General features: G+C 63.3%; 93 protein-coding genes, 1 tRNA gene and 1 pseudogene (2 of these 95 cut by a window edge). 51 read left to right on the top strand and 44 right to left on the bottom strand.

All coding sequences use genetic code 11. The features are described 5' to 3' along the window. The 4 genes in view from AC1DV8_RS01915 to AC1DV8_RS01900 are tightly spaced (at most 7 nt apart) and all read right to left on the bottom strand, a layout consistent with a single transcriptional unit that may run on beyond the window. Positions 1–926: the 5' portion of an ABC transporter permease gene (locus AC1DV8_RS01915; protein WP_477156269.1), read on the bottom strand. The gene continues 13 nt to the left of window position 1, outside the view; the window shows 926 of its 939 coding nt (coding positions 1–926); its start codon is at positions 924–926; the stop codon falls past the left edge of the window. Position 927: 1 nt separating this feature from the next. Then, positions 928–2,007: an ABC transporter permease gene (locus tag AC1DV8_RS01910; RefSeq protein WP_477156268.1), complete on the bottom strand. Its 1,080-nt coding sequence runs from the start codon at positions 2,005–2,007 to the stop codon at positions 928–930. Continuing rightward, positions 2,004–3,530, bottom strand: a complete 1,527-nt coding sequence (locus AC1DV8_RS01905) for an ABC transporter ATP-binding protein (RefSeq protein WP_477156267.1) — start codon at positions 3,528–3,530, stop codon at positions 2,004–2,006. Before AC1DV8_RS01905 ends, AC1DV8_RS01910 begins: the two co-directional genes overlap by 4 nt. 7 nt (positions 3,531–3,537) lie before the next feature. After that, positions 3,538–4,527, bottom strand: a complete 990-nt coding sequence (locus AC1DV8_RS01900) for a BMP family protein (RefSeq protein ID WP_477156266.1) — start codon at positions 4,525–4,527, stop codon at positions 3,538–3,540. 677 nt (positions 4,528–5,204) lie between these two features. Here AC1DV8_RS01900 and AC1DV8_RS01895 point away from each other — a divergent pair. The 3 genes from AC1DV8_RS01895 (at position 5,205) to AC1DV8_RS01885 (ending at position 8,697) form a co-directional block, all read left to right on the top strand. Further along, positions 5,205–6,104 carry a hypothetical protein gene (locus AC1DV8_RS01895; RefSeq protein WP_477156265.1) on the top strand — a complete coding sequence of 300 codons (900 nt, stop codon included), beginning with the start codon at positions 5,205–5,207 and terminating at the stop codon, positions 6,102–6,104. 176 nt (positions 6,105–6,280) lie between these two features. Continuing rightward, entirely contained in the window at positions 6,281–7,507 is a 1,227-nt protein-coding gene (locus tag AC1DV8_RS01890) for a hypothetical protein (protein ID WP_477156264.1), read from the top strand. Then, positions 7,504–8,697, top strand: coding sequence for a hypothetical protein (locus AC1DV8_RS01885; RefSeq protein ID WP_477156263.1), 1,194 nt, complete (start codon positions 7,504–7,506; stop codon positions 8,695–8,697). The genes AC1DV8_RS01890 and AC1DV8_RS01885 overlap by 4 nt, the downstream gene beginning before the upstream one ends. A gap of 78 nt (positions 8,698–8,775) precedes the next feature. Here the strand turns inward: AC1DV8_RS01885 and AC1DV8_RS01880 are convergent, their stop codons facing one another. After that, the gene (locus AC1DV8_RS01880) at positions 8,776–9,375 is read right to left on the bottom strand and encodes a hypothetical protein (RefSeq protein WP_477156262.1); all 600 of its coding nucleotides are present in this window, start codon (positions 9,373–9,375) and stop codon (positions 8,776–8,778) included. Between the two features lie 649 nt (positions 9,376–10,024). On the opposite strand from AC1DV8_RS01880, the gene AC1DV8_RS01875 reads away from it, so the two are divergent. The 4 genes from AC1DV8_RS01875 to AC1DV8_RS01860 all read left to right on the top strand — a co-directional run bounded on the left by AC1DV8_RS01875 (position 10,025) and on the right by AC1DV8_RS01860 (position 26,644). Next, positions 10,025–18,853 (top strand): hypothetical protein, encoded by an 8,829-nt coding sequence (locus tag AC1DV8_RS01875; protein ID WP_477156261.1) that lies wholly within the window; start codon positions 10,025–10,027, stop codon positions 18,851–18,853. Next, entirely contained in the window at positions 18,850–24,402 is a 5,553-nt protein-coding gene (locus AC1DV8_RS01870) for a hypothetical protein (RefSeq protein ID WP_477156260.1), read from the top strand. The genes AC1DV8_RS01875 and AC1DV8_RS01870 overlap by 4 nt, the downstream gene beginning before the upstream one ends. Then, entirely contained in the window at positions 24,399–25,169 is a 771-nt protein-coding gene (locus AC1DV8_RS01865; protein ID WP_477156259.1) for a hypothetical protein, read from the top strand. Before AC1DV8_RS01870 ends, AC1DV8_RS01865 begins: the two co-directional genes overlap by 4 nt. Before the next feature lie 308 nt (positions 25,170–25,477). Further along, on the top strand, positions 25,478–26,644 hold the full coding sequence (locus tag AC1DV8_RS01860; RefSeq protein WP_477156258.1) for a M20 aminoacylase family protein: 1,167 nt from the start codon (positions 25,478–25,480) through the stop codon (positions 26,642–26,644). 223 nt (positions 26,645–26,867) lie between these two features. Here AC1DV8_RS01860 and AC1DV8_RS01855 read toward each other — a convergent pair whose 3' ends face one another. Next, positions 26,868–28,712, bottom strand: a complete 1,845-nt coding sequence (locus tag AC1DV8_RS01855) for an ATP-dependent nuclease (RefSeq protein ID WP_477156257.1) — start codon at positions 28,710–28,712, stop codon at positions 26,868–26,870. A 457-nt stretch (positions 28,713–29,169) separates the two neighbouring features. On the opposite strand from AC1DV8_RS01855, the gene AC1DV8_RS01850 reads away from it, so the two are divergent. From AC1DV8_RS01850 to AC1DV8_RS01830, 5 genes are read left to right on the top strand one after another with little or no spacing between them, the layout of a single operon-like run. Then, the gene (locus AC1DV8_RS01850) at positions 29,170–32,004 is read left to right on the top strand and encodes a Z1 domain-containing protein (protein ID WP_477156256.1); all 2,835 of its coding nucleotides are present in this window, start codon (positions 29,170–29,172) and stop codon (positions 32,002–32,004) included. Then, positions 32,001–33,008, top strand: a complete 1,008-nt coding sequence (locus tag AC1DV8_RS01845) for a PD-(D/E)XK motif protein (RefSeq protein WP_477156255.1) — start codon at positions 32,001–32,003, stop codon at positions 33,006–33,008. The genes AC1DV8_RS01850 and AC1DV8_RS01845 overlap by 4 nt, the downstream gene beginning before the upstream one ends. Beyond that, positions 33,005–34,810, top strand: a complete 1,806-nt coding sequence (locus tag AC1DV8_RS01840; RefSeq protein WP_477156254.1) for a hypothetical protein — start codon at positions 33,005–33,007, stop codon at positions 34,808–34,810. The genes AC1DV8_RS01845 and AC1DV8_RS01840 overlap by 4 nt, the downstream gene beginning before the upstream one ends. Then, a complete protein-coding gene (locus AC1DV8_RS01835; protein WP_477156253.1) occupies positions 34,807–35,706 on the top strand; it encodes a hypothetical protein in 900 nt (299 codons plus the stop codon). Before AC1DV8_RS01840 ends, AC1DV8_RS01835 begins: the two co-directional genes overlap by 4 nt. Then, positions 35,706–36,461 (top strand): DUF6339 family protein, encoded by a 756-nt coding sequence (locus tag AC1DV8_RS01830; RefSeq protein WP_477156252.1) that lies wholly within the window; start codon positions 35,706–35,708, stop codon positions 36,459–36,461. The genes AC1DV8_RS01835 and AC1DV8_RS01830 overlap by 1 nt, the downstream gene beginning before the upstream one ends. Here the strand turns inward: AC1DV8_RS01830 and AC1DV8_RS01825 are convergent. Both AC1DV8_RS01825 and AC1DV8_RS01820 read right to left on the bottom strand, forming a co-directional pair. Further along, positions 36,427–36,903, bottom strand: a complete 477-nt coding sequence (locus AC1DV8_RS01825; RefSeq protein WP_477156251.1) for a very short patch repair endonuclease — start codon at positions 36,901–36,903, stop codon at positions 36,427–36,429. The two genes, AC1DV8_RS01830 and AC1DV8_RS01825, sit on opposite strands and share 35 nt — an antisense overlap. Next, on the bottom strand, positions 36,896–38,662 hold the full coding sequence (locus tag AC1DV8_RS01820; protein ID WP_477156250.1) for a DNA cytosine methyltransferase: 1,767 nt from the start codon (positions 38,660–38,662) through the stop codon (positions 36,896–36,898). Before AC1DV8_RS01820 ends, AC1DV8_RS01825 begins: the two co-directional genes overlap by 8 nt. A gap of 100 nt (positions 38,663–38,762) precedes the next feature. On the opposite strand from AC1DV8_RS01820, the gene AC1DV8_RS01815 reads away from it, so the two are divergent. Together AC1DV8_RS01815 and AC1DV8_RS01810 are read left to right on the top strand one after the other, a co-directional pair. Next, positions 38,763–39,749 carry an HNH endonuclease gene (locus tag AC1DV8_RS01815; RefSeq protein ID WP_477156249.1) on the top strand — a complete coding sequence of 329 codons (987 nt, stop codon included), beginning with the start codon at positions 38,763–38,765 and terminating at the stop codon, positions 39,747–39,749. Between the two features lie 185 nt (positions 39,750–39,934). Then, positions 39,935–40,132: a hypothetical protein gene (locus tag AC1DV8_RS01810; protein WP_477156248.1), complete on the top strand. Its 198-nt coding sequence runs from the start codon at positions 39,935–39,937 to the stop codon at positions 40,130–40,132. A gap of 54 nt (positions 40,133–40,186) precedes the next feature. On the opposite strand, the gene AC1DV8_RS01805 is transcribed toward AC1DV8_RS01810, so the two are convergent. Together AC1DV8_RS01805 and AC1DV8_RS01800 are read right to left on the bottom strand one after the other, a co-directional pair. Continuing rightward, positions 40,187–40,546 carry a hypothetical protein gene (locus AC1DV8_RS01805; protein WP_477156247.1) on the bottom strand — a complete coding sequence of 120 codons (360 nt, stop codon included), beginning with the start codon at positions 40,544–40,546 and terminating at the stop codon, positions 40,187–40,189. 74 nt (positions 40,547–40,620) lie between these two features. Next, positions 40,621–41,091 (bottom strand): hypothetical protein, encoded by a 471-nt coding sequence (locus tag AC1DV8_RS01800; RefSeq protein ID WP_477156246.1) that lies wholly within the window; start codon positions 41,089–41,091, stop codon positions 40,621–40,623. Between the two features lie 103 nt (positions 41,092–41,194). Here AC1DV8_RS01800 and AC1DV8_RS01795 point away from each other — a divergent pair, with 103 nt between their 5' ends. The 3 genes from AC1DV8_RS01795 (at position 41,195) to AC1DV8_RS01785 (ending at position 42,603) form a co-directional block, all read left to right on the top strand. Continuing rightward, complete coding sequence (locus tag AC1DV8_RS01795; RefSeq protein ID WP_477156245.1) at positions 41,195–41,521, top strand: helix-turn-helix domain-containing protein; 327 nt, start codon at positions 41,195–41,197, stop codon at positions 41,519–41,521. A 5-nt stretch (positions 41,522–41,526) separates the two neighbouring features. Beyond that, entirely contained in the window at positions 41,527–42,312 is a 786-nt protein-coding gene (locus AC1DV8_RS01790) for a DUF429 domain-containing protein (protein WP_477156244.1), read from the top strand. A 63-nt stretch (positions 42,313–42,375) separates the two neighbouring features. After that, a complete protein-coding gene (locus tag AC1DV8_RS01785) occupies positions 42,376–42,603 on the top strand; it encodes a hypothetical protein (RefSeq protein WP_477156243.1) in 228 nt (75 codons plus the stop codon). A 111-nt stretch (positions 42,604–42,714) separates the two neighbouring features. Here AC1DV8_RS01785 and AC1DV8_RS01780 read toward each other — a convergent pair. From AC1DV8_RS01780 to AC1DV8_RS01760, 5 genes and pseudogenes are all read right to left on the bottom strand, one after another. Next, a pseudogene (locus AC1DV8_RS01780) lies at positions 42,715–42,873 on the bottom strand (HNH endonuclease); the annotation flags it as partial. A 569-nt stretch (positions 42,874–43,442) separates the two neighbouring features. Beyond that, positions 43,443–43,961 (bottom strand): hypothetical protein, encoded by a 519-nt coding sequence (locus AC1DV8_RS01775; protein ID WP_477156242.1) that lies wholly within the window; start codon positions 43,959–43,961, stop codon positions 43,443–43,445. Between the two features lie 329 nt (positions 43,962–44,290). Beyond that, positions 44,291–46,174 carry an AAA family ATPase gene (locus AC1DV8_RS01770; protein WP_477156241.1) on the bottom strand — a complete coding sequence of 628 codons (1,884 nt, stop codon included), beginning with the start codon at positions 46,172–46,174 and terminating at the stop codon, positions 44,291–44,293. Then, entirely contained in the window at positions 46,171–46,725 is a 555-nt protein-coding gene (locus tag AC1DV8_RS01765) for a hypothetical protein (RefSeq protein ID WP_477156240.1), read from the bottom strand. The genes AC1DV8_RS01770 and AC1DV8_RS01765 overlap by 4 nt, the downstream gene beginning before the upstream one ends. Continuing rightward, entirely contained in the window at positions 46,722–46,952 is a 231-nt protein-coding gene (locus AC1DV8_RS01760; RefSeq protein ID WP_477156239.1) for a hypothetical protein, read from the bottom strand. The genes AC1DV8_RS01765 and AC1DV8_RS01760 overlap by 4 nt, the downstream gene beginning before the upstream one ends. A gap of 800 nt (positions 46,953–47,752) precedes the next feature. On the opposite strand from AC1DV8_RS01760, the gene AC1DV8_RS01755 reads away from it, so the two are divergent. Continuing rightward, positions 47,753–48,016 carry a DUF3489 domain-containing protein gene (locus AC1DV8_RS01755; RefSeq protein ID WP_477156238.1) on the top strand — a complete coding sequence of 88 codons (264 nt, stop codon included), beginning with the start codon at positions 47,753–47,755 and terminating at the stop codon, positions 48,014–48,016. A 107-nt stretch (positions 48,017–48,123) separates the two neighbouring features. Further along, positions 48,124–48,771 (top strand): SH3 domain-containing protein, encoded by a 648-nt coding sequence (locus tag AC1DV8_RS01750; RefSeq protein WP_477156237.1) that lies wholly within the window; start codon positions 48,124–48,126, stop codon positions 48,769–48,771. Between the two features lie 339 nt (positions 48,772–49,110). On the opposite strand, the gene AC1DV8_RS01745 is transcribed toward AC1DV8_RS01750, so the two are convergent. Continuing rightward, positions 49,111–50,184 carry a PAN domain-containing protein gene (locus AC1DV8_RS01745; RefSeq protein ID WP_477156236.1) on the bottom strand — a complete coding sequence of 358 codons (1,074 nt, stop codon included), beginning with the start codon at positions 50,182–50,184 and terminating at the stop codon, positions 49,111–49,113. Between the two features lie 203 nt (positions 50,185–50,387). Further along, complete coding sequence (locus tag AC1DV8_RS01740) at positions 50,388–51,311, bottom strand: HNH endonuclease (protein ID WP_477156235.1); 924 nt, start codon at positions 51,309–51,311, stop codon at positions 50,388–50,390. A gap of 278 nt (positions 51,312–51,589) precedes the next feature. Here AC1DV8_RS01740 and AC1DV8_RS01735 point away from each other — a divergent pair, with 278 nt between their 5' ends. Together AC1DV8_RS01735 and AC1DV8_RS01730 are read left to right on the top strand one after the other, a co-directional pair. After that, on the top strand, positions 51,590–53,071 hold the full coding sequence (locus AC1DV8_RS01735) for a hypothetical protein (RefSeq protein ID WP_477156234.1): 1,482 nt from the start codon (positions 51,590–51,592) through the stop codon (positions 53,069–53,071). 30 nt (positions 53,072–53,101) lie between these two features. Further along, entirely contained in the window at positions 53,102–53,308 is a 207-nt protein-coding gene (locus tag AC1DV8_RS01730) for a hypothetical protein (protein WP_477156233.1), read from the top strand. Here the strand turns inward: AC1DV8_RS01730 and AC1DV8_RS01725 are convergent. Continuing rightward, a complete protein-coding gene (locus tag AC1DV8_RS01725) occupies positions 53,305–53,658 on the bottom strand; it encodes a helix-turn-helix domain-containing protein (RefSeq protein ID WP_477156232.1) in 354 nt (117 codons plus the stop codon). The genes AC1DV8_RS01730 and AC1DV8_RS01725 overlap by 4 nt on opposite strands. A 99-nt stretch (positions 53,659–53,757) precedes the next feature. Here AC1DV8_RS01725 and AC1DV8_RS01720 point away from each other — a divergent pair, with 99 nt between their 5' ends. Genes AC1DV8_RS01720 through AC1DV8_RS01695 form a run of 6 tightly spaced genes read left to right on the top strand, consistent with a single transcriptional unit; the run spans position 53,758 to position 60,695 of the window. Continuing rightward, positions 53,758–54,045 (top strand): multiubiquitin domain-containing protein, encoded by a 288-nt coding sequence (locus AC1DV8_RS01720; RefSeq protein ID WP_477156231.1) that lies wholly within the window; start codon positions 53,758–53,760, stop codon positions 54,043–54,045. Positions 54,046–54,057: 12 nt separating this feature from the next. Next, entirely contained in the window at positions 54,058–54,444 is a 387-nt protein-coding gene (locus AC1DV8_RS01715; protein WP_477156230.1) for a hypothetical protein, read from the top strand. Continuing rightward, positions 54,441–55,811, top strand: a complete 1,371-nt coding sequence (locus AC1DV8_RS01710) for a HesA/MoeB/ThiF family protein (RefSeq protein ID WP_477156229.1) — start codon at positions 54,441–54,443, stop codon at positions 55,809–55,811. The genes AC1DV8_RS01715 and AC1DV8_RS01710 overlap by 4 nt, the downstream gene beginning before the upstream one ends. A 56-nt stretch (positions 55,812–55,867) precedes the next feature. Next, on the top strand, positions 55,868–58,990 hold the full coding sequence (locus AC1DV8_RS01705) for a hypothetical protein (RefSeq protein WP_477156228.1): 3,123 nt from the start codon (positions 55,868–55,870) through the stop codon (positions 58,988–58,990). Next, the gene (locus AC1DV8_RS01700; protein ID WP_477156227.1) at positions 58,987–59,457 is read left to right on the top strand and encodes a hypothetical protein; all 471 of its coding nucleotides are present in this window, start codon (positions 58,987–58,989) and stop codon (positions 59,455–59,457) included. The genes AC1DV8_RS01705 and AC1DV8_RS01700 overlap by 4 nt, the downstream gene beginning before the upstream one ends. Before the next feature lie 2 nt (positions 59,458–59,459). Next, entirely contained in the window at positions 59,460–60,695 is a 1,236-nt protein-coding gene (locus AC1DV8_RS01695) for a phosphorylase family protein (protein ID WP_477156226.1), read from the top strand. Positions 60,696–60,780: 85 nt separating this feature from the next. On the opposite strand, the gene AC1DV8_RS01690 is transcribed toward AC1DV8_RS01695, so the two are convergent. Next, on the bottom strand, positions 60,781–62,034 hold the full coding sequence (locus AC1DV8_RS01690; protein WP_477156225.1) for a tyrosine-type recombinase/integrase: 1,254 nt from the start codon (positions 62,032–62,034) through the stop codon (positions 60,781–60,783). Positions 62,035–62,128: 94 nt separating this feature from the next. On the opposite strand from AC1DV8_RS01690, the gene AC1DV8_RS01685 reads away from it, so the two are divergent. Beyond that, the gene (locus tag AC1DV8_RS01685) at positions 62,129–62,734 is read left to right on the top strand and encodes a poly-gamma-glutamate hydrolase family protein (RefSeq protein ID WP_477156224.1); all 606 of its coding nucleotides are present in this window, start codon (positions 62,129–62,131) and stop codon (positions 62,732–62,734) included. A 227-nt stretch (positions 62,735–62,961) separates the two neighbouring features. Here the strand turns inward: AC1DV8_RS01685 and AC1DV8_RS01680 are convergent. Then, a tRNA-Ser gene (locus AC1DV8_RS01680) sits at positions 62,962–63,051 on the bottom strand. Between the two features lie 57 nt (positions 63,052–63,108). Between AC1DV8_RS01680 and AC1DV8_RS01675 the strand changes: the two genes are divergently transcribed. The 18 genes from AC1DV8_RS01675 to AC1DV8_RS01590 all read left to right on the top strand — a co-directional run bounded on the left by AC1DV8_RS01675 (position 63,109) and on the right by AC1DV8_RS01590 (position 77,907). Continuing rightward, positions 63,109–63,597 carry a gamma-glutamylcyclotransferase family protein gene (locus AC1DV8_RS01675; RefSeq protein WP_477156223.1) on the top strand — a complete coding sequence of 163 codons (489 nt, stop codon included), beginning with the start codon at positions 63,109–63,111 and terminating at the stop codon, positions 63,595–63,597. A 225-nt stretch (positions 63,598–63,822) separates the two neighbouring features. Next, complete coding sequence (rplU, locus tag AC1DV8_RS01670; protein ID WP_477148175.1) at positions 63,823–64,446, top strand: 50S ribosomal protein L21; 624 nt, start codon at positions 63,823–63,825, stop codon at positions 64,444–64,446. Between the two features lie 12 nt (positions 64,447–64,458). Continuing rightward, entirely contained in the window at positions 64,459–64,728 is a 270-nt protein-coding gene (rpmA, locus tag AC1DV8_RS01665) for a 50S ribosomal protein L27 (RefSeq protein ID WP_477148176.1), read from the top strand. Positions 64,729–64,864: 136 nt separating this feature from the next. Continuing rightward, positions 64,865–65,533 (top strand): Type 1 glutamine amidotransferase-like domain-containing protein, encoded by a 669-nt coding sequence (locus tag AC1DV8_RS01660; RefSeq protein ID WP_477156222.1) that lies wholly within the window; start codon positions 64,865–64,867, stop codon positions 65,531–65,533. Then, positions 65,533–66,177 (top strand): GNAT family N-acetyltransferase, encoded by a 645-nt coding sequence (locus tag AC1DV8_RS01655; protein WP_477156221.1) that lies wholly within the window; start codon positions 65,533–65,535, stop codon positions 66,175–66,177. Before AC1DV8_RS01660 ends, AC1DV8_RS01655 begins: the two co-directional genes overlap by 1 nt. Continuing rightward, positions 66,168–66,698 carry a GNAT family N-acetyltransferase gene (locus tag AC1DV8_RS01650; RefSeq protein WP_477156220.1) on the top strand — a complete coding sequence of 177 codons (531 nt, stop codon included), beginning with the start codon at positions 66,168–66,170 and terminating at the stop codon, positions 66,696–66,698. The genes AC1DV8_RS01655 and AC1DV8_RS01650 overlap by 10 nt, the downstream gene beginning before the upstream one ends. Continuing rightward, positions 66,699–67,256 (top strand): GNAT family N-acetyltransferase, encoded by a 558-nt coding sequence (locus tag AC1DV8_RS01645; protein ID WP_477156219.1) that lies wholly within the window; start codon positions 66,699–66,701, stop codon positions 67,254–67,256. Next, entirely contained in the window at positions 67,253–68,296 is a 1,044-nt protein-coding gene (obgE, locus tag AC1DV8_RS01640) for a GTPase ObgE (RefSeq protein WP_477148180.1), read from the top strand. The genes AC1DV8_RS01645 and obgE overlap by 4 nt, the downstream gene beginning before the upstream one ends. Continuing rightward, a complete protein-coding gene (proB, locus tag AC1DV8_RS01635; protein WP_477156218.1) occupies positions 68,296–69,432 on the top strand; it encodes a glutamate 5-kinase in 1,137 nt (378 codons plus the stop codon). Before obgE ends, proB begins: the two co-directional genes overlap by 1 nt. After that, on the top strand, positions 69,432–70,715 hold the full coding sequence (locus AC1DV8_RS01630; RefSeq protein WP_477148182.1) for a glutamate-5-semialdehyde dehydrogenase: 1,284 nt from the start codon (positions 69,432–69,434) through the stop codon (positions 70,713–70,715). Before proB ends, AC1DV8_RS01630 begins: the two co-directional genes overlap by 1 nt. Continuing rightward, positions 70,712–71,356: a nicotinate-nucleotide adenylyltransferase gene (locus tag AC1DV8_RS01625; protein ID WP_477148183.1), complete on the top strand. Its 645-nt coding sequence runs from the start codon at positions 70,712–70,714 to the stop codon at positions 71,354–71,356. Before AC1DV8_RS01630 ends, AC1DV8_RS01625 begins: the two co-directional genes overlap by 4 nt. A 244-nt stretch (positions 71,357–71,600) precedes the next feature. Further along, positions 71,601–71,927: a ribosome silencing factor gene (gene rsfS, locus AC1DV8_RS01620; RefSeq protein ID WP_477148502.1), complete on the top strand. Its 327-nt coding sequence runs from the start codon at positions 71,601–71,603 to the stop codon at positions 71,925–71,927. 18 nt (positions 71,928–71,945) lie between these two features. Then, positions 71,946–72,425, top strand: coding sequence for a 23S rRNA (pseudouridine(1915)-N(3))-methyltransferase RlmH (gene rlmH, locus AC1DV8_RS01615; protein ID WP_477148184.1), 480 nt, complete (start codon positions 71,946–71,948; stop codon positions 72,423–72,425). 123 nt (positions 72,426–72,548) lie between these two features. Then, positions 72,549–74,012 (top strand): murein hydrolase activator EnvC family protein, encoded by a 1,464-nt coding sequence (locus AC1DV8_RS01610; RefSeq protein ID WP_477148185.1) that lies wholly within the window; start codon positions 72,549–72,551, stop codon positions 74,010–74,012. A 6-nt stretch (positions 74,013–74,018) separates the two neighbouring features. Continuing rightward, positions 74,019–75,377, top strand: a complete 1,359-nt coding sequence (locus tag AC1DV8_RS01605; protein ID WP_477148186.1) for a S41 family peptidase — start codon at positions 74,019–74,021, stop codon at positions 75,375–75,377. Positions 75,378–75,502: 125 nt separating this feature from the next. Continuing rightward, complete coding sequence (locus AC1DV8_RS01600) at positions 75,503–76,642, top strand: divergent polysaccharide deacetylase family protein (protein ID WP_477156217.1); 1,140 nt, start codon at positions 75,503–75,505, stop codon at positions 76,640–76,642. After that, positions 76,642–77,166 (top strand): RNA pyrophosphohydrolase, encoded by a 525-nt coding sequence (locus tag AC1DV8_RS01595; RefSeq protein ID WP_477148188.1) that lies wholly within the window; start codon positions 76,642–76,644, stop codon positions 77,164–77,166. Before AC1DV8_RS01600 ends, AC1DV8_RS01595 begins: the two co-directional genes overlap by 1 nt. Positions 77,167–77,220: 54 nt before the next feature. Further along, positions 77,221–77,907: an aspartate/glutamate racemase family protein gene (locus tag AC1DV8_RS01590; RefSeq protein ID WP_477156216.1), complete on the top strand. Its 687-nt coding sequence runs from the start codon at positions 77,221–77,223 to the stop codon at positions 77,905–77,907. Between the two features lie 209 nt (positions 77,908–78,116). Here AC1DV8_RS01590 and AC1DV8_RS01585 read toward each other — a convergent pair whose 3' ends face one another. The 12 genes from AC1DV8_RS01585 to AC1DV8_RS01530 form a co-directional block, all read right to left on the bottom strand. Continuing rightward, positions 78,117–80,498: a methyl-accepting chemotaxis protein gene (locus tag AC1DV8_RS01585; protein ID WP_477156215.1), complete on the bottom strand. Its 2,382-nt coding sequence runs from the start codon at positions 80,496–80,498 to the stop codon at positions 78,117–78,119. 112 nt (positions 80,499–80,610) lie between these two features. Further along, the gene (locus AC1DV8_RS01580) at positions 80,611–82,923 is read right to left on the bottom strand and encodes a methyl-accepting chemotaxis protein (protein ID WP_477156214.1); all 2,313 of its coding nucleotides are present in this window, start codon (positions 82,921–82,923) and stop codon (positions 80,611–80,613) included. Between the two features lie 195 nt (positions 82,924–83,118). Continuing rightward, the gene (locus AC1DV8_RS01575) at positions 83,119–84,930 is read right to left on the bottom strand and encodes a methyl-accepting chemotaxis protein (RefSeq protein ID WP_477156213.1); all 1,812 of its coding nucleotides are present in this window, start codon (positions 84,928–84,930) and stop codon (positions 83,119–83,121) included. Positions 84,931–85,181: 251 nt separating this feature from the next. Then, positions 85,182–87,233 (bottom strand): methyl-accepting chemotaxis protein, encoded by a 2,052-nt coding sequence (locus AC1DV8_RS01570; protein WP_477156212.1) that lies wholly within the window; start codon positions 87,231–87,233, stop codon positions 85,182–85,184. Between the two features lie 129 nt (positions 87,234–87,362). Further along, positions 87,363–89,381, bottom strand: coding sequence for a methyl-accepting chemotaxis protein (locus tag AC1DV8_RS01565; protein WP_477148194.1), 2,019 nt, complete (start codon positions 89,379–89,381; stop codon positions 87,363–87,365). A gap of 343 nt (positions 89,382–89,724) precedes the next feature. After that, positions 89,725–90,147, bottom strand: a complete 423-nt coding sequence (locus AC1DV8_RS01560; RefSeq protein WP_477148195.1) for a F0F1 ATP synthase subunit epsilon — start codon at positions 90,145–90,147, stop codon at positions 89,725–89,727. A gap of 61 nt (positions 90,148–90,208) precedes the next feature. After that, entirely contained in the window at positions 90,209–91,747 is a 1,539-nt protein-coding gene (atpD, locus tag AC1DV8_RS01555) for a F0F1 ATP synthase subunit beta (protein WP_477148196.1), read from the bottom strand. A 17-nt stretch (positions 91,748–91,764) separates the two neighbouring features. Then, positions 91,765–92,643, bottom strand: a complete 879-nt coding sequence (locus AC1DV8_RS01550) for a F0F1 ATP synthase subunit gamma (RefSeq protein WP_477148197.1) — start codon at positions 92,641–92,643, stop codon at positions 91,765–91,767. Between the two features lie 54 nt (positions 92,644–92,697). Continuing rightward, positions 92,698–94,233: a F0F1 ATP synthase subunit alpha gene (gene atpA, locus AC1DV8_RS01545; protein ID WP_477148198.1), complete on the bottom strand. Its 1,536-nt coding sequence runs from the start codon at positions 94,231–94,233 to the stop codon at positions 92,698–92,700. Continuing rightward, complete coding sequence (locus tag AC1DV8_RS01540; RefSeq protein ID WP_477156211.1) at positions 94,233–94,793, bottom strand: F0F1 ATP synthase subunit delta; 561 nt, start codon at positions 94,791–94,793, stop codon at positions 94,233–94,235. Before AC1DV8_RS01540 ends, atpA begins: the two co-directional genes overlap by 1 nt. 256 nt (positions 94,794–95,049) lie before the next feature. Beyond that, entirely contained in the window at positions 95,050–95,511 is a 462-nt protein-coding gene (locus AC1DV8_RS01535; RefSeq protein ID WP_477148200.1) for a hypothetical protein, read from the bottom strand. A 117-nt stretch (positions 95,512–95,628) separates the two neighbouring features. Then, positions 95,629–97,797: a primosomal protein N' gene (locus AC1DV8_RS01530; RefSeq protein WP_477156210.1), complete on the bottom strand. Its 2,169-nt coding sequence runs from the start codon at positions 97,795–97,797 to the stop codon at positions 95,629–95,631. 127 nt (positions 97,798–97,924) lie between these two features. Between AC1DV8_RS01530 and AC1DV8_RS01525 the strand changes: the two genes are divergently transcribed. Continuing rightward, positions 97,925–98,407, top strand: a complete 483-nt coding sequence (locus tag AC1DV8_RS01525) for a VOC family protein (RefSeq protein ID WP_477148202.1) — start codon at positions 97,925–97,927, stop codon at positions 98,405–98,407. Between the two features lie 60 nt (positions 98,408–98,467). On the opposite strand, the gene AC1DV8_RS01520 is transcribed toward AC1DV8_RS01525, so the two are convergent. From AC1DV8_RS01520 to AC1DV8_RS01510, 3 genes are all read right to left on the bottom strand, one after another. Further along, positions 98,468–99,133, bottom strand: a complete 666-nt coding sequence (locus AC1DV8_RS01520) for a L,D-transpeptidase (RefSeq protein WP_477156209.1) — start codon at positions 99,131–99,133, stop codon at positions 98,468–98,470. Between the two features lie 69 nt (positions 99,134–99,202). Further along, the gene (locus AC1DV8_RS01515) at positions 99,203–99,409 is read right to left on the bottom strand and encodes a hypothetical protein (protein ID WP_477156208.1); all 207 of its coding nucleotides are present in this window, start codon (positions 99,407–99,409) and stop codon (positions 99,203–99,205) included. A 247-nt stretch (positions 99,410–99,656) separates the two neighbouring features. Then, positions 99,657–100,643, bottom strand: coding sequence for an omptin family outer membrane protease (locus AC1DV8_RS01510; protein ID WP_477148205.1), 987 nt, complete (start codon positions 100,641–100,643; stop codon positions 99,657–99,659). Between the two features lie 178 nt (positions 100,644–100,821). Here AC1DV8_RS01510 and AC1DV8_RS01505 point away from each other — a divergent pair, with 178 nt between their 5' ends. Both AC1DV8_RS01505 and AC1DV8_RS01500 read left to right on the top strand, forming a co-directional pair. After that, the gene (locus AC1DV8_RS01505; RefSeq protein WP_477156207.1) at positions 100,822–101,748 is read left to right on the top strand and encodes a tyrosine recombinase XerC; all 927 of its coding nucleotides are present in this window, start codon (positions 100,822–100,824) and stop codon (positions 101,746–101,748) included. 221 nt (positions 101,749–101,969) lie between these two features. After that, positions 101,970–102,962 (top strand): DMT family transporter, encoded by a 993-nt coding sequence (locus AC1DV8_RS01500; protein ID WP_477156206.1) that lies wholly within the window; start codon positions 101,970–101,972, stop codon positions 102,960–102,962. Between the two features lie 170 nt (positions 102,963–103,132). Here AC1DV8_RS01500 and lpdA read toward each other — a convergent pair whose 3' ends face one another. Beyond that, entirely contained in the window at positions 103,133–104,539 is a 1,407-nt protein-coding gene (lpdA, locus tag AC1DV8_RS01495) for a dihydrolipoyl dehydrogenase (protein ID WP_477156205.1), read from the bottom strand. Positions 104,540–104,702: 163 nt separating this feature from the next. Then, positions 104,703–105,461, bottom strand: coding sequence for an SDR family oxidoreductase (locus AC1DV8_RS01490; RefSeq protein ID WP_477156204.1), 759 nt, complete (start codon positions 105,459–105,461; stop codon positions 104,703–104,705). Between the two features lie 199 nt (positions 105,462–105,660). On the opposite strand from AC1DV8_RS01490, the gene AC1DV8_RS01485 reads away from it, so the two are divergent. Beyond that, positions 105,661–105,882 carry a hypothetical protein gene (locus AC1DV8_RS01485; protein WP_477156203.1) on the top strand — a complete coding sequence of 74 codons (222 nt, stop codon included), beginning with the start codon at positions 105,661–105,663 and terminating at the stop codon, positions 105,880–105,882. A 320-nt stretch (positions 105,883–106,202) separates the two neighbouring features. Further along, positions 106,203–106,592, top strand: a complete 390-nt coding sequence (locus tag AC1DV8_RS01480) for a hypothetical protein (protein ID WP_477156202.1) — start codon at positions 106,203–106,205, stop codon at positions 106,590–106,592. Positions 106,593–106,693: 101 nt separating this feature from the next. Here AC1DV8_RS01480 and odhB read toward each other — a convergent pair whose 3' ends face one another. The 7 genes from odhB to mdh all read right to left on the bottom strand — a co-directional run. Beyond that, positions 106,694–108,052 (bottom strand): 2-oxoglutarate dehydrogenase complex dihydrolipoyllysine-residue succinyltransferase, encoded by a 1,359-nt coding sequence (gene odhB / locus AC1DV8_RS01475; protein WP_477156201.1) that lies wholly within the window; start codon positions 108,050–108,052, stop codon positions 106,694–106,696. 55 nt (positions 108,053–108,107) lie between these two features. Beyond that, on the bottom strand, positions 108,108–111,101 hold the full coding sequence (locus tag AC1DV8_RS01470; RefSeq protein WP_477148213.1) for a 2-oxoglutarate dehydrogenase E1 component: 2,994 nt from the start codon (positions 111,099–111,101) through the stop codon (positions 108,108–108,110). Between the two features lie 161 nt (positions 111,102–111,262). Next, entirely contained in the window at positions 111,263–112,171 is a 909-nt protein-coding gene (sucD, locus tag AC1DV8_RS01465; RefSeq protein WP_477148214.1) for a succinate--CoA ligase subunit alpha, read from the bottom strand. A 9-nt stretch (positions 112,172–112,180) separates the two neighbouring features. Further along, entirely contained in the window at positions 112,181–112,672 is a 492-nt protein-coding gene (locus AC1DV8_RS01460; RefSeq protein WP_477156200.1) for a DUF1579 family protein, read from the bottom strand. A gap of 8 nt (positions 112,673–112,680) precedes the next feature. Then, positions 112,681–113,874, bottom strand: a complete 1,194-nt coding sequence (gene sucC / locus AC1DV8_RS01455; RefSeq protein WP_477156199.1) for an ADP-forming succinate--CoA ligase subunit beta — start codon at positions 113,872–113,874, stop codon at positions 112,681–112,683. Positions 113,875–113,911: 37 nt separating this feature from the next. Beyond that, the gene (locus AC1DV8_RS01450) at positions 113,912–114,469 is read right to left on the bottom strand and encodes a hypothetical protein (RefSeq protein ID WP_477156198.1); all 558 of its coding nucleotides are present in this window, start codon (positions 114,467–114,469) and stop codon (positions 113,912–113,914) included. Positions 114,470–114,486: 17 nt separating this feature from the next. Next, positions 114,487–115,343: the 3' portion of a malate dehydrogenase gene (gene mdh, locus AC1DV8_RS01445; protein ID WP_477148217.1), read on the bottom strand. 106 nt of this gene lie beyond the right edge of the window; 857 of the gene's 963 nt are visible here — the last part of the coding sequence; its start codon lies beyond the right edge, outside the window; its stop codon occupies positions 114,487–114,489.

Genomic DNA, 115,343 nt, shown 5'->3' with positions numbered 1-115,343 from the left:
TTCTCGTAAGGTTGCCCCAACGCCGCCGGCGCACCGCTTCGGCTCGCCGAAACCGCGAGCACCACGATGGTCAGCACATAGGGCAGCATGATCAGAAACTGCAGAGGTACCCCGCTAGGCAGCAGCTGCGCGCGAAGCTGCAGCGCCTCCGCCGCGCCGAACAGCAGTGCCGCGACAAGCACTCCGAATGGATGCCGACGCCCGAGGATAAGAATGGCGAGCGCGATATAGCCGCGACCGGCCGTCATGTTGTCGAGGAACACCCCCGTCGCGCTGATCGAGAGGAATGCGCCACCGAGTCCCGCCAGCGCCCCGCTTACCGCCACCGCCGCATAGCGGATGACGATCGGGTCGAGCCCAAGCGTCTCGGCCGCCTCGGGGTGCTCGCCCACCGCCTTGATCGAGAGCCCTACGGTGGAGCGGTGCATCACCAGCCAGGCGGCGGCGACCAGGCCGAGCGAAAGGTAGGTCAGCGGATCATGCTGGAACAGCAGCGGCCCGAGGATCGGGATCTCGGCCAGCGCCCCGAAATCCACCGGCGCGAACGGCGTGACCCGCGGCGAACTGGTGCCGCTGCCGAAGGCCAGCCGGAAGAAATACGCCGAGACCCCCAGCATCAGCAGGTTGAAGGCGATCCCCACCACCACCTGGTTGGCCCTGAGCGTCACCGCGTAGAACGCCAGCCCCAACCCGGCGATCGCCCCGACCAGCAACGCCGCCCCGGCCCCGAGCCACAGGTTGCCGCTCCAGTGGACGGTGATGAAGCCGACAAAGCAGCCGATCAGCATCATCCCCTCGAGCCCGATATTCAGCACCCCGGACTTCTCGGCGAACATGCCGCCCAGCGCCGCGAGAAGGATCGGGATTGACAGCCGCACGCTGGCGGCGATGAACCCGGCAAGCACCGGATCGGCGAGCCACCCCATCTCAGCCTCCCGCCGCGGCGCGCTTGCGCAACAGCCGCGGCATCGCGTTCTGCCCGATCAGCAGCAGCACCACCAGCGCCTGGATCACCGTGGTCAGCGCGCTCGGTACCCCGGCCGCGGATTCCATCGTCGTCGAACCGATCTGCAAAGCCGCGAACAGCACCGCCGCCGCCAGCACGCCGAGCGGATTGGTCTGCCCGAGCAGCGCAACGATGATGGCCGTGTAGCCGAACCCCGGCGACAGGTTCTCGATCATCCGCCGCTGCACGCCCGCGACCTCCGAGAACCCGGCGAGCCCAGCCAGCGCGCCGCACACCAGGAACCCGGTCCACAGCGCCGCCTTGACGTTCATGCCGGTATTCTCCGCCGCCCGCGGATTATAGCCCACGGCCCGTAGCCGGAACCCCGCAACCGACCGCCACAGAAACACCTGCGCGACGATCGCCACCAGGATGACGATCAGCAGCCCGGCATGGAGCCGCGTCCCCTCGAGCAGCATCGGCAGCCGCGCCTCGGCGCCGAGCCGTGCCGTCCGCGCCAGCGGCGAACCCGGATCCTGCAACGGCCCGTGCAGCAGGTAGCCGACGAAATAGATGGCGATGTAGTTGAGCATGATGGTGGTGATCAGCTCGTCCGCTCGCAGCCTGAGCTTCAGCACTCCGGCGATAGCCGACCACGCCGCCCCGGCAATCGCCGCCGCGATCCCCATCGCCGGCAGAACAAGCCATTGCGGCTGGCCGGCGAGCTGCAGCCCCACCCACGCCGCCGCGGTGCCGCCGATGAACAGTTGCCCCTCGGCCCCGACATTGAACACGCCCGCCCGGAACGCCAGGGCGATGCCGATGCCGCAAAGCGCCAGCGGCACCGTGCGGATCGCTGTCTCGGCCAGCCCGTTCGTGCTCCCCAGCGACGCCTCGAACAGGCTAGCGTAAGCGAGCAGTGGATTCCGCCCGATCAGCGCGATGAGCATCGCCCCGACTGCGAACGCGATCACCACGCTCGCCACGCCCGAAAACACCGAGCGTGGCAAGAGGTACCGCCGCACCAGCCTGGCAGCGGCCTCGGACGCCGTCTCGCTCACGCCGCCCTCCCGGCCATCATCAGCCCCAGCTTCTCGACGCTGAACTGCGCACGCTCCACCACCCCCGTCACCTGCCCTTTGAACAGCACCACGATCCGGTCGCTCAGCGCTAGCACCTCGTCGAGTTCGGTCGAAATCAACAGCACCGCAGCTCCCGCCGCCCGCCGCTCCAGTAACCGGCTCTGCAGGAACGCCGTCGCGCCGATATCGAGCCCGCGTGTCGGCTGCACTGCAATGATCAGCCGCGGATCGCGGCTCAGCGCCCGGCCGAGCACGACCTTCTGCTGGTTGCCGCCCGAGAGCGAGCCGATGCTCTGCTCGACGCTACCCAGCCGCACGTCGAAATCGGAAACCAGCGCCTCGGCAAAGCGCCGCGTCTCGCCCCGCCGCCGAAGGCCCCAGCGAGAGAACTGCGGCCGCCCAGCCTCCTCCGCCACCGCATTGTCGGTGACCGACATCCGCTCGAATATCGCCGTGCGATGCCTATCCTCCGGAATGTGCGCCAGCCCCGCCGCGATCCGCTCGCTCACCGGCCGATGCGTCATCTCGACCCCGTCGATCAGCACCCGCCCCGCACCGGGCCGCTGCAGCCCGACGATGGCCTCAGCCAGCTCCTGCTGCCCGTTGCCGTCGACCCCAGCCACCGCCACGATCTCACCGGCCCCCACCGTCAGGCTCACACCCTCTAGCCGTCGTACGCCGCGCACGTCGGTTAGCCCCAGCCCTTCGACTTCGAGCACGGGCTGGCTGTCGGCCACCGTGCCCTCGAGATGCGGCAGCGCTACCTCACCGCCGACCATCATCCGCGCAATCTCGCGCGGCTTCGTCTCAGCCGTCCGCAGCGTCCCCGCTACCCTGCCACGCCTGAGCACGGTGATCCGGTCGGTCACCGCCATCACTTCGTTAAGCTTGTGCGAGATGAAGACGATCGCGGTGCCGCCCTCAGCTAGCGACCTCAGCACAGGAAACAGCGCCGCGCTCTCCTGTGGTGTCAGCACCGCCGTCGGCTCGTCGAGCACCAGTATCTTCGCGCCGCGATACAGCGCCTTGACGATCTCGACCCGCTGCTGGCTGGCGACCGAGAGTTCGCCCGCGAGCGCTCGTGCGTTGACCGCCAGCCCGAAGCGAGCCCCCAGCGCATCGATCTCGTCGGCCAAGTGATCGAGCCGCGGAAACCAGGTCCGCACCTCCTTCAGCCCGAGCGCAATGTTCTCGGCCACGGTCAGCGTCGGCACCAGCATGAAATGCTGGTGCACCATGCCGATGCCGAGCCGCCGCGCCGCGAGTGGGCCGTCGATCCGCACCACCACGCCGCCGACCTCGACCGTCCCGGCCTCGGGCTGCAGCAGGCCGGCCAGCACTCGCATCAGCGTGGTCTTGCCGGCCCCGTTTTCGCCCAGCAGCGCGTGGATCTCGCCTGGCGCTACTGCGAAGCTCACATCGTCATTGGCCACCACCGGGCCGAAGGCGACGCGGATACCCCGCATCGCAACCGCCGGTGTGTCCTCGTCAGTGGTCGTCACGTCGGGATCATTGCACTTCGGTCGTATCGAGCGGCACCTCGAACGTGCCGGCCTTGATCGCCTCGATCTTGTCGCTGACCGCGCTCAGCACCGCCGGATCGACATTCTTGTCGAGCCCGTGGAAATCAGCGAGCCCGACCGAGCCGGCGGCAACGCCATACGACCAGTTCTCGCTCTTCCAGGTGCCGTCGATCACCGCCTGGCCGACCGCCGTCACGAGCGGCCCGAGGTCCCAGGTGACGCTGGTCAGCACCACTTCGGGCCCCAGGTGGTTCTGGTCGGTCATCGCGCCGAGCGCCAACACCTTCTTCGACAGGGCCGCGTCGATGACGCCGACGCCCTGCGCGCTCAGCACGTCGGCGCCCTGCTCGACCTGCGCGATCGCCGCTTCCTTGGCCTTGGGCGGATCGAACCATGAGCCGATAAAGGTATGGAGCACCTTGATCTCGGGCTTGATTTCCTTTGCGCCGGCTTCGTAGGCGTGGAGGTTCGCCAGCATGTTGGGCGCCGGCATACCGCCGACCCAGCCGACCGAGCCGGTTTTGCTGGCACCCGCAGCGAGCATGCCCGCCAGATAGGCGCCCTGATAGTCAGGGTTCGAATAGGTGCCAAGGTTCGGCGCCAGTGACGCCGCGGTGCCGGCCATGAAGATGGTGGCGGGGAAATCCTCGGCCGCGTTCAGCGCGGCATCGCCGAACGAAAAGCTGTGCGCGAAGATCAGCCCATAGCCGCGCTCGGCGAAGTCGCGCAGCAGCCGCTCAGCATCGGCGTCGGTGACATTCTCGACATAGGCCGTCTCGACCCCCAGCGCCTTGCCGGCGGCCTGCAGGCCATTGTAGCCGACCGAGTTCCAGTCATTGTCGGTGATCGGACCAGGCAGGATCATCGCGATCTTAAGCGGGTCGGCGGCCAGAGCCGGGGTCAGCGCCGTCGAGGCGACGAGCAACAGCGCCGCCTGCGCGAAGCGCCGGCGGGAAAGAGTCATCAAGGATGTCATTCGTTTCTCCTGGGTCACGCGCCGCGCGAGGCGTGGGCAGGCCCCAGCGTCCTCACATTCGGGATCGCAGCGCGACAGCGGATCGTATGACAGCTGGGGTTGTCGTCAATCGTTTCATGCCCGACTGGAGGCGCAGGTACCCCCTACCTTGGGTGCATGGCTAGCTGCCCATGCACCGATGAAACCAGCGTGATGATCCCAAACGAGCGTGGACTGCGTCCCTGCCTTGTAGTCGGTCCGCGAACGAGTGATGGAGTGAAGCGCCCCAATGCCAAGTGCAAAACTGGCCATTAGAGAATGACGCGAGTGCATCGCGATTTCGGGCTCCGAATTAGGCGTCTCCAGTTGGGTTCGCGTGGCTGCCAGGGCGAATAGACGCGACCTTTCCGTGGGTTATCCAAGGCGCCTTGAGGAGACAAAAACACGTTTAATATCAACGAGTTAGTGGCGGAGAGGGAGTCAGGACGTAGCAGGCTGTTCCTGCGGCTCTCCGGGCATGATGCTCTGCGGACAGACAGGCGGACAGACGATTGCGAGTAATTCAGTGGTCCTGCTCGCCCAGTTGATGGCTTTGTCCGCTACTCAGGCGCGGAGCTAGTCTTGAAATACACTTGCTCCTTTCCACGCGGGTCGCACCGACTAAAGGTGTCAGCGGTGTGGGGCGGCGGGGGGTACAATTGAAGGCGCGAGAACTGCTGGAAAACGGCGTGAGCTGGACAGATGCCATGACGCGCATCGCCCTGCCGATCGTTCTTCATACCGCAATGAACGGTGACCGCATCACATATGGCAAGCTTAATCAGGCTGTAAGTCGAAGTGGCGGCACCGCAGCGATGGCGATTACATATCGCTTTGTAGCAGGAAAGATCGGAGATATTTGCGAGACTCTGGCGGACGATCTGGGAGAGCCAGTACCACCGTTGAACTCTATCATCGTCAACGAACGCACGAGGCTTCCCAGCCACGGCGTGGACACGTATCTCCTGCGATACCTTGGGAAGCCCGCCAAGCTTCTGGCTAAGATGGCCGACGAGGACAGGAAGGCATACGCCAATCAGGCAATCGAGGCTGTCCACAGCTTCGAAGCGTGGACGAAAATTGCAAACCTCCTTGGCTATCCACCCACTGCCGACAAACCGCTGGATCGCGGAAAGCCCATCCCACCCCCCGACCACCATGCATTTTCGACTGGCCCGGAGTCCGAGGCACATAAGGCGCTCAAGCATTGGGTCGCGGATCATCCGGAGCAATTCATCGCCTTCGGCGCCTTCGGAAAGGGCAAATGCGAGCGCGATCTTTCATCCGGCGATCGCCTGGATGTGCATTTCGACAATGGCAGCAAATCGCTTGCGGTTGAGGTTAAGGCTGCCGCTGCATCGGTCAGCGAGGTCCAGCGAGGCGTCTATCAGTGCGTGAAGTACCGGGCGGTTCTGCGAGCGATGCAGCTCGCGGCATCGAGGCCTCCCAACGGCAACGCCGTACTTGTGCTTGATCGAAAACCGCCGGCTGTCGTAGCTCAACTCGCCGAACGCTTGTCGGTGCGGGTGATAAGCGTTGATATGAGCAGCAAGTCGTAGCCGAGTTCATCCAAGGTCATTCTCATTGCCGGCGGCCGGCAACAAGGGAGTGTGTTTCCGGCCGTATATTCTGTTGCACAATCAATCCATTGCGCCGGCTGAGAGATGACAGCAACACTGGTGTCACCTAGGCTTGCAGCTCGCTGGCGGTCGGCTGTTGGCAATGGGAGGCATTCTTGGCACGACAACACAGCGCCCCGCTGCTGCTTCGCACCGGTTACCCTGGCGCGTTTCCGTTGCCGCAGGTCAGCACGCAGGCCGGAGAAGGCAGCGTGGATGAGGCATTCATTCAGGCCTTGGTTCATGAGCATCCCGGCTCCCTGCCTATCGCCGAGATCGATCCAGTGTTCGTCGGTCCAGTGCCAATCTGCAGGGAGCTGAACACACCGGCCGGTGCGATCGACAACTTCATGATCACGCCCTCGGGTCTTCCGGTGCTTGTCGAATGCAAGCTTTGGCGCAACCCGGAAGGTCGGCGAGAGGTGGTCGGGCAGATCCTCGACTACGCGAAAGAGCTCAGCCGATGGTCCTCGTCTGACCTTCAACGCGAAGTGAGCCGGCGCCTTAAGAGGGACGGCAACCCGCTGCTTGAGCTGGTTCGAGCTGTGGCTCCCGACGTCGACGAAGTTGCCTTCAACGACGCCGTGACGACCAACCTTCGTCGTGGCCGCTTTCTCCTGCTGATAGTCGGAGACGGTATTCGCGAAGGCGTGGAAGCCATCGCCGAGTATCTGCAGGCGCACGCCGGACTTCACTTCTCACTCGGCTTGGTGGAGCTGCCGATTTACGAACTACCGGGTGGTGGGCGCCTAGTGGTCCCTCGAGTGCTTGCAAGGACAGTGAACATCACTCGCAACGTGGTCGCCGTCCCAGAGGGCTTCGCTCTGGACCAGCCAAACCCGGCGGGAGATGGAACTGGCTCAACCAGCTCGCCGCAGGCCGACAGGCAACAGCAATTCTGGGGGGAGTTCCTATCGGTCCTCAAGATCGACGATCCAGAGCAGGCGAAGCCGTCCCCTGCCCGGCTGGGATACCTGAGCTTTATGTTGCCTGCTCCCGGGGGGAGTAGCTGGCTAACAGTCTACCGGGACCAGCGAGCCGGCGAGGTCGGCGTGTTTCTCTCTTCGTCGAGGAACAGCCCCGGTGAGTATGCCATGCAAGCAGTCGCCGATGACTGGCAGACGGTCAGAGATGAACTCGGTGGGACGGCCCAGTTGGTCCAGGCTGACGGTCGTCCGCGCATCATTGACTCACTGCGGACGGGCGCCCTCGATCAGGCGGAGGCGCGCCACGCGGCGTTTGAGTGGCTGGCGGAACGAGTGAACACGTTTATCAGCGTTTTACGCCCCCGCGTGCGGTCCGCGGTCGCCGACTTTCAGGCCCGAGAAGAGGGGACAAAGTGACTACCGACGACGAAAGCGGTCCGAAGACTGTGACCCGTGAAGAGCTCTACGCGCAGGTGTGGAAGACGCCGATGAGTCGCCTTTCTACGGAATATGGCATCTCGGGAAAGGGTTTGGCCAAGATATGCGACCGTCTCAAGGTCCCCTACCCGCCTCGCGGCTACTGGGCGAGGAAGGAGGCCGGGCAGAGGGTGCTCACTTATCGCTTACCCAAGGCCGACGAAGAGGTGCCGGCCAGCGTCACCATCACTCCCACTCCGCCTCCGGTGGAACTGCCCGGTCTTCCGACTGATGTTCAGGTCAAGGCAGATGCGGCCCGAAAGGACGGGGAGAGGGTATCGGTCGCGGATCGTCTCGCGAAACCACACCGGGTGATTGCTGCCTGGATTGAGGCGGCTGCTCAGAGCCGGGCTGAGGCTCAGCGAGAGCGTGAGCCTTGGCGCAGGAAGTGGCTGCTGGAGCGCGCGGTCTTTACGGACATGGAACGTCGAAAGCACCGTATCCTTGACGCGCTGTTCAAGGCGCTGGAGCGCAACGGCGCGAAGGTAACTGAGACCGAGCGACGAGAACTCATTGCCGAACCCAGCGGCGAGAGGGTCGAGTTCGGCGTTCGCGAGAAGCAGATACGCCGTCCTCTCACCGTGGATGAGAAGAAGTGGGCTTCCCCCGGAAGCAGAGACTGGAAGAAGGACCTGGAAGCGACCGGCAGACTGGTGTTCGCAATCAAGGGATACCCGCCAGCTGGAGTTCGCACAGAATGGCTGGAAACCGAGGAACAACCGCTTGAGGACATGCTTCCAGACATCGTCGCAGCATTCGTCGCCTTAGGACCCCTGCTGGTCGCCCGGCGGCTGCAGCGGGAGGAGGAGGAGCGACAGCGGCGGCTAGCTGAGCAGAGACGTTACGAGGAGCAGCAGCGACGCAAGCGTGACGACAAACGCTGGAAGACGCTCATTTCGCTCGCTCAAATGAAGCGGGATGCCGAGCTAGCCGCAGAGCTCATCGCCGCGCTCAAGTCGAAAGACATGGATTCCGACGCCGTGGTTGACGGCCGTCCGCTTCGCGAATGGATCGACTGGGCCGAGGAACGCGCGGCGAAAGCCAACCCAGCTAACCTTGGCGCGCAGGCGGTTTTCGAACAGATTGCTTCAGTGAACGAGTGGAACTATCGCGACGAGTTACAGGGCTGAGTGGTCGACGGTTCGATACCTTGCGGATCTGCTGGTGCTCTGCCCATGCACACCGCCGACCTGCTTCTCAGCCGGCCGTCAATTCGCGCGCTTGTAGATGGTGACCCCAGGTGGCGTTTGCCATGCATAGGAAAGCTTGCACCCCACATAGGTTTTGTCGATGTCGTCCAATCTGAACGAAGCCGAATTTGGCACTTTAAGGTTCCAAGCTCCCGACGCCGATAGAGGCCCGCCCAAAACAAGGGCTACATGCCCATGCTCCGGCTCGGGTTGCACTGCCACGACTGCTACCCCTGCAGCGGCCTCATCAGCGGCAGTTTGCAACACCGCCTGATCATCGGCCGCCCCTATCTCCTCCCAGTTTGCACTCGACGAGATCTCCGCAGCAATCTCGTTGGCCGACTTCCAACGACCGCCGACAGGGGTGAAATCCGTAATGCCATAGAGTGCTTCAAGACCTCTTGCGAAGAACCAGTTGCAGGCCGTCCTGTCAGACAAGGCGTTCTCAGTATCGTCGCCGTAGTCCTTGCACTGCATGAACTCCATGAGCGTGTCGTAGGCCGGCAGCCGTCGCTCACCTTCCCAATAATACGAGTCCTGGTTCATGCAATCCTTTGCCTGGGCCATCCCTAATCCAAACCATATTGTCGCCAATACGGTCAGTGCCCGAATGATCATCCCCATCCTCCATGGCTTGCTGGCAGACTCCAGCTACTTGTTGACGCGATCGAGTTGGTAGTCGCACGCCTTATGTCAACGGCACATATTTCTCTTATCCGGAACGCAGTATCTTTGCGTTTTGCCTAGCAGAGTATCCAGCGCCCTGTAATGCCGCAAGAGAGACACTCCAGTCCTGGACCCCCAGGGGACGGTTGTCGTTTGCTTTCAATTGGTTATTGCCAATCCTCTTTGTGATAACTGTTGACTCTCGGTGTGTTTCGTTATGCGAGCGTTACGTCGCTCCACAATCACAAGCAGGCCGCCTACACACAAAGTCGTTGCAACCCTGATTTTTACGCAATACTCGTAGAAGAAGGGGCAATGGCCCAAACAACGCAATGACTGCTTGAGCTGGTTCGCCAGGACTTGAGTGTTGGTGAATCGCTGATGGTTGTTCACGATCATATTCTGCTGGCAGGCGATCCGGCGAAGATCGACGGGTCCGCCGTCGCCCAAGGTTGACAACATAGGTCCGCGAGTTGGGGGACTCTAGATGGACTCAGAGGAGCCAGATCCAAGCAAGAGGTTGCGGCCAATTGCCGAGCAACCAAGTCACTCACGTAACATGTCGCGGCGCGCAGTCGTGGGGGCGCTCGTTGGCCTCCCGGTGTCCCTCAGCGCCGTTGGCGCGCTGGCAGGGGGCGACTTCAAAACCGAACTCCGGTTTGATCTCAATGCTGACGGGACTGAACTGAACGTCGTGGAGTCGCCCACGAGTGGGATGAAGCTCGGATACCCCAAATCCTGGACGTTACGTCTCGCCTCTTTCGGGCCGCAGGTGAAGCTGCGCACAACACCGGTTTGGGATGATCGGGAGTGCAGGATTGAGTTGTCGAACGTCAGTTACGGTCGCGATACGGGCAGCGTCGTCTCCTTCATTTTCAATCGATTGGCCTCCGACGGCCAGTGGGGCTTGCAGTTCGAGACGGACCTGTGGCGATCTGAGGACGGATCAAACGTCCGGAACGCATTTAAGTCGGAGCAGTTGCCTTTCGCGGCCTTTGCCGATGGCGCCGTCCTGAAGCTTTTGCAGGCCATTCGCAAGGCCCGGATCGACAACACGCTGATCAATATCTTTGACGGCCACATCAAGGCGACGGGCCTCTGCAACGTCCACTTCAACCGAGATCATCAGTGGACCGTCGTTCCTCTGAAAAATAGTCGGGTCTCCGCGCTCGCTGGTGTCGTCACGTTTGAGGGCGGGTTCGTTTTCGGATGGGAGGAAGCAGCCGAGCCCGCAAAGGCTGCCGATGGGGTGTCGCTGAAGCCGAAACGGCCGGCACCTGCGTCGGTCAAAGGGATCGGCCAGGTAGCCGCGGCCTCGCACATCACCTTTTCGGGAGCGGGGACACCTACGCTCACGCTCGCCATGGGCGCTTCCGTCGGCTTCGAGGTCACGGCGTTCCCGGAGCGCCACAGCAAGGCTCGGGTTAAACTTGCGGGCACGGGATGGCAAACGACGTTGATGGCAGGCCAGTCGATCGGCTGTGGCACCTTCGTGAGCAGTCAGGGAGAACTGAGCGCCGAACTCGAGAGTCCCGCCAAGCTCGACGGCAAGGACCCGTCACTAGGCGCGGTGAAGATGCGTTTCAAAGGCATGCTTCGTGACGAGCCGTTCACGGTGACGTCTCCGGTCGGCCGGCTGAAGCTCCGGGCCGTAGAATCCACCGAACTGCAGCGGATCGCCTATAGCGACGGTCTGGCGCTGCCAGTGGACTTCAACGCCAGACGGACCGTGAGCAAGACCGCGCAGCATCAGCTGGTTGATATCTCGATCTCGACTGCGCTGGTTGAGTCCGACCTAGCGCTGCCTGGCAGCCACTACAGCCGCTTCGTCTTTGACAACGCGGCTCTTCGCTTGTTCTGGGAGCCCAACCCACTGCCGGTGCTACCGGAGAGCTACATCTGGCTCGGATCGGACCCTCCGGAGGGGCGGAGAGCCCGACTGAATCTGACAAGGGCCGCGATCCGTGCGGCCCGCGATCATGACCTTCTTAGCCTGACCTTCCGTTTCTCCAACCTTGCCCTTGTGTTCTCTCCCGAGCCCCGGATCGAACCCAAGTCTGATGCGTGTCGCGTGGTCGCGCGCGGTGTCCCCATCGAGTTCGACACTAACCTTCAGCCGAAGCCTGAAGCAGAGGTTGTCGTCCAGACGCCGCCTGCCGAAGGCGAAGCGGATGTCGCAGGCGATTCCGGTGATCAGCAGGCCGCGGATCCGACGCGCGTCACGACGCAGCCATTGCCCGCCATGACCGCACGCGACGAGCGTCCGATCTTGGTCGTCGAGTTTCCGCCGCAGCATGTCATGGAGGAAGCGCTCTTCCGTCCCGGTCTCCCCCCGCTGCCCCAACTAGAGGGGACGAGCGGCGGGACAGAAGGCGATCCGCTGGATGCGCGGCAACTCATTGCTGGCATCGCCGCGCTGCCTGTAGTGGACCGCCGCAGTAAGCGGCTGGCTTGGCGAGACGCGCGTGAAGCCGAGCCAAGTGACCAGAAGCGCAAGGACTTCTTTACGTTCTCGAGGTCCTACGAGCAGCAGGCCGGGTATCTGCCAGCGGATCAGCAGATCTATGTCGGGCCGTTTGGACTCGACGCCGACGGCCTTGCACTAGCACGCCGCGTGCAAGGGAGCGACAACGCGAAGTGGCTCGACAGCGTTGTTGACGCGATGTTTGCGGAGGCAGCGGAGCAACGCCGGCGGATCCTCGAACGTATCGCAAAGGAGGAGACGAACATCGAGGCCACGGAGGCATCTGGGACCATTAAGTTCGCGCTGCAAGTGGAACGCAAGGTCGAGGCCGCTCTGCCAACCTACCAGATCTTCCGCCGGTTCTACGCGGAGCTGCGAACCAGCGCCTATTTCAAGCAGTCGGGTGAACCCATCGGTTCGCTGCCGGAGACGCTGGAGCCCGACAGCATGGAGTATTTCATGCCCGAAAGTCGGACCGAGATAGAGTCCTGGCCGTCGCTAGGGACTGATAATCCAACCATCCTCACTGGGCTGAGCGCACGCGATGGCGACGCCCGGAGCCTTTTTGCCACCAAGATGACCGGTGCTGAGCGCGTGCCGCCTGTGGCAGCTGCACGACTGTCCGAAAAGTCGCGGCTAGCCTTTCGGGTCAACTGCACGAAGGAGAGCACAGATCACGGCGATAAGGCGCCGCCCCCAACCGCGCTCAAAAGCTTCATCGAGTTTTCGCTCGATGGTCTCACCGATTGGGCCACACATGACCTGGCCGTGGTTCGCCGTGCCGAGAGGCTGTTCGATGCGGACGTGACCGGAGGTTTCGGTTCCAGCGACCAGCGCCGGCTCAATCTCAACGACAACGACATGCTTGCCTTCCAGGGCTTTAAGTCGAGCGCATATCGCACCGCGGCAGAGTGGCTGGCCACGTTACAAGCCACCCTCATGGAACCAGGAGACCTCGACACAGCGATCGAGATTCCGGCCCGCGTGGTAATGTCACCAGCGCAGGACGCAATCTGGCGAACACCCCGCAAGTTCGACGCCGCGATCTATAGTTCGGCAGACCCGGCTGATGAGGCTGGTACGCGCCTATGGTTCACCACATTGGATGTAGGTGCACGCGACCCGGGATTGCGGGTGATCCATTCCCCCGATATGCGCCGAGGATTCATTTGGCAGCGACAGCAGCGCGCCGACAGCAAGGCGTTGTTCCCCAACGGCTCGAAGCGTCTGCCGGGCAACGGGGCGCCGCCCAGAGGCCCGGTCGCTCCTTGGTTACTCGGACCCGACGATACCGGCATTCCGTCACCTGAGGCAGTCGATGTGTTTCGCGCGGCCAAGTTCGGTACCGCCGGCATCGATGCGAACATAGATGCAGTCGCCTTTTGCGAGGAACTCGCCAAGGTCGATGGCCGCCATGTGAATGGCTTCGATCTTGGCAAGATGATCGCCTGGCTGTGCGCGCGCGCAGATGACCGGCGAAATTTCAGGGATCAGAACGAGTTTCGCACTTCGCTGGACGCCTATGATCGGCACGAGCTCACCTTACTGAGTTCGGCATATGGCCTTCCAGTTATGGGACGACGCGAACTCTCAGGTATCCTCGCAAAGAACTCGAGTCAGTTCGAGACCGATCCCGGGTTTGAAATCGCCGATGTCGAACCAGGGAGTGCCTACTATCGGCCTCGAGAACTAAACGTGCACGAGCTCACGCTGACTGCACTCGGCGGCTCGTTCCGTCACGATACCAACTTCGTACCACCGGCTTCAGCCCGCCACATCACGGGTGACAACCTCTTCGACGCCTTCTCAATCGAGCGCTGGCGTCACTGGGTAGTGCTCGGCCGGGACGTCTTTGCGGAGGTGATCTACAAGGGTTTCCTCTATCCCATCGGCCACCAGGCATCGTTGGTTAAGGTCACCGAACGCACATTTATCGAGGACGAGAGGGGTAAGGTACGCGCCTATCTAAGGCAGCGGATGTACATCCGTTGTGGCAAGCCTCAGAAGCGCTATCCGGCAATCCTGCAGCCCAATCTGGGCCGCCAGTTCCCGGTCGACGAGCTAACGATCCTCACTGTCACGACGCCCGACATTGTCGATCCTTCGTCTGCCGGCGGCCTTACACCCGACCCGAACCTGCCGGTGACCCAGCACCCTTCAGGCAGACTTATGTTTAGGACCGCCCCTGGGCTCGCGTTTTGGCCGCGGACCGCCTTGACCGATGCAGCCAACATCACGTTCGAGATGAGGATCGACGGCGTACTGACCAAGATGCCGCTGATATTCCTCGACAACGTGGCCGCTAACGACCGAGAAGCCCTTTCAGAACTGCAGGCTTACTACAACGCCCTTCCCAAGCCTGAGCAGGCACACGACAGTTACAGGCCGGGCCTTCTCCGCACTTTGGACTTGCGCGGTCAACCGATGCGGTACTGCAGCGAGACGAAGGTAGGGGAGGTCTCCTACGCAACCGATTATTGGACCCTGAAGGTCGAGGGCACACAGTCGTCGCCCCCCGGCGCAAATGGCCCCCCATGGGCTGGTGTCAACGACCGCTTTCTGTTCGACACTGTGCTGCAGGGAGCTGATCAGCCGCCGTTCTATCCAGCGATGCTACACGCAAAGGTGCGCATCAAGCAGGCCGAGCGTTTCTCGGGGCAAGGTCAGTCCGCTGCCTTGGCGCAATTCGATGGATACTTCATCGCAAACGGCCTGCCAACGACGAGCGACCCAGGCAACCCCCTTGAGGTGGTACTGAACCTCGTAGCCCCGGTTCCGATGGGCATGGGCAACAATGGCGATCGCGGCGGCGCAATGTTCCGGCCGGAGCTTGGCCTCGTCGCGCTGTCGCGGCGCAAGGGCCCCCTAGGCGGACGGAGAGGTTCCGAGAGCAGCCCGGATTTCGAACTCGGGTCACTTGCGCATTTCTATCGCGACGGAGCGCACGGCGACGACCCAAAGACGCCTCCACCTCCTGTGCCCCCGACAAACGCCACAACCCCGGCAGTATCTGCCAATGTCATGGAGCGATACTTCAAGCTGGACACAAAGTTGCTCGGCGCGGTCAGTTTGACCGACCTTGTCAAAATGCTGGGCCTGAGTGATCCAGATAAAGACCTGCCAGATCTCAAGGAGTTGGTGGAGTTCGGGGCTTCCGCCGGTGCGGCGGCTGAGCAGGGTGCGGAGGCCGGGGCTCAGGTAGTCCGGGATAACGTGCTGCTGCCGCTCCTCGACGTCGTCAAAGGGCTACGTCGACAATGGGCGGAGCTGCAGGCCAAAGTCGATGATGCACAGTCGAGTCTTCCCCAGAGCGTTCAGTTCAGTCTCCAGCAACTGTACCCCGAGATAGACACTGGGCTCGCAGAGCTCGAGCAAGCGCTTGGAACCGCTAACGAGACCGAGAATGTCATCGCGTTCGCTCTTGCCCTGTCTCAGGTGTATCAGACGGGCCGCAACTTCCTTGGTGCGCTGGACCGCGTCGCAGCCAACCCGGTGGCGCGTGTTGAGGCAGCGGTCCGCCAGCGTGTCGAACAGGGGGTCGGTGAGATCACCGGTCAGATTACGAACCTGGTTTCACGACTGGATGCGGAGCTTAAGGCAATTGGTGAGCACCTGAGCGAGAGGCTCGCCGCGGTTGTCGTCGGCGGCGTCACAGATCTCGCAACGTGGCTCCCGGTGCCCCTCCCCGATCTAGACGAGATCCTAAAAAACACTGTTCCGGCCGACGTCTCCATCCAAAATACGGCGATTGACGCAGCGAATTCGGCGTTGCTCCTGACTCGCGATCAAGTCACTGCAGCCGTCAACGCCTGCATTCCAAGTATCATCGAGAACAAACCGCGGGACGCTGCCAAGGTGTTGGTCCGCGAACTCATCAAGGCGGCCAAGCAGAACCACGCGGCCGCGCTGGTAGCTTTCGCGCAACAGGGTGGCGAAGGAGCGCTGCAGGACGGCCTCGAGGACCATGCACGATTGCTGGACCTCATCGATCCTACGGCGCCACACGACGCGGACCAAGTACTGCAGGCACTGTTCAGCGACGCCGTGGAAGCGCGCGTAAACCATATCGCTGGCATCATTGCGATCGTCTTGCGCACTCGCGACGCAATAGGCAGTGGGAACGTGCGGGAGGCCGCCGGCAGTGTTCTCGAACTCGCCGAACTCGGTCTTGGCCCTGACCGTGTCGGAGCCATCGAGACAGAAGTTCGCCGCCTGAACAATAACGTCCTCGCCGGCGCGGGCGACTTGATGGCTGAACTGCGCAAGGCATTGCTTAGCACAAAACTCTCGACTGTCACCGACACTGCCTTCTGCGACGCAAGACCCGAGGACCGGCCAGGGTTGCTGGACCTTCCCGAGGCAAACGCCAAATGGGGCGGCGCAGAGGGGTCAGTGTGCCGGCAGCTCTTTGATCTTGCGCAAAAGCTGCAGGAAGCAATCAGGCAGATCGAGGCTGCCCAAACAAGGCTGGGCGAGGTGCCGGACGCGGACAACCGCGACAAACTGCGAGCCTTCCTCGAGAAGTTTCTGGCGTCACTTGTAAAGTTCAGAGACGACGTCATCACCGCACAATGTGCTGTTGTGGCAGATGCTCAGACATTCACCGAGGCGGCAGGCGTTCTACCCTTGGAACCATCTAATGTTCCGGCAATCCTCAGCGCCCTGGAGGCGCTCGATTTTGGCAAACTGCTGGAGTCTAAACGGCGGATCGGGTTGTCGCTCCTGGTCGCGGGAAAGAGCTTTGGTGACTTCCTTTCCGAGAACCGTGAGGTTCTCATACTGGCCGCTGCGGCTGCCGCGGTGAAGTTCGTCTTCATCGACAGGCGTGTCCTTCTGGGCACCCTGACCTACGTCGACCTGCCTACCGAGCAGGAGGCGTCCGACAAGCTGACGAGACTGCAGGGAGACATCGTCAAACTGATCGCGCCCGTCGCCGGCTCCATTGCGGGCTTCATCGGTTCTGGCGGCAGCGGACTCATAGCTGGTGTCGCTGCGAAAGCTGATACCTTGGCTCAAATCGTCAAGCCGCATCTCAATGGCCTTCTTGCGACCCGCCTTGAAGAGTTTGCCGTCGCCGTTCGCTCGATCACTCCGGAATTGCGTGAGTTCCGAGCTCTTGGCGCCTTCCTCAAGAGCTTCAGCACTGAGGGGCGTAAAGAACCGTTCAAAGAGTTGATGATGGAGACGGCACCCGGTGACGGGAATTTGGCCGCATGGATTACGGGCGGTACGCCACAGGAAACCAGGCTGGGCGAGTTTGAGAAGAAGCTGACGGAGGTCGACGTCCGGTTTCAGGCAGTCGTCGTCGCGGCGCGCACCGTCCCCACAGCAGCCGCTGAGAGTGGCCTGAAGCAGGTCGACGAGAATTTCGTCGTTGTAGCGAAGGTCCTGCGAGACGTTTACGCCAAGCTCATCGAGGCCCGGGCTGCGGTTATCAGAAACCTCAGTAGCGGTGTGCCGGATGTCATCGCAAAGAAGCTCGTTGCGAAGTTGCTGGTGATCCCCGACGAGGGAGCGCCCCCTGACGAACTCGGGGAGACTAACGATCGACTGGCGGTCGAGACTTCTCGCCTCTCCGCGATTGTGGCAGCGGGAAATCCGTTGTCGGATGAGGCCAACCGGACGTTCCTTCTGACCTTCGTCGATCGTTGGGCGAAGGAGGCGTCGACACCGCTCATCATCTCCAACAACGTCACCAACCTGGTAGCCGAACTGCTACGTGGCGACCTCTTCAAGTTCATTGATGTCGGCGCGATCCGTGACCAGATCGAAGACTATCTGCTTTCTTTGATCCCGGTGCGCGCGTCGCTCGAGTTCGGGTTCGGCGGTGCCTTCAAGGATGACGGCGGCAAGGGGCTGGCCGGCGGCATATTCCTGCCTCAGAAGGGGTGCGAACTGCGGATGTCCAGCCGCGTTTCGGTAAACTTCCGCGACGGCAAGGTGGAGGCTCTGGCCAAGGGAACGATCGGCCCGTTTCACATCAAACTGGTGGGCGATTTTATCGACGCCGTGACCCTGAAATTCCGCGGCGCGAGCTTCACCACACAGGGCGGTGAGAAGCTGAAGTTCAACATTGACTACGAAGACTTCGCCATAGGCAGAGACCTCGAGTTCGTCCAGCAGCTGCAAGCCTTTCTCTCGCCAAAGGAAGGATCTGGGTTCTACTTAGTGCCGCTTCGCGGCCAGCCCGGCGTGGAGGCCGGGTATGGCCTAAACCTCGGCACCATTTCCCTCGCAACGATCTCCTTCTTTAACGTCTCGCTCAACGCCGCCGCCGTGCTGCCTTTCGATGATTCCGATGCGCGATTCCGTGGCTCGCTCTCACGCCGTGACTCGCCGTTCACGATCTCCGCGGCGCCGTATGGTGGGTCCGGTTATTTCGCGGTTGAGGCCAACGCCAAGGGTATCGTCGGCTTCGAGGCTTCGTTCGAGTACGGGGGCGCCGCTGCCTTTGCGTATGGCCCGCTGCAGGGGTATGGACGCCTGATGGCAGGTGTCTACATCCGACACCTCAAACTCCCCGGACAGCCATCCATCACGGAGATACAGGCGACCTTCTTCGCCGGAGGGTCAGCCAGCATCTGGGTCTTCTCTTTTGGAGCGTCGCTTTACGTTCGGCTGGGGATGCTGAATGGCAATATGACCGGCGAGGCCGTCTTCACCTTCTCCTTCTCGATCGGCTTCGCCGATTTCGACTACTCCGTCCGGGTAGCGCGCACAGAAAACAAGTACAGCTCCGGCTCCGGGAGTGACAGCGGCGGTACCCAAGGGTCCCTCAATCGCTTCGATCGCATCCGGGTTGCCTCACTGATCGCCGGTGACATCGTGGCTGAGAATGACCGCAGCAAGGAGAACCTCTTCGGTGCCTCGATGGTCAATCAGACCAGGTGCATGGGCGTCGATTGGTCGACATACAGGAGCTACTTCGACGACGAGCTCACGCTGGACGAGGAGTTGGGCGCTTGACGTTACTAGCAGACGGAAAGGCTTCCAGCGGCTCTTGGGCAGGTATCTATGCACGGGTTATCGCCGCGGGGTCGGCGCGAGACGATGCCAACCAACCGACGGGCATGCTTCGCGTGACGATGCTGCTCACTCCCGATCCGGGACAAGGGGGCGTTGTACCAGAAGCGGACCTCAACGCTTGGCCAAATACCGTTCTGCAGCGGTTGCGCGAGACAGGCTGGGAGGTGCCGCTTCGCGTTCTGCGTGCTCCGGAGCCGCTAGAGGAGAACAACTGCTGGGTGCATGGCGCTCCCGACTTCGAAAACGCGACGCGGGTCACGGGGACCGCCACGCTCTTGCGACAGGCCTATGGTGATGATCAGGGGGTCCGTGCCTTGGCGATGGCCGACCTGTGGGCCAAGACGTTCGAGTGGGACAACAGTGACGTCAACGACCGTTGGGCGACCCTAAGCAGCGTTCTCGCTAGCTCGTTCGCTGGCGAGTCTATCAGCGCCGGTACAAATGTCGGCGGCACGCAGCCGAATGCGGCTGGTCCGCAGTCTGCGGTGAAGGAGAGAGGTGGCATCAGCAGCCAGAAGCGGGAGGTCGAAGCGGTGCTGCCTGTTCAGCACGGGCAGCTGGCACTAGCCCTCGATTTTCTGAGAGCGCGAGAAGTACTCGGAACTTTGGCGGGCACACGGCGACACGACGGACAAAAGGGTACCACGTTCAACGAAAAAGAGACACCGATCGACCCAGACCCGGCCACGGTCCAGAAGCTTCTCGAGGACATCCGGGAGAAACGGCGCAAGGACCTGCTCAACGCTCATCCAGGCAAATTCTACAGCGAGGTAATGGAGGCACTCGAGAACGGATGGTGCGACGTGCCGCTACCCGTACCGAGCGTTGGCAGCGCCCCGCTCGCGCTCGGCAAACTTGACGAGAACGGATTAGCGGCGGCATCGGGTCTCGCCGTTGACAGCTACCTATACGGCTCCCAGCTCGAGCAACGGATCGATGAGAAAGATCGCGCCAAACACAGGGAGCGGCAAGGTGACGGGCCGCAGACTGTGCTCAAGGGGGCTCCCGGCTCCATCGAAGTCGAAAATCAGGAACTCAACCGGCTCGGCAAAGCCAATGAGCTGCTTGTCGACGAGATCAGTCGCCGCTTCTTTGCCCTGCAAGGCACGCCGAGCCTCTCCCGGCTGTTCTGCCTCGCAATCGATCTGGACGTCGATCCGGAGGCCTTCCGCCTGCTGGCGCAGGGCGACGCAGGAAACGGCATTATGTTCCTGCTCGGAACCGACTTCGGCGATGCGGCTGCCTTTATGCGGCCAAGAACCTGGACTCTGGCAAAGCTGAAGAGGGAGGAGGGAACCAGGAGCGCTCACTTCTGGCCGGCGTCTCGAACCGAGCAATACGTCTTGAAGACCGGCAAGGCCGGTTCACCTGAGTTCTACACTCAGTACGATGGCGTCATGGTGTTAGGGGGTGGTTGGGCGCCCGGCGACCTGGCTAGTCACAATCCTCGTTTCGATCTGACCAGCCTGGATGTACGCGCCGCCACAGAGACGCACTATCAACGCCTTGTCGACCGACAGCTTTCGGCGGGCCAGGATCCTAATTCGACAGATCGGGCAACGCGAACCGAGGACCGGCAGACGCTGACCACCGCTGGGTTGATGCTGCTCGATCGAGGCCGCCAGCACGAAGCACTCGCGAAGCTCGCCAACCGTGTCCGCCAACTGGCGAGCGTTGCAAACGGAAATCTTGTCCTCGACGCCGAGGATCTGACTACCGGTTATCGCCTCGACGTCGGCGTATTGAAGGACAGCACCTACCGCTGGCGCAGCATGATGCAGCGGGTCGTGGATTTTGGGGCCAACGGAGAGGATGGGGGAACCGTGCGAGATCTGCTAGCGATTCTTGCCGGCGATCTCGGAAGCGAGCGACGGCGGGCCATGGACGCGGCGCTGCTTACAAGTCCTATCCGCTTCCTGCCGCTCGCAAGCGAAGGAGAGAAGCAAAGCGTCGACGCGATCGTCGAGGAATCGGTGGCCGTCTGGGATGGCGGGCCGATGGCAGTCGATTGTTCCGGGCCGGACGAGCGGAAGACAACGGCCGATGATCTGCCCTTTGGCCGCTCCTTATCGTTACCGAGCACGGCCACCCGACCGCCCCGTTTGCGCTTTGGCGTGCCTTACCGCTTCGGTCTGAGGGCAGTATTCGCCGGCGGCGGATCCCTGACTACCGAAGAGGTGTCAGATGTCTACGCCAAAGGCCTGGACGGAAAGTTGGCCTTTCCTCCGGCGTCGGGCATAAGGGCCATCGGCTCGCCAGCCGAGCGCCGCCGGTTCCTCAGGCACGAACGCGTTTCTGCGCCCTTCCTGCTGATGCCAGGTGACCTGGCCGAACGCAGTCTCGGGAAGATGGGCTACGAGCGCACGCCCTCCGCCATCGTCCGCAGCTATGTTGAAGAGGCGGTCATCGTTCCCGATCCGTCCACCGACTTCGACCAATTGGCTCGAGAGTTCCGCGACGCCAAGGACAGGGCGAGTCCAGATCATACGGCACGTGTTTTCGTGGCGCCTTCAGTTGCGCAAGCCTTCGCGACGATGCATTCGGTGTTTGACGAGATCGACGATGAGCGACCGAGCGACGGACTGAAGGGCGTCCGCTTCGACGCCGCGGCTGGCGGCTTCCCCTCCATGATCCAGACTACGGCGGAGGGCCTAAACGGTGACAGGTTCATCGTCGGCCGCAGCGTATCGGCTAGCACCGCGGATGCGGGCGACCTCGTGTTCGACACCCGCCCCGAGCAGGTCAGAAGGCGGCCGACGCGATACTACCCCGATCCGGCAGCCAAGTATTTCGTGCTGGCGCTCCGCCACGCCGATGGGCGTGGCTACCTTCCTGGACAGAGCCTCGTCCTCGACATCTATCCTGCCGGCACCAGCTACCCCGATGCTTTGCCCCTGTACGTCAGCGTGGAAACAACATCGCGGCGTGACAAGACGGTGCCGCTACATGAGCAGCCGATTTTGCACAAGAGTGGGGTTGTAAACAGACAGGCGGGCAAGAATGGCAATTTGGTGAAGATGATCGAAGTTGTGGCGGGCCTGGCCCCGGGCGACGACTTTCATCTAGACGTGTGGTGTGCCCCCAGTGAGGAGGCACTCGCCAGAATCTTTGCGGCCGTCGAGTCGATCGCTGCGATTGGTACCTGCACGGCGGAGCAGAAGGGCAACGAGAACAACGTCACTGCGTGCATTGCCGCGATCGGCGACCTTCTCCCAAATGCCAATCTAAAGGCGGAAATGGACAAGCTGGTTGGCTCAAATCCGACTAGGAGTGGTTATTCCGGTCCAGGCGGTATCCCTCTGCCCCCATATGGCGCGTTGAAGATGATCGCGAACGCGCTGGCCAAGAGGATGGAAACCGAGCCGATCGATGAGATAGCCGCGGTGCGAACCTTGCGAATGACGCACGCTGTTAACCGACCACTGAACCGGCCACGCTTCATCAAGGGAACGAACGAGAAACCCGCCCTAGTTGCTGCACGCCTGCTGCCGCAGGCCATCGACGATATGGTCACGAAGAAGATCGGTGACCGCCATGTCTTTGTCTATCCCGATGGCAATCCAACCATCACGCCAGGCGCTGCGGACTTCGTACTCGGCGGGCCCATCGACATCGACCTCGATACCTCTGACGGCTTCGAGATTGTCGCGAGGACTATCTCGCCTACCAGCCCTCTATTTGATGATCCGCAACGTGGCCGCAGCGCCAGACAAGTGCGCGAGGGAACCTGGCCGATCGATGTTGGCAGCAGCGAGCGGGGCGAGGAACGCAAGCCGATGAACATGGAAGACGTGTACGGCTTCCGTGTCGCCTACGGTGGCAAAGTGAGCTTTACGCCTCAGACCGTGACCCTGATACGGGCGGAAGGTATCAAGTCGCCACGTGCGTTTGCAGACGTCGCCGTGCCAGACTCGGACTACGATCGCATCAACTTGGAATGGCTGTACGGTCGTGAAAAAGGTGTACCTGGTGCGCAATGGGCAAGTCATCCACACCTTGAGGAAATGCGCTTTTCTCGCCTCCACACCTTCCCTGACCAAAAGGCGCGGGAGCTGAGCCTCGAGATCGTCTCGCTGTCACGGTTCTCCGGAATGATGCGCACGGCTGACCGCAAGGATGGCAATTGGTTCGCCAAGGGCGAAGATCTCCCTGCCTCACAGCAGTCAAGCCGGACGGACACCTCGCTCACTGTCTGGCTACAGGCGAGCGCGCGACCTAGCAAGCCTGACAGCCGCATACCGGTGCCGGTGTTCATGTGGACGCGCGAGGATCCGGTGCCCACGCGTCCAAGCTTCGTCGTCACGCGCACAAATGTGGTCCGGATTCCGCTCAAGCGCCCGTGGTTCTCGTCAGGCGAGGATGAACGACTTGGCATCGTCATATGGCCGCCAACGCTGTTCACGCAGAAGCTCTCCAAGCTGCGAGACGACAAGGTCTATGTCGAGCCGACCGAAACCGATCCAGGTCGCTATATGAACATCCCGGACTTCGAGGACGAGCATCTGGGCCCCGGTGGTGCGTTTGTGACGCGCTGGGGAGCAGATCCCATACGCGGCGGGCTCGACCAAGTGGGCCACTTCATGCCGCCCAGCGCGTTCGCCGACTACTTCGAGGATAACGGTGTCGCCGCGAATGTTCACCTGGAGGAGAATGTCAGGATACCGATAGAGGTCGATGGCACTACGGGCGCGATTGTTGAAGGGTTCAACGCCTCACTGCTGACGTACGCCCCTCGGTTTGATCCGATGGATGAAGAGTGGTTCGTTGACGTGAAAATCCGACCGGAATTCTCCACCGATCCGTTCGTTCGTCTGGGGCTCGTGCGCTTCCAAAAGCACGCGCCGCCCGACCTGCAGGTGTCACAGCCTGTTGTTGAGTGGACGCAGCTTCTTGCGGCCCGGACAGTCGACGTGGCGGTCGATGGAGTTGCTTTCGACCGGGTCAGGGTTACCGTCCGAGGGCTCTCCGCTGACCAGGCTCGCGAACGGCCAGATCAGCCAGATGATGATGAAGCCAAGTACCGCTATCAGATCCCAGTAGTACGGGTCCGGCTCGTCCACGAGGCCGTGACTGCTACGGGCGCTTCGGTGAGGCACACACTAGACCAGATCAGCGTTGACGGCGAACTGCCTGACCCTCAAATCGTTGATAAGCTCATCAAGCGCGAGAAGGCACAGAACACCATCTCGATTGAGGGCGCTGAGACGGTATGGCGTGCCAGTTTCGATAGAGTTGTTCCAGCCAAGGCCAAGGACAAGCAATCAGCCGGCTTCGGCGCCATGCTCGACGAACTCGGGCCAGGCAAGCTATTTGTCTATGTCGAAGAGGTAGAGTTCCGTCGCCCTGCGACCTACCCCCATGAGCCGCAGACGCAGGAAACGCTTGCAGCAGAGGACAGGTTCGTGGAGTCCGGCCCACGTTTTCTCGCGCGGATCGACATCGGCGAATCTGCAGCCGCTCAATCGTCAAGAGTGGAGAACGAAGAATGAGCCGGCTTTCTCTCTTTGTTGTTGCCGTCGGCACCATTTGGCCATCGGCCGGCATTGCGTGCGTGACCTTGGTCGCGCCTCCGCTCGCGTTCGAACGATCAAACTGGTCTGAGCTGGAGAGTATGGAGGTGCCCGCCGACCTCAACTCCGCGATTACTCAGGTACAGAACTTGCATGCCACAGGGCACGGTGACCTCAACATTGACCAGTACTCGATAACGCTCGACTCGATGGGGCAGTCGGCAGCGGACTTCATGAGTGAAGTCCGTGGCGATCTTGCTAACGTGCTCTTCGACGGTTCCGCATACCAGGACTTTCATGCATACGACGAACATGATGACACCCTCTGGACGAGTGAGGATGCGACGGGGGCAGTAATGGTTTTTGGCCTGAAAGACATCGCTGGTGTTATCCCAGCGGAGGACGGCGCGGTCGTCGTCTCCTGCTTTGATCCCACAAACTTCGTGTTCTCGACCGTTCAGGTCGGCTCGATGCTGACCCCTTGGGACCCGGGGCTGCATCCAGTTTCAGGCAACCGGGGCTTCGGTGTTCGTGATAACGGTGATGGGTCACTGACTTTCTTCGTAAAAGCAACCGATCGTGTGGTTGACGACGGCATGTTTTCGCTGCTGGGCGAGAGCTTCCGGGAGAAGATCTTCGCGCAAGGGCATAGCGTGTGGGTGAACATGTTAGAGAACATCACTGATCAGTTCCCGGAGAGGAACCCTCGAGACACCGCGATTTACTCCGAGCGCGTGCCGTACTGACGGCCAGCACACGGAATTGCAGGCGCAGCCACCCAACCGCGTTACCCGCTCTCCTCGCGATCCCGGGCTCGCTCATGGCATGTGACGCCCAGAGTTGCTGACGGTGCACGGAATTGAACCAGCGGCCGCTTGTGGCTCTAGGCGGAGGTTCGGCCAATAAATTGGAGCGACCACGACAGATTTGGCCGCTTCCTCAACCGGGTTCTAGCGAACTAATCGACTGTTTCTTGCGGCCAGTTTTGCATAGCCGGCATTTCGAGGGCCCCAAGTTGTGTATTCTCTGAAGGCAAATGCGAGGATCACGTGCCATGGCGATAAGAGGCCGCATTTCCGAACTTCATCCCGAGATCACGGCTTGGCGCCGCGACATCCACGAGCACCCGGAGCTCGGCTTCGACACGGTCCGCACCGCCGGGATCGTAGCGGCAAAGCTCAGGGAATTCGGGTGCGACGAGGTAGTTGAGGGCATCGGTCGTAGGGGCGTGGTTGGCATCATCGAGGGCCGCTCCAACACCCGAAAGCACGTCGTCGGCCTCCGCGCCGACATGGACGCACTGCCCATTGCCGAGCAGACCAACCTGCCCTACGCCTCGAAGGTTCCGGGCAAGATGCATGCTTGTGGCCATGACGGCCACACAGCCATGTTGCTTGGCGCCGCCAAATACCTTTGCGAAACGCGCAACTTCGACGGCAGCGTCGCCGTGATTTTCCAGCCAGCGGAAGAAAACGGAGGTGGTGGCCGCGTTATGATCGAGGAGGGGCTGATCGGTCGCTTCGGCATCCAGGAGATCTACGGCATGCACAATGCGCCCGGCTTCCCCATCGGCACGTTCGCTACCCGGGCGGGAGCGATGATGGCAGCGTCGGACGATTTCACGATCGACATTGTCGGCAAGGGTGGCCATGCCTCCCGGCCGCATGAGGGTATCGATCCAGTGGTCGTCGGCAGTCAGGTCGTCATGGCGTTGCAGACCATAGCATCCCGCAGCGCCGATCCGACCAAGGCCATAGTAGTGTCGGTGACCAGCTTTCACTCCGACGGCCACGCCCATAACGTCATTTCCGACGCCGTCCAGCTCCGCGGCACGATCCGCACCTTCGATACGGCGCTCCGCGCCCTCGGCGAAACTCGGCTTAAGTCCCTTACCACGCACACGGCGGAAGCGCATGGCGCCTCCGTCACGATAACTTGGACCGCCGGCTATCCCCCGCTGGTCAACGCCGACACAGAGGCAGGCTTCGCCGCGGTCGCAGCGCAGCGCGTTGCCGGCATCACGACCTCGATTGCCCCGATGATCATGGCCGCCGAGGATTTCTCATACATGCTCGAAGCCTGCCCCGGAGCCTTCGTCTTCTTGGGCAATGGTGACTCAGCCGGCGTCCACCATTCCTCCTACAATTTCGATGACGCCGCGATTCCGCACGGCGTGTCTTATTGGGCGGAGCTGGTGGAAAGCCGCATGCCGGTGCGATGAGGCCTCTAAAGAGACGACCACCGTCAGCGGCCCGCCCAGTCTACGGACGCCATGGCAGGGAGCTGGATGATCCCAAGCGAGCCCACACCATCCTCCTAGCATAACCCGCTACGATGGTGGCCGTGCAAGGACTCGAACCGTCCGCTTTGACCTGGATCAGACCGGGCAGTCCTCCGCGTAAGCTTTTTGTCGAGGAGGATCCCAGTGCGATATACTACGTGGATCACACCCCGAGCTTGGCTAGTGCCTTATCGAGCAATTGCAAGTGGGCAGCGGAGACGGGTGCCAGCTGGGCCACCGTCAGCGACGTGATGTAGGTGGCCCAGTTGACCTTCGCGCTGCTGTCCTTGTTATCGTTGACACGCTTTTCAAAGTAGGGTCGCCAGTCATGGTCAAGCAGATCGCTCAACCGTTCGTCTTCCTCGGCCAGACGCTGCAATAGTTTCTCCCCGACGAGCCCCTTCTTGGGGCGCGGGAGGAGCCAGCCCTGCTGGTCGGCATGATTCCAGACGTCCAACGGCCAAAGCTCCTCAAGCGCGATGGGGATGGTGATGCCGAGCTCAGACGCCGCCGTTAAATGCGGGGGCGTTTGGAGCTTGATAAGAGAGACGTGCTTCCAGTCCACGCCCTCCTTTTCGAAGCGCAAACAGGCGCCGTCCCCCTCTGCGTCGCCGTCGACGATGCCCACGGCGCCTCGGCGCTGCGCCCCCGGTAGATGCTTCGTCCGGAATTCCCATGAACGGAGCATATTGGCGACGTAGTTTGCACCCGCACGCTGTGGCGGCTCGGCGAGGAAGATTTGCTGCGCGCGCTCCGGCCGGAACACCTGGAGCAGCTTGCTGAAGACGGCATAATCGGTCGGACCCTCGACGAAGATTGTGGGCAAGTTTCCCTCGTTGAACTGCTCCAACTTCGCCTTCAGGTCCGCCGCCTGTGACGTTGCCTCTGCCAAGGCGACCTGGGCCGCCTTTATGTGCGGGGCGATGATCGCCATTGCCCCCATCGACTCGTCGAGTGAGACGCTTGCCTCCGCGGCGGATCTTGCTTCCGTGCCCGCGCTCGGACCGTCCTTAGTCAGATGGTAGGCGCTGCAGAGGCCTCGTCCGCCATCATCCTTATACATGTTGTAGAATATTGGGGAGTGGCTCGTCAGGAGCACCTGCGAGAGCTCGCCCTCGGCGAGCTTGTGGAAGGCATCTGCCAGAGCCTGCGCTCTCCGAAACTCGAGGTTGTTCTCGGGTTCCTCGTAGGCCCATATGAACGTGCGAGCTATGCCGGCTGCGTCACGGCTCCGCTCCGCGATGAACTTCAGGATAAGCGGGATGTATCGCGCTTTGATGCCGTCACCGCGGCTGTCCAACGAGATCGACTTCTCACCTGCGAGAAAGTCGAGGCTCTGGAACAGCGGTGTCAGGTCGTTGGGCAGGCTCAAGCGGGAGACGTCCTTGAGTTCGGTGCCGATGTCCTTGAGCAACCCAGACACCGCGTCCGAGATGACGTCCTCGAGCTGCCCGCTGCTCTGCCTAACGGTTTGTTCGGACGCGTTCGCAATGACCTGGAAGATTCGACCGCGCAGCGTCCGGAAGAAATCGGCGCTACGCACCGCCGGCACGTATTCGAACTGTATCCGAGACAACAGCGAAGGTACGCGGGAACGCCCTTCTATCGGCACGACGACCTCATTGAAGCCTTTGCCGCGCTTGCGCTTCTCGAGTCGAATGCCCCAATAGTCGTCCTCGTCTTGAACACCATCGGCGCGCCACCGCTTTCGCCACCGTACTAGGTCGCCGTTGTTCTCGCGGTAGGATGCGGGAAGCTCGAGATCGACTTGGACCTCGATCTCTGGCGCGCGCTTTGCCTTGGGCTCGGCGAAGCGATTGTAGTCGTCGGAGAAGTTGAACTCTGTGTCGGGATTGGTTCTGTCGTTAAAGAACAGATTCAACGCTCGCAGGACGTTTGATTTACCGCAGTCGTTATCCCCTACAATCACGGTAAGATCTGTCGCATCCATCGTCAGCTCTACGATGGACCGGAAGTTTTTGATGGTAATTTGCCTGATTTTTGGCATGTGCCCCCCTGTCAGCCCGAACTTCGCTAGAAGCCAGCCAACTGCCCCCGCTTTCTGGACGCATTCAACGGCGTTGGTCAACATGCCGAGTTTAGGGTGTGATGCTTTTCATTTCCGAGTTACTCGCTCGGTTCCGGCGAACCAAAATCTCTATCTTGCGGCCGCCAGAGCCCGAGCATCGGAGGAGGAGCGTGTCCGATTGTCACAAGCAACGATCATCGCGTACGTGTGAGGGATCGCATCTTGCGCATTCCGGATATTGGTGACCGCTCAGGGACTCGAACCGCGCTCGCCTCAGCCGTCAGAGTGTCTCCGAGCCAGTCGGCGCCAAGATCGATGTGGTCGCCCCCGCTGGCAACACCCTCGCGGCGTTCGATCTGAATGGACCGCTCATCTTACAATTGACCGCTGTAAGATGATGTGTTAGCTGTTGCCAACAAATGAGCTGGAGCCAACGATGCCGCTAGCGGAACGTCTCAAGAAACTTCGCGCCGATGAAGGCCAGTCATTGCAACAGGTCGCCGACGCCGTAGGGGTATCGAAGGCTCACGTGTCCGACCTCGAGCGCGGAACCACCGCAAATCCCAGCCTTGACCTTCTTAAGAAGCTCGCGGCTCACTTTTCCGTCTCAGTGGGATTTTTGATCGACGACGAGCCCACATCCGCACCGATCGTTGTAAACTCCAGTCAGGTCGAGCTTTGGATAAAGCAAGTCCGTCGCGCGCAGGCGGCGGGTCTTGATCTCGAGAACGCGGCACAGGAAGCGAAGGAGATCTTCGAGCAGCAGATGGGGCGGTCCTTGGACGAGACCCAGACTGCTACCTGGAGAGCGGCTAAGGAAGAGATCAAGAAGGCCCTGTCCCAGGAAATCGAATTTCTGGGCACCAACTCTCTGCGGAAACCCAGGCGCCCCATCTGGTATCCCGGGCCCAAGCCAAACGATCAGAACTGGCCGAAGCTGCAGGCCTACATGCACGAGACGCTGCGTTGGGACAGCGACACTATCCTGAGCATCGACAACACCTCCACCGAGGTTGTCGGGCTGATGGACAACCCGGTGCAGAGCGTCTTCCGCGGGCGCGGATTGGTCGTTGGCTACGTTCAGAGCGGGAAGACCGCCAACATGACCGCGGTCATTGCGAAGGCAGTCGACGCTGGCTATCGCTTCGTGATCGTACTCACGGGCATGACTAACTCCCTTCGCCGGCAGACACAGCGCCGCCTTGTGCGTGATCTGTGCGAGCGCAACAAATACGGGTGGTATCAGCACACGAACAATGACGCCGACTTCCGTTCGCCTGCCAACCTGTGGTTTCAGGTGACGAACGATGTCCAGCTCGCGGTGATCAAGAAGAACGTGTCGCCCCTGACCGAGCTGCTAAACACCATAAGGCAAACACCTGAGATCCTGCGCGATCGTATGCCGGTCCTGCTGATAGACGACGAGTGTGACCAGGCAGGCGTGAATGCGACGGGCAGTCAGTACAACATGACTGCGATCAACCGCCTCATACGCGAGATAATCACAGCTTTGCCCCGCGTTCAGTATGTGGGCTACACGGCCACCCCGTTTGCCAACATCCTGATCAATCCCAGGACGCCAGAAGGCGTGATGGACGACCTCTATCCCGAGGATTTCATCACCGCGCTGCCTCTGCCCCAAGGCTACTTTGGCGCCGAGAGCCTGTTCGGTCGCGAGCCGATCAACGCGGATGAGGAGACACCCGCCGAATCCGGCCTCAACATGATCCGCCCGGTTCCGCAGAAGGACGCAGATGCCGTCCGCCCACCATCAAGGAAAGCCGGTGGAAGCTTTGCACCTGGTATCCCTCCATCGCTGGAAGAAGCGCTTACATACTTCATTCTTGCCAGCGCATGCCGCAGAGCGAGAGGGCAGGCCAAAAGCCACAGTTCAATGCTCATTCACACCACTGTCTACAAGCGACCGCACGAACGGCATCGCGAAGCTGTGGCTGAATGGATCGAGGAGTTCAGGGCCGGCCTGCGCACAGGCACGAGACAAGAAGATCTGCGCAATCTGTGGGACGAAGAACGCTCGAAGGTGAATGCCTCACGGTTCGGGCGCGTCTCCGAGACCTTCGAGGTCATTGAACCTCACATTGACGCTGTGCTCGAAGCGCTGGAACTCGTCGTTGAGAACAGCGAAAGCGAGACACGCCTCGATTTCGAGAGCGGTCCTAAGACGTACATCGTCATCGGCGGGTCCGTCCTGGCGCGTGGTCTGACGATCGAAGGGCTGGTCGTCAGCTATTTCGTACGCAGCACGGGTCAGTACGACACACTGCTCCAGATGGGTCGGTGGTTCGGATACCGCAACGGGTTCGAGGATCTGCCGCGCATTTGGATGACGGGCGAGCTGAGCAGCGCGTTCAGAGACCTGGCCACTGTCGAAGCAGAGATCCGCACGGATATTGCCACTTACCGTGAGCGCGACGTGACGCCCGCAGACTTTGCGGTGCGTATCCGGCAGATACCGGGAATGACTATCACGGCGGCAAAGAAGATGGTGGCCGCCGAAGACTGTGACATCAGCTATTCCGGTGAGCATCTTCAGACCATCCGCTTCCACCACGAGAACGCCGATGAGCTGAAACACAACTGGAAGGCGGGCGCCGATCTCATCACCGCTGCGGCGAGAGAGTCGACGGTTGAGGTGGGCAAGGGCGGGCGCCTGTATCGCGGCGTGCCGCTCGATGATGTGGTTCACTTCCTGAAGGCATACCGTGGAAGTCAGCGAGACCTGTTTTCAGAGTCGCTCGTCCGGTACGTGACAGAAGAGGCAGCAAGGTCTGACCAGCCATTTGCCAAGTGGAATGTCGGGATCGTCGAGCCAGCCAAGCAGGTGGCATCGCAGAAAGAACTGGGGCCGCTCGGCAAAGTATCTCTTGTGAACCGTGCCCGCCTTGTCGACCTCAGTGGAGGAATGGCCGACATCAAGGCGCTCATGTCCCGCCGCGATGTACTGCTTGATGCTCCCGGCGCCGACAAAGTCGCCGACAACTGGCAGGCGCTGAAAGACGAGCGTCAACGACTTGTGGGCGACAAGATCCCCCTGCTCCTGCTTTACGCAATCAACGCAAACTCTGTGGCTGCGGAAGGCAGCCAGTCGCGAGTCGACCTGAATGCGGCAACGGATATTCTCGGCGTGGGTATCGTGTTTCCTGACCGGGGTGAGAGGAAATCATACGTACGCGTTGCCCTCATCCCGGATGACGCGGAAGGCGATGACGATCTTGCCGCCGCCTTGGAAGATAACGAGGCAAGCCAATGAGCGGCGGGGAGCTTGCCGATCTGGCATGGGATCGTCTCCGCGGTGAGAAGACAGGCGACTCAGACCTTGGGATGCCGTCCTTCCCGCTTCAAATCAGCACCGAGGCTGGCCCCGCACGGCTCGCGGTCGGGACGGCGGATGAGCCCCGCCTCCTGTTGCCACTGGCAGCCGGCGAAGACTTTCCAGACATCGGAGACACGCCTGGCCTCCTCCTCCTGGACATCGTCCTGTTAACCAAAGGCAAGCCGGTCCGCTTTGTCGACATGACCTGCCGGGACGCGGGTCTTGAAGACGTGTTCCGCGATCTGGTGTCGTCGATCTTGAAGCGCATCGGTGAGAAGGCGAGTGTCTCCGACGCAGTGGAAGGGGCGGTACGTGAATACCGCGCTCTTCTGAAGCGTCGAACGCAGTCGGCTGCGACGCTCGAAAAGGTACTGGGGCTGCTGGGCGAACTTTACGTGCTCAATCAGCTTCTGGACATTGCCCCGGCGGCGGAAAGCACGTGGATGGGCCCCTCTGGTGCGCGCCATGACTTCCGCCGCGCGGAGATGGCGATGGAGGTCAAGACATCAATCCGCAGTCAGACCAGCACCGTGGAGATTTCCGGCCTACAGCAGCTCCAGGCACCGTCGGAGGGGAAGCTGCTGCTGGCAGCTTTGTTCGTTGAGGCCGATCCGGCGGGCGTCATCACTGTGCCGCGCCTCGTCGACAGCATCCTGACCAAAGCCCAAGACGTTGCGCGCGTGGGAAGTATCCTTGCTTCCGCGGGATATGACCTGGAGGCGCCGAAGCCATTCGAGCAGTTCGCGTTTTCCCTGTCCTCTTTTGATCTGTATCGGGTCGAGGGAGATTTCCCCCGACTGACAAGCGAAGACCTTAAGGGAACAGCCCTACCCTTGGGTGTCTCCCAGGTCACATATCGTCTTGATCTGGCCGCTGCTCAGTCCCACCGGATCTCGCCTGGAAGCCAGAGCCAGCAGCTTCAGAGGTTTCTTGGGCTATGACTGCGCTCTCGCTCGGATCTGAGAAATTCAGCCCGTCGGGTGGATTTGCCGCAGACGGAATCAAGAAACTGCTGGGATCGCCGGCGCTGTCCGCGCTTCAGACGGTTGTGCGTGAAACGGTTCAAAACTCCTGGGACGCCCGCGGGACTGCCGGGCAGATTAGATACCGAATTGAGCTCAGGACTCTGACTGCCACAGAGCAGGCCACACTGCGCGACCAGGTTTTCGTCCAAACGCCCTCGTCTGTTGCAGACCTTCAAACGTACCTCACCAGCCCGTCTCCAACGGTCCTGGTCATATCGGACTGGGGAACCAAAGGACTCGGCGGCCCCACCCGAGCTGACGTGGTCCCCGAGCCTCACGAGTCCAGTGACTTCGTAAACTTCATCCGAAACATCGGTATGCGTCGGGACTCGGTGCAGGGCGGTGGGACCTATGGGTACGGGAAAAGCTCGCTCTACTCTATGAGCGCCTTTTCCACCGTCATTGTCGACACACTTACGGCAGCAGGATCTGGGTACGAACGGCGTCTGATCGCGTGCCATCTCGGCGGCGCCACCGATGATCCGGTGAAGGGCAAGCTCACTGGCCGGCACTGGTGGGGCGAGATCGACACGAGTCAGTCATTCGTCGAACCTCTGCGTGGTCCAGCGGCGGAGGAGCTCGCCAATGAGATAGGACTGCCCACACGAAGCTCCGGCCAGACCGGAACGTCGGTTATGGTGCTGAACCCGCTGCTGGGCGAGGCGCTGGATGAGTGCCTGGGCGAGATTCAGGAGAGCCTGCTCTGGTTCTTCTGGCCGAAAATGCTGAGGGACAACGGCGAACAGCCAATTACCTTCGAAACGCTTCTCGAGGGTCAACTGGTCCCGATGCCATCCCCGGAGAGCTTCGCGCCTGTCTCGCTTTTTGTAGAAGCGTACTTGGCGCTAAAGCGCCGGGGCGACGATATCCATGAGGTAAGAAGCGAACGGCCGGCACGACTCCTTGGACGCTATGCCATTCGGCGCGGACTTAAGGGGGATCGAACAAGGCTGGTGCCGTCTGCCGACAGCATCATCCCCGGTGCATCGAGACACATTGCATTGATGCGGCCGGTGGAGCTGGTGGTTAAGTACCTGGAAGGCACACCTCTGGCCGGGGAGGAAGTTGAGTGGGGCGGGGTGTTCATCTGCTCAACCGATCGCGAAGTCGAACAGGCGTTCGCTGACGCTGAGCCTCCTGCGCACGACGACTGGGTGCCGGACAACATGCCGAAGGGGCCGGCCAAGACCTTCGTCCGAGTTGCGCTTCGGGAGCTGCGTGACATTGCACACGCGTACGCATATCCAGTGCCGATCTCGCCCCCATCCGACGAGGTGCAACCTTCCTTGGCTGTTGCATCTGATCTGCTGGGCCGGCTTCTGCCGAGCTCCTCCGCTGGCGGTCGGGGTTCAAACGGTGGGGGAGGAAGCCGAAGGGCCTGGAAGGTAAGCACTCCCCGCTTTAGTGGCTTGAGCCTCGTTGGGAACGTGACACAGGCAACCTTCGATGTGGATGTCGAGAACAATGCGGGTCAACCGCTGACCGTACGGGGACTTCCTGGCTATTTCATCGATGGCGCAGTCAGTGCGGAGAACACGGCCGCAGATGGCAGAATCGTTGAGATAACCACCTGGGCTGACGATAGCGGAACCGTCCTGACCGGCGACACCTTCGTGGTGCCGCCTCGCAGCTCTCGCACATGGACCGCACGCGTAGCCATGCCAGGTCTTGGCGCAGTCGGCCTCAGACTCGAGGCGGAGCTGGAGAGCAACTCATGAGCGCTATCGCATACCCCTACCTCAGACCCTCTGCCGGTACGGTTGTCGCCTCAGCTTGGCAGGTCTCCGTCGACGGGCGGCCGCATGTGCCGCTGCAGACAGAGGTTCCAGGCTGGGACTACGCGGCGAGTGTTGAAGCCATCCGCTCGTTCTCGGTCGACTACAATGAGCTGGCTCGCGAGGTCGGAGTCGACACCGGCACGCTCGCTGTTGACCTGCTTGTCACGATGTCGACCGGCAAGGGTCGCCTGGGCGCCGCGCGTAAAATAGTCTGGCGATCAAGAGTGCGACCGGACGAGGCTCAGGATGCGCTAATAGTCCTCGACGGCCCCGACCTCTCAAATCGCTTCTCGCTTACCTCCGAGCTGATCCTCCGAGACACTCCGTTCGTGCTCTCGACGCTGGCGCCACACCTGCCGGGAACACGACTTTGGAGCGACACCGTTACAGCCGAACTTGAGCCCGTCGCACCCAGGTTCCCGATCGAAGTGACCAGCTTCAGCGCGAACCTCCGCCATAGAGCGGGTGCGTCGCCGTGGTTCCTCGACTGGTCGCCCGGGTCGTTGTCGCATGAGTTTGTCAGCAGCGTTCAGCTCTACCTCAACGCAGACTTCCCGGAGCTGGTGGAGCGGGTGCGGGGCATCGACGAAACGACCATCCGCCTGATCATGGCAGGGATGGTAGTCCAGCTGGCACGAGGTGCACTTGGCGATGAGTCCTTTTCGCTTTCGCTCCAGAGCGAGCACCCAACCAGCGTTGGCGGTGTGATAGCCACGTGGATTTCCGCGGCATTCCCTGACCAGTCACTTCCCACGGTCCAGTCCATCGCGCAGCTGAACCCCTCGAAGTTCGACTCTGCGATTGCCGCTCTCTCTACACTTGCAGGAGAGGAGTGATGGCGCCGCTTCGACTATTCCCGCGGCTCAGCAAGCTAGGTGTTGACGCGATGCTGGCCAGAGCCGGGCAGCAGGGCCAATGGACAGCCGACCACATGAAGTACGCGGAGGGGTTTACCACCTATGGCGGCTCCGGCGCATCTCGCGTTTCGCAAAGCGAGCTTATGGAAATTCGTGATGCGATTGTGCAGATCGCGGTGAACGCCGGTTTTCCCAGCAGCCAGCGGCAAAGTGCACGGTCTGCGTTCGATGCCGCATGCACCGCCTGGCTGGGAAACAATCGCCCGATCACAAGCGGAGAGGCTCTGCGTGACGACGTCTGGGCTTACGTCGCTGCTTGTCTGCTCTCTGACGTCACTCGTTGGCGATATGGCGACGTTCCGGAAAGATACTACGGTGGCGTGCGCAATACATTCCAACGGCTCTGGCTCCGCAGCTCGGCTCTGGATCGGGGCAGCGATCATTCGGATCGATGGAAAATCGTGTCCGAACTGTCAGAAGACGCGTTTGTCCAGATTACAGAGCGCCCGTCGGTAAGCGCAGATCCGCACCTGGCTCGGGCGATCGGTGAAGCGTGGCTGGAGACGGCCGCAGAGATCGGCAAGGACAACATGCAAGAAGTCACTCGCACCGCCGTCCGCGATATCCGGATCGCTAACGAAGTCATCTACATCGGGGCCCTGTCCGGCAACGGAATCCGCGATGCCGTAAGGCGCTATTTTAATGCCGCGGTTCGTAGGCACCTTCGGCAGTAGCAATCCGAGAAGGAAGACCGGTCGCTCGCTTCGCCTCAACAATCGATCGAATCTGCATTGCCAGCTGCGGCGCTGACGAGCGAATCTCACATTCCCAGGTCGTGAAAACGGTCCATCCCTGAGCCTCAAGTGAGGCCACAGACTCTGCATCTCTCTGAACGGTGCGATCAAACTTGCTGCGCCATCGCTCCGTGTTCGTGGCAGGGGTCGTGGCGTACCGGCATCCGGGATGCCGATGCCAAAAGCATCCGTGGACAAAAACCGCCAGCTTTACGCCGGGAAAGATGATGTCCGGAGTTCCGGGCAACCCACGACGGTGCAGCCGGAAGCGAAGTCCCGCACGATGCAGCGCTGAACGGAGCGCCATTTCGGGGCCGGTGTCCTGCGCCCCAATCCTCGACATGTTGTAACTGCGAATGGCGGGACTATGGACGTCAACCATTGCTGGCGGCTCGCGGTTGGACAGGCTGGTCGTCTGACTCTGCCGCACGCGCGAACAGCGGGGCCACGGCGCGTGCAAGTTGTACAGCGAGGAGCGGAGGCACCGCGTTGCCAATCTGGTGGTACTGCTCCGTTCGGTTTCCGCTGAAGAAATAGTCATCGGGAAATGTCTGCAGTCGCGCAGCTTCACGGACGGTAAGGCTGCGCCCTTGCGTAGGATCAGGGTGAATGAAGTAGTGGCCGTCTTTGGCAATGTGCGACGTGACCGTCGATGAGGCGTCATCCCACACCTGCACCTTAAAACGATCGCTAAAGCCTGCCGCTTCAACCTCGCCCGAGCTGCTGTTGATCGTAACATTGCGGTGGGCTGGAAGCAGAAAGGGCGGCCACTCTTCGAGCTTTGGGCTCCGCTGTGTGACTTCAGCAGTTGCGGCGGCGAACAGATATCTACCGAGGTCTGATTTCATGTGACCCCGGGTTTCATGCTGTATGAAGCCGTCGAGTTCCGGATTGGAAAGCCACGTCTCAAGCACAGCATTGTGTGGGATGTCACTCGGTGCGGCTAAGAACGACGACCCGCGTCCGTTTGCTGGCGCCGGCGCATCAAGTGCCGCCTGAATCGCTGCCAGGACCGGCGCACCCAGTGCGGCCAATGCCTCGGCAGGAAAAGCTGCTGCCCTCTGCTCACGCCATGCGCTTTCGCTGTCCTTTCGGGAGATGCCACTACGCAGGGCAGGAAGTCTTCCTATAGCGTCACGCACAGTTGTCCGATCTGATCGTAGAAGCGTGCCTGGGACACCCTCGTGATCCTCCCGAACTCCGAGGATGATGACCCGGTGTCGCTTCTGCGGAATTCCGTGCTCTTCGGACCGGATCAGGAAGTCCGCATTTTCTGCCTCGCCGGACCACAAGTCGTCAGCGGACCCGCCAAATGCGAGTAGCCGGTACTTCGGGCGACCAGGACGCGCCAATCGCATCAGTTCGACAAGATCTTTGTCGTCCGCCAGCGAGCGCCAGGGGTCTTTCAGGTCCTCGCGGATACGGTCGAACATCCGGGCGTGACCGCCATCGGCGTCAGGTGCTCGCGCCGACAGGATGCCCTTTACGTTCTCCATTACAAAGACGGCAGGCTGGTGCACCGCAATGATGCGAAGGTACTCCCGATACAACGCGTGGCGCACATCCTTCCGGAAGTGAGCCAGCCGGCTGGTCCTTGTAACCTCCGCAAGAGCCTCGTCCTGCCGAGCATCGTGACCGATGCCGGTCATGCGTGCGCGTCCCATCAAGGAGTAGGCCTGGCATGGGGGGCCTCCCAAGAGGAGCCAGTCATCAGCGCCGGCCAGGCGCGATGAAATGCGCCCATGAAGGTCGGACAGATCGATTTTTCCAAGCTCCGCCTGCCAGACGTGCTCCACAGCAGCCTTCCATTGGGGGAAGCGCTCCAGAACCTCGACAGGCGATTGGCCCTTCACGACGGCCCAATACTCGGCAGGCAGAGGCAATTCATCAAACAGGCGATAGAACGTGCGCAAGGTCAGCGTTCTTACCGCCGTCGCTTCCTTCTCGATGCTGAGTACGCTTCGAAAGCGCACGTCAGCGTCATACCACTCCGCGTATCGACTGAAGCCCTCGCTGAGACCGCCGGGGCCGGCGAACAAATCGATCACGGGGACAGTTCTGAGCGAATTGGTCATGACCGACGAATGGCTCAGTGGGAAGGCCAATTCAAGTCGGAAGCTGACGGGCTCAGTCTTGTTCACTGAACTCGCGATATCGACCGACCTCGACGGACCTTGCGCCGGTGCCCGAGGCAGCTGATGCTCCGGGGCTAGCGCTTCGCATAGGGGCCGGGGGGAACTGATGAAGCCTATCGACGACAATGGGCATGAGCTTGACTCAATCTTCACGATTGAGCCGAGAGCCGGTGGCTGTCTTCTGATTCTTGAGTCGCGAGGTGGCGCCGAGGGTGGTCCCCGCGCGCCGCGCAACGCCGATTACGCCAAGGGATTGGAGTTGCTGCTGAATCGACTCGGAAAACGTGGGGCCACTTTGACTGACATTGAGGTGTTTAGTCGCGTTACTCAGGACTGGCCGGTTGAACGACGACGCATCGAGGCACCTAGCTTTCCTGTTCCCATTGACCTGTCGAGCATCCGGGACTTGCAGGCATTTCGTCACCAGTTGGGGAGTGCGTCGGCCGCCCTCGGCCGGAAGGCACGGACAGGCGGAAACTCCACCAAACGACTTCGGTTCACACTCGAATGGCCTTTTGCTGTGGGACGTCGTCCGGGGGAACTCGAGCGATTGCTTGCGGGAGGTTCAGACAATCTCGCGGTGCCTGTTGAGGAGAACAACGTTCGCAAACCCGTACTAGAGGAACCCACCGACGATCCGGATGAGCTTGCTCGGCGCGTCCAGGTCGCCAAAGATAGGATGGAGCGTGGGGGGCGTGATCTGCCCCCTCCGCCCGCCGGTTCCAGTGAGGTGGAAGAACGCATCGGCTGGTCGAAGCGATACGTCCGAGATCCGAACATCGTTGCTTGGGTGCTGATCGTCGCCAACGGCACCTGCGAGGTCTGCGACACCCCGGCGCCGTTCATTGACAAGAATGGCGACCCCTTTCTGGAAGTTCATCATGTCCGCCCACTGGGCGAGGGCGGGCCAGATGTGACCGAGAATGCGGTGGCGGCATGCCCCAATTGCCATCGCCGTCTCCATTTTGGAGAAGACAGAGATGCGTGCCGCGTCGCTACCATCGCCAAGATCGAGCGGTTGGAGGATTACCCGATGTTGGTGGATCAAACTGCGCCAACCGAAGATCCGGCTCTCCTGGGCGGTGTCGAGTAAGGGGACCGGCTGGCATGCCGTCCCGTCTCCCTTTTCCAACAGAACGGGAGATAATCTTGCGACCGCGCCTGAGGTGGCTTGTTCCCGCGGGCGCCCTTGGCGACGATCGTCCCCGACGTCGCTACGAGACTTATCCCCGCCACGGTGAGGCGCCGTACTCTGATACCCCAATTGGAGGTCAGAACATGCAGCAATGGTGGTGGGCGGCCATACCGATCATCGCAGGTGGTTTGGGCTATCTAGCGCGGCGGTTTCTCGAACGTCGTCGCGGGGCCGAAGCGCTGAAGCGCAAACTTCAGGCGTTGGCATTGCACCAAGGGATGAAGCGCGAGGGTTTATCGATGCAGGATCTCGAACAGATCGAGCGCGAGGCAGCCACCTAGTGGAAGGGATCGGCCGCGCTTCGATGCGGCAGATAGCCGTGGCCAGTAAGCCAATCACGCAGGATGTGATCGATCGCTGCCGCCTTGGTCGTGGGCGCCATAGGCTCCGCCAAGTATGCGTCCAGCCCCGGCCGCAACTTCCGGATCGGGTGACGAGATCGCATCCAGCGCGGCAGCCACTTGTCGCGCCACGGGATTGGCGGGATCTGCCGATCCAAGAAATGGCATTTGCTCGGCCTCAACGCGGAGCAGCGCCGGCACCCGATACTGGCTCGCCCCCAGCGAAGTCAGCAATTCCTGCGCAGCATGCAGGCGACGATCATCTGCGTGAAGGTGCTTGGGCATTCCGACCTTGACGACGGTCAGCAGGTCGCCAACGATCTTGGCGAGGTCGTAGTTGGTGAGTTTGGCCATGGGGCGCACCGAACTGTAGATGTCCGCACAGGCAAGCACGACGCGAGGTGCAAGTCACCTACTTGTCACCCACCTCATTTCAGGCGGAACTGTGCGCGCGAGACGAGGCGACCGTTTTGGAAGGTCGCGTGCATGTTCCCAAACATCGCGGTCTGCGCATCCCAGCCGACCATGACGCTGTTTGTTCCGCCCAAACTGACCTGACTGAGTATCTCACCCTCGCAGCCGATGATGTCGCGCGCCGCGGCGTAGGGCATGCCGATTTCGAGCTCGTAGAACTCTGCCAGCGTCGCGCCGCACTTTGCCGCCGCTGCGGGGCGAGCCGCCACCGTCGATGTAGCCGCTGTGTCCTCGCCACTATTGCGGATCGCTGCCAGCGCCGCGAGGGCAATGACGACAACGGCGACGTACTTTCCCCAGTCTACGAGCAGGCTTCGCCTCAGCGTGTCGGGCGCCCCCCGCTCGGCTTGCTGCAGCGTCGATGGGTTGGCTGGTTGGGCCAGTTGGGGGCGGTTTCTACGGCCGAAGGGACGGGTCTGGATCATATCGAACTCCACACATTCCATTGCGGTGACGGTACAATATGTTCCTGTTAAAGTCCGTAACGTACGTGTTCAATTTGACGTCTATCGAGAACAATCCGTTCTCATGGACATCTTCATCCAGCGCCTGCGAGAACGGGCAGCTCAGCTCGGAATCTCCAATGCGGAGGCCGCGAGGCGGTCCGGCCTCGAGGAGCGACGCTATGCCCATTACGTCACCGGGCGACGCGAGCCGGACCTCGAGACCTTGGTGCGGATCGCGCAGTCGCTCGGCACCACACCCAACTGGCTGCTCGGTGAAGACGATGCGCCTTCCGCGCGAAACGGTCTGATTGACCGGTTGCTGATGGCCGGTCGGGCCATGTCGGATGCGGAGCTGACGACGACCGTTGTCCAGGCAGAGGCCGTCGCTCGCGCGGCCAAAGAGGGCTGACAGGGATGCCGGATGGCCTCCTTTCAGTACTGGGTATCGACGCCGCGTGGACAGCGCGACAGCCGAGCGGGGTGGCACTGGTTGTGAACCGTTCCAGCCGCTGGGAACTTTCTGCCGTTGCGTCGTCGTATGCCGACTTTCTTGAGGCCGGCCAGGGTCTACTGGTCTGCAACCCTACTGCGCTTCTCGCGCGAGCTGCGGAACTCGCCGGTCGTCCGGTCACGCTGGTGGCGGCCGATATCCCGTTGTCGCATTCGGCCATCGTGGGACGCCGGTCTTCCGACGACGCAGTATCCGTGGCCTACGGCGCACGATACGCGTCCACTCACACTCCCAGTGTCTTGCGACCAGGCCCGATCAGTGAAGAACTGCGAGGCGGCTTCCATTCTCAAGGCTATCCACTTCGTACCCACGGTCCTGTTCATGATGGGTTGATAGAAGTCTATCCCCACCCTGCCCTTATCGAGCTCTCGGGCGCACCAGTTCGCCTTCCATACAAGCAAGGCAAGATACGTCGGTATTGGCCCGACCTGCCGGTCCCGGGTCGCCGTCTGCGACTCCTCGAGCAGTGGGGCAGCATAGTCAACCTGCTGGACGCAGAGATCGGGGGCGTAGCCGCCGCTTTGATCCTGCCCGAACCGGCGGCACCAGCTAAAATGCTGAAGGCCTTCGAGGACGCGTTGGATGCTGTGGTGTGCGCCTGGGTGGGGCTCTGTGCTCTGGAGGGGCGCGCAGTGGCGATGGGGGATGGGGATTCCGCAATCTGGGTTCCATTGCCGTTTCACCGATAGCGACTGGACTTCTCTGAAGTAACAAGCCGGTTTGATCCCATGCTTAAACAGCGTGGTGACCGGATGCGCTTAATGATCCTCAGCGAGGAATCCCACGGCCTGATCCTCGGCCAGGCTCGACCGCGTATGCTGGCGCGAAGTGATGCCACTCTGCGCGAGGACGGACTATGGGAAGTCCCGGTCGACGACGAGGTGGCCGCCGCCATCGACCATGCGAGACTGCAGGGCGAAAGCGACGATGACGTCGTGAGCCGGCTGGTGCGGGAAGCTATCGGGCTGCGCCCGAGCTAGCCATTCCTCACGCGGCCAGAGGTGCGAGTTCCACCTCCCCGCGGCGAGCCGTCTCTGCACGTAAGCACGAAAGCCATGCGGACTGCGCGGGCGCTTCAGCCGGTGCCTCGCTCGATTGCAGAAGAAGCAGGCCGCAGCGACATTCGTGGACGTATCAAGTCCGCCATCACACCGCGCCTTCAGGTGCTCCGCTGTGCAGCGCCTCGGACCACCCCCCGATCGCAGCATTGGTATGTCGCAGTAGCAGCACCCCCCCGTTGGCGCTCGGATGCTTCATCACGCAGTCGGACAAGTCTTTGGCTCATGACACACCCGTTTCACGCTCTGCGCTGTGCAGAGCTTCGAAACAGAACGTGCCGCGCGGTTACAGACCGGCTCCTGCACTAGGCCGCATAAGCGGGCATCGGACCGAGCCCTATGAGCGTGACCCTGTAGTGTGCGCCGACAACCTAACCCCATTCCTCCTGGGCCTCAATCCCGTCGGCCCCGCGAGAATTATTGTAAATTTCGGGATCCGGCGATCGAGCAAGTTACTTCCACGTGTGGCGAAGGATGCTCAGAAGGCGCGTGTTCCTCGGCATGACACGCCTATCTCGCGAGTAACCCCCAATCGACTTGCCGACGGCCGTGAACCAGGGGTCTGCGGCCACGTCGACAGCGCGGAACGACTCCGATCGGCTGACCGCCGTTGGGAACATATACTCATACTTCCAGGCGATGGGTCGATCGCCGCGGCCAGGCGAGTAGTAGTTTCATAAAATTATCGGTAGCTGCTCCGCTAGTGCGCTGCTGCCGCCCCTCATTGCACCCATGTCCGGGGAGGACCCGGAGCGCACATGTCACCTGCGCACACACGCCATCACAAAGGCTTCGACGACGACCTTGGCATCATCCGGATTGGGATAGTTAGTGTTGTCGAACCAGAAGTCCTCGCCGCGTGGATGGAGGCGGATGTTGTACCCACGTCCATTCTCGAACACCGTGAACTTGCCCTCTGGCACCTGCAGCTTCCACGTCTTCGTGCCAGTATTCGCCCACCGCTTCTTCAGCGCCTTCTTAGCCCGCACACGAGCGCGACCGCGCTGTTGCATGGCCTTGTCGCGTGCCTTAGCGGACACGAGGTCTTCTTGCATGCGCCCGGAGCAGATGCAGCCGCATTTCAGCAGCCCATCGTAATGGTCGTGTTGCATTACATGGACGTACCGAATCGACTGAGACTCGCACATCTCGCACGTCAGGTGCAGCTCCTCCCCATCTTCGCAGGAGTCGTATTCGTCGACCCAGCGCCAGCCCTTGTGAGGAACGCCGGGTTGGCTCCACTTCCCATGTATCGAATGGATACTTTCGCCGGTCGTCATAACCCCGTCCTATCTTTCGCCCGGAACATGCCAGCGGGAATCGAGCACGCAGTATATTACAGTTCCACACGGCGCATGAAGTTTCTCATCGGGCGCAACGCCCCGTCCCCTTAAGGGGGGACGTGGGCGCGCCTGCAGCCTCTGTCGCGGGGTCCGGCGCACGTGCGCCACCCGGAGAGGCCTAGAGTCCGGGCACTTCCTATATCAGGCGCACCGCCAGGCGCAGGCGCACAGGCAGGCGCGCGCCGCTCAAAACCCGGCTATTTTCGCCCAGTCCCTTGCGCCCGTGCGCCCGCCCAGAGTCCGGCGCCCTGCGGACATTTTGGCCATCATTCGGGCACCACCGCGCCCAGTAGAAGCGCGGCGTTTTCTCCGGTCTCGGTAACCCGGATACCGCCCGCATCCTCGACCAGCATGTCGTCATCGAGCAGCGTCGCGATCGCCTTGTTCACGTTGGCCTTGCTCATCCCAGGCGTTGACGGATCGATGAGCTCGGAGCGCTTGCCGACGAGACCGGCTTCCGCGATGCGAACCAGCACGAGGTCCTTGGCAGACTTCGGCTCCATCGCTTCGGCCCCTGCGCCAACATGCTTCATTGCAAGGCTGGTGCGAAGATCGTCGGCAACGATGACGTGCACTGGTTCAAAGGTGAAGCTGGTGCCCGGAGCCGCGTCGCGGATTTCCTCGACATCAACGATAGTCTGGCCAGCGGCGTTCTTGCTGACCTTGATGGTAGAGTCGACAGCTCCCGGCAACGCGGTGCTCCCTCGGCCCTGCTTGCCCTCGTCCTTGCCGCTGTGGTGCACGACAAGCACGGTGCCGGAATAGTGCTCGCGCACCTGGTCCAGCCCCTTCACGAACCGGTTCATATCGGCTGTGGAATTCTCGTCGCCGTCCATGCTGCGCGCCACGGTGTCGAACACGACCAGATCGCAGGGCGCGAGGTCAGCTGCGAGGAAGTCCTTGAGGTCATTCTTCGAGTCTACCGCCACCCGCATCGGCACGACGGCGAACCAGTCTTCGAGATCGTGGGGATCAACGTTGTTATGACGGCACCAAGCCAGCACGCGATCAGCGAAGCGGGATCCGCCGCCTTCGCCGATGACATAGGTGGCGCGGCCACGCTTGACCTCAACACCGTGAAAAGGTCGCCCCGTCGCAACGCAAAGACTGAGGTCAAGCGTCACGAAGGTCTTGTTGCTCTTGCGCCGCCCATAAACCTGCACCAATGCGCCCTGCGGTACCATGTTGGCTACGAGCCAGGCAGGCGGAGGCAGGGTCATAAGGTCGGTGACGGACAGGCGTCTGAATCGAGGAGGGCGGGACGGCTTGTGGCCCGCATCTTCCCCGGTCACGATGTCGTCGTCCCAGTCCCCGGCCGTGGCCGCCTGGACGAGATCGCCACGCCCGACGTCCGACACGGCCTTGAGCAGCGAACGATACGTCACGCCATCCGGCCGGCCCGACGTGAAGGTCACCCACTTCATCTCGTTCTGTGCGGAGGCGACCGAACCGAAATTGTCGTCGCGTGCGCACCAATCGAGCCAGACCACCATCCCTTCCGGATCGCCGCCAACCGCATCGTGGCAAGCGGCGGAGATGCGCAGCCAGTCGTCGTAGTCGGCGTAGGCCATCGGATCGAGCGCGTCGAGTAGCAGCTTGAGTTGGTCAACAGTGAGTTCACCACCCGCTCCAGTTCGCTCGGTCGGGTCCGGACGGCGGGCGTCGTTCAGCAGAACCTGCGGAGCCGGCGGCGCTTCCCCGATGGATTGATGGTCCTCGTCCACCTTGTATTGTTTGCGGGTGACCGGGTGAACGGAGCCGGGCGCGACGACGTAGCCACCCTCAGCCTTGATATCGACGCCGGGATACCCGGGGAGCTTGCCGCGCAGGCGCACTCCGGCAGGTTTCTTGAGGTAGAGGTGCATTCCGCCGCCGCCGGAATGGACGCGAGGAGTTTCATCATCCAGAAGCCACCTAAGACGCTTGAAAGACTCGTCACCGCCGTTGCGCGGATCGATGTCGAGCACCAGATCCTCAGGTCCAAGACGGATACCGAGGTTACCACCGCTCCTCAGATGGCTAGCGTAATCGAAGCCCCGATAGTCGGCGGTCTGCCAGCCCTTGTGGATCGGTACCTTCGAGGCGTGCTGGAGGGGAAAGATGGTGTACCCTGCCTCGGCGAAGCGATGCAGCTGCTCCAAGGGGCTCATGTTGCGACGACGCTCCGCTCGACGGGCATGAGCCGCCGCAACTTCGAGTCCAGCTTCTTGTGGACCGCCTGGATCGCGAGCTCTCCAGCACCCCAGTGCTGTCTGGCTTCCAATCCGACGACACGACAGTGTTCCGCGACCGCCGACCAGCCTGCGGCCCGGTCGGTGGCCCGAATATGCTTGGCGGTCAGTCGCTCGCGGGCCAGCTCGATGGACTGCTTATGGGCACGTGTCCACCCAGTCGCCATCAGCTTAGCGAGACGCTCAAAATACTGCGCCGCCGACGTGCCGTCGTTCTGAAGGTAGAGCATGTCATTAAAGCGGTAGTCTTCCCACCCGTGCTTCCAGCGCCTCGGGTCCGAACTGAACTCAATGGCCTGCTCAGCGAAATCGAGGTAGTCGACCCACGCATGCTCGTCCCACGGGATCCCCAACGGCTTGTACTTGCGATTGAGCGGCAACCACACGTGCCCGGCAACGGGCAACTTTGCCACACAGTAAGGCAGCTGAATGGGGTGGTTGACCATCACGAAGTAATTGTGGTCCGTCATGACGCGCCTCCAGCGATCCGAGCGTGGGGGGCCGTGCAGGAGCCTTCGTGGCACGGGCTGATAGTTGCCCAGAGGCTAGACTGGCCCACAGTCCGCAGCGGCTTCTTCTCTTCAACGATGTCCAGAATGACGTCGTGCATGCACGGCTCGTCTTCCGCCGCCCGCTGAAACTCCCGAGCGAGTTCAGCAAGTGCCTCGCGGGCAATACCCTTGATAGAAATACGCATCACGTTCTCTCCGTGAGCACAATTGCTCACATTTCGTGATGATACGTGATCACGACTTGTGAGAGAACGATCTGCGCGTGTGACGGTTAACGGGTGGGTAGGGTTAGTGCGAGAGAATGGCCGGAGAGACCCGGAGGCAGTGATGTCGAGCGACCCGCTGGAGAATGCACAAAGCCTCCGCTTGCGAATTCAGGCACGCCTTGCCGCGATCGAAGCAGAGCGAACTGAGCTCATTCAGCAGTTGTCGAGTGTTAGCCGTTTCCTAGACACGGCGGAGCAATACGCGCAGCTCGACCCGCACGGATCGATACCACCAAAGCTCACCAACCAACGTTCTTCGGGGGGCGCTCGACGACCTGCGAGAAATCCTCGTCGAGAGGATGTGCTGGACTTGGTCGTCGAGATAATCGTCGCGAAGGGACGCCCAATGCGGCTTCGCGAAATGTACGATGCCGTTACTGCTAAGGGCATTACGCTGATAGGGACAAATCCTGTCGCCGTGCTTGGAACGATGATGTGGCGCGGAGGAAGGGAACGGAGGCTTATTAACCTCAAGGGATTCGGTTACTGGCCACGACACCTGCCTTTTGCCCCAGCCGCCTATGCCCCGGAAGCGCCATCCACGGAGCGCGGAGCCTAGCTTCGTTTCCATGGAGCCGCGGCATGGCAGTGAAATGTCCTGGACTAGCCCTCTCGAGTAAGCATCATCGGTAGTTGCAACTCCTTGTAGCCCGCCCGGCCGCCCCGGGTTTGCGTCCGTAAACCGAGGCATTCCGCCCGGCGAACTGACGGAGAGCCACATGGCAAAGAAATCAAAGCCTCATACTTCGGAGCCGGCGGACGCAGAGCCCAAAGCGACCAAACAGGACATCGTCCTAGGTCTGCTGCGTCGGCAAGAAGGAACCAGCATCGCAGAGATCTGCGAGGCGACCGGCTGGCAGACCCATAGCGCCCGCGGATTCATGTCGGGCGCACTGAAGAAACGCCTCAAGATCGAAGTGATCTCGGAGAAGAATAAGACCGGCGAGCGCCGATACTTTGTCGCCCCACTCAAGGCGAGCTAATGGAAGCAAGGAGGGTCGAGGTACTGCCCTCGACCCGTACCAATTACACCTTCACGTAGATTGAACTGCGCAATACAGTCAGCGACTGCGCCTTGGGGGAGGCCGATGTGGCGCGACGACGAGCGGGGGGATCTGGACTGTGGACGCTGATCATCGTTGCGGTGATCATTGCGTGGTTCACTGGTCGCTCGAGCACGCCGAGTGTTGTTCTGCCTAATGGACCAGCCGTGGCAGAGCGTTCGACGCCGAACTCGATCGAAATACTCCGGCCCGTCGACGAAACACCGACGACAACCGCACCAACTGCGACCGTCGCCTACGTCACCGCCACCACGCTGAACGTTCGTGCTTCGCCAAGAAAGGACGCCGCCAAGTTGGGGACGCTGGCTCGAGGCGATCGCGTCACGGTCACCGAGGTTCAGGATGGCTGGGCAACTCTGCGGCTACCGTCAGGTGAGACGGCCTGGGCTAGCGCCGAGTTCCTTTCATCGTCTCCGCCAGCCATTAAGGCTCCAGCACAGCCACCAGCCAGCGCCGCGACACTGGGACCCAGCAGATCGGAAGCTGTACGTGGGCTCATGGAGGCGTCGATGCAGTCATACGGTGGCAGCTGTCCCTGCCCGGAGAACCGCGACCGAGCTGGCCGTCGGTGCGGTGGGCGAAGTGCATGGTCCAGAGCTGGCGGAGCCCGGCCGCTCTGCTACCCCTCGGATGTTACCGAGGCGATGATCGAGCGATATCTGTCCAGGCAATAGGTGACAGGCGCAGCGACGACGTTAACCGGAAATTTACCTGTTCCAGACAGGTTAGGTTAACAAAGCGTGAAGGCCTCACTGTGCTTAAGCCTCTTCTCGGTATTGCCGCACTCGCAATTTCAGTGTCGTCAAGTTCGGGTGCGGACCGGCCAGCCGGCCCCCTACCCGACCGGGCCAAAGCGCTCACCGTCGCCGCGCGGTCGATTGATGTTCCCGGGACGGAAGCACCCGCGCAGTACACGCTTGAATGGCAGCGACGTCTTCTTGCCTTCCAGCTCGCGTACACGTCCAAGCTTGGGGCGGCGTCCTATCTGATCGATGCGACCGAGACGGGAAGCATCACTCGAGATCGATAACGTCCATTGGTTCAAACGTGACGAAGCGCTTCGTCCCGCTCGTCACCCCAATTGCAGTCCTTGGGGCGCCTACACCAGCCTTCAGCCAACATTGCTTCTGCTTCGTGACGAAGCTGAACGCGACACAGCTTTTCGTCCCGATGCAGGTCTGGCGGCAGTCCATCAACGTGTCAGCGTCATGCGCTGGGCCGGTTTGGAGGTCGCCCCCTGGGTAGTCGATGCCCTTCGCCACGTCCACGGTCGGGTCGATTGCGTCGACGCTGAACACAGGCGGCTGACCCTCCCGGAGCAAGACCCCTGAAATCGCATCCCGGTAGGCTTCTGGACGATCGGTCGAGCTCTTGAGAAAGCAGTTGGGGCCCTTCTTGAGGCTAGGGTTCGCGTTGAAGGTGAATGCCTGGCAATAGTTATTTTCCATGCACGCGGTCGCGCATTGAACCGCGTCGGGCATGCGGGAGCTCTGCAGGTCGCTGCCAAAGAAGTCGAGGCCTTGATAGAGGGCGAGCTTCGCGCCCGACACGGGACGGGCGGAACTTGGCTCCTCAACGGCGGGCCGGTGACCGGGTTCGGGCATTTGCGGCTGCTCTACCGCCGCTGCCATCCGGTTGATTTCCATGCTTTCGACTTCCGCCGCCGAGAACACGTACATTGAGTCATTGGGGGTTCGGAACATTCTGGTCAGAACGGGCGTGGGGACGTCGAAGTCCTCGAGAGCGTCGAGGATGTCTGCGGTGCTGTATTGAATACCGCTCGGATCAGGAACGTCCGAAGCCATTTGGTGAACGCCAAGCTCGCCAGAGGCGAGCCGGTTTTTGCCGGCCAGAAACACGAAAGCGCAAGCCGAGTAGCAGCCGAACCCCTCTGGGATGAACGTGCTCAGCCCCAAGCGATGGATGTCGTCAGCGAGGATGAGCGAACTCGCAACGAGGCCCCCAGGGCTCGCGAGCACGACGACGCTGGTCTTGGGTCGTAGGTCAAGCGCACGCCGAAAATCCAACGGAGTACTGACGCCGATTTCGCCATCCATCAGGACCGCATCTTCGACCTCGTCAAGCACGACAAATGCTCCGACGCGCTCATCTGCGGCTGCAGCGACGGCACACGCAGCGAGGAACACAAGAAATAAACCGAGTATCCTGCTAAACAACGACTTTCCCCCAACACCTCAGCGTATGTGAGAGGTCCGTGCCGATCAAGTTCACGCTGCTTGATTTGGCGAGGCCCGAAGTGTCTCGCTGGAGCGACGGTATCGCGCTTCGATCATCCGAGGTACCTGCTTTCGCGATGCCATGTCAGCGCCTCCGTAGCGGGAGCTGCCGCTAGCGTCTTGGGTGGCCTGAGTTCGGTGCCATGTAGATCGTAGTAGTGCTTGCCGTTGTCGAAATCCTGCTTCAGACGCCGGCTTACGACGAAGCGCTTATCCTCGTCGACTGAGACGTACCCGAGGTCGAACAGCTTGTGGATGTCGGTGCGTAGCAGGAGGCCGTTGCCGCCTTCATGAGCACCGCCGTCTGCATAGGATCGGATGTGCGCGGCATCGAGGATGGGTAGAGTCTTTTCGCCACTAACCGCGCAGCGTCTGTCGTAGGCGTCGGTGACGAGCATGCGGAATGCGCCCTGCCCTAACCGAGGCTTCACCAGCACTGGCGTGCCATACCGCGCAAGGTCGGATTGCCGATCGACTGGCACGAGGTCGGACGGTCTGTCGAGCACGGCTCGCCACAGGCGCCCGCCATCTACCTCATCGGTGTCGTACCCTCGGCCCACAACGATGTTGGATGCCCAGCTATCCGGTATCGGGATCCAGTACTCCTGGGGCCAGAAGAACGGCGACGTCAGTATTCTGCATCCAATGACCGGATCGGATCGATCGGCGACCAGCGCGTCGTCCCTGCGATACTTCGCGATGCGCCCGCGCATCGCGATCAGTGACGAGACGCCGTTCTTCGATCCGAACGCCTCCCAGGCAAGGGACAGCGGGACGTTCGATGCGTGCGAGAACACGCCGCCACCGACGATGAAGTTTCTCGGCGCGTGCAGTTTGAAGAGGAACAGCTCACCTGGCTGTAGTGCGCGGAAGTTTGCCCTGCCGCTCGGCGCCCAGAAATTTACCTCGTCCGGCTGTGCGACGGAGAGATTGTCGAACCAGTCCTGATCTGTGACGCCGACGAAGATGTTGACCATCCGCGCATAGTGTTACGCGGGCTGCACGGCGGCAAGGGCGCGAGGGGTACACGTTCGCACTTGGCCCAGCCGACATTCGGGCCAATGTTGGCGCAAAGCGCATACTTCAGTTCGGTGGAGCTTGCCGCCGCCGTGATCAGATACTCTAGGCCCTTCCCAGCGGCAGATCGGCAATGTAGCAGGGTGAAGACTCCCATTCGCTGTTGACGAATTCACGCTAAGCAAACTAATTCAACTTAACTATTGGTTGCCGCAGCAAATTTGCCGGGTGCAATGCAGTGACCACGACGATATCGGCTGCGATTTATGAATGGTTGCCGATCAACAGCGACGCAGACTATGATCGACTGGCGGCCCTTCTAGAGCCCGATTTCGGTCCGCAGGAGGTATCCCTAAAACTCAAAGGGTCGATATCACCGGCGGTACGGGGTGTACTCATTGAGCGCGACTATGTCGACAAGGACTACCGTAGTACATTCTACCACTTCTATGCCAAAAAGGGACGGCGCTACCGGGACGACTGCGTTCGCCTGCATCTGTTTGACGAAACGGTTTCCTTCGATGCCGACAAACTGGACATACACAGTGCGGGGGAGTCCGTAAGGGACCACTATTTTGGCTATCTAGTATTGCGCCCGACAATAACAGGCACGATAGGTCGGTCGATCCTGCCGCCGGACGTTCGGACGGGTGCCAGCGGCATGGTAATCCAGGCTAGACACAAGGTGAGCTTGCTTGGCTACTCCTTGACGGTCTGGGGGTTCCCCTCAATGGCGCAGCATACGGATATCTCAGTCTGCGCCCACGTGTCCTGCTGGGCCATCCTGCGCCACTACAGCCGGGTCTTCCCGCAACACCGTGAGGTCCTAATTCACGAAGTCACCAAAATGGCGAGCGCCTTCGACCCTGGTGGACTAACGCCGTCCTTGGGCCTCAACGTCCCACAGGCCGAGCGCATCTTTCAGGCGGCTGGGGGCTATCCGCTGACGGTTCGCAAATCTCCGTCGGATGAAGCAGAATTCTACACGCAGATGCTGGCGTATCTAGAGTCCGGCTTTCCCCTGTTCATTGCGATGCATCGACAACAGCATGCGGTCGTCGCAGTAGGTCACGCTTGGCGAACCCCTGCGCTGGCGCCGCCGCTGTCAAACAGCCACGCCTGGGATCAGGTCGCCTCGGTTCTCGTCGTTGATGACAATCATTTGCCCTACCGGGTGATCGAAGTCGGCAAGGCCACCGCCCCGCCGCTGCAGTATACCACTGGCAACTTTGATAGTTTTACCGTCTCCCTGCCAGACAAAATCTTCTATCCCGCCGACGCGGTTGCGCGGCAGGCTGTCGCCGCGTCGAAATTGGTGGCGCCGGTAATTCCTATGCCTGCACAAGACGAACTCGTCCTGCGCTATTTTGTGACGACGATCTCGGACCTCAGACGCTACGCCAGGGACAATCAGTCTCAGATGGGCGACAAGCTGGTGGCGGCCATCATGCAGTTGCGCACGGCCCAATACGTATGGATGGTGGAGTACGCATCCGCCGCCCAGTGGTCGGCGGGACATATCGCCGCTCGCATGATTTTGGACGCGACAGCCAGTCCAAGAGATGCAGTTCCTATGTGGATGGTCCATGGTCACGACAAGGCGATCTTCTTTGATCGCAGTTCGGCGGCCAGCGGAGCGAGCGTCATAGAACTGGGACGGTCAGGCGGCCCGTTAGGGCGGATGGAGCAAAATCTCCGCCCGGTTAGACCATATGTGTAGATTGCCATGGAACCCGGAGGCAAAACGGCAATGAAGGACCGATTGAAAGACTACTTACTGAGGCAGGGCGCCAAGGCCCTCAAGCCGGAATTCCTAGAAGACTACATCACGGAAATGAACGAGCAGGTGATCCCCAATATCGTTGAAGCGGTGCAAGAACGCGAACTGTTGGCCGCCGAGCTGCGGTACTCCCCAACGGCGACGCAAGGGACCGCTCGCAAAGATACTGCCGATTAGCTGACCCGATCCCGCCGGAACCGCGCGTAGGCCGCACTTATTATGGCTTCCAGCGCTTCTGCTCCGCCAGCGTCAAGCTGGGGATCTTCACGAAGCAGCTTGCCAACCATAGCCAATGGCTCTGGTGTTGGCCGCTCTGCTCCCATGAAATCGACCGGATCAAGTCCTGACCAAGCCGACAGAGCGGTCAGGCTAGCGCCGTCGGGCTGTCGCCCGGAAGCCATCCGAGACAGCGTCGACTGCGACACTCCGGTGAGCACACTGACCTCTTTCCAGTTCGTGTTTCGAGCAGCGACCGTGGCGCTCAGCGCCCGATAAAACGACTCAAAGTCGAACCGATCCTTGTCCACTAGCGCCTTCTCCGTGACTTGCGATTTAGCAATTGCATTCCTGATCGGCAAGTGTCATATAGTTGCTCATTCGCAATCGGTTGTCAAAGGAGAATGACCATGGCGGAAGAAGCTATGACCGGTGGTCCCGAACACGCCGAGAAGGGCAAGCCCCCCAAGACGGTCGAAATCGAGGTCAACGGGCGTGAAGTCACGATGCCGGATAAGGATGCGACGGGTCTGGAGATCAAGCAGGCAGCTGTAGATCAGGGTGTTGCGATCGAGATCAACTTCGTGCTGCAGCGGGAACTGCCAAACGGCTCGAGCGCGATCGTTGGCGATGCCGACGTGGTGAAGCTGCATAAGCACATGAGCTTCACTGCAATTGCACCGGACGACAATTCCTGAGGCGCAACGACCATGAACACGGAAGTCGCGAAGGCGGTGGAACAATTGTGCAAAGCCTTTCCGTCGTCGGTTGTCGAGGCAACCGATGACGGCCAGGGCGGTGCGTATGTATTTCTGTCTGATATGGATCTGGGCGAGCGTTATGTGCCGCGGCTTGCTTGGCTCGGCGCACAACTTCCGGCGCTCTATCCCTATGCGGACATCTACCCAGTGTTCATGAATCCAGCGGTAGTGCGAGCAGACGGCAAGCCGTTCGAGGCTCCCGTCACGCACGGCGCAAACTTTGCAGGTCGCCCCGCGATACAGATCTCGCGTCGCAACAACCATGCGCAGACTTACCCTCAGCCGGCCGTAGCGAAATTCCTAAAAGTGCTCGATTTCCTAGCGAGGCTGACATGAATCGCACGTGTGATCTGACCATTTCCCGTGAGGACTACGACCTGCTTCAGGCCCATCTATTTCCAGGGGACGGCGACGAACATGGCGCGGTACTGCGCGCAGGTGTGGTCAGGACGAACGAGAGACTGCGGCTTGTCGTGCAGCATGTCGCCTTGGCCCAGTTCGGCAGCGACTACGTAGTCGGAACGATCGGGCATCGAGCGCTGCATCCGACCTTCATTCATCGCCAGATCGTCGCCTGCCGCGACCAGGGCCTTGCCTACCTTGCTGCTCACAATCACAACGCCGACGACCGCGTGCGCTTCAGCGCCATTGACATCGCCTCTCACGAGCGCGGTTACCCGGCACTACTCGATATCGGCAAAGGTGTGCCAGTCGGAGCACTAGTATTCGGACGACGCTCAGTCGAGGCCGACCTCTGGTTGCCGGGTGGTGAGCGCCTTTCACTGGGCGAATGCCGAGTGGTTGGCGGAACGCTAGAACGACTTTATCCTCAGCCGCCAAGCTGGCAGCCAATCGACAAGTCATTTGACCGACAGGTGCGCATGTTCGGAGCAAAGGGACAGGCCGTACTCAAACACAGCAAGGTCGCAGTTATTGGTTTGGGCGGGATCGGATCGCTTGTCGCGGAGTTTCTCGCCCGGCTCGGTATCGGAGAACTCGTGTTGGTAGATCCTGATGTGATCGAAGATACCAACCTCTCTCGAGTGGTTGGTGCCGCAGACACAGACCTAGCAGGGCCAGCGCTCAAGACTGGGATCGCCGTTCGTCACGTTCACGAGTCGCGCCCCGATATTGGCGTGGAAGCGATCGCCGATGATCTTGCCAAGCATGCCGTCTCGATGCGGCTGCGGGACTGCGACTACATCTTTCTTGCCGCCGACTCGATGCGCGCGAGATTGGTCTTCAATGCGCTTGTGCATCAATACGGCATTCCTGGCGTGCAACTAGGTGCAAAGGTCCGGCCGGGCAAGGATGGGCTGTTGGCGGAGGCGATGGCAGCTGTGCGCCATGTACGGCCGGGCACGGGGTGCCTATGGTGCAACCAGTTGATCGATCCGACGCAACTAGCGCTAGAGGCTAAGACGGACCAAGAGCGGCGGGACCAAGCCTACGGAACATCCGAGCCCAACCCGAGCGTTATTACCCTCAATGCCGTTTCTGCGGCGCACGCGGTAAATGACTTCCTGTTCTACTACCTAGGCATGAAGTCGGAGCCTGCCGCCGGTGACTTCCAGCACTTCCATTTCCTGACGGGCAAGTCCCCCTACGTGGTGCCGCGACGGGACGCCGATTGCGGCGAGTGTAGTCGCGAGGGACGATACGGTAGGGGCGATGCGATGCAATTGCCCGGTATCGACAGCTAGAACTGGTAAACACTTGCAATCCTGCGCCTCCGCATTAAGCACGCGGTGGGGGCGCAATGAATCGACTCGACAACATCATCAGGAATTTCGCACGCGGCCGACGCCCCTTCTGGGAGGCCAAGCAAAGAATTGCAGCTGCGATCCTCGCTGAGCCGTCCCTAGCGATGAGTCGCTTGCCATCGGTGTTGGCAGACCAACTGTTCGCGATTGGCGTCGAACCATGGAAGTATCTATCCTTCGACGAAAAGGACTTCCGCCTGCTGTCGCGGCTGAAGTCGGCTGGAACAGTGGTCGCCGCCAATCTTGCCGGCTTGCTTCACACCTACCTTGAGACGAATGTTTCGCGGATCCGGCGCGGCGCGCGCATGGAGAAGGCTGTTTCCGACGCCATTGTAACGGACGAGGTCACCGTCGACGTTCTGGCGTCCGACGGCGACAAAAACGACATCGAGATGCTGCTGCGCTGGAGAACCCTGGCGGGCCTCTTCGCCGCTTCCTCGGAAGCGTTGATCGAGCAGTTACGCCTTGCTATGCGGGCTGGCTGGGCTAGGCGAAAACTCCTGTACCCGTTCGTCTACTACGCTTTGAACAACGTCAACGACCGGTTCTTTCGGTCCTTCCTTGGCTACGCGCTCTCGGGCACGGAATCGAAAGCTGAGACCGACGTCATCCGCCTTCTCCTGCGAGATGAGATCGCGACCGACGATCCAGCAGCCGTCAGATACTACGTTGCCCTCAATATGCATCCATTCGATGCCGCGGACCTGTTCCTCACACAAGTGGAAACCGTCATCGCAAGGGGGGAAGCGCTGAGCGACGAAGAGGAGGCGCTCTTCCGGTTTCTCGGCGAGCAGGCAGAGTATGCCCGCGCCAGCACGCTGTTTGCGCTCCTCAGAGGGAAGCCTGTGCCGTTCCTAGAGCGTCCGGTCGCCGCGAACCTTGTTCCGGTCGCGGGCGTCTCCGCCGTTACCGCTTCAGCCATCGCGACCCTGCTCGACTGGAATGACGATGCGGAGCTTCCCGACCTGCCCGGGGTGTTCGGCGAGCTGATCAAGATGTGCAGGTCGCAGTATCCGTCCGCTACCGACCACGAGTTGATGGTCGCGAGGTTGACGAAATGGCGGTTCACCGAGGCGGGTCGTTTCCTAAACGGACTATTCAACGCCTTCTACATGGTGCCGCGTCGCGAGACCCTCATCGAGCGCCGCGAAGCACTGAGGCTCGTGGGCTACCTACGCGGCTACTGCCCATTCGTTGCCAGCGTCCCGGCAGGTGACGACATCGTAACCCTAGGGCTCCTGAAGTCCGAGATCTCCGATGGGGAGATACTGCTGCGCAGTGCTGCGACGATCGCCGAGCCTTCGACCTATCGTCGACGTCACTGGATCAACGCGGCGCAGTTTCATCTCCGCGAGCCGCGTGCGACGCCTCGGCTGGGTCTGTGGATGGCGATGGTCCGGCGGTTCTTTGACGTGCGCCCGGCCTACATCACCGGCATCGACTGGGAGTGGCTCACGCGCCTCATGGAACTGGTGCGGATTGGCCCCTTCTACGGAAATGTCGACGGTTGCTTTGTGTTGCTTCTGCAGTTCGTCGAGGACAAGGCCGGTGGGCTGGACAAGCTAAAGACCGCCATTGAACCGTTGGCAACGGCGAATTCGTCCATCACAGCGTTTGTCCAGTGGCTGATCGACACCTACACTGATCAGGCGACGGCGTTCGCACGCTTCCTGCTAACGCCGGAGATTATCCTTCGCCTTCGTCTGGCGCCGAACTATACGGCCGCATTAAGCAGCCGGCTCGCCGCGCTTCGAACTTGCGTTCGCGTGACGGGCTTTAGCGATTTGCTCACCGAGCAGCAATACGAAGTTGAATCTCGGACTCTGACATCGGCGATCATGTTGAAGCGGGTCGGAGGGGCACAGTTCTCGATCGCGTGGGAGGTGTTGCGTCGCGACGTGTTGACGGAGGAAGCGATCACGTTCGAAAGCGTACGACCTTTCATAGGCGCTGCGGATTCCAACCCGATCCTTGGGCGCGCGCGAATCGAAGTGCCCTATAGCTTCAGAAATGGTGCTGTCGCCAAGTACAGCCTCGAGAACCGTCAATGGCCGCTCGCTGTGGTCCAGCTGCAGATTATCGAAGCCTTCCTTCGGCATCCGTCTACCGGGCTAGAGCTCATTCTAAGCACTCGCTTCCGCCACGACACCCTTCGCCGTGAGTTCGCGCGGGCGTTGGACCACTTGTCCACGATGCGAATACCCGGCGTGTTTGCGGACGAGCAGCGCGAGATCGTGAGCGGGATAGGCGCTGCGATCTATCCCGCCGTTAGTGGCTGGCTCGATGAGCGCATGCAGACAAAGCGGGCCGGCCATGAGGGAGCCCTGTTCGACGTCGTGCCAACACAGACCGAGCTCATCGAGCTTGTGACTGGGGCAGAGTCCACTGTTGACCTCTCAGGGCTGATCGACTCAGTTTTCAGCTGGTTGAAGAACCGGCTCGAGCCCCAGGTTGCTCACGCGGCCAACGAGTTCCGAACGGAGTTCGCTCGCCGGGTCGAGGATGCACTGACTGTATTTGCGACTGCCAAGCGGGCTACGAGCCCGCGTCCGGAACAGTTCGACAAGGTGATAGCGGCTGCTCGGACCATGATCCAGCACACTACGCAAGAGCTGGTGACTTGGTTCTCCACCGGCGGCGACCACCAGAAGCCGTCGATGAGCATCGCAGAGATCAAGCTCGCCGTTGATGGTCTCTACGAACAGGAGCGCGCCAGCAACCGCCTTCGGGTTACCGGTGCAAATAGCGCCGGCGCATCCATGACGCTTCCTGCCGAAGAGACCCGCCTTTTCTTCGATCTCCTGGACGAAGTCGTCGCCAACGCTACAAAGTATAGCCACCGGCAACGGACGCACGTCCGTGTCAGCGTTTGTCTGAAGCCAAATGGCCGCTACCTGCGGTTCTCTTCGTTGTCCGGGCCCGCTCAAAACAGCGCTTGGAAAGTGGCCGGAGAGAAATATCTCACAACATCAGAGGCAATCTTCGGAGAACGGGGCTCCGGGTTGCCCAAGATCGCAGCTCTCGCGGCAACTCTCAACAATCGTCCCCTTGAGGTAGACGCAGTGCAGCGAGCTGGCTCCTTCCACCTTATTATGCCGATGGACGAACCGGCATCATGAGCGGTGCCGTTCTGATAGTCGAGGATACCGACGACAAGTTCACCGCGGTGGCGTTGGTGGTCGCGGAGTCGTTTGACAAAGCGGTCTCCATCCGGCGGGCCGCGACAGTCGTTGAAGCTGAGGAGCTTACGGCCATTGAGGACTGGAAGTTGCTTGTCCTGGACATCTCGATGGACATTGTCGCCAGTCGGAGCGGTCGCTCTCAGAATGGCCACGCCTCGACGGGTGGGATGGCCGTGCTCGAACGGATGTACCTCTTGGGCCGGGAGGTGCCGACGGTGATCGTGACGGCCTTCGACGCGTTTCGGGCGACGGCCTCGCAACGCGAAGATGATGGGATCCTTGGTCTCGAAGACATCAATCGCAAGGCCCAACAAATCCTGGGTGAAAAATTCCTCGGCTCCATCCGCTATGGCGCCGACGGGTGGGAGAATGCATTGCGTCAACTTCTGCGAACGGTCCGCTGACGATGCGGATCCTGGTTGTTCATGATCGCGTAGAAGTGGCCGCGGAGATCGAAGCCGTCATCCGCGACGTTTCCGGCCCTCAGGCGATGGTCGATAAGGCCGTCGATGGCGTGGGTGCCAGGCAGGCGTTGCGCGAAGGTCTCTATGACCTGCTGATCATAGACATTACCATCCCGCAGATTACCGGCCGGACTGAGGTCGATGTTCGGACCGCGGATGAGCTGCTCGCCGAACTCTTCCTGTTAGATACGCTCCGGAAGCCGGGAGACATCATCGGTATCACGCGCGAGCTCGACGCGCTTGTCACCGTCTCGAACAATCTCGGGGTCCACATGATGGCCATCCTGGAGGAACGTCCGGACACCCTGTGGAAGAAGCAGCTCGCCGACAAGATCAAGTACGCCAAGCTGGCGTCGGACTCGCGGATCGTTAGCGTCAATCAGCACTATTGGTATGACGCGTTGGTGGTTACCGCCCTCGACGAGGAGTTCACTCCCTTCCGGGAGATGTTCGAGCTGGCACCAGCCAAGACCTATCGCCGCGCGGAAACCTTCACCTTCACCGACAAGCAAGGCCAGCTGCGCACGGGGGCAGCGTTCGCAATAGGGCAGTCGGGTCAGGCCAGCGCCGCGTCCATCACACAGAGCCTGATCAGCTTCTTCCGCCCATCCGCGGTCATCATGAGTGGCTTCTGCGGCGGCGTCGAAGGAGAGAGCTCGATAGGGGACATCGTCCTCTTCGAACAGGCTTACGACTGGGACTATGGCAAGTGGCGAACCCCAAAGGACAACCCCGATGCTCCGGTTTTCCAGGCTCGACCCTATCCCATTCCGATCGGAGATGGCCGGATGCGCGACGCGGTAAGGCAGTTCCTCGGCTCGAACTTCGCTGAGCCCGACTACTGGGGCCCGCTCAAATCTGAACTTGAACGGTGGGAGGACGACAAGCGTCGCGTCGTGTTGAAATCCGCCGCATCCGGTTCCTCGGTGGTTGGTCACAAGCAGATCGTGGAGCAGATTTTCGCGCTCAACGGAAACATTCGCGCCATCGATATGGAAGCCTATGGTGTCTACCACGCTGCCGATCACACTCACGTCCGGAAACCGGAGTTCATCTGCATCAAAACCGTGGCCGACTACGCCGATGGAGATAAGGGCGACAAGTATCACCCGATTGCGTGCTTCCGTTCGGCTGAGGCGACACGGATCATCCTAACAAAGTTTATGGATTTCGGTTGAGACCCGAGCCAGATCACCCGGATCGCCGTTGATCACAGGCTCGCTGACGGGCAACAGGGTCCGCCTCTGCCGGAGCGTTGCGGACTCACGCTCGGACGCCGCAGAAGGCGGCCCACTCCTCCATCAGCTCCCTCCGCTTGTCCAGGAAGTCGGTCCGCAGGTATGCCAGCTCAACAGCGTCGCCCGACGCATGCGCGAGGCAGGCCTCGACGATCTCACGGGGATAGTCCGTCTGCTCGCGCGCCCAGGTTGAGAACGAGGACCGGAAGCCGTGAACCGTGGCGCCATCGTCGCGCAGCCCACGAAGCAGCATCAGCATCGCGAGATTGCTGAGCGCCCTGCCGGTGCGCGGGTTGGCGAACAGATACTTAGTGTCGCGGGGAAGCTTTTTCAGCAGGTCGACGGCTCGTTGGGACAGCGGAACGCGATGCTCTCGTCCTGCCTTCATCCGCTCACCGGGGACGGTCCACAGCTTGTTGTCGAGGTCGATCTCGTCCCACGTTGCTCCGATGGTCTCGCCCGTCCGAGCGCCGGTCAGGATCGTGAAGATGAGGGCCTTCGCGCTGATACTGTCATTGCCGATCAACTGCTTCGTCAGCGCCGGCACCTCAGCATAGGGCACCGCCTTGTGGTGCTCGATCTTCTGCACCTTGGAAATGGCCGGCAGCAGGTGGCTGAGTGCGCCGTTCCATGCCGCGGGGTTGTCGCCGCTGCGGAACTTCATCGCCGTCGCCCAGCCGAGCACCTTCTCGATGCGCCCACGCAGTCGGCTTGCGGTCTCCGGCTTCGTGGACCAGATCGGCTTCAGGATCTTGAGCACGTCTTCGACCACGATCTGATCGACCGGCTTCTTGCCTATGACCGGTCCGGCGTAGGTCCGGAGCGTGCTCTCCCATTGCTCGATATGCTTCTCGTTCTTCCATCCGGCCCGATGAGCCTCGATGTACTTGTCGGCGCAGTCGGCGAACGTTGAGGCCTTGGTGCGGGGCTTGCTCGCAATGGCGACCTGCTCCCGCTCGGCCATGGGATCGCCGCCCTTGCGCACCTGTACGCGCAGTACGGCCGCTTCGTCGCGAGCCTCGGTCAGCGGCTTGTCGGCAACCGCTCCAAGACCCATCCACTGGTTCTCGCCGTCCCGGCTGTAGCGGAACAACCAGCTTCGAGTTCCCTGCCCCGCGCGGACCTGCAGATACAATGAGGGCGCGACCCAATGCACGCCGTCCGCCGTGAGGGCGGAGACCTGGGCGGCAGTGAGAGCACGATGCTGGGACATGAGGAACTGGTGTCGTTGTTGTGGCCGGACCATCGCTCCACCTGCAGCAACAGTCCAGTCCAGCAACAGTTTCCTTACACGGAAGCTGCCCATCCCGAGGTACAGCTAGTCGCAGCGACCTGCAATATGCCACGATACAGCCGTCCGTACGGAGTCCAAAGTGGCTGATAAATACAAGACCTTCGCAACATTGGCGGCTGAGCAACAGGTTGACCACGACTACCGTGTGGTCGTGGCGCCGCGCGACCCAAGCGTCGTGGTGATGGCGCCCCACGGTGGGACAATTGAACCAACGACGTCGAAGATCGCAGCAGCAATCGCCGGCGACGACCACTCATTGTACTGCTTCGAGGGGTTGGTACCGAGGCGGCCCCACGGCGATCTGCACATCACGTCCAGGTTGTTCGACGAGCCTGAGGGGACCGCTCTGGTGGCAAGGGCCAAGATAGTCCTCGCTGTCCACGGACGTAGCAATGGAGATGACGCAGAAACCGTCTGGTTGGGTGGTCGTGATATTGCCTTTGTCGAACGCCTAGGCGCGGCACTGCATGGCGCCGGCCTTCGAACCTGGGTGGCGACGGGAGCTTTGTCCGGCACCCACCCCGACAACATCTGCAATCGAGGATTGCGTGGGATGGGCGGGCAACTCGAGCTACCACGCGCGCTGCGTGATGCGCTGGACGCCGACGCCGAGCTGCTGGCGCGATTTGCCAATGCAGCAAGGCTAGCAATCCATCAGCACTCAAAAGCGAGTTCCCCGAGCTAGCGGCATCACACTGATGTGGAGCACCGGGATCGCCGAGCCGCTATGACGGACAGACGATCGGACAGACGGTTGAGGAAATCGTGTGTGCCGCAGGAACTGGGGAGTTTTGTTGCAAGGGCTTCCAGACGGAGCTTCTCGTCTCCGCCAAGGTGCTGGGAACGCTGCGCAATAGTGACGCTGCTACGCGGGGTTAGCAACATTCTAAGGTACTGATTACGAAGGAGGAATGGCGGAGAGGGAGGGATTTGAACCCCCGATGGAGTTGCCCCCATGCCGCATTTCGAGTGCGGTGCAATCGACCACTCTGCCACCTCTCCGCGAGGTCGATGACGCGTTGCCGCGGCTGGTCGAGACGGGCGGGCTTATGGCATAGCATGATGGACGCTGCAACACTCTTTGGCTCGCCCACGCGCATGACCCTTCCGCTCTTTGTTTATGGCACGCTGCGCGACCCTGATCTCCTGGCCGCCGTGCTGGGCCGCGCGCTGCGGCCGGGTGGTCAGCACATCGCTCGCGCGCCTGGCTTTCGCGCCGTGCACTATCCCGGGCGCATCTACCCCGCATTGATCCGAGTGCCGGGGGCCGCCGCGGAAGGACTGCTGCTGATCGATCTCAGCCCGTTCGAGCGCGACCTGCTGGACGCCTTCGAGGGCGAGGAATATCGGCGCACGCCGGTGGCCGCGATGGTCGAGGAGGACCTGTTCGAGGCCGACGCGTATTTGCCGGCGATTGCTGTTCCGAACGAGGGCCTCGACTGGTCGCTCGGCCGCTGGCAGGCCGAACATAAGCCGCGGGTTCTCGGCGCCGAGGCGGCGAGTGCGGCCGACATTCGTGCCAAGCTGATTGCGGTGCGCCCGAACTAGCCGGATTTGCTGCGTCGCCGACCTTGACTCCGCTTGAATTTGCCCCGATAAGGCCGCTCGAATTGCGTGCGGCATCTGCTGCGCGCATTTTTGATTTTGTTCAACCGCTGTCCGAGGCCGCCGCCAATTCGATTGGCAGCCTATCTCGAAGCCCGCAGGAACAGGCATCGCCTGCGGCGCCACAGGGCGCGATAACGAAGAGGTCCGGGATATCCCGGCAAAGCTATGACGTTTGCAGTGATCAAGACCGGCGGCAAGCAATACAAGGTTGCCGCCAATGACGTGGTGAAGATCGAGAAGCTCGACGCCCAGCCCGGCGACGTGGTCACCTTCGACCAGGTCCTGATGGTTGGCGAGGGTGACGCGGTCACCGTTGGCGCGCCGCTGGTTGCGGGTGCCCTCGTTGCTGGCCAGTTCATCGCCACCGAGAAAGAGCGCACCGTCATCATCCTGAAGAAGGAGCGCCGCCAGCACTACGATCGCCGTAACGGCCATCGTCAGCGCCTGTCGACCGTGCGCATCACCGAGATCCTGACCGGCGGCGCCAAGCCGACCACCAAGGTCGACGAGATCGCCAAGGCCCGCGCCGAAAAGCGCGCTGCCGCCGCCGCTGCTTCGGCCACCGTGACCGAGGCACCGAAGGCTGCCGCCAAGCCGGCCGCCGTGAAGAAGGCCCCGGCGAAGAAGGCGGCTCCGGCTGCTGACGCGACCGAGACCAAGGCTCCCGCCAAGAAGGCTGCCGCTCCCAAGAAGGCTGAGACCAAGGAAGCTGCGCCCAAGGCTGAGAAGCCCGCGACTGAGAAGAAGCCGGCGGCCAAGAAGGCCGCTCCCAAGGCGACCAAGGAATAAGGAGAGTAACCGATGGCACATAAGAAGGCAGGCGGTTCCTCCCGCAATGGTCGCGATACGGCTGGCCGACGTCTTGGCGTCAAGAAGTTCGGCGGAGAAGCTGTGATCGGCGGCAACATCATCATCCGCCAACGCGGCACGAAATGGCATCCGGGCACCGGCGTCGGTATGGGCATCGACCATACCATTTACGCCCTTATCCCCGGCCACGTGGCGTTCAAAACCCGCGCCAACGCCAAAGTCTACGTGTCGGTACTCCCGGCAGCAGAAGCAGCAGAATAACCCGGTGAGGCCTAACAACCCCTGCCGGAGACCAGCTCCCCGGCAAGGCGACTAGGCAGTCCGCCGCGCGACAAGATCCAAGGGGAGCCGGAATCCGGTTCCCCTTTTGTCTTTTTCGTCGTGAGGGCGGCTGAAAATGAGACTGTACCTGAGCTCCTATCGGATCGGCGACCGCGCCGGTTCGCTTCTCGCGCTCCTGGGTGGTGGCAAGCGCGCCGCCATCATCGAGAACGCACTCGACAACATCTCGCCCGCAGCGCGCGAGCTCTATCGCAACGAGGCCTATGACCCGGTCTCGGAGCTGGGCTCGCTCGGCATCGCCGCCACCCCGCTCGACCTGCGCGACCATTTCGGCGACCCCGAAGGGCTGCGAACCCGGCTCAGCCAGTTCGACCTGGTCTGGGTCACCGGCGGCAACGCGTTTGTGCTGCGCCGCGCCATGAAGCAGTCGGGATTCGATGACGTGATTGTCGACATGCTCGACAATGACGAGATCGTCTATGGCGGCTTTTCGGCAGGTGCCGTGGTGGCGGCGCCGAGCCTTGAGGGCATCCATCTGATGGATGATCCCGATGAGGCGCCGTCTGGCTACGACCGCGAGATCGTCTGGGACGGCCTCGGGCTGATCGACCACGCGATCGTCCCGCATTACCGCTCGCCACACCCCGAGACCACGTCGGCAGAACGCGCGGTGCGGCATCTGTGCGGCCGTGGGCTCCGCTATCGCGCTCTGCGCGACGGCGAGGTGATCGTGTGGACCGAGGATCGGACGGCGTCGATCGATCCGACGCGGAGGATTGCGTGATGAAGAAGTTCGAGGACGACGAGGACTTTGTCCCCAAGCGGCGGCCCCAGCTGATGGGCCCCGCGGCGCAGGCTAAAGCGCTAGCCGAGGCAACGGCAAAGCTGGCCGCCCGCCGCCAGCGCGATGCCCTGCCGCACCGCATCGAGACGCCCCGGCTGGTGCTGCGCGCCCCGATCCGCGGCGACGTACCCGATCTGGTCAAGCTCGCCGACAACAAGGCGATCGCCGAAAAGCTGTCGCGCCTGCCGCATCCCTATACGAGGGCCGACGCCATCGGCTTCATCGAGATCATCGCGCAGCGGCCCGATGAACGGCCCTATGCCATCACGCTCAACGACCAGTTCATCGGCGTGGTAGGGTTCACCTTCCACCCTGGCGAGCTACCCGAACTCGGCTACTGGCTGGGTGAGCCCCACTGGGGCAAGGGCATCATGAGCGAGGCGGTGAAGGGCCTCATCGAAGCCGCGTTCGCTACGCACCTCTTCCCGCGCATCAAATCGAGGGCACTGGCCAGCAACGACGGCTCGCTCAACGTTCTCACCAAGGCCGGGTTCGTCCGCATTGGCGAAGGCACCGACCCCGCCGGCGCGCTGAAGGACAAGCCGATCGTGTTCTTCGAACTGGAGCAGCCGAAGTGGAGCTGAGGACCGAACGATTGCTGCTGCGGCCGCAACGGGAAACCGACGTTGACGCCATCGTCGCCGGCCTCAACGACTACGAGGTCACACGCTGGCTGGTGGTCGTCCCCCACCCATACACGCTGGCCGATGCCCACGAGTGGCTCGGTCGGCAGCAACCGGCGGTACCCGCTGCCGCGACCTTTGCAGTCGATCTGCCCGGTACCGGGTTGATCGGCGTCGTCGGGATCGGCCCGGGACTCGGCTATTGGCTCGACCGGCGCCACCACGGCAACGGCTACATGACCGAGGCCAGCGCGGCGCTGCTGGATTGGCATTTCGCCGCCCTGCCCGACAGCGTCCTGCCGTCAGGAGTGCTCGTCGGCAACCAGGCATCGCTCAGCGTGCAGAAGAAGCTCGGCTTCACCGATACTGGCATCCGCGACATGCGTTTTGTACGGTCGCAGGGCCGAGAGGTCGAGCACGTCAATACCAACCTCGTCCGCACCGACTACGAAGCGGCGCGTCGGCGACTGAGGGCCAACTGAATGGACGTAACGCTCCGCACCCCCCGCCTCACGCTCCGCCAGCCGGTATTGGACGATGCCTCGCGCATCGCCCGCTTCCTCGACAACTTCGCTGTCGCCGGCAACCTCAGTCGCGTGCCCTATCCCTATCGTCTTGCCGACGCCAAGGCGTGGCTCCGCACCTGGCGGCCCGACACCCTGGCCGGCGAAACCGGCTTCATGATCGACCTCGATGGCGAGGGGGTGATCGGCAATGTCGGCTTTCACCGCGATATCGAGGGGACCGTCATCGGCTACTGGCTGGCCCAGCCGTTCTGGAACCGCGGGCTGATGAGCGAAGCGGTGCGCGCCAGCCTCGACTGGTATTTCGAGACCACCAGCGCTTCCACCCTCGCCTCCGGCGTGTTCCACTTCAACAAGGCCTCGCTCGCCATCCAGAAGAAGGTCGGATTCGTCGAGATCGGCACCTCCACGCGCCTTTGCCTTGCGCGCGGAGAGGAGGTGCGCCATATCGACACGGAATTGACACGCACCGCCTGGATGGCCCACCGGCAGGCCACCAGAGAAAGTATCAGATGAAATTCCTCGACCAAGCGAAGGTCTTCGTACGCTCCGGCAATGGCGGTGCCGGCGCGGTGTCGTTCCTGCGCGAGAAATTCGTCGAGTTCGGCGGTCCGAACGGCGGCAATGGCGGCCGCGGCGGTGATGTGATCATCCGCTGCGTCGATGGCCTCAACACGCTGATCGACTACCGCTTCCAACAGCACTTCAAGGCCGCCACGGGCACCCACGGCATGGGCAAGGACCGCCACGGCGCCAAGGGCGAGGACACCATCCTCAAGGTCCCGGTCGGCACCCAGGTGTTCGAGGAGGACGGCGAAACGCTGATCGTCGACTTCACCGAGGTCGGCCAGGAAATCACCTTGCTCTCGGGCGGCAATGGCGGCTTCGGCAACGCCCACTTCAAGACCAGCGCCAACCAGGCACCTCGCCGCGCCAATCCCGGTCTCCTCGGCACCGAGAAGTGGATCTGGCTGCGCCTCAAGCTGATCGCCGATGCCGGCCTCGTCGGCCTGCCCAATGCCGGCAAGTCGACGTTCCTCGCCGCCGTCTCTGCGGCGAAGCCCAAGATCGCCGACTATCCCTTCACCACGCTCCACCCCAATCTCGGCGTCGTCAGCATCGGCGAGCGCGACCTGGTGCTGGCCGATATTCCCGGCCTGATCGAGGGCGCGCATGAAGGCCAGGGGCTGGGCGACCGTTTCCTCGGCCACGTCGAGCGCTGCGCCATCCTCGTGCACCTGATCGACGGCACGCAGGAGGATGTGAAGACCGCCTACAAGACCATCCGCGGCGAACTCGCTGCCTATGCCGAAGAGCTGGCCGAGAAGCCGGAGATCGTCGTCCTCAACAAGATCGACGCGATCGATCCCGACGAGGTGAAGGAAAAGGTGAAGGTGCTGAAGCGCGCCAGCAAGGCCGAGGTCTTCACCTGCTCGGGCGTCACCGGCGAAGGCGTCGACAAGGTGCTCTACCGCATCGTCGCGCAGATGGACGCCGACAAGGCCGAGCGCGAGGAACTCGAACGCCGCAAGGCCGAGCCCACCTGGGTGCCCTGATGGCCAACGCCCTCGCGCCCTACCGGCGCCTGACCATCAAGATCGGCTCCGCCCTTCTCGTCGACGGCAAGACCGGGAAGTTGCGCGCCGAATGGCTCGCCTCGCTCGCCGCCGATCTCGCTGCGCTTAAGGCAGCGGGCGTATCGCTGGTCATCGTCTCGTCAGGCGCCATCGCGCTCGGCCGCCGGCTGCTGAACCTCGATGCCAAGGCGCTGCCGCTCGAGCAGAGCCAGGCCGCCGCCAGCGCCGGCCAGATCGCCCTATCGCAGGCCTGGTCCGCGGCGCTCGCCGAGCACGGCATCGTCACGGGCCAGATTCTGCTCACGCCCAACATCACCGAGGAACGCCGCTACTTCCTCAACGCCCGCACCACCATCTCGACGCTGCTGGGCCTCGGCGCCATCCCGATCATCAACGAGAATGATTCCGTCGCCACCGCTGAGATCCGCTACGGCGACAATGATCGCCTGTCGGCCCGCGTCGCGACCATGATCGAGGCCGACTGCCTGATCCTTCTCTCCGATGTCGACGGGCTCTACACCGCCCCGCCGGCCAAGGACCCGAACGCCGAGCACCTGCCTTTCGTCGCTGCCATCACGCCCGAGATCGACGCCATGGCCGGCGGCGCCGCCAGCCACCTGAGCCGCGGCGGCATGACCACCAAGGTCGACGCGGGGAAGATCGCGACGCAGGCCGGCACCGCGATGATCATCGCCAAGGGCACCGAGAGCCATCCGCTCCGCGCCCTCACCGAAGGCGCACGTCATACGCTGTTCGCCCCCGCCGAATCCCGTGCCCAGGCCCGCAAGCGCTGGATCATGGGCCATCTCGAATTGCTCGGCGCCATCCATGTCGACGCCGGCGCCGCCCGCGCGCTGCTCGATGGCAAGAGCCTGCTGCCGATCGGCGTCACTCGCGTCACCGGCGAATTCGGCCGCGGCGATGCGGTTGCCATCCTCGGCCCCGACGGACGCGAGATCGCCCGCGGCCTTGCCGGCATGGGTCGCGAGGAGGCCGACCTGGTGAAGGGCAAGAACTCGGCGCGTGTCTCCGAGCTGCTCGGTATCGGCACGCGGTCGGAACTCATCCACCGTGATAACATGGTGGTGCTGATGGGCCAGGAGGCCAAAGTCTGATGAGCGCAGCTGAGGCAGTCGCCAACGACCTCTCCACCGTGATGCTCGCGATCGGCCGTCGCGCCCGCGTCGCCGCTGGCGTGCTGGCTTTTGCGACGCCCGGGAGCAAGGTCACGGCGCTGCACGCCGCCGCCGACGCCATCGACACCCGCCGCGACGATATCCTTTCGGCCAATGCGCTCGACATGCGCGCCGCCGAGGGCAAGGGTATCTCCAAGGCCTTCCTCGATCGCCTGCAGCTTACCTACAAGCGCATCGACGGCATGATCGAGGGCCTTCGCACCATCGCCGACCTGCCCGATCCGGTCGGCCGCGAGCTGGCCGAATGGACCCGCCCCAACGGCATGACCATCCGCCGTGTTTCGACCCCGCTCGGCGTCATCGGCGTCATCTTCGAAAGCCGCCCCAACGTCACCGCCGACGCCGGAGCGCTGACGCTGAAGGCCGGCAATGCGGTGATCCTTCGCGGCGGCTCCGACAGCGTGAACTCTACCCGCACCATTCACGCCTGCCTGGTCGAGGGCCTGAAGGCCGCTGGCCTCCCCGCCGACGCCATCCAGATCGTCCCCACCACCGATCGCGCCGCCGTCGGCGAGATGCTGGGCGGACTCGGCGGCACCATCGACGTCATCGTGCCGCGCGGCGGCAAGACCTTGGTCGCCCGCGTCCAGTCCGAAGCGCGGGTACCGGTCTTCGCCCACCTCGAGGGCATCTGCCACACCTTCATCGACGCCTCTGCCCAGCTGCAGATGGCCATCGATGTTACCCTCAACGCCAAGATGCGCCGCACCGGCGTCTGCGGCGCCACCGAGACGCTGCTGGTGCACCGCGATGTCGTCGCTACGCACCTGACGCCGGTGATCGCCGCGCTCGTCGCCAAGGGCTGCGAGATCCGCGGCGATGCGACCGTCATGTCGCTGATCCCCGAGGCCGTCGCCGCGACCGAAGCGGACTGGCACACCGAATACGAGGACGCGATCATCTCGGTGAAAATCGTGGCCGACGTCGGCGAGGCCATCGCCCATATCGGCAAATACTCGTCGCACCACACGGAGGCGATCATCACCGAGGACGCCAGCTCGGTCGCCCGCTTCTTCAACGAGATCGACAGCGCCATCCTGCTCCACAACGCCTCGACCCAGTTCGCCGACGGCGGCGAGTTCGGCTTCGGCGGCGAAATCGGCATCGCCACGGGAAAATTCCACGCCCGCGGCCCGGTCGGCGTCGAGCAGTTGACGAGCTTCAAATATCTCGTCGAAGGCAACGGGCAGACGCGGCCTTGATCCAAACGAGCCTCGCGCCCGACATCACCGCCCTCCCCCCGTCCGGCTCCGGCCTGCGCGTCGGGCTGTTCGGCGGTAGCTTCAACCCGATCCACGACGGCCACCGCCTCGTGGCGGAGCAGTGCCTCAAGCGCCTCGACCTCGATGCCGTGTGGCTACTGGTCTCGCCGGGTAACCCGTTAAAAGACCATTCCGAACTCGCGCCGCTCGAGGCTCGCGTCCGCGCCGCCCGCGACCTCACCGCCAACCCGCGCATCCACGTCACCGGCGTCGAAGCCCTGCACCGCTTCCAGTACACCGTCGATACGCTCGAATGGCTGGTCGCCGCCTGCCCCGATACCCGCTTCGTCTGGATCATGGGCGCCGACAACCTTTCCCAGTTCGATCGCTGGGAGCGCTGGCAGGATATCGCTGCGCTGATGCCGATCGCCGTCTACGCGCGCCCCGGCTCCACCTTCCGCGCCACCGTGTCGAAGGCAGCCATCGCGCTGAAGAAACATCGCCTCCCCGAGGCGGCCGCCGAGACCCTTGCGAACAGCAAACCGCCGGCCTGGGTCTACCTCCACGGCATCACTTCACCACAGTCTTCGAGCGCCATCCGGGCGCGGCGGCAAGCTCGGCAGAGCGATCCGGCAAATTGATTGCACCCCGCTGCCTTGCAGAACTCCAAACGAAGCGTCATATTGAAGGAGTAGTGGTTATTCGCCACTCAGGATGGGACAACAACGATAGCTGCGCTTTTGCGAGCCTTTCGACCCCACAACCAAGGACAGCTGAAACACGCATGACCCGTGCTTGTCTTGCATGGGCTGAGGCCATTTGATGGCATCGCCCAAGAAGAAGACCGAACCCGCCCCGGTGACCGAGGTCGCCGTTGAACCCCGCATGATCGATCTGGTGCTGCATAGCCTTGACGACGCCAAGGCCGAGCAGACCGTTGCTATCGACATCACCGGCAAGTCGTCGCTCACCGACCATATGGTGGTGACGTCGGGCCGCTCGAACCGCCATGTCGGCGCCGTTGCCGACCAGCTGGTGAAAGCGCTCCGCGAAGGTGGCTTTGGCAAGCCGCGGATCGAGGGACTGCCGCACGCCGACTGGGTGCTGGTCGATGCCGGTGACGTCATCGTCCATATCTTCCGGCCCGAAGTGCGCGAGTTCTACAACATCGAGAAGATGTGGGCGGTCGATTTCGCCGCCGACGGTCGCTAGTCCGTCGGCGTCCTCGCCTTGCGCATCGCGATTGCCGCCATCGGCCGGATGAAGCAGGGCCCCGAGCGTGAACTCGTCGCGCGCTATCTCGATCGCGCCAAGGCATCGGGAAAGCCTCTCGCGCTGACCGGTTTCGACGTGCTCGAATTCGCTGAATCCCGCGCCACCACCAGCGACGGCCGCAAAGCCGACGAGGCCGCAACTCTCCGCGCCGCCCTCCCAGAAGGGATCCGCATCGCCCTCGACGAGCACGGCAGGACCATGCCGTCGCCGGCCTTTGCGCAGCAGCTTGCCCGCTGGCGCGACGACGGCCGCACAGCGGTCAGCTTCATCATCGGCGGCGCTGACGGTCTCGATCCCGCCTTCGTGCGCGAAGCCGACCTGACGCTGAGCTTCTCCCCCCTCACCTGGCCGCACCAGCTGGTCCGCATCATGCTGGCCGAGCAGCTCTATCGGACCACCACGATATTGTCGGGCCACCCGTACCACCGGGAGTGAGCCCCACATCGAGGCTGTGGCCCCGGACCACGACATTCGTCGCCATTCAAAAGACAAACCCCCGGACTATCGGCCTCTGCGCTATGGTCGCGTGATCATGATTCGGGTGGACGTGGAAGTTTGATGCCGGCAAAGGGCTGGTCGAGACGTGCAATCGCCGGAGGCGCCGTTCTGGCGCTGGCGCTTGCCACCGCCGCGCTCGCCCAACAGGCGACGCCGGAAGCGCCCACTACCGCGCCCGATGCAGCTCCCGCCGCCGCAACACCGGCCGCCCCCGACGCTACGCCGCAGGGGGCTACGCCATCCACCACCGACCTCAACCTCCGCCCTTCCGTCGATAGTGTCGAGCCGCTGGCCCCGCCAGTCGATCCGGCAATGGCCGAGCAGCAGAAGGCGCTCACCGAGATCGAGGCCTCGATCTCGGTCACCAAGGAGCGGGCCGACGCGCTGAAAAAAGAGATCGCCGACATGCAGGGCGATCGCAATAAGCAGAATGCCGCCCTGATCGCCGCCGCCGAACGGGTGAAGCGGGCCGAAACCGACATTGCGGCGCTCGAGGACAAGCTCGGCGACCTGATCGTCCAGGAACTCGAAGTCCGTGGCCGGCTCGATGGCGCCGACAACAACATCTCCAACGTGCTGGCGGCGCTCGAGCGCATCTCCCGCAACCCGCCTCCGGCGCTGATCGTCAACCCGTCCGACGCGCTGGGTTCCGCCCGCTCGGCGATCCTCATCTCTGCCATCCTGCCCGAGCTGCAGAAGAAGGCCGACACCGTGATGGCCGACCTGACCAAGCTCGGCCAGATCAAGGCCGATGCCCTCGAACAGCAGGGCAAGCTCGAAGCCAACCTCGAAATCCTCGAGGAAGAGCAGCTGCGGATCGGCACGCTGATTGCCGCCCGCAAGGAAAACGAAAACCGCGCCACCACGGCGCTCGCCGCCGAAGAGGCCGAGGCCCAGGCCCTGGCTGACAAGGCAACCTCGCTCAAGCAGCTGATCGACGACCTGCAGAAGCGCGCCGCTGCCGTCGCTACCGCTGCCGAGGCCACCGCTACCGCCAATGCCGGCGGCAGCACGCCGACGCTCGACCAGGACACGGTCCGCCTCGCTCTCGCCAACACCAACCGGACCGAGCCGGCGGTGCCGTTCGCCCAGGCCAAGGGCTTCCTCACAATGCCCTCGAGCGGCGTCACGGTGATCGATTATGGCGCCGGCGACGGCTTCGGCGGCATTTCGCGCGGCCTCTCCGTGGTCACTCGCGCCGACGCCCAGGTGGTCTCACCCGCCGATGGCTGGGTGCTGTTCCAGGGCGACTACCTCAATTATGGCCAAATCGTCATCCTCAATGCAGGACAGGACTACACCATCCTTTTGGCCGGACTGGACAAGGTCGATGTGCAGATCGGCCAGTTCGTGATGATGGGAGAACCCGTCGGCTCTATGGGATCACAGACAATTGGCCGTACCGTCGCGACCAGTGCTGGTGTCTCCCGCCCGACCCTCTATATTGAAATGCGAAAGAACAATGAACCCGTCGACCCCACGGGATGGTGGTCGGTGGCTTCGGTTCCAACCCAGAGTGGATAGAATTTGATGCGTTTGACGCCCCTCCGCATAGTCGCTTCGATGGCTGCCGTGTTCACGCTCGGGCTCGCCTGTGCTCCACTGATTGCGCAGGACCAGACGCCGCCGGCAGCCGACGCAGCCGTTCCCGCCAGTGCGCCGCGCACCTCCGACGAGGTTTACTCCGATCTCGACCTGTTCGGCGAAGTGTTCGACCGCATCCGCGCCGAATATGTCGAAGCGCCCGATGAGCGAAAGCTCATCCACGCGGCGCTCCAGGGCATGCTCACCTCGCTCGACCCGCATTCGGGCTACATGGAGCCGGTCGAGTATTCCGACGTGCAGGAAGACACTACCGGCCAGTTCGGCGGTCTCGGCATCGAAGTGCAGATGGAAGACGGGGTCATCAAGGTGGTCTCGCCCATCGATGACACTCCCGCGGCCAAGGCCGGCATCCTCGCCAACGACTTCATCGTCGAGCTCGACGGCACCCAGGTCCAGGGCCTGACGCTCGACCAGGCAGTCGAGAAGATGCGCGGCCAGGTTGGTTCGAAGATCACCGTCACGGTGGTCCGCGAAGGCGTCACCGAGCCCCTGAAGTTCGAGCTCACCCGCGACATCATCGCCACCCGCGCCGCCCGCATGACCATGGAAGGCGATGTCGGCGTCATCCGCCTCGCCCGCTTCTCCGAGCAGGCCTTCGTCGGCATCCAGAAGGCCGTCGACGACATCTACAAGGCGCGTGACGGCAAGCCCCCCAAGGGCATCATCCTCGATTTGCGCAACAACCCGGGCGGCCTCGTCGACCAGGCCGTGTTCGTCTCCGATGCCTTCCTGCCGCAGGGCGCCGTGGTGCTGACCCGTGGCCGCATCGACAGCGAAAGCTCGCGCTACGACGCCAAGCCCGACGCGCTCGACAAGAAGCTCGCCGATGTGCCGATGGTGGTGCTGATCAATGGCGGCTCGGCCTCGGCGGCCGAGATCGTTGCCGGCGCGCTGCAGGACCACAAGCGGGCGACCCTGGTGGGCACCCGCTCGTTCGGCAAGGGTTCGGTGCAGTCTATCATCCCACTTGGTGCCGATGGTGCGATGCGCCTGACCACGGCCCGCTACTACACCCCGAACAATCGCTCGATCCAGGCCTCCGGCATCCAGCCCGACATCCTGATCACCCAGGACGTCCCCGAGGAGTTCAAGGGCCGCGACGAGATCATCGGCGAAGCGGCGCTGCCTGGCGAAATCGGCGGTGGCACCGAGGAGAAGGCAACCGTCGGCTCCTCCGTCTATGTCCCTGCCGAAAAGGACAAGGACAACCAGCTGCAGTACGCCATCAAGCTGATCGACGGCCTCGAGACCAACGCCGCCTTCCCGCCCAAGTCCGCCGGCTGACAGCAAACTCCGCAACAGGGTTAACGCTTCCTTACCCTTTGCCCGACACACAATGAGCCTGACCCGGGGCGGCCCGATTCGCCGCCCCGTTCGATTCCCGTGACCTGGGATGAAGGCCCGACCATATGAGCGACCTCAGCGCGCCCCTCGTTCGCCGCAAGGCCAGGCAGGCCAAGGCCGCCACCGGCGGTGCGCTGCTCCGGCGCCACATCCCCGTCACCCGCATCGCCATCGGCCTCGTCGCGCTGATCGGCCTTGGCGTCACCGCCCGCATCATGCTGGTCGACGACCCTGATGGCGGCCGCCCGAGCGCCACCGTCGATATCGCCGGCGCCACCCCTTCCAACAGTGTCGCCGGCGCCGTCGCCGGCCCGAGCGAAGTGACCATCACCGCCGACCCCGAGATGTTCCCGGCCGAAACCGTCACCGCGCCGGCCGATCCCGCCGAGATGGCGATCGCCGATCCCGCCACGACCGATCCGGAGCTGCTCGAGGACACCGAGTTCGGCCCCATCCCCCGTGTCTCCGGCACGGGTATTCGGCCGTTCGACGCCTACTCGCGTCCATCCGACACACCGGCCACCTCAGGCGGCAAGCCGCAGATCGCCATCGTCGTCTCCGGCCTCGGTCTCAACCTCAACGGTACGCTCGACGCCATCGCCAAGCTGCCCGAAGACGTGACGCTGGCCTTCGCCCCCTATGGCAAGACCCTCGAACGCACGGTCGGCGAAGCCCGTGCCGACGGTCACGAGATCTTCCTCGAAGTGCCGCTCGAGCCTTTCGATTACCCCGAGAACGATCCGGGCCCGGATACCCTGCTCACCGGGCAGGCGCCGCGCGACAACCTCACCAAGCTGTTCAAGGTAATGAGCAGCTTCTCCGGCTATGTCGGGCTGATCAACAACATGGGCGCCCGCTTTACCGCCTCCGGCGCCGATTTCGGCCCGATGATGGAAGAGCTCGGCGCCCGCGGCCTCGGTTATCTCGACGACGGCTCCTCCAACCGCTCACTTGCCCCGCAACTGGCGCGCGCCAACCGCGTGCCGTTCAACCGCGTCGACGCCATGATCGACGCCAATCCCGCCCGCGGCCCCATTCTCGCCGCCCTCACCGCGCTAGAAAAGCAGGCGCGCGACAACGGCTCCGCCATCGGCATCGTCTCGGCCTTGCCGGTCTCCGTCGAAGCCGTTACCGAGTGGGCCGCCGGCCTCGCCGAGCGCGGTTTCGAGATCGTGCCGGCCAGCGCCCTGATGGGAGACAAGTAATGCCCAAGCGCGAAGAGCTACCCTATCGCGACTGCGTCGGCACTGCCGTGTTCAACGCCGAAGGCTTGGTTTTCGTTGGCCGCCGCATGCCCGCCGGCAACCCGGAGGTCACATCCGAGGCCGATTCTCCCTGGCAGATGCCGCAGGGCGGCATCGACAAGGGCGAAAAGCCTGTAGACACCGCCTATCGCGAACTGTTCGAGGAAACCTCGATCCGTTCGGTCGAGCTGATCGCCGAAGCCCCCGAGTGGATCTATTACGATCTCCCCGACGAGGCGCTCGGCATCGCGCTAAAGGGCAAGTACCGCGGCCAGCGCCAGCGCTGGTTCGCCTTCCGCTTCACCGGCAAGGACAGCGACATCGACGTCCTCAACCCCGGTGGCGGCGCGCATCCCGCCGAGTTCGACAAGTGGCGCTGGGAAAAGCTCGAAACGCTCCCCGACCTGATCGTCCCGTTCAAGCGCGAGGCGTATCTCAAGATCGTCGAAGCGTTCAAGGACGTGCCAGCGGGGATCAGGGGCTAGCTGAGGCAGACGGCCACCCTTGCCTCCCCCGCCAATCCGCGCCATCTGTGGATCATGAAAACCATCGGCCTCATCGGCGGCATGAGCTGGGAATCCACGGCTCACTACTACGCCATCCTCAACCGCGAGACGGCGGCCCGCCTCGGCGGCCTCCACTCCGCCCCGGTCATCGTCCACTCGGTCGATTTCGCCCCCATCGAGGCAATGCAGCGGGCCGGCAACTGGGACGGTGCCGGTGAGATCCTCGCCAGCATCGGGAAATCGCTTGAAGCGCAGGGCGCCGGCGTCATCGGCCTCGCCACCAACACCATGCACATCTGCGCCCCGCAGATCGTTGCGGCACTCGGCGTGCCCTTCGTCCACGTCTCGGCGCCCACCGCCGACGCGCTGATTGCCGACGGCATAGGCAAAGTCGGGCTGCTCGGCACCCGCTTCACCATGGAAAAGCGCTTCTACATCGAAGGACTGGAGGCACGCGGGCTCGAGGTGCTGGTGCCCGATGTCGGCATCACCAATCTCAACGGCATCATCTACGAGGAGCTCTGCCTCGGCATCGTCCGCGACGAGTCGCGCCGCACCTATGTCGACGCCATCACCCGCCTGCAGGGCCGCGGCGCCGAAGCGGTGATCCTCGGCTGCACTGAGATCTGCATGCTGATCGACGACAGCGTCAGCCCGCTCCCGACCTATGACACGACGGATTTGCACGCCAAGGCGTTGGTGGCTGCGGCTTTGGGCTGAGACCGGGCACCACAGCGCCACAACCTCGATCCTCATCCCGGCGAAAGCCGGGACCCAATGCGCGGGCCGATCAGCGCACGCTAGCAGTGCCGATCCTTCAGCGAAAGACCGGCACGATCTCCGTCAGACCCACCAACTGAGCGGTGGGTCCCGGCTTTCGCCGGGATGACGGCGGTGGGTGGGATAGGTCACACCGACCCGGACTCGGATCAAGCCGCCCGCCGCATCCCGCCGGTCTGCTCCACCACCTGGAACACCTCGACGATCCGATCCAGCTCGCTGGCCTGCGCCTCGGTCTGTTCGATCGCCGCGTTGGTCTCCTCGACCAGCGCTGCGTTGTGCTGGGTCATCTCATCCATCGTCCGCACGGCGGTGTTGACCTCGTCGATCGCCGAGGCCTGCTCGTGGCTGTCGCGCGCGATCTTCTCCATCAGCTGATTGGACGAGCGCGCCGCTACGAGGATCGCCCCGAGCTTTTCCGCCGCCTCGGCCACCAGGCGCGAGCCGGCCTTCACCTCGCTGCCCGATTGCTCGATCAGCGCCTTTACCTCGCTCGAGGCGCCCGCCGCCGATTGCGCCAGCCGCCGCACTTCCACCGCAACCACGGCGAAGCCCTTGCCGGCATCCCCCGCCCGTGCCGCTTCCACCGACGCGTTCAACGCCAACAGGTTGGTCTGGAACGCGATATCGTCGATCATGCCGATGATGTTGGAGATCTTGCCCGACGAGGTGGTGATCCGCTCCATCGCCGTGTTGGCATCCTGCATCACCACGCCGCCCTGCTCTGCCGCCAGCGTCACCCGCCCCGCCGCCTGGCTCGCCTGTTGCGCGTTCTGGGAATTGGCGCTCACCGTCGCCGCCAGCTGCTCCATCGCCGCCGACGTCTCCTCGATGGTCGCCGCCTGCCGGGTCGTGCGCTCGCTCAGATCATTGGCCCCCGACAGGATCTCGCCCGTCGCCGTCTTCAGCGACCGCGACGTGCCCTTCAACTGGCCGACGATCTCGGTGAGCCGCTCGGCCACCGCATTGGTATCGTCCTTCAGCCGCGCGAAAGCCCCGCCATACTCGCCGTTCACCCGCTGCGTCAGGTCGGTCTGCGCCAGTGCCGACAGCACCTCGCCGGTCTCGCCCAACCCGCGATCCACCGTCTCGACCAGCTGGTTGACGCTGCCAGCCAGCGTGTTGAGCTCCGCATCCGGGAACTCGGCCGCCACGCGCCTGGTGAAATCGCCGTCGATCGCCGCATCGACCACATCGCCGAACGCCTGCTGCAGCTCGGCCATCATCTTCACCCGCGCCTCCTGGTCGCGGACGATGCGCACCGCCTCGGCTTCGGTCATCTGGCTGACCTTCAGCGCATTCTCCTTGAAGATCTCAACCGCCTTGGCCATGGCGCCCAGCTCGTCGCCACGCCCGACACCCGCGACCTCAGTGTCGAGCTTGCCTTCGGCCAGCCGCTCCATGGTCTGGGTCAGCCGGGTGATCGGCCGGGTGATTGTCCGCGCGAACACGAAGCCCGCCGCCGCGACCAGCAGTAGCAGCCCCGCCGCCACCTCCAGCATCATGTTCCGCATCTCGGCGATCGGCGCGAACACCTCGTTCTCGTCCATCGCCGCCGCCAGTGCCCAGTCGAGCCCCGGCGCCTCGACCGGCGCCGCCGCGACGAGGAACGTGCCGCCGCGATAACCCTTGAGCTCGCCCGACGACGCGGTGCCGCTGAGGGCCGCAGTAATGGCTGGACTGTCGATTGTCGCCGTCAAAACGTCGCTCTCCGCCGTGAAGGCAGAATCGGACCGCACGAACCCATCCGCCCCGACGATCAGCGTCTCTCCGCTGGTCCCGAGCCCGGTGCGGTTGTCAATGACTGGGGCAAGCCGGCTGGCCGGCAGCTGAAAGGCCACCGCGCCGATCTTGCGGCCCTGCGCGTTGAACACCGGCTTGGCGAAGAACGCCATCGCCTCGGCCGCGCCGGGATAGCTGGCGAAATCTGCGAATGCCGTCTCCGTCGGCGACTCGATTTCCAGCGCCTTGCGGGCGGCATCGCCGAGGCCCGTCTTGGCATAGGGCCCGTCGACGAAACTCGTCGCGAAATCGTCCTGCTTGGCGGTCGAATAGACCAGCAGCCCCTTGGTATCGAACAGATAAAGGTCACCATAGCCGGCCGCGAGGATCTGCTCGCGGAAATGCGGCTGCACCTTGGTGTGCGGGGTTGCGTAGGTCAGCGTCGTCTGGGGCGTGTCGAGCAGCAGCCGCTTGTCGGCCGCGTTCGGATTGTCGGACACATAGACCTTCTTCAGCGCACCCGCCGGATCAGGATCCTTGATCTGCAGCCACGCGCCGGCGAAATCCCTCAACGCCTGGATCGTCGCATCGGCGCTCGCCGTGGCGACCAGGTCGGCCTCGACCGACTTCATGTAGGCGCCAAGCTGGTTGGCGCGCTCGAAAGCCAGCGTCGAGAGGTTCTGTCGCGCCTGCGTGCCCAGCGCGCTCGAGCCGATCAGATAGCTCGCCGAGCCAACCCCAGCGCCCACCAACAGAGCCGAGGCCAGCAGCACCAGCGGCAGCTTCCGCGAGATCGTGAATGCCTTCATCTTTTCCCCGAGGTCTTCTGTCCTGACCGCCAGGCGGCCCGCGCCTTCTGCTGCGCGAGCCATACCTTAGGGATCCGAATTTAAGGGCGCGTTAAACATGCAACGGCCGGCCTCAGGCCGCCCGCCGCATCCCCCGACTGGCGTCCGCCACGTTGAACACCTCGACGATCCGATCGAGCTCCGACGCCTGCGCTTCGGTCTGTTCGATCGCCGCATTGGTCTGTTCGACCAGCGCCGCGTTGTGCTGGGTCATTTCATCCATCGTCCTGACGGCGGTGTTCACCTCTTCGATCGCCGAGGCCTGCTCGTGGCTGTCGCGCGCGATCTTTTCCATCAGCTGGTTCGACGAGCGCGCCGCCCCGAGGATGGCTTCGAGCTTGTCCGCTGCCTCGGCCACCAGCCGCGACCCGGTGCTGACCTCGGTCCCCGACTGCTCGATCAGCGCCTTCACTTCGGACGAGGCGCCGGCCGCCGACTGGGCCAGCCGCCGCACCTCCACCGCCACCACCGCGAAGCCCTTGCCGGCGTCGCCGGCCCGCGCCGCTTCGACGGAAGCGTTGAGGGCCAGGAGGTTCGTCTGGAACGCAATGTCGTCGATCATACCGATGATGTTGGAAATCTTGCCCGACGACGAGGTGATCCGCTCCATCGCAGCGTTCGCCTGCTGCATCACGCCGCCGCCCTGCTCGGCCGCCAGCGTCACCCGCCCCGCCGCCTCGCTCGCCTGCTGGGCGTTCTGCGCATTGGCAGTGACAGTCGACGCCAGCTGCTCCATCGCCGCCGACGTCTCCTCGATGGTCGCCGCCTGCTTGGTGGTGCGCTCGCTGAGGTCGTTGGCACCCGAGAGGATTTCGCCCGTAGCCGTCTTCAGTCCGCGCGATGTTCCCTTCAGCTGCCCGACGATCTCAGTCAGCCGCTCGGCCACGAGGTTGGTGTCATCCTTCAGTCGCGCAAAGGCACCGCCATATTGGCCGTTGACCCGATGTGTCAGGTCGGTCTGTGCCAGCGCCGACAGCACTTCGCCAGTCTCGCTCAGCCCGCGATCCACCGTCTCCACCAGCTGGTTGACGCTCCCGGCCAGTGCGTTGAGCTCGGCATCGGGGAACTCCGCGGCGACCCGCCTCGAGAAATCGCCGTCGATCGCAGCATCCACCACGTCGCCGAACGCACCCTGGAGCTCCGCCATCATCTGCACGCGCGCCTCCTGGTCGCGGACGATGCGCACCGCCTCGGCCTCAGTCATCTCGGCGACCTTCATGCCATTCTGGCGGAACACCTCGACAGCGCGAGCGAGCGTACCCACTTCGTCGACACGCGCCGTCTCCGGCACCGTGACCGAGTAGTTGCCCTCCGCCATGGTCTTGACCGTCCGGCCCATTGCGCCGAGCGGCCCGCCGACCAGCATGCGGAGCAGCAGGAACAGGATCGTGCAGGCGACGATGACGCAGAGCGCCGACAGCACGAGAATGGTGTTGCGCCCTTCGGTCGCCGCCGCTTCCAGCGTCGCAATCGGCACGCTGGCGATCACCACCCAGCGGTCATCCGTGCCACCGACACTGAACGGCACCGCCGTCTGGCGCAGCGCCACGCCGTCGGCGCCAGTGCTGTCCTTATCCTTGACCGCATTGTCTGCCAGTGCGCTGGCAAAGATCACGCCGACCGGGTCCGCCGGATCGAGAGTCTTGCCGATCATCGTCGCGTCCGGATGCGCAACAACGATGCCCGTCGCCGAGACGATGATGATGTGACCGGTGCCGAACGGCTTGATATCGGTCATGCGCGTGTTGATGTCGCCCAGCGCCAGGTCGACGCCGCCGGTGCCCATATACTTGCCGCCCGATGTGATCGGCCCGCCGAACGACATGATCAGCATGTCCTTGCCGGCGACCGTGTAGCTGTAGGGCTCGATGGCGACGACGCGGTTCAGCTCCTTGGGCTTCAGGTAGTAGTCGCCGGCGCCCGGCTGGTCGTAGCCGGTCAGCGCCTCGAGGACGATCTGCCCCGACCCGCGGTTCCAGTAAGGGATGTAGCGCCCGGTCGCGTCGTGCCCCGGCTTGCCGACCGCCGCCGCATCGTTGCCGTCGAGCGCATTGGGCTCCCAGCCCGACCATGCACCGAGCAGGTTCGTATTGTTCTCGAGGAACTGGCGGATGGTCGCATCGTAGACCGCGCGGTCCACGACCCCGGCCGCATGCATCCCTTCGAGCGCCGTGATGATCCCCTCGGCCGCCCGTTCGCCGCGCATCAGCTCGGCCTTCACCTCGCCGGCAATGCCGGTGGTCGTCTGGGCCTGCAGCTGGCGGGTCTGCGTTTCGATCGTGCCGCCGACTTGCAGCACCAGCACGGTCATGCCGATGGCGAAGACCGCCGCAAGCGCGGCGCCCCCCATCAGAGCCACTTTGAGGGACAAGGAACGAATGCGCATGCGGAACGGCTCCTGCCGAGTAATGCTTCTACTGCATTGAACGCGGTGCGCCGTTAAGGAACGGTCAAGCACGATGGCATCTGCTGCAAAAATAGGCAGAGGAACTCGGCCCGCAAAGCACGACCCCGGCCACCTGCGTGGTCGGGGTCATCATGGATCAACGAGGGCGCCGCTCCGCGACCGGCATTGTGCCGATCAGAATTCGGCCCAGTCCTTGGCGATCGCGGCGTTGCCATTGCTGAGATAGCTCTTGGTCGCCGCCTTCACCTTGTGCTGCAGCGTCTTTATCGAGCCACCGCGCGGCATCTCCACCGGCGCCATGGCGCTGCCGGCGTCGTCGATCGAGAACACGTCGACGATCCTGTCGAGCTCGTTGGCCTGGCCCTCGGTCTGCTCGATCGCCGCATTGGTCTGTTCCACCAGCGCCGCGTTCTGCTGGGTCATCTCGTCGAGCGCCCGCACCGCCGAGCTCACCTCGTCGATGGCGCCGGCCTGCTCGCGGCTCGCCGTGGCGATGCCCTCGATCAGGGCCGAGCTTTCGCGTGCCGTCTCCAGCATCGCAACCAGCTTCTGCGCTGCCTCCGCCACCAGCTTCGAGCCACCGGCGACTTCGGCGCCCGACTGCTCGATCAGCGCCTTCACCTCGCTCGAGGCACTCGCCGCCGATTGCGCCAGCCGCCGCACTTCCACCGCCACCACGGCGAAGCCCTTGCCGGCATCTCCGGCCCGCGCCGCTTCTACCGACGCGTTCAGTGCCAACAGGTTGGTCTGGAATGCGATGTCGTCGATCATGCCGATGATGTTGGAGATCTTGCCCGACGAGGTGGTGATTCGCTCCATCGCCGCCGTCGCCTTCTCCATCACCGCGCCGCCCTCGGTCGCCGTCCGGCTGACATCCTGCGCCTTGTTCGAGGCATCGGCCGCACGCTTGGCATTCTCGGTGACGGTGGACGCCAGTTGCTCCATCGAGGCCGACGTCTCCTCGATCGTCGCCGCCTGCTTGGTGGTGCGCTCGCTAAGATCGTTCGCCCCCGAGAGGATCTCCCCGGTCGCCGTCTTCAGCGCTCGCGACGTCGTCTGCAGCGAGGTAATGATCTCCGTGATCCGCTCCAGCGAGGCGTTGAACGCCTGCCGCAGCCCCTCATATTGCCCGGTGAACTGGGTATCCACCCGACCGCCCAGGTCGCCCTCGGCCATCCGCGCCAACGAGGTCTTGAGCAACTCGATGATTGCTTCGGACCGCTTTCGCTCGGTGATGTCGGAGGCGAACTTCACCACCTTCATCGGCTTGCCCGCCGCATCGAATACCGGGTTGTACGAGGCCATGATCCAGACCTCCTTACCGCCCTTGCCCAGCCGCTTGAACTCCGACGAGATGAACTCGCCGCCGCGCAGCCGCGCCCAGAACTGATCGTACTCGGCGCTCGCGCCGTAGCCCGGATCGACGAACATCCGGTGGTGCCGCCCCTGGATTTCCTCGAGCCGGTAGCCCAGCGCACCAAGGAAATTCTCGTTGGCGGTGATGACGGTGCCATCGAGCTTGAACTCGATTACTGCCTGGGCCCGGCCGATCGCCGCCACCTGCCCGGCCATGTCCGCCGCGCGGTTCTTCTGCTCGGTGATGTCGGCGGCGAACTTGATCACCCGGACCGGCTTGCCTGCCTTGTCGAGGATCGGGTTGTAAGTGGCCTGCAGCCAGATCTCCCTGCCGCCCTTGCCGAAGCGGCGATACTCGCCCGACTGGAACTGCCCGGCGCCCAGCGCCCGCCAGAACTCGGCATACTCCGCCGTCTGCGAGAACGCCGGATCGACGAACATCCGGTGATGCTTGCCCCGCACTTCTTCCAGCGAATAGCCCACCGCGCCGAGGAAGTTGCTGTTCGCCGTAACGATGGTGCCATCGAGCATGAACTCGATCACCGCCTGGCTTCGCATGATCGCATCGACCTTGCTGCGGTCGTCCGAATGCGAACCGCCGGAAAATCCGGCGAAAATTGATTGACCCATGACTTCTGCCCCCAAAACCGCTTCTGCGATCGATGCGATTTCAACCGTAATCCGCTTGAGGAACCTCCAAGCCGGTGGTGCGCATTAACCCGCGGTACACCATGAGGTTTACCTATCGGGGGAGGGAGAGCAGTTATCGCGCAGTACGGGCCGATGCGTACTTTGGCGGCCTGTCGGGTAATATTCCGCCGCTCAAACGAAAAAGGGCGCCGGAAGGCGCCCTTTCATCGGCTATCCAGGCTAATTGGCCACTAGAACTCGTCCCAGTCCGCCTTGATCGCTGCGTTGCCCTGGGTGAGGTAGGCGCGCCGCGCCGTCGCCCGGGGTACCGGTGCCGCCACGCTCGCCTCGCTCACCGTGAAGACGTCGACGATGCGGTCGAGCTCGCCCGCCTGCGACTCCGTCTGCTCGATCGCCGCATTGGTCTGCTCGACCAGCGCGGCGTTGTGCTGCGTCATCTCATCCAGCGTCCGCACGGCAACGTTGACCTCCTCGATCGAGGAGGCCTGGGCCCGGCTTTCGCCGGCAATGCCCTGCAGCAGCTCGTAGTTGGTGCGCGCGCCCTCCAGCATCACCCCAAGCTTGGCCGCCGCCTCCGCCACCAGCTTCGAACCGCCGGCGACTTCCGTCCCCGATTGTTCGATCAGCACCTTTACCTCGCTCGAGGCACTGGCGGCAGATTGCGCCAGCCGCCGCACTTCCACTGCGACGACGGCAAAGCCCTTGCCCGCATCACCCGCCCGCGCCGCTTCCACTGAGGCATTGAGAGCCAACAGGTTCGTCTGGAACGCGATGTCGTCGATCAGCCCGATAATGTTGGAGATCTTCGCCGACGATTGCGTGATCCGCTCCATCGCCGCAGTCGCCTCGCGCATTACCTCGCCGCCCTGCTCTGCGGTACGCGACACATCGGCGGCGTTGCTGCTCGCCGATTCCGCGCGCTTGGCATTCTCCAGCACCGTCACCGCCAGCTGCTCCATCGCCGCCGAGGTCTCCTCGATGGTCGCCGCCTGCTTGGTGGTGCGTTCACTGAGGTCGTTGGCGCCCGACAGGATTTCGCCCGTCGCCACTTTCAGCGAGCGCGAGGTCGAGCGCAGGTTCGTCACCACCTCGGTCAGCCGGTCGCCCACCGCATTGGTGTCGTCCATCAGCTTCTTCAGCGATCCCGAATAACTGCCTTCCATGCGCCGCGTCAGGTCCGCCTGCGCCAGCGCTCCAAGCACCTGCCCGGTCTCGCCGATCGAAGCATCTACCGTTTCGATCAGCTGGTTCACGCTGTACGCCAGCGTCCGCAGGTCCTCATCGGCAAACTCGTCACTCACCCGGCGGCTGAAGTCGCCGTCGAGGGCTGCGCCGACAGCATCGCCGATTTCCCGGTTCAGTGCCGCCGCCGCATCGGCCCGCGCCACCGTCACCTTGGCCGTCGCAGCCGCCTCGCCTGCCAGCAGGTCGCGATTGCGCAGAGCTTCGCGGAAGATTCCGAGCACCTTGCCGAGCCCGTTCACCTCGGCAACCCTATGGCTCGCGTCCACCGTCACCTCAAGGTCGCCCTCGGAAAGGCGGCGGAAGCCGTCGGTCATGTTCGCCAGCGGCTTGGCGACGAAGCGCTGCGCCAGCAGCATCGTGGCAAGTGCCAGCCCGAGGATCAGCACCAGGCCGCCCCAGGTGGCGATGTCCGAGAACAGCGCATTGCGCTCCGCGGCGCGCAACTGCGCGATATTGGCCGCCTCGATCGCATCCGAGATTGCCGACATCTGGCCTTCCAAGGTCTCGAAGCTCTCATCGAACGCCGCGAGATCGGCCGTGGCGCCGGCTACGTCGAGCTTGTTGACCTTGCCGACCAGTGCGGTGGCCGCGTTGATGTACGCATCGAGCGGCGCCTTCACCTCATCGAGCGCGTTCTTGATGCTCTCGGGCAGATCCAGTGCGTTCTGCGAGTCGATCGCCTGCCGGAACGAAGCGCCGTAGCTCATCACCTCGCTGTAAGCGTCCCTGGCCATCTCAACGTCGCCGCTGACGCCGGCATAGAGCCCGCGGAACACGATCCCGCGCATGCTGTCATGCAGCATGTCGGCGGTCATATGCGCACGCATCGACGTCATCATCGTCTCGGAGGTCTTCCCCGATTGCTTGAATTCGGCGGAGACGTAGAAGCTCGCCCCCGCCACCACGACACCGATCAGCATCAGCGTAGCCGACAGGCCGAACACCAGGGTCCTGAGCCGGACCCCGTTTGCCGGCGTTGTCGGCGCGCCGTATTCCGGCGTCGTCGTCTCCGCGCCGGCAGTACCCTTGTTCTTCATTCTGAAGTTCCGTCGGCCGACGCCACCGCCTTCTGGCGGCCCGGAAAACGCACGCGGCCGGCGCGCGTCCCGTCGTTAACGAAAAGTGCGCTCTAGCGGTTAATGCGTAGTTGAAATCCCCGGCGGGGGCTAAAATTCTGCCCAGTCGTCGGTCTTGATCGCGGTGTTGCCGCGGCTGAGATAGGTCTTCGCCGCCGCCTTCACGCGCTGCTCCAGCGCCTTGACGCCGCGGGCCGGCTGCAGTTCCACCACTGGCGCCACCGCCTCGGCCTGGGCGTCCACGGTGAACACCGCAACGATCCGGTCGAGCTCGCTGGCCTGCGCCTCGGTCTGCTCGATCGCGGCGTTGGTCTCTTCGACGAGCGCCGCGTTGTGCTGGGTCATCTCGTCCATCTGGCGGACCGCGGTATTGACCTCCTCGATGGCCGAAGCCTGCTCGCGGCTGTCCTGCGCGATCCCTTCCAGCAGCTCGCGATTGCCGCGCACCGCCACCAGCATCTGCTCGAGCTTGGCCGCCGCCTCGGCCACCAGCCGCGAGCCGCCCTGCACTTCATTGGCCGATTGCTCGATCAGCGCCTTCACCTCGCTCGAGGCACTGGCCGCCGATTGCGCCAGCCGGCGCACTTCCACCGCCACAACCGCGAAGCCCTTGCCCGCATCACCGGCCCGCGCCGCTTCCACCGAAGCGTTGAGGGCGAGGAGGTTGGTCTGGAACGCGATGTCGTCGATCAGCCCGATGATGTTCGAGATCTTCGCCGAGCTCTCGGTGATCCGCCCCATAGCCGCGTTAGCGCTGAGCATCACCGCCCCGCCGGCTTCCGCCGTCGTCGTCACCTGGCCGGCATTCTCCGAAGCGCCCGCCGCGCGCTGCGCATTGGCCAACACGGTGGTCGCCAACTGCTCCATAGCCGCCGAGGTCTCCTCGATCGTCGCCGCCTGCTTGGTGGTGCGCTCGCTGAGGTCGTTGGCGCCTGACAGGATCTCGCCGGTCGCGGTCTTCAGGTCGAACGAGGTCTTTTTCAGCTGCGTCACGATATCGGTCAGCTTCTCCGCCACCGTGTTGGTGTTGTGCTTCAGCCGCGCGAACTCGCCTTCGTAATTGCCGTCCATGCGCCGGGTCAGGTCGGCGTCAGCCAGCGCTTCGAGCACGTCACCCGCCTCGTTGAGACCGCTCGCTACGGTGTCCATCAGCCCATTGAAGTTCTTGGCGATGCGTTCGATGTCGGCATCGGCGAAGTGCGCGTCGATGCGGTGCTTCAGGTCGCCCTTTAGCGTCGCCGCCACCACCCCGTCAAAGGCGTTCTGGAAGCTCATCATCATCGCGGCGCGCTCGGCCGCCTTCTCATGCCGCGTCCGCTCGTCCTCGTTCAATTCGGCAACGCGGATGCCGTTCTCCTTGAACACCTGCACCGCGGCCGCCATCTGGCCGATTTCGTTCTTCTCGCCGGCATAGGGCACGTCTACGCTGAGGTCACCGCCGGCCAGCCGTGCCATCGTCTCGGTAACCCGCGTCAGCGGCCGCGACACATAGCGCGTGCCGACATAGATCGCTGCGCCCACACCGGCGAGTAGCCCGAGGATCGTTGCGCCAGCCACCACCGGCAGGATCAGCGCCTCGAAGCTGCCGATATCGGCCTTGATCGCGTCGAACTGCGCCTGGTCATTCTCCACCACGGCGTCAATCTCGCCCTGGTAGGCCTTGCGGTTGGCGCGGTTGGCGTCGTTGTTGCCCTGCGCGTTGGCCTGCGCCGGATCGATCGTCGCAAGGCGCGCGGTTTCGGCACGGAACTGGCGGAACTCCGCCGTGCGGGCCACCACCTGGTCGAACGCCGCCCGGTCGGCCGCCGGCACCAGCGGCTGCCACTCGGCGAGGTGCGCGTCGATCTTGTCGAGCGACTTCAGCAGCCCCTCGGCGAACGGCGCCGCCTTCTCGACGTTGGGCGATGCATAGATGCCGCGCGCGTCCATCACCACGGCCGTCACCAGCCGATTGAGATGCTCGCCGTTGAACGCCCGCTGCGACGCCGCCTCGAGCTGCTGCGTGCGCTCGGTGAACGACGTCGTCACGAACAGGGCGAGCCCGCCGATGACTGAAACAACCAGGCCCATGACGGCGACGATAAGGAAAAGGCGGGTCCGGATCTTCATTCTGCTGCGCTCGCTCTGATTCTGGAGTGGACGACGACGGGGCACGACTGAGCGCGTTCGGAATCGCTTCCGCTGAACGGCTTAGGACTGGTGATCAATTGGGCGCGGCTCCACTACTAGCCGTGGCTGTCCTGGCCCCGGCGCGGTTAGTCTTGCTGCATTCCCGATGCCGACAATTACGCAGTTTGCCTTAAGGGTTGGTGAATAGATTCCGAACGCGCATTTAGGACAGGGGAAGTCATATTTGGAGGGCGCCCCTCCTCGGAGGTGTCGTCGCGGCCGCCCGCAAAGCAAAACGGGCGCCCCTGGGGACGCCCGTTTGAATTCGGTATCTGCCGTCCGCTCAGTGCGCGGTGCTGGTCCCGACCGAGGCGTCGAGCAGGAGGTTCCGCCAGCCATCGATTTCCGCCTGCAGCCGCATCTCGTCCTCGGCGGTGGTCGCGGCCTGCTGGGCGGTGAGCCCGGCGGCGATCAGCCCTTCGATCTTGGCGCGGTCGAATTCGGCGATATCCTGCGCCTCTTCGGCGAGAATGGTCAGCCCTTCCGGCGAGACGTCTGCGAAGCCGCCGCGCACGTAGTAGACGTGGCTGATCCCGTCATTGCGGACCACCGTCACGAAGCCCGGCTTCAGCGTCGTCATCAGCGGCGCGTGGTCGCCCAGCACGGTGAAATAGCCGTCGGCGCCCGGCACGGTCACCGACTTCACGGTCTCCGAGAGCAGCAGCCGCTCGGGCGAGACGATTTCGAGTTTGGTGCCTTCGGCCATGGTCCTGCCTTTGCGATGATCAGGGTCCGCCCGAAGGCGAACCCGAGTGCGTCAGTGAAGCTTAGGCTGCGGCAGCCAGCTTCTGGGCCTTCTTGACCGCGTCCTCGATGGTGCCGACCATGTAGAAGGCGGCTTCCGGGAGGTGGTCGTACTGGCCATCGACGAGGCCCTTGAAGCCCTTGATGGTGTCTTCGAGCGCCACGAAGATGCCCGGCGTACCGGTGAACGCCTCGGCCACGAAGAATGGCTGGCTCATGAAGCGCTCGATCTTGCGGGCGCGCGCCACGGTCAGCTTGTCCTCTTCGGAAAGCTCGTCCATGCCCAGGATCGCGATGATGTCCTGCAGCGACTTGTAGCGCTGGAGGATTTCCTGCACGCGGCGGGCGACGTTGTAGTGCTCCTCGCCGACGATGTTGGCCGAGAGCATGCGCGAGTTGGAGTCGAGCGGATCCACGGCCGGGTAGATGCCCTTTTCGGAGATCGCGCGGTTCAGCACGGTCTGCGCGTCAAGGTGCGCGAACGAGGTCGCCGGCGCCGGGTCGGTCAAGTCGTCGGCCGGCACGTAAATCGCCTGCACCGAAGTGATCGAGCCCTTGTTGGTCGTGGTGATGCGTTCCTGCAGCGCGCCCATGTCGGTGGCGAGCGTCGGCTGATAACCCACGGCGGAAGGAATACGGCCGAGCAGAGCCGACATTTCCGAGCCTGCCTGGGTGAAGCGGAAGATGTTGTCGATGAAGAACAGCACGTCCTGGCCCTGGTCGCGGAAGTGCTCGGCGACGGTCAGGCCCGAAAGCGCGACGCGGGCACGGGCGCCCGGCGGCTCGTTCATCTGGCCGAACACCAGGGCGCACTTCGAACCGGCGGTCGAGCCGTTGTTCTCGTGCGGGTCCTTGTTCACGCCGGACTCGATCATTTCGTGGTAGAGGTCATTGCCCTCGCGGGTACGCTCACCCACGCCGGCGAACACCGAATAACCACCGTGCGCCTTGGCGACGTTGTTGATCAGTTCCTGGATCAGCACCGTCTTGCCCACGCCGGCGCCGCCGAACAGGCCGATCTTGCCGCCGCGTGCGTACGGGGCCAAGAGGTCCACCACCTTGATGCCGGTGACGAGGATCTGCGCTTCCGAAGCCTGCTCGACGAAGCTCGGCGCTTCCTGGTGGATGGCGCGACGGGCCTTGGTGACCACCGGGCCGGCTTCGTCCACCGGCTCGCCGATGACGTTCATGATGCGGCCCAGCGTCTCGTCGCCCACCGGCACCGAGATCGGCTCGCCGGTATCGGCCACGGGCGCGCCGCGAACCAGACCTTCGGTCGTGTCCATCGCGATGGTGCGCACGGCGTTTTCGCCGAGGTGCTGCGCAACTTCGAGCACCAGCCGGCTGCCGTTATTGTCGACTTCCAGCGCGTTCAGGATCGCCGGCAGGTGACCCTCGAAGGTCACGTCCACCACGGCGCCGATCACCTGCGAGACTTTGCCCACCGGCTTGCCGGAGGTCGAGACCACGGTGGTCGAAGCGGCCTTGCGGGCCGGGGCTTTCTTGGCGGCGGGAGCCTTGTCGGTCGCCGGGGCTTTTGCTGCAGTCGCTGCGCGGGCCATGATTTACCTCGTTCCTGCTAGAGCGCTTCCGCGCCCGAAATGATTTCGATGAGTTCTTTGGTGATCTGGGCCTGGCGCTGCCGGTTGTAGACCAGTGTCAGCCGCTTGATCATGTCGCCGGCATTGCGCGTCGCGTTGTCCATGGCGCTCATCTGCGCCCCAAAGAACGATGCGTTGTTTTCGAGCAGCGCCCGGAAGATCTGCACCGAGATGTTGCGCGGCAGCAGGTCCTCGAGGATCGCTTCCTCGTCCGGCTCGTACTCGTAGCTCAGCGTCTCGGCGGCACCCTCGGCCGGAGCCTCGAACTTCGCCGGGATCAGCTGGTGCGCAGTCGGGATCTGCGCGATCACCGACTTGAAGCGCGCGTAGAACAGCGTCGCCACGTCGAACTCGCCCGCCGCATACATGGCGAGGACCTTCTCGCCGACCGTCGCAGCGTTGGCATAGCCGAGCGTCCGCACTTCGCGGAACGAGACCGCCTCGACGATCTTGTCGCCGAGCGTCCGCTTCAGGATGTCGTTGCCCTTGCGGCCGACGGTGAGGATCTTCACCGTCTTGCCTTCACCGAGCAGCTTCTGCGCCGTTTCACGCGCCAGGCGCGCAATCGACGAGTTGAAACCACCGGCCAGACCACGCTCGCCCGTCGCCACGACCAGCAGGTGCACCTGGTCCTTGCCGGTCCCGGCGAGCAGCGCCGGAGCGTCCTCGCGGCCGGCATAGGCTGCGCCGAGCGCCGCCAGCACGTTCCCCATGCGCTCGGCATAGGGACGCGCCGCCTCGGCTGCTTCCTGTGCGCGGCGAAGCTTCGCCGCTGCCACCATCTGCATGGCCTTGGTGATCTTCTGGGTCGACTTGACCGAGGCGATCCGGTTCTTGAGGTCCTTTAGCGAAGCCATCGGGCCACTTTACTCCCCATGCGCGACCGGAACGGTCGCGCGCCAGTATTGGCCTTAGGCCTGGAACGTCTTCTTGAAACCGTCGATCGCCGACTTGAGCTTGGCGCGGAGGTCATCCGACAGCGCCTTCTCCTTGGCGATCGCCGTCAGCACGTCGGCATGCTTCGAACGGAGCGCACCGAGGAGGCCCGCTTCGAACGCACCGACCGCCGAGACCGGCAGGTCGTCGAGGTAGCCCTGGCCGCCGGCAAAGATCACCGCGACTTCTTCTTCCGGCTTCAACGGCGAGAACTGCGGCTGCTTCAGCAGCTCCGTCAGGCGGGCGCCGCGGTTCAGCAGGCGCTGCGTGGCAGCGTCGAGGTCGGAACCGAACTGCGCGAACGCGGCCATTTCGCGATACTGGCTGAGCTCACCCTTGAGCGAGCCGGCAACCTGCTTCATCGCCTTGATCTGGGCGTTACCACCCACACGCGACACCGAGATACCGACGTTCACCGCCGGGCGGATGCCCTGGAAGAACAGGTTCGTCTCGAGGAAGATCTGGCCGTCGGTGATCGAAATCACGTTGGTCGGAATGTAGGCCGACACGTCGTTCGCCTGGGTTTCGATAACCGGCAGCGCGGTGAGCGAACCCGAACCATGCTCTTCGTTGAGCTTAGCGGCGCGCTCCAGCAGGCGCGAGTGCAGGTAGAACACGTCGCCCGGATAGGCTTCGCGGCCCGGCGGACGGCGCAGCAGCAGTGACATCTGGCGGTAGGCGACGGCCTGCTTGGTCAGATCGTCATAGGCGATCACGGCGTGCATGCCGTTGTCGCGGAAATACTCACCGATGGCGGCGCCGGTCATCGGCGCGAGGAACTGCATCGGGGCCGGATCGGAAGCGGTCGCCGCGATGACGATCGAGTATTCCAGCGCGCCGGCATCTTCCAGCACCTTGACGAACTGCGCCACGGTCGAGCGCTTCTGACCGACGGCGACGTAGATGCAGTACAGCTTCTCGCTCTCGGGAGCGTTGGAGGCGTGCGCCGGCTTCTGGTTCAGGAAGGTGTCGAGAATAACGGCGGTCTTGCCGGTCTGGCGGTCGCCAATGATCAGCTCGCGCTGGCCACGGCCGATCGGGATCAGCGCGTCGATGGCCTTGAGGCCGGTCGACATCGGCTCATGCACGGACTTCCGCGGCAGGATGCCCGGGGCCTTCACGTCAACGCGGCGGCGTTCCTTGGCCTTCAGCGGGCCCTTGCCGTCGATCGGGTTGCCGAGCGCGTCGACCACGCGGCCGAGCAGCTCCTTGCCCACCGGGGTATCAACGATGGCGCCGGTACGCTTTGCGACGTCGCCTTCCTTGATGCCGCGGTCATTGCCGAACAGCACGACGCCGACATTGTCGGTTTCGAGGTTCAGCGCCATGCCCTTGATGCCGCCCGGGAACTCGACGAGCTCACCGGCCTGCACGTTGTCGAGGCCATAGACACGGGCGATACCGTCGCCAACCGACAGAACCTGACCAACTTCGGAAACTTCCGCTTCCTGGCCGAAATTCTGAATCTGCTCCTTGAGGATCGCAGAGATTTCCGCGGCTTTGATATCCATTATCCGACCTCTTTCATCGCGATCTTCATCGCCGTGAGCTTGGTTTTGAGTGAGCTGTCGATCATCTGGCTGCCGACCTTGACCACGAGGCCACCGATCAGGCTGGGATCGACATGTTGGTTGAGCGTGACGGACTTGCCGATCTTCGCCTTGAGCGTATCGGCCAGCGTCTTGATCTGCGCAGCGCTGAGCGCCGTCGCCGAAGTCACATCTGCAGTCACTTCGCCGCGCGCATCAGCAGCGCGCTCGCGGAAAGCCTTGATGATCTCGGGCAGCGCAAACAGCCGGCCGTTGCGGGCCACGACCTTGACGAAATTGCCCACCGTGCTGTGCGCGTTGGCGCGCTCCAGCACAGCGTGGATCGCCTGCGCCTTTTCCTCGGTATTGATCACCGGCGAGCGGAGGAACCTGGAAAAATCAGGGCTTTCCTCGGCCAGTGCCAGCAGGTTCACCAGCCCTTGCTCAACCGCTGCGACGGAACCGTCGGCTGCGGCGAGATCGTAGAGCGCCGACGCATACGGCCGCGCGATCTGGGTAAGCACTGAATTCTGCGCTGCCAATGCCCCGACACCCTCGTGCTGCGCAACCCGGACCCGGCCAGTAGAGGCGCCGGAGGCTGCTGTCGCTTATGATTGTTCGCCGGGGAAAAGCGGATAGCCCCCCGGATTTCGCGCCCCCTCTAACATGCGATCTTGGGCATCGCAAGGCACCGGGACACGAGTCTTTCGGGGAGTTTTGTCGCAGGGGAAAAGCACGAGCGCCGGCCGCTGCGATTGCGGTCGGCGTGCGCCTTGTCGAAGGGCTCGTCGCTTTGGGCTAGTTAGGCTTGAAAGCAGCGCTCAGCTGATTGAACGCATAGGGTGCGAACAGCGACGCTCCGGCGAGGAAGAAACCACTCAATCCCTGCAGCATCGTGCCAACCTCGGCGGGCGCCGTGAAGGCCTTGAACAGCACGACGTTCCCCAACGCCCAGATGAAGCAGGCCAGAACCACAGCCCCAACCATGCCGGAGACGCGGCTGTAGCTCGTCTCGCCACTCGGCCCGGGCGTCGATTGCTTCTCCTTCTTTTCCTCCGTCTGCAACTGGCCACCGGCATCGGTTGGCACGGTCTGCTTCGTCATGCTGGTCTGGACGACCGCCACCGGCCCCTTTTCGCTCAGTGCCGCCTGGATATCGATGCCGACCAGGCACGTCCGCAGCAGTTGGATGATTGCGATGTTGAATACGATGATTGCGCCCCACATCACGAAAGGCGCGCTTCCGCTCAGCCAGTCCATGCCGATATCCCCCAATCACTTCCGGATCGCCCGATCCGGGACAATGACTAGGAAGCCGGTCGGAACGGCAACACAATCAGGGCTTCACCTGATCAGTAGAAGCCGCAACGGGATGGCCTAGAGAAAGCTCTGCGGGTCGATATCGACCTGCACCCTGAGGTTCCCCGTCGTCTTCGGCCCCTGCTCCAGCCAGAACCGCACATAGCCCGAGAGGTCGAAATCCTTGCCCGATTGCACCAGCAGCCGCACCCGATGCCGGCCGCGGATCATCGAGATCGGCGCATCGGCCGGCCCGAACAACTTCAGCCCCTCGGCCAATGGCGCCACGCTGAGCAGTTGCTTGGCGTAGGCGAAGGCCGGGTCATGCTCGTTGGCCGAAACGATCAGTGCCGCCAGCCGCCCGAACGGCGGCAACCCGCCCGCCTCGCGCGCCAGCAGCTCGTGCTTGTAGAACGCTTCGCGGTCACCCCTGACCATCGCCTTCATCACAGGATGATCCGGATGATAGGTCTGGAGGAACGCCTTCCCCGCCCGGTTGGCCCGCCCCGCCCGCCCCGTCACCTGCGTCAAAATCTGGAACGTCCGCTCCGCCGCCCGCGGATCACCGCGATCGAGCCCAAGATCGGCGTCGAGCACGCCCACCAGTGTCAGCTTCTCGAAATGGTGCCCCTTGGCCACCAGCTGCGTGCCCACCACCAGGTCGTACTCGCCGCGCTCGATCTCGGCGAACCGCTCCTTGAGTTGCGCGTTCGAGCCCATGTCGGACGAGAGGATCACCATCCGCGCGCTGGGAAAGCGTTCCGCCGCTTCCTCGGCCACCCGCTCGATCCCCGGCCCGATCGGCGTCAGCGAATCGACCGCCCCGCAGGCACCGCAGCTCTTCGGCACCCGCTGCTCATGTCCGCAATGATGGCACATCAAGACGCCGCGGAACCGATGCTCGACCAGCCAGGCCGAGCAATCCGGGCACTGGTACTGGTGCCCGCACGCCTTGCACAGCGTCAGCGGCGCATAGCCCCGCCGGTTCAGGAACAGCAGCGCCTGCTCGCCCCGGTCGAGCGTCGCGAACACTTCGCGTGCCAGCTGCGGCGCGATCCACTGCCCCTTCTCCGGCGGGTCCTCGCGCATATCGATCGGCACGATGTCCGGCAGCACCGCCTCGGCGAAACGCGAGGTCAGCAGCACATGCTTGTAGCGCCCCAGATTGGCATTGTTCCGGCTCTCCACCGACGGCGTCGCCGAACTGAGGATCACCCGCGCCTCGGCAAGCCGCGCCCGCACCACCGCCATGTCGCGGGCGTGGTAGTTCACCCCGTCATATTGCTTGAACGCCCCGTCATGCTCCTCGTCGAGCACCACCAGCCCGAGTTCGCGGAACGGCAGAAACAGCGCCGAACGCGCCCCCAGCACCACCCGCACGTCGCCGCTGAGCACGCTGCGCCATGTCCGCGCCCGCTGCGCCGGCGTCATGTCCGAGTGCCACTCGGCCGGCCGCGTGCCGAACCGCTTGGTGAAGCGCTCGACGAACGTGTTGGTCAGCGCAATCTCGGGCAACAGCACCAGCGCCTGCCGCCCCGCCCTAAGTGTATCGGCCACCGCCTCGAAGAACACCTCGGTCTTGCCGCCGCCGGTCACCCCATCGAGCAGCGCCACCCCGAACGTGGCCGTATCGATTTCACGGATTTGCCTGAGCGCCGCCGCCTGCTCGTCATTGAGCGTTGGCGGATCGGCATCCGGATCGGGCGGCAGCGCGATCGGCGGCGGCGGCATCTCGATCCGCTCCAGCGCCCCGGCCCTCTCGAGCCCCTGGACGACCGAAGCCGAAACGCCCGCCGCCCCGGTAATCGCCGCCTTGGCCCAGGCCTGCCCGTCCATCAGCAGGTCGAGCACCTTCTCGCGCGATTTGGTCAGCTTGTCCGGCTCCACCCCGGTCAGCCGGAACGCCGTGATCTGCCGCTCCGGCTCCAGCGCCTCGGTCGAGCGCAGCACGCTCCGTAGCACCAGCCCCGGTGCCGCCAGCGTATATTTCGACACCCAGTCGACCGTCTTCAGCAGCTCTTCCGAAAGCGGCGGCGTGTCGTAGACCTGCGCGATGTCCTTCAGCCGGTTGTGCGCATAATTGTCCTTGGGCGGCCCCCAGACCACCCCCAGCGTCAACCGCCCGACCAGCGGCACCGCCACGATCGAGCCGCGCTGCACCTCCATCCCATACGGCACGCGATAGCTGTACGGTCCGTCGACCGACACGCTCACCATCACCGCCACGATGTCGGGGGACTTTTCCATCTGTGCCTGCTTTGTTCACGGCTGAGATGGGAATTGCAAGACCATTCCCCAACTCTTTGGCTCCTGCCGCGTTCTGTCAGCAGTCTCGGTTCATACGATACGTGCCCAACCACATGAGGAGCGTCCCATGCCCAGCACGATTCCCGAAGGCTACACCACCGTCACGCCGTGGATCATTTCTGCCGACACCCCGCAACTGATCGATTTCCTTGTCGCCGCCTTCGATGGCACCGAGCTGGCGCGCGTGCCGAACGAGGATGGCAGCATCGGCCACGCCGAAATCCGCATCGGCGACGCCGTGGTGATGGCCTTCGACGCCCCCGCCGGCATCGACCCGATGCCCGCTTTCATCCGCCTCTTCGTCGACGATGCGCGGAAGGGCTTTGCCAAGGCTCTCGAAGCCGGCGCCACCGAGGTCACGAAGCCGACGCTTCTGGCCTTCGGAGACCGCGTCGCCCGCGTCCGCGACCCTCTCGGCAACATCTGGTGGCTGCAGCAGCGCGTCGAAGAGGTCTCGGAGACAGAGATGCAGGAGCGCTGGAGCGACCCGCGCTGGTCCGAGCCGATGAACTACGTCCAGCACTCGTTGGTCGAAGCGCTGAAGCATTGAGGTGTGCGGGACCTACCGGTCCCGCACCTTCTCGCCCAGCCCACCGGCGTCACCCCCGCCTCAGATCACCAAAATCGGCGATCCCGACGGCGCCCGCTCATAGAGGTCAATCACGTCCTGGTTGAGCAGCCGCACGCAGCCCGACGACACCGCCTTGCCGATCGAGGTCGCATCCGGGTTGCCGTGCAGCCGATAGATCGTGTCCTTGCCGCCCTGGAAGATGTACAGCGCCCGCGCCCCGAGCGGGTTCTCGAACCCCGGCGCCATGCCGTGCCGATACTGCTCCAGCTCCGGCTGCCGCGCGATCATCTCGGATGGCGGCGTCCAGGTCGGCCATTCGCGCTTGTAGCCGACATAGGCGCGCCCCGACCACGCAAAGCCGTCGCGACCGATACCGACGCCATAGCGCATCGCCTTGCCCCCCTCGAGCACCAGGTAGAGGAAGCGCGTCGAGGTATCGACGACGATGGTGCCCGGCCGTTCACCGGTCGGATCGTCCACCACCTGCCGCCAGTATTGCGGATCGACCAGGTCGATTCGCGCCGCCGGGATCGGGAAGCGCTCGTTCGGCAGCGCCGCATAGGTCGCCAGCACGTCGGCTGGAATCTGATTGGTTTCGGCTTCGAGCCGGCGGCTGCCGGAGGTGGCGCAGCCAGCCAGAGCAAGGGCCGCAAAGCTCGCCGCCCCGGCGAGCAGCGCCCGGCGGCCGATAATCAGTTCAGTCATGGCAAGATCTCGTTGGCGGCCGGAGAGGGGCCGCGTTGGCATAAAGGGAGGTGACGGTGTCGGAAGGGCTTAGCCCAGTCGCGGCGGCGGCAGTTCCGCCAGCGTCGCCCGTCCCTGCCGCATCGGCTGGTCGGCGAGACCCAGGGCCCATTGCGCCGACGTCGCGCGCGGCACTTCAACCTGCGCGTGACTGCCGAAATCCGGCTGCACCGGCATCACCCGCTTGCCGCCCCTGCATCTCGCATGGGTTCGGCAACTGCGTCGGCCCGCCATCATGGCTGGTGCTCACCGACGGCAGCCCGCCATTGGCGATGCAAACCCCGGCCGCAAAGCTGGGGCTCAACAGCGCGAGCAGCGCGACGCAGAGCGTCAAAAAGGCCGTGAACCGATGCATGCCGTCCGGATAGCCCCGCAAATACGGCACGCAAAGGGCACCTCACGCCCGTGTGTTGGGCACGGGCGGGTTCGAGGATGTGGTGGTGCAAATCGGCAACAGCCGACCCGCACCACGGGGTTGGTCAGATCAGAACGTGCCCTTGAGGCCTGCCGACAGGGTGGCGGCGAACAGATCGCCACCGCCCATGTCCGGGGCGATCAGATCCAGGCTGCCGTCAGTCATATCGTAGACATACTCATTGCCGCGCCCGGTGAAGATCTTCTCAGCTGTTCCGGAGACGAAGACGTTGAGGCCATCGGCGATTTGATATGTGGCCGAAGCACCGACCGACACCAAGGGTGCCGACCCAAGATGGTCAATGAACTGCGTGGGAACGAGGGTCTGGTAGTGCTGGTCGTCAGCCTTGCTGTAGAACGTGAGTCCGGCGTGGGCTGACGCTCCCAACGTCCAGGCCCCCTCCACCACCTCAGCGTCGATGCCGGCCACCAACGCCGGGAAAGTCTGGCGATATGTAATCATCTTCGTGCTGTCGGCTTCGCTGAAGATGTCATTTCGGAAGCCACCGCTGCTGTAGACAAAGTCGCCGCCATAGGCGGACCATTGGACATCGGTATACTTGAGGCCGCCATTGACATTGACGATGACATTGTCGCTGACGGCGAAGTCGTGGCCAAGCAGGACCGAGCCATTGAAGTACCACTCGAGGTCAGTCGCATCATGCTGCGAGCGATCCGACCAGTCGTCGTCGCCAGTACCGGTCGCCCAGGGGAAGATCCAATCGTAGTCTTCCATGTAGCTGTCACCGCCCATGGCAACCTGCGCCTGCGCAGAGAAGGTCCAGCCCTCCGGTAACGCCACGTCGAGTCCCGCCGTTAGCATTGGAGCGGTGCTCTGCCAGATCAGGTGACTCAGCCGGACGTCGGTAGTAGGTCCGGCGTAGACATATTCGTTCGCTTCGAGCGATACGATGCCAATACCGCCCGACAGCGTCACGATGCCCTGCTCGTCGACGATCAGCGTCTCCTCGGCACCGAGATCCGCCGCCAAGACGGGCAGCGCCACGCCCAGCGATAGCGCAAGCGCCAGCCCCCGCAATCCATTGCGAGTATTCATTTGAAATGCCCCCTGAAAATCCAAAAATCCGACCCACGAAGTCGGAGGTGAAATGCGTTAATTGCCCCGAGATTCGATCTACTGTCGAACCCGCGCCAACCTGACAAATTATACTTAATGCAGTACTAACGCCGAAGTTGTTTGCTGAATCCTAACCGCTTCGGCACAGAGTTCGGCAATGTCCCACGCCCTCCTCACCGATGCCGCCCTCGCGACCCACATCGCCAACTGGCAACGCGACCTCGGCGCCGTCCGCCGCCTCGCCCCGCTCACCCTCGAAGCCTATCTCCGCGACCTCGGCCAGTTCGTCACCTTCCTCGCCGCCCACACCGGCGGTGAGGTGACCCTCGCCACGCTCCGCGATCTCCGCGCCGCCGACATCCGCGCCTTCCTCGCCGCCCGCCGCAACGAGAGCCTCGGCTCGCGCTCCCTCGCCCGCGCCCTGTCTGCCATCAAGAGCTTCTTCGGCTTTCTCGAGCGCGAAGGCGTCCTCGCCACCGAAGCCCTCAACACCATCCGCACCCCCAAGCAACCGCGATCGCTGCCCAAGGCGCTCACCGTGCGCGAAGCGAAAGCCACCATCACCACCACCGACGAGCTCGAGGACACCCCGTGGGTCGCGGCCCGCGACATGGCGGTGATCGCGCTCTGCTACGGCGCCGGCCTCCGCATTTCCGAAGCCCTCGGCGTCACCCGCGCCGATCTCGAATCGAGCGCGCTGCGCGTCACCGGCAAGGGTGGCAAGACCCGCCTCGTCCCGCTCATTGCCCCCGTGCGCCAGGCCATCGACACCTATCTCGGCCTCACCCCGTTTCACCCCGGCCCGAACGAACCGGTCTTCCGCGGCAAGAAGGGCGGTCCGCTCTCCCCCCGCCTCATCCAGCTACGCATGCAGCAACTGCGCGGCGCGCTCGGCCTCCCGCCCTCGGCCACCCCCCACGCCCTCCGCCACAGCTTCGCCACCCACCTCCTCGGCCGCGGCGGCGACCTCCGCGCCATCCAGGAACTATTGGGCCACGCCTCGCTCTCGACCACGCAGATCTACACGGCGGTGGATACGGAGCGCCTGCTGGAGAGCTATCGAGCGGCCCATCCGCGGGCCTGAGAGCGAACGCACCGTTCACCCAACCGCCCACTTTACAGTCCTCTGGCCAGCGCGTACCTATCCGCTCATGACCGCTTGCATCCTAATTATTGGCAAAACCTGCCTCATCCCCTCCGGGGACCGGGACGCGACGGCTGTTTGACCCTCGATGCTCACCGGCCCCGCCATCAGGCGCGGGTTCTCCGGTGATCTGATGGCAGGGCCAGAACTGGACCCGCCAAATGTCTTCCGACACTGCGCCTAACCCATCCATTGCCCCGCGCCCTGCCTTCAAGCAGATGGCCTGGGCCGGCATCGTGCTGGCGCTGGCCGGCGCCGCCTTTTTCGCCACCAAGGGCATCGTCATCAAGCTGGCGCTGCTCGAAGGCATCGACTCGGTCACCACGCTTACCTGGCGCATGATCGTCGCCGTGCCGATCTTTTTAACCGTCGGTATCATCACCTATCGCAAGACACTCGCGGCCACTCCGGCCGGCGCGCCGCCGGTGCTGACCTGGCCGGTGCTGGCGCAGACCCTCGGCGTCGGCGTCATCGGCTACTACGTCGCGAGCTTCCTCGATTTCTCGGCGCTCGAGTACATCACCGCGCAGTTCGACCGGCTGATCCTCCTCACCTATCCGTTCTTCGTCGTGCTGTTCGGCGCCATCTTCTTCAAGCGCAAGATCACCCTGCCGATGGTCGTCGCCCTGCTCGTTTCCTACCTCGGCATCGGCGTCATCTTCTGGCATGACCTCAGGATCGAAGGCGACAACGTGCTGCTCGGCGCGGCGCTCGTCTTCGGCTCGGCCATCGCCTACGCGGCCTACCAGATCATGGCCAAGCCCCTGATCGACAAGCTCGGCCCGCAGCTCTTCACCTCGATCGCGATGAGCGGCGCCGGTCCGGCGGTGATCCTGCACTTCCTCTTCACCCACCCGGTAGGCGACTTGGCGGTGACCGGCAACGGCTTCCTCCTGATGCTGGCCATCGGCACGATCTCCACCGTGCTCCCGGCCTACTGCATCTCCGGCGCCATCGCGCTCATTGGCCCCGAACGCACCGCCATCATCGGCAACGTCTCGCCCGTGGTGACGGTTGGCCTCGCCATCTCCGTCCTCGGCGAAGCCTTCACGATCTACCACGCCATCGGCACCGCCCTGGTACTGGGCGGCGTGTTCCTGTTCACGAGGAAGGAAAAGCCGAGGGTGAAAGTGCTGGAGGAGAGTACGGCCTGAGGCTAGGCCCCAATCTCTCCGACCTGCCTTCTCCTACAAGGGGAGAAGGCACTCACCGACGCACTGGCGCCGGACGAGCAAAGCGAGGACCACGGCCGTCGGCCGCCCCCCCGGAGCGCCAGCGAGGACTGGCCCACCGGGCCAGCCCGCAGCGGCATGGCGCGTGAGGCCTAGATATGTATCGCGCCGTCCCCGCACATCAGCGCGGCTTCCTTTACCGCCTCCGATAGCGTCGGGTGCGCGTGCGTCGTGCGCCCCAGGTCCTCGGCGCTGCCCGAGAACTCCATCAGCACCACAATTTCGTGGATCATCTCGCCGGCGTTCTTGGCGATGATCTGCGCGCCGAGCACCCGGTCGGTGTTCACGTCGGCGAGGATCTTCACATAGCCCTGCGTCGCCAGCATCGCCTTGGCGCGGCCGTTGGCGGTGAAGGGGAACTTGCCTGCCTTGTACTCGATGCCGGCCGCCTTCAGCTCGTCCTCGGACTTGCCGACCCACGCAACTTCCGGGCTGGTGTACATCACCGACGGGATGGTGCCGTAGTTTACATGCGGGTGCTGCCCGGCGATGATCTCTGCCACCGCATGGCCCTCGTCCATCGCCTTGTGCGCCAGCATGGCGCCGGCCACCACGTCGCCGATCGCATAAATGCCCGGCACATTGGTCTTGAACTGCGCGTCGGTGCGCACCCGGCCGCGCTCGTCGAGCGCCACGCCGGCGCCCTCGAGCCCCAGACCTTCGGTGAACGGCTTCCTCCCCACCGCCACCAACACCGCATCAGCCTCGGCGAACGTCGCCTCGCCACCGGCCGCCGGCTCCAGCTTGGCGCGCAGCGAGCCGTCGCCCTGCTTTTCGATCGCCGTCACCTTGGTCGAAAGCTTGAACTCCATGCCCTGCTTCTGCAGGTTCCGCTGCGTCTGCCGCGCCGCCTCGCTGTCGAGCCCAGGCAGGATCCGGTCGAGGAACTCGACCACCTGCACCTTGGAACCCAACCGGCCCCACACCGAACCCAGTTCCAGCCCGATAATGCCGCCACCGATCACCAGCAGACGCTTGGGCACTTCCTGAAGGGTCAGCGCACCGGTCGACGACACCACCTTGTTCTCGTCGATGGTGATGCCCGGCAGGCTGATCGGCACCGAGCCGGTGGCGATCAGGATGTTCTTGGTTTCAATGGTCTGCGGCGCACCGCTTTCCGGCGTCACCAGCACCTTGCCCTCGGCGGGGATCGAGCCGGTGCCGCGGAAGGTGGTGATCTTGTTCTTCTTGAACAGGAACTCGATGCCCGAGACGTTGGCAGTGACGGTATCGTCCTTGTGCACCAGCATCTGCTTCAAATTCAGCTGCGGCGTCACATCGATGCCGAACTGGCGGAACTGGTGTCCCGCTTCCTCGAACAGCTCCGACGCATGGAGCAGCGCCTTGGAGGGGATGCAGCCGATATTGAGGCAGGTGCCGCCGAAGGTCGGCCACTTCTCCACCACCGCGACCTTCATCCCGAGCTGCGCCGCCCGAATTGCCGCCACGTACCCGCCCGGGCCGGAACCGATTACGGTGAGGTCGAAAGTGTCCGCCATGATGTCTCCGAGAGGCTCAAGCGGCGCCTGAGGGAGTGGCGCCCGCGCTGCCGATATAGGACTGACAAACGGGTTAAACTACCCGCGTTGGGGAGGGAACCCCCGACACGACCGACCTATGCGAAATGCGCATGAATCGATCCGGGCGGACTGCACTCTCGCCTCAAGCAAAGGCCGCCCGTCCCCCGGTCACCGCCAGCGTCGTCCCCGTCACATACCCCGCATCGTCCGACAGCAGCCACATGATGGCGCTCGCCACTTCCTCGGCCGTGCCCACCCGCGCCAGCGGCACGCTCGGCGCCAGCTGGTGGGCCCGGTCCGGCACACCGCCAGTCGCATGGAACTCGGTATCGATCACCCCCGGCCGCACCCCGTTGACCCGGATGCCCTCGGCTGCCACTTCCAGCGCCAGCCCGACGGTGAACGTGTCGATCGCCCCCTTGCTCGCCGCATAGTCCACATACACGCCCGGCGCCCCCAGCTTTGCCGCCGCCGAGCTGACATTGACGATGCCGCCGCCAGCCCCGCCATGCTTGGTGGACATCCGCCGCACCGCCGCCCCGGCGCAAAGCATTGACCCCGTCACGTTGATCGCAAAGATCCGGTTGATCCGCTCCGCGTCCATCGCATCGACGCGCGCCGACATCGCAATCGTCCCGGCATTGTTGACCAGCGCCGCCAGCCGCCCCATCCGGTCCGCCGCGCTGAAGATATGCTCGACGTCCTCGGCGCTGCTGACATCGCCACGCACGGCCACCGCTTCGCCACCGGCCGCATGGATATCGGCGCACACCGCTTCTGCCGCCGCGACATTGCCGACATAGTTCACCACCACGCCATAGCCCCGCGCCGCCGCCAACCGGCACACCGCAGCCCCGATCCCGCGGCTGCCGCCAGTCACTACGATAACCTTGTCCGCCATAGTCTCCTCCGTTGCCGCCACTCTAGCGAGGGCGGCCCGAAAAGCCACCCGGCCGCCACCCCGACTGGGCTGAACCACCTCTGAACGCGCGGTTCGAACTCGGTTCAAATGCCCGCCCCTAGAAGCCCGCCATCAGTTGCAGACGCAACCTCCCACCCCGGTCCGTCCGTTCGGATGGCCCCACCCAGGAACGAAATAAATGAAGAAGATCATCGCACTGGCCCTGCTCGGCACCGTCATCTCCGCGGCCTCGATTGCCACCGCGGCCTTCGCCGTCGACACCCAGATCTCGGCGCTCTGCGGCCCTGACGCCCCGGAAGCCTACAAGCGCCCCGGCGGCTACTGCGAGCAGGTCGGCGAAAACAAGTCCCAGGCCGCCGGCGAAAAGGACACTCTGCCCTGGTGGTGGAACGTCAAGTAAGGCGACTGATCTGCCTGCCTACAAAGGCAAGCTCCTTCCGTAGGGCTCATCGCAAGGTGAGCCCTTTCTCGTTGCTGATTTATCTGGCGCGAGCCTGCAACGCCGATCCGTTTACTCTTTGCTAACCATCCCGTTGACCCACTGCCGAGAACCAATAGGTTCTGCCCGGGCGGAGAGGTCTGTAATGACGCCGCCGCCGAAAACAATGATCAAACAACAAGGCTTGGAAGCGTCCCATTATGAGAACATTTCTCGCAGCACTTTTTCTAATTGTACTTTCTGGCGCCGCCTTGGCGGGTCAGGCGTTACCGCTCAACAAGATGAGCGCCGACCAGCTGCAGCAATATTTCGCTGGCAAGACAGCGATGCACTATGACCGTCGCGGCGGCACCGCCATCGCCTATTTCCGCAGCAACGGCAGTCTCTACCTGTTGGGCACCGGCTCGTCGCGGGTCGAGAAGTCCCGCTGGACCATCGTTACCGAGCCCGGCAAATCCATCCTTTGCCTTGCCGAAGCGTCCGGTCGCGTGCCGGGGGTCCGCGGCGCCAAGGTGCTCGTCAGGGTATGCGTCGACGTCAAGCAGTTCGTCCGCGAGGCCATCGGTATCGAGCAGGGCGACATCTTCGGCATCTCCAAGCGCACCAAGGCGCCCTTCATCCTCGATGGCAAAAAGACCACCATCGCCAAGCTGAAGGCTGCCCATCCCTGACCGAACAGGCAGAAGCGACCGATGCCGTCTGCCGGTCGGCAAAAGCAGAAGGGCTCGCCATTGGCGAGCCCTTTGCTGTCTTTACTGCCTGCTAGGCCGGATCAGAGATCCAGCACCAGCCGCTCCGGCGCTTCGAGGCTTTCCTTCACCCGCACCAGGAACGTCACGGCTTCCTTGCCGTCGACGATGCGGTGGTCGTAGCTCAGCGCCAGGTACATCATCGGGCGGATGACGATCTCACCGCCGACGACCACCGGCCGCTCCTGGATCTTGTGCATGCCCAGAATGCCCGACTGCGGCGCATTGAGAATCGGCGTCGACATCAGCGAGCCGTAGACGCCGCCATTCGAGATCGTGAAGGTGCCGCCCTGCATGTCGGCCATCGACAGCTGCCCGTCACGGGCAAGCTTGCCCAGCCGGGCGATGTCCTTCTCGATCTCGGCGATCGACATCTGGTCCGCATCGCGCACCACCGGCACCACGAGGCCCTTCTCGGTCCCCACGGCCACGCCGATATGGGCGTAGTTCTTGTAGATCAGCTCCTCGCCGTCGATCTCGGCATTGACCGCCGGGATTTCCTTCAGCGCGTGCGTCACCGCCTTGGTGAAAAAGCCCATGAAGCCGAGCTTCACGCCGTGCTTCTTCTCGAACAGCTCCTTGTAGGAATTGCGCAGGTCCATCACCGGCTTCATGTCCACCTCGTTGAAGGTGGTGAGCATGGCCGCAGTGTTCTGCGCTTCCTTGAGGCGCCGGGCGATCGTCTGGCGCAGGCGGGTCATCTTCACCCGCTCCTCGCGCACGTCGTCACTGGCGTTGACCGGGCCACGGACCTGGGCCGGAGCCGGCTCAGCCGCCTTGGCAACCGGGGCAGGTGCCGGAGCAGCCACCGGGGCCGGCGCGGGCTTCGCTGCCGGGATCGGCGCTGCCGCCGAACCGCTGACCGCCGTCGGCATCGCGATGACGCTCGCCGTCGCACCCGCAGCAGCGGGCTTGGCGATCGCCGCCAGCACGTCTTCTTTGAGGATCTGCCCGCGCTTGCCCGAGCCGCTGACATCGGCTTCCGACAGGCCGCTTTCGGCCATCAGCTTCTGCGCGCTCGGGGCCGGAGCCATCGAACCACTGCCGTTGCCGGCCTTCAGTGCCGGCTCGGCGGCAACCGCCGCCGGCTGCGGCACTTCGGCGGGCTTGGCAGCAGCGGCCGGAGCCGCAGCGGCGGCCGCGCCAGCCGCGCCGATGGCGCCGATCAGCGCCCCGACATTGACCGTGTCGCCCGGGTTGGCGGTGATCGCCTCGAGCACGCCGGCCGCCGGGGCCGGCACTTCGATTGTAACCTTATCGGTCTCGAGCTCCACCACCGGTTCATCGGCCGCGACGGTGTCGCCGACCTTCTTGAACCACTGGCCGATCGTCGCCTCGGTGACGCTCTCGCCCAGCGTGGGCACCCGGATGTCAGTCGCCATCAGTTTGGTCCTTCAGTTTTCTTTGCCGCTTGTCTGGCGAGTTTGCTTGCCGAGTCTACTTGGCGAATGCTTCTTCGAGGAAGGCTTGCAGCTGCTGCAGATGCGTGCGCATCAGCCCGGTCGCCGTTGCCGCCGAAGCGGCGCGGCCGACATAGTGCGGCCGGTCGCCCGGACGCCCCATCTGGTCCATCACCCAATCGATATACGGCTGCACAAATGCCCACGCACCCATGTTCTTGGGCTCTTCCTGGCACCAGAAAATCTCGGCGTTCGGGAAGCGGTTGAGCTCGTCGAGCAGCGCCTTGGCCGGGAACGGATAGAGCTGCTCCAGCCGCAGCAGATACACATCGTCGATGCCGCGCTTCTCGCGGTCCTCGAGCAGGTCGTAGTAGACCTTGCCCGTGCAGAGGACGACACGGCGGATTTCCGCATCCGGCTTCAGCTTGATCGTGGTCTTCGGCACGCCCGGCGCTTCCGCGTCGTCCCACAGCAGGCGATGGAACGTCGATTCCGGCCCGAACTCGACCAGCCCCGACACCGCCTTCTTGTGGCGCAGCAGCGACTTCGGCGTCATCAGCACTAAGGGCTTGCGGAAATCGCGCTTCATCTGCCGGCGCAGGATGTGGAAGTAGTTCGCCGGCGTCGTGCAGTTAGCGACCTGCATATTGTCTTCGGCGCAGCTCTGCAGATAGCGCTCGAGGCGGGCCGACGAGTGCTCCGGCCCCTGGCCCTCATAGCCGTGCGGCAGCAGCATCACGAGACCGCTCATGCGGAACCACTTGCGCTCGCCCGACGAGATGAACTGGTCGACCACCACCTGCGCGCCGTTGGCAAAATCGCCGAACTGCGCTTCCCACAGCGTCAGCGTCTTCGGTTCGGCCAGCGAATAGCCGTACTCGAAGCCCAGCACCGCCTCTTCCGAGAGCATCGAGTTGATGACCTCGTAGCGCGCCTGCAATTCCGCGATGTTGTTGAGCGGGGTGTAGGTCTCTTCCTTCTCCTGATCGTACAGCACCGAGTGCCGCTGGCTGAAGGTGCCGCGCTCGACGTCCTGGCCCGACAGGCGGACCGGGTGGCCCTCTTCGAGCAGGCTCGCGAACGCCAGCGCTTCGCCGGTTGCCCAGTCGATGCCTTCGCCCGACTCGATCGAGGCGAGCCGGTTGTCCATGAACCGCTTCACCGTCTTGTGGGCGTTGAAGCCGGCCGGAACCGTCGACAGCTTCTGGCCTAGCTTCACCAGATCGGGGACATCCACCCCGGTGTCGCCGCGGCGCGGGCCTTCGACGTCGGCGCGCTTCAGGTCCTTCCACACGCCGTCGAGCCAGTCGGTCTTGTTCGGACGGAAATCCTGCCCGGCCTCGAACTCGTGCTCGAGATGCGCGCGCCAGTCCGCCTTCATCTTGTCGACTTCGTCGCCCGAGAGCACGCCCTCGCCGACGAGGCGCTTGGAATAGATGTCTAGCGTCGTCTCGTGGCTGCGGATCTTCGAGTACATCAGCGGCTGCGTGAAGCTCGGCTCGTCGCCTTCGTTATGGCCGAAGCGGCGATAGCAGAAGATGTCGATCACCACCGGGCGGCCGAAGCGCTGGCGGAACTCGGTCGCGACCTTGGCCACATAGACCACTGCTTCGGGGTCGTCGCCGTTCACATGGAACACCGGCGCCTCGATCATCTTGGCGACGTCGGTAGGGTACGGCGAGGAGCGCGAGTACATCGGCGCGGTGGTGAAGCCGATCTGGTTGTTGATCACCACGTGGATCGAACCGCCGGTCCGGTGCCCCTTGAGGCCCGAAAGCCCCAGGCACTCGGCAATCACGCCCTGGCCAGCAAACGCGGCGTCACCATGCAGCAGCAGCGGCAGCACCACCGAGCGATCGGTCTGGCGCGTATCGGCGATGAACCGCCCGTCGACCGCCGAACGCTGGTCCTGCTTGGCGCGCGCCTTGCCCAGCACCACCGGATCGACGATCTCGAGGTGCGACGGATTGGCGGTCAGCGACAGGTGCACGTTGTTGCCGTCGAACTCACGGTCCGCCGAAGCACCGAGGTGGTACTTCACGTCGCCCGAGCCTTCGACTTCCTCGGGGTAGAACGCCCCGCCCTTGAACTCGTGGAACAGCGCCCGGTGGGGCTTTGCCAGCACCTGGGTCAGGACGTTCAGCCGACCGCGATGCGCCATGCCGAGCACGATATCCTTCACGCCGAGCGAGCCGCCGCGCTTGATGATCTGCTCGAGCGCCGGGATCAGCGCCTCCGAGCCATCGAGGCCGAACCGCTTGGTGCCGGTGAACTTGACGTCGAGGAACTTCTCGAAGCCCTCGGCTTCGACCAGCTTGTTGAGGATCGCCTTCTTGCCCTCGGGCGTGAACTTGATCTCCTTGTCCGGCCCTTCCATGCGCTCCTGGATCCACTGCTTGGCTTCGGGATCGGAGATGTGCATGAACTCGACGCCGACGGTCGAGCAGTAGGTCCGCCGGAGGATTTCCAGCATCTGCGGCACGGTCGCGTATTCGAGCCCCAGATAGTTGTCGATGAAGATCTTGCGCGCATAGTCGTGCGGGTTGAACCCGTATGCCGCCGGCTCCAGCTCCGGCGCCGGATCGTCGGTCTTCAGCTTCAGCGGATCGAGATCGGCGTGCAGGTGCCCACGCATGCGGTAGGCGCGGATCATCATGATGGCGCGGATCGAGTCGCGCGTCGCTTGCAGCACATCGACCGGAGTCGGTGCCGGCGCCGCTTCGACCTTGGCCTTTTCGACCAACGCCTTCTGCACCTTGACCTGGATCTCGCCCCAGTTGCCATCGAGCGCCGAGACCAGCTCGCCGTTCGCTGCCTGCGGCCAGTCGCGGCGCTGCCAGCTCGGGCCTTCGGCATTCTTGTCGATGTCGGCGGGAGCATCCTCGAGCCGATCGAAATACGACGCCCAGGTCGGATCGATCGAGGCCGGATCGGCCTTGTAGCGGGCGTACAGCCCTTCGATGTAATCGGCGTTGCCGCCATAAAGGAAAGAAGAGAGCAAGAACTGTTCGTTCTTTTCTTGTCGGGTCATGTCCAGCGTCGCGGGGCGTTTGACCCCGCCATCCTTCTCAAATGCCCCGGGAGGTCTCGACCGGGCTCGCGAGCACGGGCCTAGATGCCCGTGTAGTCCTTTGTTTGACGTTAAGGCGCGGGGTTTTGCCCGCGCCCAATCATCGGTTTGTCGCCCTCGGGTTAGCCTTTTAGAACTTCCGCGAGGGTTTGGCCAATCCTCGCAGGCGACTGCGACACCTTTATGCCCGCACGTTCCATTGCCGAGATCTTGTCCTCGGCGCCGCCCTTGCCGCCGGAGATCACGGCGCCGGCATGGCCCATGGTCCGGCCCGCCGGAGCAGTACGCCCGGCGATGAACCCGGCCATCGGCTTCTTGCGGCCGCGCTTGGCTTCGTCGATCAGGAACTGCGCGGCGTCTTCCTCGGCCGAACCGCCGATTTCGCCGATCATGATGATGGACTTGGTCTCTTCGTCGGCGAGGAACATCTCGAGCATATCGATGAATTCGGTGCCCTTGACCGGATCGCCGCCGATGCCGACCGCAGTGGTCTGGCCGAGCCCGGCATTGGTGGTCTGGAACACCGCCTCATAGGTAAGCGTGCCCGATCGCGAAACAATGCCCACCGAGCCCTTCGAGAAGATCGAGCCCGGCATGATGCCGATCTTGCACTCTTCCGGCGTCAGGACGCCCGGGCAGTTCGGCCCGAGCAACCGCGACTTCGACTTGTCGAGCCGCGCCTTCACCCGCACCATGTCGAGCACCGGAATGCCCTCGGTGATGCAGACGATCAGCGGGATCTCGGCGTCGATCGCCTCGATGATGGCGTCGGCTGCCCCCGGAGGCGGCACATAAACTACCGATGCGGTCGCCCCGGTGCGCTCCTTGCCTTCGGCAACGGTCGCGAACACCGGCAGTGTCGCCGAGCCGTCGAGCCCGCTGGTCCACACCTCGCCGGCCTTCTTGGGGTTCACGCCCCCCACCATCTTGGTGCCGTAATAGGCCAGCGCCTGCTCGGTATGGAACGTCCCGGTCTTGCCGGTCAGCCCCTGCACCAGAACGCGGGTGTCTTTGTTGACGAGAATGGACATTGCGGCCCTTTACGAGATGGTTAGAGAGGAAGGCGAAACACGCCGGAACGTGCCTTTCGCCATGTCTTGCCAGTCCGCGGCGCCAGCGGGTCGGAACTCCAGCCACGTGCGGTAGCTGTCCTGGCTGTCAAAGAAGTAGCTGACGCGCGCCGAGCCGCGCTCGGAAGTGCGCACCATGACGAGTTCGTCACCCGTCCACGCACCGGAAGCCGGCACCGGCATGAAGCCCATCGAGTCGAACTGGTAGAGCTTGTAGGACCCGTCCATCCGGTCGAAGGCGAAGACGTTGTGGGACGCGAACGACGGCTTGCCGTCGCGCGCCTGGCGATAGCGCTGCACGACGTAAAGGCCGCCGCAATCCGGCTCGGTCACCAACTCGGCGGTCGCGAGGCCGGCCGGTGCCCACTGCGTTGCAGACATCTCCTCCTCGCCCTGCCATGCACCAACCAGCGCCTGGAGACGCTCGTGGCCTGTGGCAAGGGAAGCCGTGGAAGCGCTCATGCCGATGCTCAGCCCTTGACCGCCGCGACGATCTTCTGCGCCGCGTCGTCGAGGTCGTCGGCCGAGATCACGTTGAGGCCGGACGAATTGAGGATCGCCTTGCCTTCCTTGACGTTGGTGCCTTCGAGACGCACCACCAGCGGCACCTTGAGGCCCACTTCCTTCACCGCGGCGATCACGCCTTCGGCGATGATATCGCAGCGCATGATGCCGCCGAAGATGTTGACCAGGATGCCTTTGACGGCCGGGTCGGCAGTGATGATCTTGAACGCCGCCGTCACCTTCTCCTTCGATGCGCCGCCGCCGACGTCGAGGAAGTTGGCGGGCTCGGCGCCATAGAGCTTGATGATGTCCATCGTCGCCATGGCGAGGCCGGCGCCGTTGACCATGCAGCCGATATTGCCGTCGAGCGCCACGTAGGCGAGGTCGAACTTCGACGCCTCGATCTCCTTGGCATCCTCTTCGGTGAGGTCGCGCAGCGGCGCCAGTTCGGCATGCCGGAACGCGGCGTTGTTGTCGAAGCTCACCTTGGCGTCGAGGACGCGCAGGTGCCCGTTCGCCATCACGATCAGCGGGTTCACTTCGAGCAGCGACATGTCGGTCTCGACGAACGCCTTGTAGAGCGCCGGAAACACCGACTTCGCATCTTCCGCCGCCGAGCCATCGAGCTTCAGCGCCGCAACGATCTCTGCAACGTCCTTGGCCGTGACGCCGACCGTCGGGTCGATATCGACCGCGATGATCTTTTCCGGCGTGTCATGCGCAACCGCCTCGATGTCCATGCCGCCTTCGGTGGAGACCACGAACGACACCCGACCGGTGGAGCGATCGACCAGCAGCGAGCAGTAGAGCTCGCGCGCAATGTCGGCGCCGTCTTCGATGTAGAGCCGGTTGACCTGCTTGCCAGCCGGGCCAGTCTGCTTGGTCACCAGCGTATGCCCAAGCATTTCCTGGGCATTGGCAGCGACTTCCGCCGCCGACTTCGCCAGCCGCACGCCGCCCTTGGCATCGGCGGGAAGTTCCTTGAACTTGCCCTTGCCGCGCCCGCCGGCGTGGATCTGCGACTTCACCACATAGAGGGGACCCGGCAGCTCCAGCGCCGCAGCCTCTGCCTCGTGCGGCGTAAAGATCGCCACCCCATCGGCCACCGGCAACCCGTAGGTCTTCAGCAGCGCCTTGGCCTGGTGTTCGTGGATGTTCACCTGAATTCTCCTGTACCAAATACGCGGCTTGCCACCATCACTGGTTGGCCCCGCTGAAATCGGCGACGAGGGCCCGAGCCCCCGGGACGATTACGATCCTGTCGCTGTCGCAGTCGAAGAACTTCGCCATGGCGCCGAGTCCCCGTGCCGTGCCGTTGGCCTGCTCCGCCGCAGCGTCGACCACCGCAACGACACAGCCCGGTGCGTCCGGAGTGCCGACCTTGCTGACCACCAGCGCCTCCGCCTTGCGGCCGTCGGCATCGATCAGGAAGCGGATGACGGCAGCCTGCACGCCATCTTCATCGTCCAGCCACTCGATGGTCTTGCCGAGATTGTTGAAGGCCGAAAACGTCTGGAACGCCTCGTTGCGGACGCCGAAATCGACATCCATCCGGGCGTCGCCTTCCGAGACGAACACGTCGAACAAGCCATGGCCGTCGCAACGCAGGTCTGCCCCGCCGCCTTCCTCATAGACTTTCAGCACCTTGCACGCGTCGAGGTCGAGCGTCGTGTAGGTGCTCTGTGCCCACGCCGGACCCGCCGCGGCTGCGGCGAGCATGGTCAGCACGATGAGGAAAGTCCGGTGGGCGCGCACGGCGTCCCCCTTGCCAGTTACGCGAGCTTCGGCGCGATCTTCTTGCAGGCCTCGACGAGGCCGTTGACCGCGGCCACCGACTTATCGAACGCCTTCTGCTCGGAGCCCGACAGCGAGATCTCGACGACCTTCTCGACGCCACCGGCACCCAGGATCACCGGCACGCCGACATAGGTGCCCTTCACGCCGTATTCGCCCTTGAGATAGGCGGCGCACGGCAGGATGCGCTTCTTGTCCTTGAGGTAGCTCTCGGCCATCTCGATCGCCGACGTCGCCGGCGCATAGAACGCCGAACCTGTCTTCAGCAGCCCGACGATCTCGGCGCCGCCATCGCGAGTGCGCTGGATGATCTGCTCGAGCTTTTCCTTGCTCATCCAGCCCATCTTCACGATGTCCGGCAGCGGAATGCCCGCAACGGTCGAGTAGCGCGCCAGCGGCACCATGGTGTCGCCATGGCCGCCGAGGACGAACGCGTTCACGTCCTGCACCGAAACCTTGAGCTCATCGGCGATGAAGTGGCGGAAGCGCGACGAGTCGAGCACGCCCGCCATGCCGACCACCCGGTTCGCCGGCAGCCCGGAGAACTTCTGCAGCGCCCACACCATCGCATCGAGCGGATTGGTGATGCAGATGACGAACGCCTCAGGCGCGTACTTCGCGATGCCCGCACCCACCTGCTCCATCACCTTGAGGTTGATCTCGAGCAGGTCGTCGCGGCTCATGCCGGGCTTGCGCGGCACGCCAGCGGTGACGATCACCACGTCGGCGCCGACGATGTCCTTGTATTCCGAGGTCCCCTTGAGGGTGGCGTTGAAGCCTTCGACCGGGCCGGACTGGCTGAGATCCAGGGCCTTGCCCTGCGGCACGCCGTCGA

It is taken from the genome of Devosia sp. P3_B2, from assembly GCF_056402875.1.
The sequence above is the reverse complement of the archived record's forward strand: the minus strand, read 5'-3'. Positions and strand labels throughout refer to the sequence as shown.

Coding starts and splice junctions, on each gene's coding strand:
- AC1DV8_RS01695 (WP_477156226.1), top strand. CDS start 59,460: ATGCGGATCCTGGTTGTTCATGATCGCGTAGAAGTGGCCGCGGAGATC.
- AC1DV8_RS01705 (WP_477156228.1), top strand. CDS start 55,868: ATGAATCGACTCGACAACATCATCAGGAATTTCGCACGCGGCCGACGC.
- AC1DV8_RS01530 (WP_477156210.1), bottom strand. CDS start 97,797: ATGGAAAAGTCCCCCGACATCGTGGCGGTGATGGTGAGCGTGTCGGTC.
- AC1DV8_RS01550 (WP_477148197.1), bottom strand. CDS start 92,643: ATGGCTTCGCTAAAGGACCTCAAGAACCGGATCGCCTCGGTCAAGTCG.
- AC1DV8_RS01865 (WP_477156259.1), top strand. CDS start 24,399: ATGAGCCGGCTTTCTCTCTTTGTTGTTGCCGTCGGCACCATTTGGCCA.
- AC1DV8_RS01730 (WP_477156233.1), top strand. CDS start 53,102: ATGAAGGACCGATTGAAAGACTACTTACTGAGGCAGGGCGCCAAGGCC.
- AC1DV8_RS01470 (WP_477148213.1), bottom strand. CDS start 111,101: ATGACCCGACAAGAAAAGAACGAACAGTTCTTGCTCTCTTCTTTCCTT.
- AC1DV8_RS01505 (WP_477156207.1), top strand. CDS start 100,822: ATGTCCCACGCCCTCCTCACCGATGCCGCCCTCGCGACCCACATCGCC.
- AC1DV8_RS01605 (WP_477148186.1), top strand. CDS start 74,019: ATGCGTTTGACGCCCCTCCGCATAGTCGCTTCGATGGCTGCCGTGTTC.
- AC1DV8_RS01805 (WP_477156247.1), bottom strand. CDS start 40,546: ATGGCCAAACTCACCAACTACGACCTCGCCAAGATCGTTGGCGACCTG.
- AC1DV8_RS01515 (WP_477156208.1), bottom strand. CDS start 99,409: ATGATGGCGGGCCGACGCAGTTGCCGAACCCATGCGAGATGCAGGGGC.
- AC1DV8_RS01850 (WP_477156256.1), top strand. CDS start 29,170: ATGCCGCTAGCGGAACGTCTCAAGAAACTTCGCGCCGATGAAGGCCAG.
- AC1DV8_RS01855 (WP_477156257.1), bottom strand. CDS start 28,712: ATGCCAAAAATCAGGCAAATTACCATCAAAAACTTCCGGTCCATCGTA.
- AC1DV8_RS01790 (WP_477156244.1), top strand. CDS start 41,527: ATGCCGGATGGCCTCCTTTCAGTACTGGGTATCGACGCCGCGTGGACA.
- proB (WP_477156218.1), top strand. CDS start 68,296: ATGGCCAACGCCCTCGCGCCCTACCGGCGCCTGACCATCAAGATCGGC.
- AC1DV8_RS01760 (WP_477156239.1), bottom strand. CDS start 46,952: ATGCGTATTTCTATCAAGGGTATTGCCCGCGAGGCACTTGCTGAACTC.
- AC1DV8_RS01880 (WP_477156262.1), bottom strand. CDS start 9,375: ATGATCATTCGGGCACTGACCGTATTGGCGACAATATGGTTTGGATTA.
- rpmA (WP_477148176.1), top strand. CDS start 64,459: ATGGCACATAAGAAGGCAGGCGGTTCCTCCCGCAATGGTCGCGATACG.
- AC1DV8_RS01580 (WP_477156214.1), bottom strand. CDS start 82,923: ATGCGCATTCGTTCCTTGTCCCTCAAAGTGGCTCTGATGGGGGGCGCC.
- AC1DV8_RS01630 (WP_477148182.1), top strand. CDS start 69,432: ATGAGCGCAGCTGAGGCAGTCGCCAACGACCTCTCCACCGTGATGCTC.
- AC1DV8_RS01675 (WP_477156223.1), top strand. CDS start 63,109: ATGATGGACGCTGCAACACTCTTTGGCTCGCCCACGCGCATGACCCTT.
- AC1DV8_RS01480 (WP_477156202.1), top strand. CDS start 106,203: ATGAGCGCCGACCAGCTGCAGCAATATTTCGCTGGCAAGACAGCGATG.
- obgE (WP_477148180.1), top strand. CDS start 67,253: ATGAAATTCCTCGACCAAGCGAAGGTCTTCGTACGCTCCGGCAATGGC.
- AC1DV8_RS01785 (WP_477156243.1), top strand. CDS start 42,376: ATGCGCTTAATGATCCTCAGCGAGGAATCCCACGGCCTGATCCTCGGC.
- rsfS (WP_477148502.1), top strand. CDS start 71,601: ATGATCGATCTGGTGCTGCATAGCCTTGACGACGCCAAGGCCGAGCAG.
- odhB (WP_477156201.1), bottom strand. CDS start 108,052: ATGGCGACTGACATCCGGGTGCCCACGCTGGGCGAGAGCGTCACCGAG.
- atpD (WP_477148196.1), bottom strand. CDS start 91,747: ATGGCCCGCGCAGCGACTGCAGCAAAAGCCCCGGCGACCGACAAGGCT.
- AC1DV8_RS01835 (WP_477156253.1), top strand. CDS start 34,807: ATGAGCGCTATCGCATACCCCTACCTCAGACCCTCTGCCGGTACGGTT.
- AC1DV8_RS01660 (WP_477156222.1), top strand. CDS start 64,865: ATGAGACTGTACCTGAGCTCCTATCGGATCGGCGACCGCGCCGGTTCG.
- AC1DV8_RS01845 (WP_477156255.1), top strand. CDS start 32,001: ATGAGCGGCGGGGAGCTTGCCGATCTGGCATGGGATCGTCTCCGCGGT.
- sucD (WP_477148214.1), bottom strand. CDS start 112,171: ATGTCCATTCTCGTCAACAAAGACACCCGCGTTCTGGTGCAGGGGCTG.
- AC1DV8_RS01795 (WP_477156245.1), top strand. CDS start 41,195: ATGGACATCTTCATCCAGCGCCTGCGAGAACGGGCAGCTCAGCTCGGA.
- AC1DV8_RS01645 (WP_477156219.1), top strand. CDS start 66,699: ATGGACGTAACGCTCCGCACCCCCCGCCTCACGCTCCGCCAGCCGGTA.
- AC1DV8_RS01565 (WP_477148194.1), bottom strand. CDS start 89,381: ATGAAGATCCGGACCCGCCTTTTCCTTATCGTCGCCGTCATGGGCCTG.
- AC1DV8_RS01520 (WP_477156209.1), bottom strand. CDS start 99,133: ATGACTGAACTGATTATCGGCCGCCGGGCGCTGCTCGCCGGGGCGGCG.
- AC1DV8_RS01535 (WP_477148200.1), bottom strand. CDS start 95,511: ATGGACTGGCTGAGCGGAAGCGCGCCTTTCGTGATGTGGGGCGCAATC.
- AC1DV8_RS01715 (WP_477156230.1), top strand. CDS start 54,058: ATGAACACGGAAGTCGCGAAGGCGGTGGAACAATTGTGCAAAGCCTTT.
- AC1DV8_RS01490 (WP_477156204.1), bottom strand. CDS start 105,461: ATGGCGGACAAGGTTATCGTAGTGACTGGCGGCAGCCGCGGGATCGGG.
- AC1DV8_RS01815 (WP_477156249.1), top strand. CDS start 38,763: ATGAAGCCTATCGACGACAATGGGCATGAGCTTGACTCAATCTTCACG.
- AC1DV8_RS01770 (WP_477156241.1), bottom strand. CDS start 46,174: ATGAGCCCCTTGGAGCAGCTGCATCGCTTCGCCGAGGCAGGGTACACC.
- AC1DV8_RS01575 (WP_477156213.1), bottom strand. CDS start 84,930: ATGGGTCAATCAATTTTCGCCGGATTTTCCGGCGGTTCGCATTCGGAC.
- AC1DV8_RS01485 (WP_477156203.1), top strand. CDS start 105,661: ATGAAGAAGATCATCGCACTGGCCCTGCTCGGCACCGTCATCTCCGCG.
- AC1DV8_RS01825 (WP_477156251.1), bottom strand. CDS start 36,903: ATGGTTGACGTCCATAGTCCCGCCATTCGCAGTTACAACATGTCGAGG.
- AC1DV8_RS01755 (WP_477156238.1), top strand. CDS start 47,753: ATGGCAAAGAAATCAAAGCCTCATACTTCGGAGCCGGCGGACGCAGAG.
- AC1DV8_RS01570 (WP_477156212.1), bottom strand. CDS start 87,233: ATGAAGAACAAGGGTACTGCCGGCGCGGAGACGACGACGCCGGAATAC.
- AC1DV8_RS01810 (WP_477156248.1), top strand. CDS start 39,935: ATGCAGCAATGGTGGTGGGCGGCCATACCGATCATCGCAGGTGGTTTG.
- AC1DV8_RS01600 (WP_477156217.1), top strand. CDS start 75,503: ATGAGCGACCTCAGCGCGCCCCTCGTTCGCCGCAAGGCCAGGCAGGCC.
- AC1DV8_RS01560 (WP_477148195.1), bottom strand. CDS start 90,147: ATGGCCGAAGGCACCAAACTCGAAATCGTCTCGCCCGAGCGGCTGCTG.
- AC1DV8_RS01840 (WP_477156254.1), top strand. CDS start 33,005: ATGACTGCGCTCTCGCTCGGATCTGAGAAATTCAGCCCGTCGGGTGGA.
- AC1DV8_RS01590 (WP_477156216.1), top strand. CDS start 77,221: ATGAAAACCATCGGCCTCATCGGCGGCATGAGCTGGGAATCCACGGCT.
- lpdA (WP_477156205.1), bottom strand. CDS start 104,539: ATGGCGGACACTTTCGACCTCACCGTAATCGGTTCCGGCCCGGGCGGG.
- AC1DV8_RS01595 (WP_477148188.1), top strand. CDS start 76,642: ATGCCCAAGCGCGAAGAGCTACCCTATCGCGACTGCGTCGGCACTGCC.
- AC1DV8_RS01740 (WP_477156235.1), bottom strand. CDS start 51,311: ATGGTCAACATCTTCGTCGGCGTCACAGATCAGGACTGGTTCGACAAT.
- AC1DV8_RS01710 (WP_477156229.1), top strand. CDS start 54,441: ATGAATCGCACGTGTGATCTGACCATTTCCCGTGAGGACTACGACCTG.
- AC1DV8_RS01830 (WP_477156252.1), top strand. CDS start 35,706: ATGGCGCCGCTTCGACTATTCCCGCGGCTCAGCAAGCTAGGTGTTGAC.
- AC1DV8_RS01700 (WP_477156227.1), top strand. CDS start 58,987: ATGAGCGGTGCCGTTCTGATAGTCGAGGATACCGACGACAAGTTCACC.
- AC1DV8_RS01585 (WP_477156215.1), bottom strand. CDS start 80,498: ATGAAGGCATTCACGATCTCGCGGAAGCTGCCGCTGGTGCTGCTGGCC.
- AC1DV8_RS01720 (WP_477156231.1), top strand. CDS start 53,758: ATGGCGGAAGAAGCTATGACCGGTGGTCCCGAACACGCCGAGAAGGGC.
- AC1DV8_RS01610 (WP_477148185.1), top strand. CDS start 72,549: ATGCCGGCAAAGGGCTGGTCGAGACGTGCAATCGCCGGAGGCGCCGTT.
- atpA (WP_477148198.1), bottom strand. CDS start 94,233: ATGGATATCAAAGCCGCGGAAATCTCTGCGATCCTCAAGGAGCAGATT.
- AC1DV8_RS01510 (WP_477148205.1), bottom strand. CDS start 100,643: ATGAATACTCGCAATGGATTGCGGGGGCTGGCGCTTGCGCTATCGCTG.
- AC1DV8_RS01655 (WP_477156221.1), top strand. CDS start 65,533: ATGAAGAAGTTCGAGGACGACGAGGACTTTGTCCCCAAGCGGCGGCCC.
- AC1DV8_RS01860 (WP_477156258.1), top strand. CDS start 25,478: ATGGCGATAAGAGGCCGCATTTCCGAACTTCATCCCGAGATCACGGCT.
- AC1DV8_RS01500 (WP_477156206.1), top strand. CDS start 101,970: ATGTCTTCCGACACTGCGCCTAACCCATCCATTGCCCCGCGCCCTGCC.
- AC1DV8_RS01775 (WP_477156242.1), bottom strand. CDS start 43,961: ATGACGACCGGCGAAAGTATCCATTCGATACATGGGAAGTGGAGCCAA.
- AC1DV8_RS01900 (WP_477156266.1), bottom strand. CDS start 4,527: ATGACATCCTTGATGACTCTTTCCCGCCGGCGCTTCGCGCAGGCGGCG.
- rplU (WP_477148175.1), top strand. CDS start 63,823: ATGACGTTTGCAGTGATCAAGACCGGCGGCAAGCAATACAAGGTTGCC.
- AC1DV8_RS01460 (WP_477156200.1), bottom strand. CDS start 112,672: ATGAGCGCTTCCACGGCTTCCCTTGCCACAGGCCACGAGCGTCTCCAG.
- AC1DV8_RS01765 (WP_477156240.1), bottom strand. CDS start 46,725: ATGACGGACCACAATTACTTCGTGATGGTCAACCACCCCATTCAGCTG.
- AC1DV8_RS01800 (WP_477156246.1), bottom strand. CDS start 41,091: ATGATCCAGACCCGTCCCTTCGGCCGTAGAAACCGCCCCCAACTGGCC.
- AC1DV8_RS01525 (WP_477148202.1), top strand. CDS start 97,925: ATGCCCAGCACGATTCCCGAAGGCTACACCACCGTCACGCCGTGGATC.